The organism is Polaromonas jejuensis NBRC 106434, from assembly GCF_001598235.1.
Taxonomy (GTDB): domain Bacteria; phylum Pseudomonadota; class Gammaproteobacteria; order Burkholderiales; family Burkholderiaceae_C; genus Polaromonas; species Polaromonas jejuensis.
This window is the reverse complement of the sequence record NZ_BCYO01000009.1, coordinates 56216-158440: the sequence shown is the minus strand read 5'-3', so window position 1 is coordinate 158440 and position 102225 is coordinate 56216. Positions and strand designations below refer to the sequence as shown.

The following is a 102225-nucleotide window of genomic DNA, read 5'->3' as shown; positions in this document are numbered from 1 at the left end:
CGGTGCCCAGCATGCCCGCCACCCAGTCGCGCACGCGGCCCAGCAGCGGGGCCACCGCGGCGGCCAGACTGCTGTCCTGCGGCTCGGCAAAGCGGGCCTTGGCGTCGATGACGCGGCTGCGCAGCGCCTGCGCGGTGACCTCGCCGACGATGGGCAGGGCGCTGTGCGCGCCCTCGCCCCAGTAGTCGCTGCGCAGGGTCACGCGGCCGTCGTTAAAGCCGACCCAGGCGCCGGCCACGAGCTGCGGGTGCATGAGGATGAACCAGCCGTCGGCGTTGTCCTGGGTGGTACCGGTTTTGCCGGCCACGTCGGCGCGTATGCCGTAGCGGCTGCGTATGGCGGCGCCGGTGCCGCGATCGACCACGCCGCGCATCGCGTCGAGCAGGGTGTAGTTGACCTTGGCGGGCAGCGCGGCCTCGGGCCTGGCGGGGTGGAACTCGGCCAGCACCTCGCCCTGGCGGTTTTCAATGCGGGTGACCAGCACCGGCTCCAGGTAGCCGCCGCCGTTGGCAATGGTGCCGTAGGCGCTGACCATTTCCTTCAGGGTGACGGGGCTGGTGCCCAGCGCCAGCGCGGGCACGGGATCGAGCTTGCTTTGCCGCACGCCCATGGCGCGGGCCAGCTTGGCGACCCTGGCGGGGCCGACGCCTTGCATGACTTGCGCGGTGATGGTGTTTTTGGAATACGCCAGGCCGTCGCGCAGGCTCATGGCCTGGCCGCTGGGCGGCCCGCCATCGCTGGGGCGCCACACCTCGCCGCCGGGCAGGGCGATTTCCACGGCCTGGTCTACCAGGGTGTCGTCGGGGCTGGCGCCTTGCTCGAAGGCGGCGCCGTAGACAAAGGGCTTGAAGGTGGAGCCGGGCTGGCGCCGCGCCTGCTGCACATGGTCAAACGGGTCCTGGGCAAAGTCGCGGCTGCCGACCCAGGCGCGGATCTGGCCGCTGCGCGGGTCCAGCGCCATGAAGCCGGCCTGCACGCGGGTCTTTTGCTGGCGCAGGGCGCGCATGAAGGCGGGGTCGGCCAACAGCTTTTTCAGCGCCTGCGCGGCGGTGAGGCCGGCGTCAAGGGCGGCGCGGTACTCGGGCGTTTCGCGCACAAAGGCCTGCACCAGCGCGTTACCGGCGCCCCAGACGGCGCGCGGGCCCCAGGCGGCATCGGCCACGCCCTGCAGCTGGTTGCCCTGGCGCGCCACGGCCTGGTTGGCCCAGGCCTGCAGGCGGGAGTCTATGGTGGTGCGCACCACCAGGCCGTCGGCATAGATGTTGTAGTCGTTGCGGTCGGCCCAGGCGATCAGCCATTTGCGCAGCTGCTGGGCGAAGTGCGGCGCCGGCCCCGGCGGCTCGGTCTGCCGCTCGAAGTCGATGTGCAGCGGCCTTTTCTTCAGCGTTTCAAATTTGGCGGCATCGAGCTGATCGCGCTTGACCATTTGCGCCAGCACGGTGTTGCGCCGCTGCACGGCGCGCTCGGGGTTGAGCACCGGGTTGTAGTAGCTGGTGCCCTTGAGCATGCCGACCAGCGTGGCGCTTTCGAGCACGTCGAGCTGGTCGGCCGACTTGTCGAAATAGGTGCGCGCCGCCATCTCTATGCCGTAGGCGTTGTAGAGAAAGGGCACGGTGTTGAGGTAGGTCTCGAGGATTTCCTTCTTGGTGTAGAGCGCCTCTATTTTCAGCGCCGTGATGGCTTCCTTGAGCTTGCGGTTGAGCGTGGGCGCGCGGCCAATCTCCGCCGGGTAGAGGTTGCGGGCGAGCTGCTGCGTGATGGTGGAGCCGCCCTGGCGGTCCCCCGAAAAGGTGTTCAGCGCGGCGGCGGCGGTGCGCCGCCAGTCCAGGCCGTGGTGCTCGTAAAAGCGGTGGTCTTCGGTGGCGATGAGGGCGTTGACCACCTGCGGCGAAATCTCCTCCAGCGGCACCCACTCGCGGTTGGCCCATTTGAACTCGGCCAGCGCCTTGCCGTCGGCCGAAAGCACCTGCGCGGGCTGCTCGGTCTTGGCCTTGCGGATGTCGCTGATGCTGGGGGTGAAGGGAATCAGCAGCAGCAGGTAGAGCAGGCACAGCGCCGGCACGGCGGCCAGCGCCCAGGCCAGCTCACGCCGGGTCGGGCGCCGAATGGCGCGCCGCAGGCGGAGCAGCCACTCAGCGGCGAGGAGTTTGATCTGGGCCAGGGCGGGTTTCATTGCACAAAAATCATGAGGTCAGGGCGCCTGCGGGGCTGCCGGGTGGCGGCGGGCGCACATGGCGCAAAAGGGCAGGCGTGGCCCGAGGGCTGGCCCTATTGTCCCGAAAACCGCAAGGCCCCTGCGGCGCCCGGCCTCATGCACCGGCCTGGGCGCTGTCGGTCGTGCCCGGGCCAGGAGCAACAACACCGGTTCCGACGACGCGGTGCACGAGTACGGGACCATCCTCGCGGCCCGGCAGACGCCGGCTCATTGCCCCGCCGGGGCCTGCCCATCCACCGCGCCCAGCAGGATGAAGGCGCCCGCCAGCGCGATGTTCTTGAAAAAGTGCAGCAGCTGGTTGCGCTGGTCCTGCGGCACCGCGTTCCAGAAGGCATGCGCCACCAAGGCATCGACGATCAGGAAGACCGCGGCGGCCAGCGCGAGCCAGCGCAACTGCCAGCCCAGCATCAGCGCCAGGCCGGCCGCCACCTCCGCGGCGCCGATCGCGGCGGCGGCGTGATTGCGCTGCCTGAGCGACGCCATGAAGTGCGCGGCGCCCGGGCCCGCGAAGGCCAGGGCCAGCAGCACCCGGCCCAGAATGAACGCTGAGAGGGTGCTCATGGTTCACGCCTGTTGCCGCAGGGTGGGCCTGAGCAGGTCGGCGATGCCTATGCGGTGCGCAAACTCCTCGCGCACGCGCTCTGCCACTTCGGTCACGGCGGCCGCGCCGTCGTCAATGAAGTCGGTCACCGAACGGAAGGGCCGGGTGCCGGCAGGCAGCCCGACGATGCGGGTGATGTCGTCAGCCACGGCTTGCGGGTCGGCGTTGTCGGGGCTCAAGGCCGAGAGGCGTGCACCCACCTGGTCCATCACGCCGTCGTAACGCGCATAGGCGGCAGCGGTGGCTTCGTCGGCGGGTTTGCCGGCGTTGGGGAAGTGCGCCGTGCCGCGGGTAAACGCGCCGGGCACCACGATGGAGGTCTCGATGCCGAAGCGGGCCAGCTCGTAAGACAGGGTGACGGCCAGCGAATCCATGGCGGCCTTGGCGGCGGCGTAGGGGCCGAGGAAGGGCGGGAAGCCGCCGCGCACCGTGGTGCTGCTGACCCAGAGCACCAGGCCAGCCTCTTTGGCGCGCATCACCGGCAGCACGGCGCGGTTGACGCGCTGGCTGCCCAGGAAGTTGGTGTCCAGCACCTGGATGATTTCTTCGGGCGTGAAGGCTTCGGTGGGGCCGACCACCAGATGGCCGGCGTTGTGCACGATGACGTCAAGGCGGCCCTGCTCGGCCACGATGTGCGCCACGGCCGCATCGGCCGAGGCTTGCGACAGCACGTCGAGTTCCACGGCGCGCAGGTCATGGCCGTTGGCAAAGCTCCAGTCGCGCAGCTCGCGCACCCTGGGTGCGTTGCGGCCTTCGGTGTCGCGCATGCTGGCGTAAACCGTGTGGCCGGCTTGTGCCAGCGAACGGGCAGTGAGGTGGCCAATGCCGGTGGAGGCGCCGGTGACGAGGATGACGGATTTCATGATGATGACTTTCTGAAAGATGTTGGAATGAAATGGCGGGGGGGGGATGGGAAGAAAGATTCGCGCCCTTACACAACGCCGCCGTTGGCGCGCAAGGTCTGGCCGTTGATCCAGGCGGCGTTTTCGCTGACCAGGAAGGCCACGGCATTGGCGATGTCCTCGGGCGTGCCGAGGCGTTCAAGCGGCGCCATTTTTGACATGCGCTCAATCGTTTCAGGCGTTTTGCCGTCGAGGAACAGCGCCGTGGCCGTGGGGCCGGGGGCGACCGCGTTGATGCGGATGTTTTTGCCGCGCAGCTCCTTGGCCATGATGTGGGTGAAGGTTTCCACCGCGCTCTTGGTGGCGCCATACACCGCATAGCCGGGCAGGCCCAGGCCGATCACGCTGGTCGAGAAGTTGACGATGCGGCCGCCGTTTTGCAGACGGTTGGCGGCTTCGCGCAGGGTGTTGAAGGTGCCCTTGACGTTGACGGCGAAGAGGCGGTCAAACGTTTCGTCGTCGGTCTCGGCCAGGTGCGGCAGGGTGGAGGGCATGATGCCGGCGTTGTTGACCAGCACGTCGACACGGCCAAAGGCCTGCACGGCCTGGTCGAACAGGGCCTTCACCGCGGCGGCGTCCGATACGTCGGCCTGCACGGCGATGGCCTGGCCGCCGGCGGATTCAATGGCCTGCACCACGCTGCGGGCTTCGTCGGCCTTGCCGGCGTAGTTGACGACGACTTGGTAGCCGTCACGTGCCAGGCGCCGGGCGACGGCGGCGCCGATGCCGCGGGAAGCGCCGGTGACGATGGCGGTTTGCGTGGCTTGAATGGCTTTTTGCGTAGATGCTGAAGCGGTCATTTGGAAACTCCTGTTAGGTTGCTGAAGGTTGTTTGCCCTGCCTGCCCGCGGCGCTGCTGTGTTGTGCGCTTTTGGTGAGTCAGTGAGGCTATTGTTCTGTTCAATTCATACGCGATAAATACCGTAAGATTGCGATAACTGTTCAATAAATACCAACAATGACATGAGCAAAAGGACCGGCAAAGAGTGCACAGCCAAAGGCCACCAGCAAGACTCGACATACAAGCCGGGGCCGCGGGACTGGCTCTGCCAGACCGCAGGCGCAGCGGCCCCCTCGGGGGGCAGGGAGTTACACGAAGTGAACGACCGTGGGGGCTCGTAATGGACCGTTTTCATTCCATGCAGCTGTTCACGCGCATCGTGGAGCTGGGCAGCTTCACCAAGGCAGCAGACGACCTGCAGCTGCCGCGCGCCACGGTGACGCACGCCGTGCAACAGCTTGAAAAGCGGCTGGGCGCGCGCCTCCTGCAGCGCACGACGCGCCACGTGAGCCCCACGCAGGACGGCGAGGCGTATTACGAGCGTTGCCTGCGGCTGCTGACCGACCTGGAAGAAGCCGAGGCGGTGTTCGCCAGCGCCGGCAGCAAACCCAAGGGCAAGCTGCGCGTGGACCTGCAGGGCACCCTGGCCAAACACTTCCTGTTGCCGGTGATTGACCGGTTTTTTGAGCGCTACCCCGATATCGAGCTGGAGATAGGCATGAGCGACCGGCTGGTGGACCTGGTGCGCGAGGGCGTGGACTGCGTGCTGCGCGCGGGCGAGCTGGGCGACTCCAGCATGGTGGGGCGACGCGTGGCCTCGCTGCAGCAGGTCACCTGCGCCAGCCACAAATACCTGGCGGAGCACGGCACGCCCGAAACGATAGACGCGCTGCGCGGGCACCGGGCCGTGAACTTTTTGTCCGCCCGCAGCGGTAAGCCCCTGCCTTTCGACTTTGTGGTCGATGGCGTAGCGCGCAGCCTGCAACTGAAAGGCTCGGTGTCCGTGAGCGATGCCGATGCCTATGTGGCCTGCTGCGCCGCGCACCTGGGCTTCATCCAGCTGCCGCGCTACCACGTGGCGGCGCGGCTGGATGACGGCACATTTTGCGAAGTACTGTCGCCGTGGCGGCCCGCGCCCATGCCGGTCTCGGTGCTGTACCCGCACCACCGCCAGCTGTCGCCGCGCGTACGGGTGTTTGTGGACTGGCTGGCCGATGTGATGGGGCGGGCGGACTGAAGGTGCAGGCGCGGTATCGCTGCCATGGGGGCGATGCAGCTTGTCGACGGTCAAGTGAGCCACAGCCCTTCATCATTCATAAAAGCTGAACGAATAAACAAGCTTTAGGGCCTTTCACTCAGCGAAGCTAAATCCTACAGTGGAGCCACCTCAACCTCATTCAAGGAAACGCCATGGACACCGCTTCTGACCCTCTTGCCACCCGCCGCCAATTGCTTGCAAGCGCAGCCACACTCGGCGCCGCCACGGCCGGCCTGCTGGCCACTGCATCGCCCGCCTCTGCCGCCGCGCGCATCGTCGCTAACGAAGGCCGCGTGCCCGGCTTCACGGCGCGCAACGCCGACGTCAACGGCACGCGCATTCACTACCGCGTCGGCGGCAGCGGCCCGGCCGTGGTGTTGCTGCACGGCTATGCCGAAACCAGCCACATGTGGAACCCGCTGATGCCGCTGCTGGCCAGGACCCACACGGTGATCGTGCCTGACCTGCGCGGCGCCGGCGGCTCGTCCAAACCCGAAGGCGGCTACGACAAGAAGAACATGGCGGTGGACATTCACGAACTGGTGAAGTCGCTGGGCATCCAGAGCGCCAGCATCGTGGGCCACGATATCGGCCTGATGGTGGCCTATGCCTATGCGGCGCAGTTCCCGGCCGAGACCGAGCGCGTGGTGCTGATGGATGCGTTTTTGCCCGGCGTGGGCCAATGGCAAAACGTGTGGCTGCTGCGTGACCTGTGGCACTTTCATTTCCACGGCCCGGTGCCGCTGGCTTTGGTGAAAGGGCGCGAGCGCATTTACTTTGAGCACTTCTGGAACGACTTTGCGGCCGACGCCAAACACTCGGTGTCTGAAGCCGACCGGCGCGTGTATGCCGCGGCCTATGCGCAAGAGGGCGGCATGCGGGCGGGTTTTGAGTATTTCAAGAACTTTGAGAAAGACGCCGCCGACTTTGCCGCGCTCTCGACCAACAAGCTGACCATGCCCATGCTGGTGCTCTCGGGCGAAAAAGCCGGCGGCACGTTCCTGATTGAGCAGGGCAAGCTGGTGGCCAACGATGTCAAAGGCGTGGTGGTCAAGGGCTCGGGCCACTGGCTGATGGAAGAAGCGCCCGAGCAGGTGATTCCTGAGCTGGTCGGCTTCCTGAAATAAGGGCTGCAGCTAGCCAGGACACGGCGATGGCGGCGGTGCCTGCCATCGCCGGCCACACCGGATCGCTACTATTTTAATAGCTGCCTGCACCCGTACTGTAAGGGCTGACAGCCATTTTCACTAAAGATCGAGGTTTTAGAGTGCAGCGACACCCCGACGAAGCCGACCGCTGCAGATGTTGGCCGCCTAACCATCGAACTTCAAAAGTCCTTCCAGATCCACAATCGTGACCCCTTGGTACTCGGTTCGCAGCAAGCCGGCGTCACGGAGGGTGGTGAGGGCCTGGCTGCAACGCTGTCGCGAGATGCCCGTCAAGTTGGCGATTTCCTCCTGGGAAATTCTCAAGTGGGTCTCGGTGCCGGGATAGAGCCTTTTGTTGAAGAGACTGGCCAGCGATCTGGCGACGCGGCTGTCAACGGACATGGATCGCTGGACTTCATAGCTGACCACGAACTGCTGCAGCCGCTCGTTCAGCAGCGAGATCAGGTAGTGATTGAAGCTGACGTGATGGTGATACAGCCTGAAGAAAGTAGCAGCCGGCACCATGGCGACTTTGCTGTCACGCAATGCGACCACGTCGTAACGCAGTGGTTCACCGCGCAGCACAGATCCTTCGCTGAACCACGCGCCACTCGACAGGCCGGTGAAGGTAATGGAACGTCCATCCCGCTCGGTCGTGCACATCTTCAGCAGTCCGTCGACGACGCCCCACCAGTGATCGGCAGCGCCGCCTGATCGCAAAAGATAGCCGCCTTCCGCCACCTCCCGAAGGCGAACTTCCGACGCGACGCGCGTTTGCTCCCCTGATGGCAATTGCGCGAACCAGGTCGACTCTTTGAGAAACTCGTCCATGTCGTGAAGATACTACCGAAAGGGCAGGTGCAAGGTCTTCAATGGTGCCGGGCCTGGCTTGCAGACAGCAGGCCGCGTCCCACGACAATGCGCCGAATCTCCGAGGTGCCGAAGCCCAGGGTAAACAGACTGGCGTCGCGATACAGACGCGAGGGGGTGGACTCGGCGTCGAAGCCGGCCGCCCCCATCAGCTGGACGGCTTGGCGAGCCGCTGCGGACGCCCGCTCTGCGACGAACAGCAACAAGGCGGTGCTGTCGAAAGAGTGTCCCTGACCGTTGCCATGGACCGCCGCCATTGCATAGGCGTAGCTGCGTGAGGCATTCAGGTCCGCCAGCATGTCCGCAAGCTTCGCCTGCACGAGTTGAAAGGATGCGATCGGCTTGCCGAACTGCTCGCGCAGGCAGCAATAGGGCAGGGTTACGTCAAGGCAGGCCTGTAGCAAACCCAATGCACCGCCCGTGGCAACGAGCCGCTCACGCGCCAGGCCCTCCATGAGCACGGCCGCACCCTGATTCAACCCGCCTAACAAGTCGTCAGTGCCCAGGTGGCAGCCGTCGAACGCAATGTCTCCGACCTGGCAGCCACGCATGCCCAGGCTAGCGCGCGCGGGACCGAGCGTGACACCGGGCCGGCGTGTGTTCACCACGAAGGCGCTAATGCCTTTGCTTCCCAAATCCGGATCGGTTCGTGCATACACGACCAGAACATCCGCCCGTGGTGCGTTGGCGATCCAGGCCTTGCGGCCAGACAGCCGAAACCCGTCTCCAGCCGGCTCCGCCACCGTGCGCATGCCACCGAGCACGTCCGAACCGGCATCAGGCTCGGTCATGGCCAGCCCGCCCACTTGTGAGCCGTTCACCAGGCCCGGAAGAAGCCTGCGCTTCTGCTCTTGCGTCCCATACAGGGCAATCTGGTTCACGCAGGCGTGCGAATGAACCAGGTAGGAGAAACCGAGCGCCGTTGAGGCCCGGCTGATCTCTTCCATGACCACCAGGTGTTCGAGATAGCCGAGGCCGGCGCCGCCGTACTCCGGTGCCACCGTGAGGCCGAGCAGCCCGGCTTGACCAAGCTTGGGCCAAAGGTCGTCGGGGAATCTCCCGGCCGCGTCAATCTCGGCAGCGCGGGGCTCAATTTCACGCCGGGCGAATGCACGGGCTTCACATCGGATCGTTCTCGCGGTGGCGGTTAGCGGCACGTCGAGCACCGCCCATCCCGCGCCCGAGCCATGCGTATTCATGACAACTCCTTCGCGGTCAGGCTCGCAAGCTGGGTAATGGCATCCTGGCTTCCCGCGATCTCGCGCAAACGGAATTTCTGGATCTTTCCGGTCGCGGTCTTCGGAAGGTCCATAAACACGACGCGCCGCGGACACTTGAAGTGGGCCAGGCGATCGCGGCAAAAAGCGATGATCTCTTCGCTGCTCGCACTCTGTTCGGGCCGCAGCTCAACGAAGGCGCACGGCACTTCACCCCATTTGGGATCGGCCGTGGCGACCACCGCGGCCAATAGGACCGCGGGGTGATGGTGAAGCATGTCTTCGACCTCGACCGACGATATGTTTTCACCACCGGAGATGATCACGTCTTTCGATCTGTCGGTGATCTGGATGTAGCCGTCCGGATGAACCACGGCGATATCGCCCGTATGAAACCAGCCGCCCGCGAAGGCCTGTTCAGTCGCCGGTTGATTCTTGAGATAGCCCTTCATCACCACGTTGCCGCGCAGCATCAACTCGCCGGAGCTTCGACCATCATGCGGGACCGTGACAAGTGTCTGAGGGTCGGCGACTTGCATGCCTTCAAGAGCGGCTGCACGCACACCCTGCCTGACCTTGATGCGCGCCTGGTGGTCTGGCTCGAATTCTTGCCACGCATCTTGCCAGGCGCAGCTGACCGGAGTACCCAGGGCTTCCGTGATGCCATAGACATGATCGACGGCAAAGCCCTGCGCTTGCAACGCGCGCAGCACGGTGGCTGGCGGCGGGGAACCGGCCGTGAGGACCCGGACACTTTTGCGCAAGGGCGTCGCTGTCGCCTCGCTGGCCAGGCCCGCCAGCACCACCGGCGCGGCGCAAAAGTGATCCGCGTCGTACCTCTCGATAGCCAGACGAACGTTGGCAGGTGTGACCTTGCGCAGGCATACGTGGGTGCCTGCTGCGGCCGTGATCGCCCAGGTGAAGCACCATCCGTTGGCGTGAAACATGGGCAGCGTCCACAGGTAGACAGGTTGGCGGGGAAGCGCCCAGTTCGTCATCTGCAACAGGCTCATGATGTAGGTTCCACGATGGCTGGGCACCACCCCCTTTGGATCGCCTGTGGTGCCCGAGGTGTAGTTCAACGCGATGGCGTCGCACTCGTCCTGGGGCCAGACACCACCGAAGTCGGCGTCCCCCTCAGCCAGCAGTGCCTCGTAGTCGAGGGACCCGATGCAGTTGCCGGGCGGCGCCAGCGCATCGTTGATATCCACCACCAACGGTTTATTCGGGACATGCTCGAGCGCCGCGGCTGCCAGCGAGGCGAACTCCCGGTCGACCAGCAAGATAGACGCTTCACCGTGACGCAAGATGAAGGCGATGGCCTGGGCATCGAGTCGGCAATTGATGGCATTGATGACTGCGCCGGCGAGGGGTATGCCGAAATGGGCTTCGAGCATCGCCGGCGTATTGGGCGCGATGATGGCCACAGTGCTTTGGCGAGTGACGCCACGCTTGACAAGTGCACTCGCCAACCGGTAACACCGCTCCCTGGTCAGCGCCCAGGTCTGCTTCAGTTCGCCATGCAGCAGGGCGATGCGGTCAGGGTAAACGTCAGCAGTACGGTCCAGGAATGACAGCGGCGTAAGGGGCGCGTAGTTCGCTGCATTTCGGCCCAGGCCCCGTTCGTACATGGCTTCGGACATGCTTGGCTCCTGATAATTTGTTGAGAGCCAGATGCTCGCCGGAAGAATGCTGCGCGTCTGTCATTGGAACGACAAACCACGTCCTTCGGCAAGGAGGTGTACGAGGATGCACGCGCTAGCGCTCCGTCGGGTGGTCAAAGGCTCGGGCCGCTGGCTGATGGAAGAAGCGCCCGAGCAGGTGATTCCTGCGCTGGTCGACTTTCTGAAATAAGGGCCGCCGCTAGCCAGGACACCACGATCGCGGGGGGTGCTTGCCAGCACCGGCCACACGAATTGCTACTATTTTGATAGCTTCTAGCGCCCGTCTTTCCTTGGCAAACGGGTCTTTTTTCTTAAGACTTGGGCCGCAACACCCAGCGCCGCAGCTGCAGGCTCCGCTTCATCACCGCGTTCGGCCAGGGCGGGCTTGGCGAATTCAAGGGCCAGGAAATCGATCAGCTCACGCACCGCCGGCAGCAGGCCGCGGCGTGACGGAAACACCGCGTGCACAATGCCCGGCCGTGGCCGCCAGCGCGGCAGCAGGTCAACCAGCAGCCCCTGCGCCAGATCCTGCCGCACCATCATTGTCGGCAGTTGCACCACCCCCACGCCCTGCAGCGCAGCCAGGCGCAGCGCCAGCCGGTCGTCGGTGATCAGGCGCGGCGCATGGTGCACGACGGCGCTGGCGCCATCAGGGCCCAACAAGTGCCAGGCGTGCTCACGGTGTGGCGGGCCTTCGTCGAGGCTGGGCAGGCTGGCCAGGTCTGCCGGCACCAGCGGCGCGGCCAGGCCCCTGGCCTTGAGCAGGCCGGGGCTGGCCACCAGGCGCTGCGTGCTGTCGCCCAGCACGCGCATGACGAGGTCGGTGTCTTCCAGCGGCGGGAAGCGCACGCGAATGGCCATGTCGAAGCCCTCGCCAATCACGTCAACGCGCCGGTTGGTGCTGTCCAGCTGCATTTGCACGCGGGGGCAGGCGGCCATGAAGCGCGCCAGCATGTCGCCCACCTGATAGTCCAGCAGGGCGGTGGGGCAGCTGATGCGCACCGTGCCCTGCGGCTCGGCGCTCACGCGGTCAATCACCTCCTGGGCGGCATGGGCCTCGACCAGCATGGCCAGGCAATGCCGGTAGTACTCCTGGCCGATCTCGGTGACGGCAAAGCGGCGGGTCGAACGCTGAATCAGGCGCACGCCCAGGCGTTCCTCGAGCAGCGCGACGCGCCGGCTCAGCTTGGATTTCGGGCTGCCGAGCGCGCGGCCGGCCGGCGCAAAGCCCTGGTGCTCCACCACCTGCACAAAGTAATAAAGGTCGTTGAGGTCCTGCATGAGGCGTTTATTGTTCACCAAACAGAACGATGATGGCAATTTTTGCCTACTACCGGACTCATCGTTCCGGGAATATCTTTACACCTATGGCGGTTCTTTCTACCGCCATCTTTCAAGGAGCAGGTCATGAAGAAGGTTCTCGGTATTTACAGCAGCCCCCGGCCCCACTGGGTGGGCGATGGTTTTCCGGTGCGTTCGCTGTTCACTTACGACACGCTGGGCCAGCATGTGAGCCCGTTTTTGCTGCTGGATTACGCCGGTCCGGCGGAATTCAAACCCGCCATCAGGCCGCGCGGCGTGGGCCAGCACCCGCACCGCGGTTTTGAAACCGTGACCATCGTCTACAAGGGCGAGGTGGCGCACCAGGACTCCACCGGCAGCGGCGGCGTGATCGGCCCGGGCGACGTGCAGTGGATGACGGCGGGCGCCGGCATTTTGCACGAGGAGTTCCATTCGCCCGCCTACACCCGGCAGGGCGGCCCGTTTGAGATGGTGCAGCTGTGGGTCAATCTGCCCGCCAGGGACAAGATGACCGCGCCGCGCTACCAGGGCATTGTGGACGCGCAGATTCCCGCCGTGGCGCTGCCCGGTGAGGCGGGCAGCGTGCGCGTGATTGCCGGCGAGTTCGACGGACACCGCGGCCCGGCCCAGACCTTCACGCCCATCAATGTCTGGGACCTGCGGCTGGGGCGGGACAAGGAAGCCAGGCTGACGCTGCCCGCGGGCCACACCGCCGCCATCGTGGTGCTGCACGGCACGGTGCTGGTAAACGGCAGCGATGTGGTGCGTGAGGCGCAGATGGCGCTGCTGGCGCGCGACGGCGACGCCCTGAGCCTGGAAGCCAACAGCGACGCCACCTTGCTGGTGCTGAGCGGCGAGCCTATCGACGAGCCCATCGTCGGCCACGGCCCGTTTGTGATGAACACCAAGGATGAAATCGTCCAGGCCATGGACGATTTCAGCGCCGGCCGCTTTGGCCAGATAGCGCACTGAGCAAGGCGATACGGCCTGCCATAACAGGCTGTATCGCAGCCCGCCTTGTGCGGAATTTCCCCCCGGGCATTTCGCCCACCGCCCGCAGGCACTGTTATGCCAAGGGTGTTGCTTGTCCATTCAGGAGTTTGTCATGTCCAATTCATCATCGTCTTCACGCGCTTATCGCCGTCTCGACAAAGACCAGGCCGCCGTGCTGCTGGTCGATCACCAGGCCGGCCTGCTGTCGCTGGTGCGTGACATCCAGCCCGACCCCTTCACCAACAATGTGCTGGCCGTGGCCGACATCGCGAAATACTTCAAGCTGCCCACGGTGCTGACCACCAGCTTTGAAGACGGCCCCAACGGCCCGCTGATGCCCGAACTCAAGAAAACCCTGCCGGATGCCGCCTTCATCCCACGCCCGGGCCAGATCAATGCCTGGGACAACGAAGACTTCGTGAAGGCCGTGAAGGCGACCGAGCGCAAGCAGCTCATCATCGCCGGCGTGGTGACCGAAGTCTGCGTGGCCTTCCCCGCCCTGTCGGCACTGGCCGAGGACTTCGAGGTGTTCGTGGTGACCGATGCGTCGGGCACCTTTAACGAAGTCACCCGCGATGCAGCCTGGAACCGCATGTCCGAAGCCGGTGCGCAGCTGATGACCTGGTTTGGCCTGGCCTGCGAGTTGCACCGCGACTGGCGCAATGACGTGGAAGGCCTGGGCACCTTGTTCGCCAACCACATCCCCGACTACCGCAACCTGATGACCAGCTACAGCGCAACCAAGGCGCCGAAGTAATCCCCACCAAGCCAGCACCGGGCCTGCCGGCGCGCGCGCCCATACGGCCCGCCGTGATGCCAGCGATGGCGCGCCCGGCCCGCAACACCCTACTGGCAACGCGGAATTTTTCGGCCTAGACTGAGAGAGGTCTGTACGGGGCGTATCGCCGTCTGGCCCCGGAAATTCCATTTGTTCCAGGAGGCTGCCATGTCCATTTCCACAAATCTAGCCAACTACCTCGACCAGCGCGGTGCGCGCTATGAGGTCCTCTCGCATGCGCACAGCCGCACCAGCGCAGAGACGGCCCGCAGCGCCAACGTCATGCCCTGCAGCCTGGCCAAGTCGGTGGTCCTCGAAGACCACGCCGGCTACGTGATGGCCGTCATCCCCGCCGACAAGGCCGTGATGGTTGACGAGTTGGGGCGCATGCTGGGCCGCAAGGAATTGCGGCTGGCCGATGAAGAGCGCATCGCGATGCTGTTCAAGGGCTGCGAACCCGGTGCCGTGCCCTCTATCGGCATGCCCTGGGGTATTGAAACGGTGGTCGATGACGAGCTCGAGGAGAGCGAGGTCGTGTACATGGAAGGCGGCGACCACGAGCGCCTGCTGCGCATGTCGCACGACTACTTCCACGCCCTGATGAGCACGCAGCGGCACGGCCAGTTCTGCAAGACCCCAACCCATTGAGGCATTGACGCATTGAGGCCCGCCGGCGGCGGGTGCGAGGCGGCCCCGGCGTTTGAAAGCCGCGGGCCTGCCCGGGAATTCTGTTGACGTTGAAGAGGGAGAAGCCGTGCCGCATGAATCCGGATTGACCCGCGAACTGCGTTCCCTGCTGCACACGCAGCGCGTGGCGGCCATGGGGACCACCAGCGATGCGGGTTCCGCCTTTGTGTCCATGGTCCCCTATGCCATCGTGGTGGCGCTGGAGCCGGCGCTGGCATGCCTGGTCATCCACGTCAGCGGCCTGGCCGTCCACACGCGCAATCTGCAGGCCAGGGCTCAGGTGTCGCTGCTGGTCATGCGGCCCGAGGTGCCGGGTGAACCGGTGCACGCCCTGCCCAGGGTCACGCTCGAAGGACTGGCCGAGGTGCTGGAACCCGGCAGCCCGGCGTGGCGGGCCTGCCGCGCCGCGTATCTGCAGCGCTTCCCCGAGGCAGAACCGATGACCGGACTGGGCGACTTCATGTTTGTGGCGGTCCATGCCAAGGGCGCACGGCAGGTCGCCGGCTTTGGCGCGGCGCGCTCCCTGGACGCGGACGAGGTCCGGCTGGCCCTGGCGCCGGCGCCGGCGGGGCAGGACTGATCGCGCCTGGCGGTCGTCTGGCGGGGCCAGACGCAGATCAACCCGCCGCCAGACGCTACGTTTTTAATAGCTGTTTGCGCCCGAACGGTCTGGGCTGGCACCCTGTTTGGCACTCAATTCCCGGCCTCATCCACCTCGCGCAGCAGGCGCATGCCCACCAGGGTATAGCGCGTCTGCGGCGAGTTCCAGTTGCGGTAGCTGCAGCGGGCATACAGCGCCCAGGTGTGCCAGGAGCCGCCGCGGCGCACGCGGACCGTGCCGTCTGCGGGGCCTTGCGGGTCGTTCAGCGGTGACCGGGCGTAGTAGTTCTCGTCGTGCCAGTCGGCCGTCCATTCCCAGGCGTTGCCCAGCATGTCGTACAGCCCCAGTGCGTTGGGCTTGAAGCTGCCGACCGGGGCGGTGAAGGCGTAACCATCGTGGCCTGGCAGCGCATAAGCCTGCCAGGCCGGCCAGTTTTTGGCGGCGTCGGCATCAAAGATGTTGGCTGTTTGCAGCAGCGATTGGGGATTGTTGCCGCCGGGGTAGCGCGTGCGCGAACCGGCGCGGCAGGCGTATTCCCATTCGGCCTCGCTGGGCAGGCGGTAGGTATGGCCTTCCTGCTTGCTCAGCCACTGGCTCATGGCCACGGCGTCGTTCCAGGTCACGTTGAGCACGGGGTGCGTATCGTCCTGCGCGAAGCCGGGGTTGCGCCAGGAGTACTTGGGGTCGCGGCCCTCAAAGGCATCGCCGCGTGCCGATTTGGCCGGGTCGTAGGCGGGGTTGTAGCCATAGCCGCCGGTGCCGTCGGCAATGGATTCGGGTATGTAGCCCGAGGCCGCTACGAATTGGCGGAACTGGCCCACCGTGACTTCATGCTGGCCCAGATAAAAAGGCCGCGTGATGCGCACCCGGTGCACGGGCGCTTCGTCGGCGAGGTCCGCCAGGCGTTTGCGTTCGTACTGCGGGTAATCCTGGGCCAAGGCCTCGGGCGATTCGTCGCTGCCCATCAGGAATTCACCGGCCGGCACCCGCACGAACTTCATGCCCAGCGAGTTTTCGATGATGCGCGGAGGCGCGGGTAGCGGCGGCTGGGACGGCTGCGGCTGCATGGGCAGCGCAGAGCAGGCCGACAGGAAAAGGCCGAGGGCCGACAGAAAAACCGGAGCGTGTTGGCGCATGGTATTGGGTGAAGTCAGGGGTAGGACACTCTAACCCAAGGTGTCGGGGCGATGGACCGGGCGACCCCGCTCCCGCCGGGAAATCGCCCACGCGCGCTGGCGGCCTAAAGACCTTTTTCCACCATGTCCAGCAGGCGCTGGCCGACCTGCTCCATCTGCGGGCCGATGACGGGGCCCAGCGGGCCGTCGATGACCAGCATGGCCAGGCCGTGCACGGCCGACCAGGCCATGAATTCCGCGCCGGGGCGGCGCTCGGGCGGCATCACGCCGGCCTCGACCAGCTTGTCCAGCGCCGCGCTCAGCAGCTCAAACGGGTTGAGGCCGCTCTGGCCGGCCCTGGCCGGGTCGGGGGTGGGCTCCTTCAGGTCGTCCGACGCCCCAAAGGCGGTGCGGAACAAACCGGTTTCGGCCCGGGCAAAGCGCAAATAGCCGGTACCAACGGCGCGCACGCTGGCGCGGGCCAAGTCGGCGGGCGGCAGGTTTTGCGGCAGGGCGGCCAGCTCGGCCTCCATGGCCCTGGCCACGGCCGACAGGGCGGCGGCGCGCACCGCCTGCAGCAGCGCCTGGCGGCTGTCGAAATGCCGGTAGGCGGCGTTGGGCGCCACGCCAGCGCGGCGCGTGGCTTCGCGCAGCACCACCGCATCGGGCCCGCCGGCCCGCGCCAGCGCTATGCCCGCCTCCAGCAAGGCGCGCCGCAGGTCACCGTGGCGGTAGGTGCTGCGTGCTGCCGGGGGCTTGGGCGCGGATGTCATGACTGGTTACTTTTTCATGTGGACACTGTCCATTATCTTTGCTATTCTTTTGTGGACGGCGTACACAATACGCCGGTCTTTTTTGCCGTGCAAGCCGCAAGGGCTTAAGCACCACGAATGTCCAGGAGCAAGACGCGATGCAAAAAATTACCCCCTTCCTGTGGTTCAACGACCAGGCCGAAGAGGCCATGAACTTTTACACCTCCATCTTCAAGAACTCGAAGATCACCATGCTCAGACGCTATGGCGAGGAAGGACCGGGGCCCAAGGGATCGGTCATGACCGGGACCTTTGAGCTCGAGGGACAGGAGTTCATGGCGCTGAACGGCGGCCCGCACTTCAGCTTCTCGCCGGCCATCTCGCTGTTTGTGGACTGCCAGACGCAGGAAGAAGTCGACGAACTGTGGGACAAGCTTTCCGCCGGCGGCGCGCCCAACCAGTGCGGCTGGCTGCAGGACAAATACGGCGTGTCGTGGCAAATCATTCCCAGCGTTTTGGGCGACATGCTGGGCGACAAGAACCCCGCCAAGGCAGGCGCCGTCATGAAGGCCATGCTGCAGATGCGCAAGATTGACATCAAGGGCCTGCAAGAGGCCTATGAGCAGGCTTGAAGCCCTGAATTGATGCTGCCATCATTCTCTTTTACCGTCACCAAGGAAAAGCCATGGCTACCCAGATTTATGTCAACCTGCCCGTCAAGAACCTCGACAAGTCGGTGACCTTCTTCACCCAGCTCGGCTTCAAGTTCAACCCGCAATTCACCGACAAGAACGCTGCCTGCATGATCGTGGCCGACGATATTTTTGTCATGCTGCTGGTGGAAGTCTTCTTCAAGACTTTCACGCCCAAGAAGATTTGCGACGCGACCAAGAGCACGGAGGTGCTGCTCTGCCTCTCCGCGGAAAGCAGGGAAGATGTCGACGACATGGTGGGCAAGGCCGTCGCCGCCGGCGGCAGCACGTACAACGAGCCCAAGGACCATGGCTTCATGTACCAGCATGGTTTCCAGGACCTGGATGGCCACCTGTGGGAAATCATGCACATGAACTCCTCCAGCGTCGTCCACATAGGCCCGGAAGACGTCTAGGGCCATGGCGGGCGTCGTCTATCGGCGCCCCGCTACCTTTTGCCCCCGCCCACTGCCAGAACCCTTGGCAGCGCTCATTGACCTTCAACCCCGACACCAAAGGAGAACACCATGGCCAATCCATTCGTACATGTGGAACTGAACACGACCGATCCGGCTCAGGCAAAGACCTTTTACGGCAAGCTTTTTGACTGGAAGATGCAGGACATGCCGATGCCGCAAGGCACTTACACCCTGATTGACGTGGGCGAAGGAACGGGCGGCGGGCTGATGAAGCAGCCCATCCCCGGCGCCCCTTCTGCCTGGTTGCCTTATGTCGTAGTCAACGACATCGCAGCCGCTACGCAGAAGGCCCAGTCGCTAGGCGCCACCATTTGCAAGGAGGTCACGGAAGTCCCGAATATGGGCTGGTTCAGCATCATCATGGATCCAACGGGCGCAACGCTCGGTCTCTGGAAGACCAAGACCTGAGGCCGGGCAGCAGGCACTGACAGCGGCCCCGGCAGCTGCGCCGGGGCCATCAACATCACCCACTGAAAAGGAGACAGTCATGCAAGTTCAACCCTACCTGTTTTTTGAAGGCCGCTGCGAAGAGGCCCTGGAGTTTTACCGCACGGCGCTGGGCGCCGAAGTGGCGATGAAGATGCGCTACAAGGAAAGCCCCGAGCCGCAGCCCGCAGGCATGTGCCCGCCCGGCTCGGAGGACAAGATCATGCACGCGAGCTTTCGCATCGGCGACACCGTGCTGATGGCGTCCGACGGCCGCGTCACGGGCCAACCGGAGTTCAAGGGCTTTTCGCTGTCGCTGACGGCGCCCAGCGATGCCGAGGCGCAGCGCCTGTTCACCGCCCTGGGCCAGGGCGGCCAGGTGCAGATGCCGCTGGCCAAGACCTTTTTTGCCTCGTCCTTCGGCATGGTGGCCGACCGCTTCGGCGTATCGTGGATGGTCATCGTGCCGACGCCTATGCCCTGACCCTTTCAAGGAGAACCCAGGATACGATTCATGCTGCTGATGATTCCGGGCGGCTACGAAAGCGCCGCGCCGGGCGCCCTGCCGAGCGCCGAGGAGGTCGCGCCCATGATGGCCTACAACGAGGCCCTGCAGAAGGCGGGCGTGCTGATTTCCCTCGAGGGCCTGCACCCGCCCTCGATGGGCGCGCGCATCTCGTTTGCCGGCGGCAAGGCGCAGGTGCGGCAGGGCCCGTTTCCCGAGGTCAAGAATGTGCTCGGCGGCTTCTGGATCATCGATGTCAAGTCGAATTCAGCCGCAAGGACGGCTGGAGCATGTACCGCGGCGACACCGTGCCGGGCTTTCCCTGGCTCACAAGCCCATCACAGAAAACCGATGGAAATCCAGGGAATCGCCGCCACGATGACCGTGCCGATGAACAGCGCCACCATGTAGCCCACGATGGGGCGTATGCCCTCGTCAGGCGGAACACGGCCAATCGCGCAGGCGGCGTAATAGCCCACGCCCAGCGGGGGCGCAAACAGGCCCAGGCCCATCGACAGGACCACCACCATGGCGTAGTGCACGTCGTGTATGCCCAGCTGGCGTGCTATGGGGAACAGCAGCGGGCCGAACAGCACGATGGCGGGTATGCCTTCGAGCACGGAGCCGAGCACCACGAAAGCCAGAATGGACATCGCCATGAACATGGGCGCCCCGCCGGGCAAGCCGCCCATGGTTTCGGCCAGCAGCCGGGAGAAGCCTGACTGCGTCAGGCCCCAGGCCATGGCCGTGGCGGTGCCGATGATGAACAGGATGGACCCTGACAGCGCCGCCGTGTCCACCAGCATGGGACCCAGGCGCCTGAAGTCGAACTGCCTGTAAATAAACAGTCCGGCCAGCACCGAGTAGGCAATGCCGATGGTCGACACCTCCGTTGCGGTGGCCACGCCCTCCACCACCGCGGCGCGGATCACAAAGGGCAAGGCCAGCGCGGGGAAGGCAATGAGCCCCAGGCGGGCGACGCGGGCCCAGGGCGTGCGCTGAATGTGGCTGAGGTCTTCGAAGCGATAACGCCGGTACACCACGATGCACAGCATCAGGCCAAGCACCAGGGCGGGCAGCAGGCCGCCAGTGAACAGCGCCGCAATCGAAACGCCGGTGACCGATCCAATCGTGATGAGCACCAGGCTGGGCGGCACGGTTTCGGTTTGCGCGCCGGTGGCGGCAAGCAGGGCGACCAGCTCGCCGGGCTTGGCGCCGCGGCTTTTCATTTCAGGAAAAAGGGCGGGCGCAATGGCCGCCATGTCGGCCGCCTTGGAGCCGGATATGCCTGACACCAGGTACATCGCGCCGACCAGCACATACGACAGGCCGCCCCTGACGTGCCCCAGCAGGCTGGACAGAAACGTGATCATCGCGCGCGCCATGCCGGTCATTTCGATCAGCAGGCCGAGAAACACAAACAGCGGCACGGCCAGCAGGATCAGGTGCGACATGCCCTCGTCCATGCGGCCCACCAGGGTGGGCATGGGCGTTCCGGTGCTGAGCGCCAGATAGCCAAAGGTGGCCAGGCCAAACGCAAACGCGATGGGAATCCCGGCAAACACGCAACCGCCGGCCACCCCCACAAAGAAGATCAACAGATTCAAACGGCCCAGCCCGGCGAACAGCGGGCCGGCCAGCCAGAAGGCCAGCACAATGGCCGCGACGATGGCCACCGCCTGAAGCAGTTGCCGAAGAGAAGCCGCGCGCAGCAGGCGCAGCACCGCAAACACGCCCATCAGCGCAATGCCCACGGGCAGTGCGGCGGCACGCCACAGGTTGGAAATCTCCAGCGCCGGCGTGGTAATGGCCAATTCGTCGTGCGCATACTCCCAGGCCGGCCACACCACCATGGCCAGAAAGGCCAGGCATGCCGCCGTGGCGACCAGCTCAAACAAGGCGCGCCGCGGCGGGGGCGCACTGCTGACAAACGCCGTCATGCGCATGTGTTCGCCACGCCGCAACGCAATCACGGAACCCAGCATGGCCAGCCACAGGAACAGGATGGAGGCCAACTCGTCCGACCACAGCAAGGGTGAATGGAGCGCATAGCGTGCCACCACCCCCGCAAACAGCACCACGATGTCGGCCAGCACCAGCAGCGCCGCGGGTACCGACACCAGCGGGCCGAGGACGGCGTCAACCCGGCCCAGCCAGCGCGGCCCGCCTGCGTTCAGGGCCCGCAGCTCTTCGGCTGTCAGGGCTGTGCTCATGCCAGCTTGCCGGTGTATTTTTCAAGAACGGCCCAGGCTTCGGCGCCAAATTTCTTGTGCCAGTCGGCATAGAAGTTGGCGGTGCGCAGCTTGGCGCGGAACAGGTCGGCATTGGTGGTGTTGATGACCATGCCCTTGCCCTTGAGCTCGGCCAGCAGGTTGTCGTTGAGCTGCCTGACGTCGTCGCGCTGCTTCAGGCCGGCGGCGTTGACGTTGCGGGTCACGATGGCCTGCAGGTCGGCGGGCAGGCGTTCAAAAGACTTTTTGTTGCCCATGAACCAGAAGCCGTCCCACATGTGGTTGGTAATGGAGCAGTACTTCTGCACTTCGTTGAGCTTGGCGGTGGCAATGATGGCCAGCGGGTTCTCCTGCGCATCGACCACCTTGGTCTGCAGCGAGGAATAGACCTCGGCAAAGTTGATGGTGGCGGGCGCGGCCTCGAACGCCTTGAACATGGAGACCCAGAACGGGCTGGGCGGAATGCGGATCTTCATGCCCTTGAGGTCTTCGGGCTGGTTGACGGGCTTTGTTCCGGTAGTGATCTGGCGGTAGCCGTTGTCCCAGATTTTCTCGAAGGCAAACAGGCTGGAGGAGCCCTCGATCTGCTTGCGCACATGGGCGCCGAGATCGCCGTCCATGGCGGCCCACACCTGGCTGTAGTCCTTGAACGCAAAGCCCACGCCGCTGATTTGCGCGGCGGGTACCAGCGTGCCCAGAATCAGCGGCGACAGGGTGAAAAAGTCGAGCGCGCCGGAACGCGTCTGCGACAGCATGTCGGTGTCGTTGCCGAGCTGGTTGTTGGGGTAGACCTCGAAGGCAATGCGCCCTTTGGACTCGGCGTTGATTTTCGCGGCCATCTCGGCGGCGCGCATATTCATGGGGTGGGCAACGGGCAGGTTGTTGCCGTACTTGAGCGTGAACTCGGCCTTCTGGGCAAAGGCGCTGCCCATGGGCAGGGCAGGCAGGGCCAGGGCGCTTGCGCCGGCGAGCAGGTTGCGTCGTGTGATGTTCATGGTGTTGTCTCCTGGACTTATTTATGGGTGGATGAGCGAACTGACGGATGGAACGAACTGACAGAACTGGCTAATATACGATGGGATTGCGCCTCATTGGCTTGGTGAAAACGCCCGCTGTCATGGCTTCAAGGCGGGTTGCGGGGGCTGTGCAAGCCGGGCTTCCTGGCGGCGCAGGTATTCGGCGCGGATGTCTTTTTTAACCAGCTTGCCGTAGGCGCTGGTGGGCAGGGATGTCCAGAACTCGATGCTGCGCGGCCACTTGTATTTGGCGAGCCGCGGCTGCAGGTGGGCCAGCACGTCTTCGACGGCAATGTGTGCGCCGGCGTCGCGGGCCGCCAGCACCGCCACCCCGACTTCGCCCCACTGCGGATCAGGAATGCCGAACACCACCGCTTCCGCGATTTCGGGCATGGTGCGCAGGGCCTCTTCAATCTCCCGGGGGTAGACATTGGAGCCGCCCGAGATGTACATGTCGGATGAGCGGCCGGTGATGGTGATGAAGCCGCGTTCGTCCATGGTGCCCAGGTCGCCGGTGTGAAACCAGCCGCCGCGAAACGCCTGCGCATTGGCCTGCGGGTTGTTCCAGTAACCGGCAAATACCGCGGGGCCGCGCGTGCAGATTTCGCCTTGCACCATGGGCGCCACCGGCTGGCAATGCTCGTCGAGCACGGCCACCTCCATCGCGGTGCGTGCCGTGCCGCAGGTGCCCAGCAGCGCGCCGCCGCCTTCCAGGTGCTCGTCGGGCCGCAGCACGGTGATGTTGCCGGTGACTTCACCCAGACCGAAGTACTGCACGATCACGGCGCCCAATACATCGAGCGCCTTGCGCTGGTCGGCCCGGCTCATGGGTGCGCCGGCGTAAATCACCTGCTTGAGGCTGGCGTGGTCAAACCGCGCGGCGGCGGGGTCTTCGGCCAGGCGCTTGAGAATGGTGGGCACGGTGAAGAGGTTGCTCACGCGGTGCTTTTCAATCGCCTCGAAAGCAGCCGCGCAGTCCAGGCTTTCGCCGGCCAGCAAGATGCTGGCTGCGCCGCGCGCCACGTTGACGAGTGCATGAATGCCTGCACCGTGCGACAGCGGCGCCACCACCAGTGAAGACTGGTTCTCGCACAGCCCCGGCAGCAAGTCGGCCAGATGGTTGGTGATGACAAAGGCCATTTGGCCGTGGGTCAGCACCGCGGCCTTGGGGTGGCCGGTGGTGCCCGAGGTAAAGAAGAACCAGAGCGGGTGATGCGCCGTCACCTCGGCGGCCGCGAAGGGCGCGGCAAGCGGCCCGGACACCATCGCCTCGTAAACCGCGTCATCGGCGCAAATCACTTGCCGCAAGGCCGGTGATTGGGCCTGCGCCGCCGCCGCGTGGGCATCGAAAGCATGTTGCGTGAGCATCAGTGACGCGCCGCTTGACTGGGCGATGTAGGCCACCTCGGCGGGAGTGAGCCGGTAGTTCACCGGCACCCACACCGCACCGAGCTTGAAAGCGGCCCAGCCCGATTCGAACAGCGGCAAGCCGTTCACCATCTGCACCAGGATGCGGTCGCCGGGCCTAACCCCTTGCGCCTGCAAATGGTGGGCCAGCGCATCCACGCGGCGATTGATTTGCGACCAGCTGTGCGTGCGGTCGCCCTGGATCAAACCGGCGTGGCCGGGGTACTTGCGCGCGGTTTGCGTCAGCAGGTTGCCCAAGTTCATCACCTGCGGCAAGCCCTGGGGCATCCCGGACATTTCGGAAAGAGCAAGCGTGGCGGTCATGCGGAACGCTCAAGAATGCTGGCGTAGTTGGCCACGGCCACGCCGCCCATGTTGAACACGCCGGCCAGCTGCGCGCCGGGCAACTGCATGTCGCCCGCCTCGTTCACCAGCTGCATGGCCGCCAGCACATGCTGCGACACACCGGTGGCGCCTATCGGATGGCCCTTGGCTTTCAGGCCGCCGGACAGGTTGAGCGGCAGGCGCCCGCCGCGACCGGTCTGCCCCTCACGCACCACCGCCGGCCCCTGGCCCGGTTTGGCCAGGCCCATCGCCTCCACTTCAAGCAGCTCGGCAATGGTGAAGCAGTCATGCGTTTCCACCAGCGACAAATCGTCCAGCGCACAGCCCGCCTCGGCAAAGGCGCGTTGCCACGCGTGCTGCGCACCTTCAAGGCGCAGGATGTCGCGGCGCGAAACGGGCAGGTAGTCGTTCAGCGCCTGGGCCGCGCGGAACTTGACCGCACGCTTGAAACTGCCCCGTGCCAGCGCACGCTCACTGCACAGCACCAGGGCCGCCGCCCCATCGGAAATCAGCGAGCAGTCGGTGCGGCGCAAGGGGCCGGCCACGATGGGATTCTTCTCGCTGACGGTGTTGCAAAATTCAAACCCCAGGTCGCGCCGCACATGCGCGTACGGATTGGCCATGGCGTTCAGGTGGTTCTTGGCCGAAATGTGCGCCAGTGCATCGCTGGCGTCGCCATAGGCATCAAAGTACTTTTGCGCGATGCCGGCAAACACACCCGCGAAACCGGCCGTCGAGGTTTCTTCCCTGACGTAGGCGCATTTCAGAAGCACGTCGCCGACTTGCGAGGTGGGCAGGCCATTCATGCGCTCGTAGCCCACCACCAGCACCACATCGGCTGCACCGGCGCGAATGGCCTGAATGCCGGTGTAGATGCCGGCCGACCCGGTGGCGCAGGCATTTTCCACGCGCAAGGCGGGCTTGAAGCGCAGGCCAGGCTGTGAATTGATGGCCAGGGAGGAGGGAAAGTCCTGGCCGACAAAGCCCCCGTTGAAGGTCCCGATGACGACCGAATCGACGTCGGCGGCCGTGAGCCCCGCGTCGGCCAGGGCATCGTGCACGGCATCCGAGATCAGCGTCTCCGGATCCAGCTGGTCGAACTTGCCAAACCGGGAGTGGGACCAGCCCACGATATGGACGCCGGGGGTGCTGTTTGTGGTCACGGGAATATCCTCAAGGTTTACTATATGAATCGAATTTACACTCCCACTGAAAGGGTGCCGGAAGGCATTCGCAGCATCTTCAGTGAACAGCGATGCGCCAGCTTAGGCGATTGCCGGGTGAAAAAGATACGTTTTGGCATCACGGCCCGAGAAACCAGTTCACTATGTGATCAGGTCGGCACGGGTTTACACCGATAAGACAGTTCACCATATGAACCAAAATCGGCGCATGCTGGAACCTCTCACTCAAACCGCCGTGAAAGTCGCAGGGGCGCAGACGCTGCGCCGGGGTCTGGCGGTGCTGCGCCTGCTGACCCGCGTGGGGCCGGGCGGCCTGCGCATGGGGGAGATCGGCCGGTGCCTTGAACTGAACAAGGCCACCGCCATACGCCTGACCCGCACGCTGGTTGAAGAAGGCTTTGTGCTGCGCGACGGCACGTCGGGCTGTTACCGGCTCGGCCCCGAGGCCTTTGCCGTGGGCCTGGCGGCAGAGCCCAGCTACGCGCTTCAACGCCTGGCGGCACCCACGCTGCGAAACCTCGCCGTGGAGACGGGCGACACCGTTTTTTTCTCGGTGCTTCATGGCTACGAGAGCATCTGCCTGTCCCGTGATGAAGGTGACTTTCCCATTCGCAACCAGCTCATCAAGGCTGGCGATCGTTTGCCCCTGGGCGTGGGGGCCGGCGCCTGCGCGATTCTGGCGGCGCTGGACGACGCCCAAGTGGATGACGTGCTGGCGCGCAATGCCGGGCTCAGGGCCGAGCGTTTTCCGCGCTGCACGGATGAAGCCATACGCGGGCTGATCCGTGAAACGCGCAACAAGGGTTATTGCGTGCAGCCCGGCCTGGTGATCGAGAGCAGCTGGGCCGTAGGCGTGCCGGTGTATGACGCGCATGGCCGCCCGGTGGCCTCCATCAGCGTGGCGGCGATAGAGACGCGCCTGGGCGCCGCCAGAAGCGCCGCCCTGGGAAACCGCCTGATGCAGGCCAGCCGTGAGCTGACGGCGCTGCAGGCCGGCTCCGGCCATGGCAAAAAAGAGTGAGGCCGACCCAAAACGTATCCATCTGAAATTCGGAACGATCCATCTGAATTGCAAATTTTTCCAAATAACGGCTTCCCCCTACACTCCCGATGGGTCAGCCGTTTTCCCTGGGAGTCCCGGACCGGCTGTCCATCACAACATGCCCTGAGCATGCAGGAGACAAACCTTGAATCAAGCACCCTCGCGCTTTGCGCGTTCACCGCGTTCCCGAACCCTGGTTCATCCGGGTCCGTTCAATCCGGTGCGCATCCAGAGCAAGCACTGCGCCCGCGGCCGGCATTTCCGGCTCGCGCTTCAACCCGGGCTTTCACTGTTTGACGCCCTGGTCAAGCCGCTTGCCAGCGTGGGCGTGGAAAACGCGTCTGTCACGATTCTGGGGGGCTGCTTTGACAACCTGGACTATTGCGTGGCCGGACCCGACCCTTCCAGAAATGCACTGGTCGCCTACACCCAGCCGATTCATGCCGGCAGGGCTTTTATGATTTTCGGCAATGCCACGCTGGGGAAAAGCGCAAGCGGACAACCCATCGTTCATTGCCATGCCGCACTGCGCACGCAATCCGGCGAGGTGAAGGGCGGCCATATCCTGACGCAGTCATGTGTGGTGGCAGGGACAGCGATTTCTGCGCTGGTCACGTCACTGGAAGGTTTTGAATTGCGCGTGATGTTTGACCCGGAGACCAATATTTCGCTGCTGCAGCCACAGGAGGTAGCCCGCCATGGTTGAAGACATTCCGGTGAGCAGGATCGTGGTGGAAAGCGGCAGCATGGGCCGCGTTGCCTACGCGCGCATGGCTCCCAACGAAGACCTGGTGCAGGGCGTTGAAAAACTCTGCCTGGCGGAAGGTTTCAAAAACGCGTTTGTGCGGGGGGCCCTGGGCAGCCTGGTCGATGCGTGCCTGGGCACCCTGGACGGCCAATGCCAGCACGTCGTCGGCCCCGCGGTCGAAATCGTCAGCCTGGCCGGGGAGGTTCGCTCCAATGACGATGGCTCGCTCTGCGCGTCGCTGTCCGGCGTCGTGGCGGATACCCAGGGCAACGTGTATGGCGGACCTTTCGTGGCGGGGTCCAACCCCATCTGCATGACGTTCGAAGTCACGCTGGAAGAATGGCTGCCTGGCCAGACCGCCAATTAACCACCCGAAAAACTTTCTTTTTTTAGCAACGATAAAGGCAATGACATCCATGACCGGAACCCATTCAGCGAATTCATCCACGCCCGTGGCCGTAGTGACCGGAGGCGCACGCGGCATCGGCCTGGCGATCGGCCAGTGGTTTCTTTCGAACGGCTACCGTGTTGCACTGCTGGACATCGACGCCGACACGCTGATGCCCGCCGCCGCCAGGCTGCAGGACGCGGGCCGGGTGCTGGCCGTCCACTGCGATGTGTCGGACCCCGCGCAGGTGCAGTCCGCCATCGAAAAGGTCGAGGCCCATTTCGGCCGTATCGATTCACTGGTCAACAACGCGGGTATCGCCGTCTTCAAGCCGATTGGCGCGACGACGTTTGAGGAGTGGCGCCGGGTGCTGGCCACCAACCTGGACGGGGCTTTCCTGTGCACGCAGGCCTGCGCGCCCATCATGGTCCGCACGGGCGGTGGCAGCATCGTGAACATTGCGTCCATTTCCGGCTTGCGCGCGAGCACCCTGCGCGTGGCTTACGGCACCAGCAAGGCCGCGCTGATTCACCTCACCAAGCAGCAGGCCGTCGAGCTGGGCACCGTCGGTATTCGCGTCAACGCGATTGCACCCGGCCCGGTGGAAACCGAAATGGCCAAACTGGTCCACAGCGTGGCGATTCGCTCCGACTACCACGACGTGATTCCGCTGGAACGCTACGGCACGCCCGAGGAAATCGCGTCAGCCACCGGCTTCCTGTGCAGCAAGGCCGCCAGCTATGTCAACGGCCAGGTGCTTGCCGTGGATGGGGGCTTTGACGCTGCAGGCGTGGGGCTGCCGACGCTGCGGAAAAACCAGGCCGCCTGAAACGCCGGCATTTTCTCCCTCGCCCCTTTGGGGAGAGGGTTGGGGTGAGGGGCCGCGCACTAATGTCGTGGCCACTCTCCGGCCCTCACCCCCGCCCTCTCCTGGAGGGAGAGGGAGTGAAATCGAAAAACGCTCATGCTCTCAGCGCAATCTGGGCAGGTAGCGCAAAAACTCCTTGACGATGAACGCGTCGTCGTCGGCCCGCCAGGCGACGCCCGTTTCCACCTGTGTCTTTTCGCCGCGCAAGGGGCGGTACACCACGCCTTCGCGGCGCATGACCTGCACGCAGGAAGGCACCAGCGCCACGCCCATTCCGCCTGACACCAGGCTCACGATGGTGTGCTGCTGGCGCGCGTGAAACAGCTTGGGACTGAAGCCGTGCCGCATGCAGGCGGCGACCACCGTGTCGAACATCATGGGGCCGTTGTGGCGCTCGAACAAAAGAAAGCGCTCGTCAGCCAGGCGCTCGAGCGGCACCCGTGCCAGGCCCGCCAGGGGGTGCCCCTCGGGCAGCGCGATCATGAGCGGATACCGGCTGGTTGCCCGGTAGCTCAGTGACGGCGGCAGCTGCGGCAAGGCAAACAGGCAGCCGATGTCCAGCGCGCCCGATTCGAGGTCGGGCACGATACGGTCGGTTGACGACTCCTGCAAAGACAGCCGGACGCCCGGGAAGTCGGTGGTGAAGCGCTTGAGCAGGTCGGGTAGAAATGAATACGCCGCCAGGCTGATGAAGCCGATGGAGAGCGAGCCGCCCAGGCCAAGGGCTGCCATGCTGGCGTGCTGCTTCAATGACTCGGTCCGCGCCAATATCGCCCGGGCATCCCGAAGCACCTCCTCGCCTTGCGGGGTCAGGGCAATGCGGCGGGAGTTGCGTTCAAACAGCCGCAGGCCCAGCTCGGTTTCCAGTTCCTTGATGGCCAGGCTGACGGGCGGCTGAGACAAATGCAGGCGCTCGGCAGCCCTTCCAAAATGCAGCTCCTCGGCGACGGCGACGAAGCAGCGAAGGTGACGCAGTTCCATCCGGTTTCCAAATAGATGAGTTTAAATTCAGGGGTTTCCCAAATGTACAGGGGCGGCGATGGCGCGGTACGCCCGTTGGCATGCACTTGAAAGTAGATAGATAGAGCCTCAGCTGTATCTTTTGGAAAGCACCGCCATGTCCGCCAACCCCATCGTCCACATCAAACCCCTCGGCTTCCCGTGGGAAACCCTGGACCCCTTCCTGTTCTGCGTGTATCACGACGACGCCTATCCACAGGCCAATGCGCAGATGGGGCCGGCGGCCTCGCTGGCGGGGCGCGACATGGGCCAGGACTTCAGCCGCAAGGACGGCTGGAGCATGTACCACGGCAGCACGGTGCCGGGCTTTCCGCCGCACCCGCACCGCGGCTTTGAAACCGTGACCATCGTCCGCAAGGGCCTGATCGACCATGCCGATTCGCTGGGCGCGACCGCGCGCTTCGGCCAGGGCGATGTGCAGTGGCTCACCGCCGGCAAGGGCGTGGTGCATTCGGAAATGTTCCCGCTGCTGGACCAGCAGAACCCGAATCCGCTGGAGCTGTTCCAGATCTGGCTGAACCTGCCCGCGGCGAACAAGATGGCCGACCCGCACTTCACCATGTTCTGGTCGCAGGACATCCCGCGCCTGACGGCCACGGATGCCCATGGCCGCAGCACCGAGGTCGCCGTGATCGCGGGCCGGATGCAGAATACGGACAGCGCGGCTCCGCTGGCGCCGCCACCCGATTCCTGGGCCGCGCAGGCCGACGCCGACGTGGCGATCTGGACCCTTCGCATGGCGCCCGGCGCCACATGGACGCTGCCAGCCGCCACCGGCAAGGACACGCGGCGCAAGCTGTACTTCTTCAAGGGCGCGTCGGTCACCGTGGCCGGCGAAGCCGTGGCCAGCCATGCCGCCATCGAGCTGCGCGCCGGCGAAGCGGTTGAGCTGGCCAACAGCAGCAGCGAGCAGGCAGAATTCCTGCTGCTGCAGGGCCGGCCCATCGGCGAGCCGGTGGTGCAGTACGGCCCGTTTGTCATGAACACGCAGGCCGAGATCGCGCAGACCCTGGCCGACTACCGGCGCACGCAGTTTGGCGGCTGGTCGTTTACCGACGACGCACCGGTACATGGACGTGAACCGGCGCGCTTTGCGCGGCACCCGGACGGCAGGGAAGAGCGCCCGGCGGCCGCGCCGGCGAAGTGACAGCGGCGCAAGGCCAACCCGGGGCGGCCCTGGCCGCAAGGGCCTATCGGGCAATCCCGAGGACGACCAGGGCATAGCCCACCGCCGCCGCCACCAGCAGGAAGGGCAGGGCAAAGCCATGAAAGTGCGGCCAGGCCTTGCGATCCTGCGCCATGCGCAGCGCAATCAGGTTGGCCAGGGAACCCACCACGAGGCCAAAGCCGCCGACATTGACGCTGTAGGCCAGCACGCGCCAGTCCCTGGAATACTCGGCCAGCGCAATGGCCGCCGGCACATTGCTGATGACCTGCGAAGCGGCGATGCCGGTGAAATACAGGCGCAGCGGCTGCGCCAGGTCCAGCCCCGCCATCGCGCGGTGCACGACCTCCAGCCCGGAGAGCAGGCGCAGGTCGATGAACATCAGCACAAAGACCAGCAGCAGGCCCCAGTCCACCCGCAGCAGCACCCGGGGGCGCAGCAGCGCAAAGACCAGCAGCACCCCGGCCACCGCCCAGGCGGCCTGGTGAAGGTCCGTGGCGACCAGGAAGGGAATGTAGAGGGCCAGCGAGACGCTGAGCAGCGTGCGGTCCAGCGGCGGCGGCTGGTGCTCGTCGCGCACCTGCACCTTGCGGCCGCGGAACACGCAGGCCGTGAGGCCCAGCAACAGCAGCATCAGCAGCGCCACCAGCGGCAGCATGTGAAGGGTGAACGCCGCGAACGACGCGCCCGACAGCTGCCAGAGGAACAGGTTTTGCGGATTGCCTATGGGCGTGAGCGCCGAGCCGGCATTGACGGCCAGCGCTTCAAAAATGACCAGCTTGGTGGCGGGCAGGCCGGTGATGCGGCAAACGCCCAGCGTGAGCGGCACCACCACAAAGAGCGCCACGTCGTTGGTGAGCAGCGTGGAGAGCAGCGCGGCGGCCAGCACCAGGCACAGGGCGGTGGCGCGCTCGGTGCTCATGAAGCCGATCAGCCAGTGTCCCAGGCGATGCAGCGAACCGCTGGCCTCTAGGCCCTTGGTCAGCACCAGCAGGCCGGTGAGGGCCGCGATGGTGGGCCAGTCGACCAGCGAGGGATAGCTGCCTGCCTTGCCCGGCGCCACGGCGGTCAGCAGCGCCAGCGCGGCGATCAGCACCAGCAGCAGGGGATCCTTGCGCAGGCCCGCGGCCATGGCTTGCAGCCCGCGCACCAGCGTTTGCAGTGCGCCCGCGAAACTTTCCCTTGTGTTGTTCAATTCACCATGTCCTTGAAGCTTGATGCGAGGCATGCCGCGCACCCCATTGACCATCCGCCATTAGAACAGCACCAAGCCGCGACCCGGCGCGCTTGGCGCGGCACCTGGGCAAGCACGAGGACCGGCCGACGACGGCTGAACCTTACCGGTCGCCGCCAGGCTGTCGCTATATTTTTAATAGCTGCCTGCGCACAACTCGTATGGGCTGGAAGCCATTTTGATTCATTTCCCCGTTCAAGGCGCTCCATGCCCGCTGCCGGAGCAGGTCAGACCGCCACGCTGAAGCCGTTGCGCGGCGCCGCTGCGGGCCGTGAGTGAGGCCAGTTGATGTCAGTGTGTTGGTTTCCATCGCGGGTCAGGCGGCCTGCACGCGGGTGAGTGTGCCGGCCATGCGAACGAAGTCGTGTGTTGCGGTCGTGTAGAAACTGCGCGACGTGCCGCCTGAGAAGTCGTCGACATGCACCACCGTGCCCTTGTCGGCCTCCTGCCATGACAGTACGTAGAGACCCAGGTCGATTTCCACCGCGTCGTACCGGACTTCGGCGCTTGCCCCGGCGAACGCACCGGTAAGGACCTCGTAGCGCATCGTCCGGCCGTCCTCGGCATAGATGTTCAATACCGTCATCGCTTCGCCATAGTCGATCCTGAAGGTCCGGCCGACGAAGGGTCTCAGTGCCGCAGTGTTTTCGGTTTGTGTGGTCATGCGCATGTCAATCCCACCTGGGCGCCAGGCCGTCCGGATTGACCAGCCGCTCGCCCCGGTCCAGCGCAGCAATCTCCGCCATGTCCAGCTCCGTTAGCCGCAGCTGCTGCGCCAGCAAATTGCCCTGCAGGTTGGCGCGCTGGGTCGACGACGGAATCACCGCATAGCCCAGCTGCATCGCCCAGGCCAGCGCCACCTGCGCGGTGGTGGCGTTGTGCCGCTGCGCAATCTGCAGCAGCACCGGGTCCAGCAGCACCTTGCCGTAGGCCAGCGTCATGTACGACGTGATGTGAATGCCCTGGCTGCGTGCGAAATCAACCATCTTGCGGTTTTGCAGGTAGGGGCTCAGCTCGATCTGGTGGGTGGCGATGTTGGCGGCGCCCACCGTGTCTATGGCTTCCTGCAGGAGGGCCCTGTTGAAATTGGAGACGCCGATCTGTTTTGTGAGGCCTTGTTTCTTCGCTTCCGCGAGCGCACCCAGCGTATCGGCCAGTGGTACCGCGCCGCCCGGAGACGGCCAGTGGATCAACGTGAGGTCCACATGGTCGGTGCGGAGCTTGACCAGGCTGTCCTTGAGGCTGGGGATCAGCTTGTCTTTGGCCAGGTTGTCAGTCCAGATCTTGGTGGTGAGGAAGAGCTCGCTGCGCGGCACGCCGCTGGCGTCTATGGCCTGGCCGACCTCGGCTTCGTTGCCGTAAATCTGCGCGGTGTCGATGAGGCGGTAGCCGAGGGCCAGCGCGTTGCTGACGGAGTCGATCACGACCTGGTCCTTGAGCCGGAAGGTGCCGAGGCCGAATGCGGGAATGCTCATGGGGATGTTCTTTCTGAATGGATGATGAATGTAGGTAGGGAGATGCAGGGAGGGATAAGGCGGCCGGGCCATCAATGGGCCAGGGCGGTGCCCTTGCCGGCCATGCGGGCAGGCACGCCGTCGCGGGCGTCAAGGCGGCCGCTCCAGTAAGTGAGCGCCAGCGCCACCAGCACCACCCCCGCGCCAATCCACGGCGTGTGCATGAGGCCCAGATGGGTGACCACCAGGCCGCCGGCCCAGGCCGCAAAGGCGATGCCGAGGTTGAAGGCGGCGATGTTCAGGCCCGAGGCCACGTCGATCGCCTGGGGCGTGTGGCGCTCGGCCTGGCTCACCACATACACCTGTAAACCCGGCACGTTGCCGAACGCCACGGCGCCCCACAGCAGCACGGTGCCCACGGCCAGCCACGGATGCGGCGCGGTGAACTGAAACAGCAGCAGCACGGCGGCGAGCAGCGCAAAGATGATCTTCAGCGCGGCAACCGGCCCCTTGCGGTCGGCCAGGCGCCCGCCCCAGAGGTTGCCCACCGCCACCGACACGCCGTACACCAGCATCACCCAGCCCACGGCCCCGGCGCTGAAGCCAGCCTGCTGCAGGATGGGCGCGAGAAAGGTGAAGGGAATGAAGGAGCCGCCGTAGCCTATGGCCGTCTTGGCATACACCAGCAGCAGGCGCGGCTGGGCCAGCACCCGGAACTGCTGCGCCAGCGACGCCGGCGGCGTGTGCCTGATGTTGCGCGGCACGAACAGCAGGCTCACCACGAAGGCAATCGCGCCCAGGGCCGACACGGCGAGGAAGGTCTCGCGCCAGCCGAAGTGCTGGCCGATGAAGGTGCCCAGCGGCACGCCGGTGACCAGCGCCACCGTGAGGCCGGTGAACATGATGGCAATGGCGCTGGCGGCTTTTTCCTTGGGCACCAGGCCGGTGGCAATGGTGGAGCCTATGGAAAAGAACACGCCGTGCGCCAGGCCCGTGAGGATGCGCGCAGCCACCAGCGAGCTGTAGCCGGGCGCCTGCCAGGCCAGCAGGTTGCCCAGCGTGAACAAGGCCATGAGGCCGAGCAGCAGGGTCTTGCGCGGCAGCCGGCCGGTGAGGGCGGTGAGCACCGGCGCGCCGATGGCGACGCCCAGCGCATACAGGCTGACCAGCAGGCCGGCCGAGGGCAGGCTGATTTGCAGGTCGGCCGCCACGGTGGGCAGCAGGCCGACGATGACGAACTCCGTCGTTCCGATGGCAAAGGCGCTGATCGTCAGCGCGAGAAGGGCAATGGGCATGAGAGGCTCCGGGTGGTCAAACGAAGCCTGCAGTGTGCGAGGTTTATCTTTGCAGAAAAACCCCTGCTCATGCAGAATATATTTGACCTGGAAGCAACAATGCAGGAACACCCATGAAAACAACCCTCGAAGAACTGCTGGCCTTTCGCGCGGTGGTGGACAGCGGCTCCATCACCGCTGCGGCCGACCAGCTGGGGCAAACCGTGTCGGGCATCAGCCGGGCGCTGGGCCGGCTCGAGAAAAAGCTGGGCACCACCTTGCTGCGCCGCACGACGCGGCGGCTGGAGCTGACCGAAGAAGGCCAGACCTTCCTGGCGCGCACGCGTGCCATCCTGGACGCCATGGACGAGGCCGAAGAGGAAGTGACGGCGCGGCGGCAGCAGCCGGCCGGGCTGCTGCGCGTGAACGCGGCCTCGCCCTTCATGCTGCACGCCATCGTGCCGCTGCTGCCGGAATTCAGCGCGCTGTTTCCCAAGATCGAGCTGGAGCTCAACACCGACGACCTCAACGTCGACCTCCTGGCCCAGCGCACCGACATCGCGATACGCATCGGGCCGCTGCGCGACTCCACCTTGCACGCACGGCCGCTGTGCACCAGCCGCCTGCGCGTGCTGGCCAGCCCCGCCTATCTGGAAGCGCACGGCAAGCCAAAACGCGTGGCCGACCTGGCGAGCCACGCGCTCATAGGCAACAGCCAGGTAGCATCCCTGAATGAATGGCCGCTGCGCGGGCCCCATGGCGACAGCTATCCGGCCACGCTCAAGCTCAGTGCCTCCAGCGGCGAGACCATGCGCCATCTGGCGCTGGCGGGCATGGGCATTGTGTGCCTGGCCGACTTCATGACCGAAGCCGACCGCGCGAACGGGAGCCTGGTGCAGCTGCTGGTGCGTGACACCGTCGAGGTACGGCAGGCGGTGAACGCGGTGTACTACCGCAACACGGCGCTGTCATCGCGGATCACGGCGTTTCTGGACTTCATCGCGGCGCGGCTGCAATGACACAGGCTAGAGCCGCCGCGCAGATTGCTCCTGAATGATTTTCAGAAATGCATCTGTCAACCGGCTTTGCTCGTCCCTCTTGTGAACGGCAAACACTTTGGCCGTCATCCTGGCTCCGCGAATCGGCAAAAAGCAAACGTCCGTCCGGTTGTTCACGGCCACCGTTTTTCCGACCAATGTCGCACCCAGCCCGGCTGCCACCAGACCCAATGCCGTATGAATTTCCTTGGCCTCGTAGCCGACGCGCGGTTTGGCGCCAGCAGCTTCCAGCAGCCCCAGTGACAACTTTGAAAAGTTGCTGTGCGGATCCTTCGGGTAGCTGATGAAGGGCATCTCATCCAGATCCGAGGCTTTGAGAGACTTTCGCGCGGCGAGCGGGTGATGCATGGGAATGGCCGCAATCAGCGCCTCCTTGAACAGAGGGGTGTAAGCCAGGTCGGGTTCGGCCTCGAACTCACCGATGGTTCGTGAAACGCCGATGTGGATGACTCCTTTGCGAATGCCCTCCGCCTGATGTTCGGTCAGGATTTCGACCAGATCGATCTGCACTTTGGGGAAGGCAGATTTCATCTCCCTCACGGCATCGGGTACCACCGAAAAAATCGTTGATCGCGTAAAGCCAATGCTCAGCCATCCCAGGTTTCCAGACGCGATGCCCTTGGCTTCCTCGACGAGCCGGCCGGCGTCCGCCAGCAGTTCCTTGGCTTTGGGATAAACAAAACGGCCGAGCGGCGTCAGTGCCATCGGCCTGGAGGAGCGATCAAACAGTTTTCCCCCCAGCTGGTTTTCCAGCTGGCTCATTTGCATGCTGATCGCTGTGGGCGCGACAAACAGCTTATGGGCTGCAGTGTTCGCATTGCCTGCATCCACAACTTCGCAAAAGTATCTGAGCTGCCGTAAGTTCATAAATATTGAATTTTTAATCAAAATTCCGCGATTGAATTCAATCTAACTTTACTAAAGAATGGCGCCTTCTCCATTTGAGAGCGCAACAATGCAAGAAGATTTCGAGAAACTGGACTGGTTCAGACAGGCCAGGTCACTGTCCACCGCTGAAGTGTCCGATTCGCTGGACTACTTCGGCTTGCCAGGCAGCGCCTTGGGCATCAAGCCCGTGGCTGGCCCGCAAAAGCTGTTTGGCTTTGCTTTCACGATTCGATTCGCCCCCGTTGACCGGTTCGAGCCCGGCACCGTGGGCGATTTCATCGACACCTTGACACCAGGCACGGTGGTGGTTCTGGACAATGGCGGCCGTCTGGACTGCACGGTCTGGGGCGGCATTCTCAGCCAGCTCGCCGCCCACAAGGGCATAGGGGGCACGGTGATCCATGGCGTATGCCGGGACACGTCCGAAGCTGACAAGGCAGGCTATCCCCTGTATGCCTGCGGCAAGTTCATGCGGACAGGCAAGGACCGTGTCCAGGTGGAGGCTTACGAACAGCCGGTCACGCTGGGCGATGTGCGTGTGCTGCCCGGTGATCTGGTCGTTGGCGATGCAGACGGCATCGTGGTCGTACCCAGGCTGAAGATGCATGAAGTCCTTGCCAAGGCATTGCAGACCCGCGAAACCGAAGAGCAAATATTGAATGCCGCACTGGGTGGCATGGCCTTGTCCGAGGCTCGCAAAAAGTATGGGTACCACACCTTGCAACGCGCTTGCGCAACCAGGCCGGCTCAATAAATCAGGAATTCAGGAGACAAACGACATGAGAGCATTCAAGAAAAAAGCATCTGCCCTGGCAATGGGTGTGGGGCTGGCCCTCACCGGGCTGGGCGCCTTCGGGCAAACGGCCTATCCGTGCCCCCTCGTGAAAATCATCTCGCCCTACCCACCCGGCGGCACGACCGACATACTTTCGCGCCTGCTGGCGCCAGGCCTGGCCAAGGAATTGGGCACCACCGTGATTGTGGAAAACAAGGGAGGCGCAAGCAGCAACATTGGCACTGAATTTGTTGCCAATGCGGCAAGTGACGGCTGCACGATTCTTTTAGGCAACAACACAGGCATTGTGATCAACCGCAATCTTTACAAGCTGCGAATCGATCCCGTCAAAAATCTTGCCGCCGTTGGCGAGGTCGCCTCGGTGCCCCTGGTTCTCTACGTCAACACATCGGTACCGGCGACCAGCGTCAACCAGCTCCTTGAACTGATCAAGAACAACCCCGGAAAATACAGCTATGCATCGGGCGGCAGCGGTAGCCCACAGCACCTGATGGGCGAGCTGCTGAAGCTGGAGAAACAGCTGGATATCGCGCACATCCCTTACAGGGGCCAAGGCCCGGCCCTGGCGGATGTGCTGTCCGGTCAGGTGCCACTTGCGTTCGAGACGACCACGGCCATTGCCGCCCAATTGAACTCCGGGCGAATCCGCGCTTTGGCGACCACGGGGGCCGTTCGTTCCAAAGGCATGCCTGATGTTCCCACAATGAAGGAGCTGGGTTATCCCAGTTTCGTCATTGAAAACTGGTACGGCGTTTTTGTCCCTTCCAAAACACCTTCCCACCTCATCAAGCGCCTGAACCAGGCCGTGAACAAAGTGCTCAAGAGTGCAGACGTCGCAGCCAGCCTCAGCAAGCTGGGCTCCAGCGATGTGACGGGAACAGCGGAGCAATTCACGCAATTCATTGCCAAAGAGCTTCCTTATTGGGAGTCCCTGGTGAAGCGCTCCGGCGCGACCGTAGATTGAACCCGGAAAAAGGAATCCGCATGTCAAATGGAATCGCGATTGAAGCGAGACGGGACGCCTTTGTACCCGGGATTGAAGCACTGCGTGGCATGCCGTCATCGGTGATCGGTGATGTGATGGGTCGTCTGGTGGGCACCACCGGACTGCATCCCGTGAACCGCACGCCTGTGACGATGTGCGGCAATGCCCTCACGGTCAGCGTGCGCGCAGGCGACAACCTGTTGATCCACAAGGCCCTGGAGCTGCTGCTGCCCGGCGACGCACTCGTGGTGGACGGCGCAGGAGATATTTCGCGCGCCCTGGTAGGAGAAATCATGATGACCGTTGCCCGCATGCGAGGCAGCGTCGGATTTGTGATGGATGGCGCTGTTCGGGATGTGCAAGCCTTTGAACAACACCAATTTCCTTGCTGGGCGCGGGGTATCAATCTTCGCGGCCCTTACAAGGATGGCCCTGGAACCATCAACCGGCCCATCAGCATAGGCGGCATGCTGGTCAACCCGGGTGACATCATCGTTGGCGACTCCGATGGCCTGGTAGCCGTCTCCCCCCAGGAGGCATTGGCTGTTGCCAAAAGAGCCAGGAAAAAGGTTGCCCAGGAGCTGGCAACGATTCAGTCCATCCTCAACGGAAGTTACTCCGCCTCGTGGATCGATGAACGCCTCAAACAGAAGGAAGTCTGAAATGATGACAAGCCTAAAAAACAAGCCTTTCGGCAAGCTGCGCCGCTGCGCTTTGGTGGTGGCACTTGGTCTCCTGCCCTCGTCGTGGGCCCTTGCTGCTTACCCGGACAAACCCATCAAGATCATTGTTCCCTGGGCGCCCGGTGGAGCCACAGACCAGATCGGACGCCTGCTCGCCCAGGGCCTGGCGCAATCGATGGGGGTTGCCGTCGTGGTGGACAACAAGGCGGGCGCGGGCGGCAACATCGGCACACAGTCCTTTGTGAAGGAGAAGCCGGACGGCTATACCCTCTTGCTCGCCACCAGCTCGACCAACGCGGCCGGGCCTCATCTGTACGCGAAGCAAGGCTTTGACCCGGTCAAGGACTTTACCGCCGTTGTCCTTCTCTGCGCCATACCGAATGTGATGGTGGTTCCGGCCAAATCACCGTGGACAAGCCTGAACGACATTGTGGAGGCTGATCGCAGCGCGCCCGGCCAATACACCTACGGGTCAGCGGGCATAGGTAGTTCGCAGCATCTGGCCGGCGCGCAATTCAAGACCGTATCCGGCATCGACATCCGGCATGTACCTTACAAGGGAAGCGGCCCTGCGGCGCAAGACCTGATAGCAGGACATATCGACATGATGATCGATACAGGCTCCCTGGGCAGTATCAAGGGTGGACTGTTGAGGCCGCTTGCCGTGGCTTCTGAAAAGCGGCTTCAGGCCCTGCCGGCTGTTCCCACCTTCAAAGAAGCGGGTGTACCTATGGTGGCATCGGCCTGGTACGGCATCATGCTTCCAGCCAACGCCCCTGCAGAGGTGGTCCACCGGCTCAACAAAGAATTCAACCAGCTGCTGCAAAAACCGGAAATTCGAACCAGGTTTCATGAAATTGGCGCCGAGATAGCCGGCGGAAGCATGGAGGAATTCACGAAGTTTTCAATTTCGGAAATCAAACGCTACGAGACCATCGTAAAAAACTCGGGCGCTCCGAAGGAATGAGTCCTGCATTTGGCATGCGTTTTCTTCCCGGAATGCGTTGCCAGACAAGAGGCAAGAAAATAAGCGACTGATAGCCCACAAAAAAGCGCGCCAGAAGGCGCGTTTTTTTTCGAACAGGTAGCGATTATTTCGCGACCACGCGCACCATCTCCAGGCACTTGTTGGAGTAATCCCATTCGTTGTCGTACCAGGCGACAACCTTGATGAAGGTGCCGTCCAGGCCGATGCTGGCGCCGGCATCGAAGATCGACGTGCGTACATCACCCCGGAAGTCGATGGCGACAACTTTTTTTTCTTCGGTGCACCAACAGCTGCGAAACCGCATGGCCTGATTGCCGCGGCGGGGCTTTGCTCAAAGTCCAGGCTAAGCGTCTTGTGCGACCAGAGATTGATGCAGACCGATCTCGGCCATGACGCCATCGGCGGCATGCGTTGCTGAAATAGGGTTGTTTTGGCCGGGATTTTGTCCAAATCGGCTTTTTACCCAAAGAGGACAGGCAAAAAGAAACGTTTTCTTGCACAATGTTCGCAAATTGCTCACAAATACAGCCACGCAGAAAACAGCTTATCAAGTACACGGCTGATAAGTGTGAAGTGTGATTTGATCCGTATTGAAGACGAAGCCAGCAGAGCTGGCAAGGCAACAGGGTTGGCAAGAAAAAGAACTACGACTATGTCTCCGGTCCGTACCACCATACAAACAACGACATCGAGCATGTTGAAGCTCGTGATCGTCATGGTCGTCTGGGCATCCCATACCGCCACTGCGGCCTTGCTCGATGAGCCGATCCAACCGATTCCGCTGACCCTTAAGCAGGATCCGGCTCGCGCCGAAATCGGGCGGCAGCTGTTTCGCGATACGCGCCTGTCCGGCAATGGCCGTGTGTCTTGCGCCAGCTGCCACGATCTGAGCAAGGGCGGCGCTGACGGTCGCGCGCGTTCGGTGGGACTGCATGGCGGACTGACCGATGTCCACGCCCCGACCGTGCTCAATGCCGCGCTCAATTTCAGGCAGTTCTGGAATGGTCGTGCCGACTCGCTGGAAGCACAAGTTGATCAGGTCATACAGAACCCGGTTGAGATGGGTTCGAAATGGGAAGAAGTCGTTCAAAAGGTGTCGCAGGACGCCAAGTACAAGAGCGCATTTGCTGCTGCGTACAAGGACGGGGTCACCAAGGCAAATATCCAGAATTCCATCGCGACCTTCGAGCGGACCCTGATCACGCCGAATTCGCGCTTTGACAAATTTCTGCGTGGTGACGCCAACGCCATTTCCGCCGCCGAGAAAACCGGATATGCAAAGTTCAAGCAGTATGGATGCGTCGCCTGCCACCAGGGCGTGAATGTGGGCGGCAATATGTTTCAGAAGTTTGGCGTCATGGGCAACTACTTCGAAAAGCGCGGCAACCCGACGCAGGCCGATCTTGGCCGTTATCTCGTCACCAAGGTGGAAAGTGACAAGTATGTCTTCAAGGTGCCTAGCCTGCGCAACGTCGCGCTCACCGCGCCTTATTTCCACGATGCCTCCGCAAAGACGCTGGAAGATGCCGTTGACATCATGTTCAGGTACCAGCTCGGCCGCGTCGGCTCCAGGGAAGACAAAGAATCGATCATCAGGTTTCTGGGCACTCTGACCGGCGAACTGGACGTGAAACCGTGAGAGCGTCCAATCGACTGGCCTGGCTACCGATGGCGGTTGCAACCGCCGTACTGTTGTCGGTTCTGGTTTTCCTCTATGCCAAAACGCAGAGCTTTGGTGAGTCAGATTACTTTGGGAATGTCGCCCTGCTGCGGCATCTCAAGCAACTGGATGCCGAATGGGAATTGGACGTGCTGAAATCCAGGGTCGGCATCAACACGCACTACGATCCCCTAGCTGACTCCCTGACTGAATTGAGCCGGCTGCTGGAACAGCTCAAGGCGGACATGGAGACCCAAAAACACGACGAAGCTGCTGTGTTGGCGGAGGGCCGCGCGGCGCTGCTGCGTGACATCCAGGAAAAAGCCGCCCTGATCGAACAATTCAAATCAAACAACTCGGTGCTGCGCAACTCGCTGATCTTCTTGCCGACCGCGGCAGCGGACGTCGAACAGTCGATCGGGAAAACCAGTGAAAGCGCACGGTCAGCAGCCAGGCGCACCTTGATCAGCGTGAACAAGCTGCTGCTGGCCAGCATGCTGTACAGCCAGAGCGCATCGGATGACAGAGGCTCTGAAATTCAGAATGAGTTGAGCCGGCTTGAAGCCGGTTCGCATGTTTTTCCATCGGATACCAGGGAGAAGCTGGATATTTTCGGCGCGCATGTCCGCACCATCCTGCGCGAGCAAAAGGTCGTCAATCAGCTTCTCGGCAGTATTACTGTGGTGCCGACGGCAACCCGTATTGATGAGATCAGCAACGCGTTAACCGTTGAACACCAACGCGCTGAAGTGCAGAGCGGGCAGCATCGTGAGTACCTGCTGATCTTCTCGGTGGTGCTGGTGGCGCTGCTCCTGTATGCGGCGGCCCGTCTGGTGCGCAGTCATGCCGTCATCAACCGCGTCAACAAGGAACTCCATGGCGCCAATGAAAATCTGGAGCAGCGGGTTCAGGAACTGCACGAGATGCAAAGTGAACTGGTCGCTACGGCGCGCAAGGCCGGCATGGCGGAGATGGCCACCAACGTGCTGCACAACGTGGGCAACATTCTCAACGGCGTCAACGTCTCTGCCGACCTGGTCAGCAGCACGCTGCGCACCTCCAGGGCCCAGGGTTTGACGCGGGCCGTGCAATTGATGGACGAGCACGCGGCGGACCTGGGCGATTTTCTGACCCTTGACGACAAGGGCAGGATGCTGCCCGGCTACCTGAGCAGGATTGCGCAAACCCTGGCGCAGGAGCAGCAAGGCATGATCGAGGAACTGGGGCACCTCACCCGAAGCATCGATCACATCAAGGACGTCGTGGCCACCCAGCAATCCTATGCGGGGGGGTCCAGCCTCGTCGTGCCAGTCCAGATATGCGATTTGGCGGAGGATGCCCTGCGAATGAACGGTGGAGCACTCGCGCGCCATCAGGTGACCGTGGTCAAGGAGTTTGCGCAGGTACCGGTGGTACGGCTCGACCGGGCGCGCGTGCTGCAGATCCTGGTAAACCTGATCAGCAACGCCAAGAACGCAATGGCGAGCATGGCGGGTGGATCGCACCAGATCACGCTGCGTGTGGATGTCGTCGCCGGCTCCCATTTGCGGGTATCCGTCAAGGATGAGGGCGAGGGCATCCCGGAGGAGAACCTGACGCGGATCTTTGCGCACGGATTCACCACCCGCAAGGCAGGCCACGGCTTCGGGCTGCACAGCTGTGCGCTGGCGGCCAGGCAGATGGGCGGCACCCTCACGGCCCACAGCGACGGCCCCGGCAAGGGCGCGACCTTCACACTGGAACTTCCAATCAACACAGCGCCGGGTGCACCATGAACACGCTGCAGAACCGGCACATTTTGTTGGTCGACGACATGCCCTCTATCCATGAGGACTTTCGCAAGATCCTCACAGCCAGGCCGGCGGCGCGCGATCTGGACGATCTCGAAGCAACCCTGTTTGGCCAGGCCGCATCGCCGTCCGGTGACGGCTTCGAACTGGACTCGGCCTACCAGGGACACGAAGGCGTGGCCAAGGTCGAAGCCTCCGTTCAGGCCGGCCGTCCTTATGCCATGGCCTTTGTGGACATGCGCATGCCCCCCGGCTGGGATGGCGTGGAGACGATCGAGCGGCTCTGGCGCATCGACCCGCAGGTGCAGATCGTGATCTGCACGGCCTACTCCGACTACCCGTGGGAGGAAGTGCTGGCGCGGCTGGACGTGCAGGATCGCCTGCTCATCGTCAAGAAGCCGTTCGACATGATCGAGGTCAGCCAGCTGGCCAGGACGCTGACCGCCAAATGGGAGCTGACGCGGCAGGCGACGCTGCAGATGAGCAGCCTGGAAGAGGCCGTGCAGAATCTCACGGCGACCGAAGCGGCCCTGCGCCAATCCAACAAGGAGCTCGAGGCATTTGCGTACGCCGTATCGCATGATCTGCGCACGCCGCTGAGCATCATGAACGCGTTCAGCAATCTCTTGGCCAAGGAGCTGGGCGGCCATGCCAGCAAGAGGGTGCTTCATTACCTGTCCAGAATTCAGGCCAGTGCCGTGGTGGGAGCCCAACTGATCGACGACCTGTTGTCCCTGGCTCAGGTATCGCGTGCCGAGCTGTGCATGGAGCCGGTCGATCTGAGCGCCATCTCGCGCCAGCTCATGGGCGAATACCGCAGCGTTGTTCCGCAGCGCGAGGCGTCCATCACCGTTCAAGATGGCTTGTGGGTACACGGCGACCAGCGCTTGATCCGGATCGCGATGCAGCATCTGCTGGACAACGCATGGAAGTTCGCGTCCCTTCGGACCCATACCGAGATCGAGGTTGGCAGGCTGGATGGCGCTGACGGCGAGGCGGTGTTCTTCGTGCGAGACAACGGTAGCGGCTTCGACATGGCTTACGCCGGCAAGCTGTTCGGTACCTTCCAGCGGCTCCACGCGGTCCATGAGTTTCCCGGAACCGGTGCGGGGCTGGTCACTGTGAGCCGGATCGTCGGCCGGCACGGCGGCCGGGTCTGGGCCGATTCCAAACTTGGTGAAGGTGCCACGTTTTACTTCACGCTCCCTTCGGCCTCCCGGCAACGCCCGCCCAGTGAAAACCACATCGACCCACAAGAAAACAGGAGTGCGCCATGAACACGCTGCAGAACCGGCACATTTTGCTGGTCGACGACATGCCCTCGATGCATGAGGACTTTCGCAAGATCCTCACAGCCAGGCCGGCGGCGCGCGATCTGGACGACGTCGAAGCGGCCCTGTTTGGCCAGGCCGCACCGCTGTCCGGTGACGGCTTCGAACTGGATTCGGCCTACCAGGGGCACGAAGGCGTGGCCAAGGTCGAAGCCTCCGTTCGGGCCGGCCGTCCTTATGCCATGGCCTTTGTGGACATGCGCATGCCCCCCGGCTGGGATGGCGTTGAGACGATCGAGCGGCTCTGGCGCATCGACCCGCAGGTGCAAATCGTGATCTGCACGGCCTACTCCGACTACCCGTGGGAGGAAGTGCTGGCGCGGCTGGACGTGCAGGATCGCCTGCTCGTCGTCAAGAAGCCGTTCGACGTGATCGAGGTCAGCCAGCTGGCCAAGACACTGACCACCAAATGGGAACTGGCGCGGCAAGCGACGCTGCAGATGAGCAGCCTTGAGGACGCCGTAGAGAAGCGCACCAAGGCGTTGCGCGCCAGCGAATCGCTGTTGCACCAGATTACGGACGCCGTGCCAGCCTTGATTGCCTACGTCGACGCTGAACAGCGTTTTCAGTTTCACAACCGGGTCTACGAAGAAGGCTTTGGCCTGAAGCGCGATCAAATCCACGGCAAGACAATGCGCGAGATGATGGGTGATGAGCTTTACGAAAACGAGCGCAGCAAGATCGAAGAAGCCTTGTTGGGCTACGCGGTGCAGTATGACCGCGTGCAGAAAGCTGCGGATGGCCAACTGCGCGACTACGTCATGCAGTACTTTCCACGCTATGGCGAAGACGGGGATGAAGGCAAGGTGGTGGGCCTTTACTCGCTAGGTACCGATGTGACCGAACTCAAGCGCATCGATCGCATGAAGAGCGAATTTATTTCCACCGTCAGCCATGAGCTGCGCACGCCGCTCACCTCTATCCGCGGCTCGCTGGGCCTGGTTACCGGTGGTGTCGCCGGAGAGCTGCCGGCCAAGGCCAAGAACCTGGTCGGCATTGCCACCCATAGCTGCGAACGGCTCATCAGGCTCATCAACGACATTCTTGACAGCGAAAAAATCGAGTCCGGCAAGATGCGCTTTGAGCTGCAGCAGGTGAAACTGCAGCCCCTGCTGGCGCAGGCCCTGACGGCCAATCAAGGCTTCGCAGGCCAATACAACGTCGAGCTGGCCCTCGATGCACCGGCAGACGCCGTAATGGTCAATGTCGACAGCGACCGGCTCACCCAGGTCGTCACCAACCTGCTGTCCAATGCCGTGAAGTTTTCACCGCCGGCGTCCTGCGTACACATCAGGTTGCTGTGCAGCAACGGGCGGATCCGGGTTGAAGTGGCCGACAGCGGCCCCGGCATTCCCGAAGCGTTTCGCGAGCGCATCTTTCAGAAATTCTCGCAAGCCGACTCGTCGGACACCCGGCAAAAGGGCGGCACGGGCCTGGGCCTGAATATCTCCCGCGCCATCGTGGAGCACATGGGTGGCAACATGGGATTTACAACCGAGGTCGGGGTGGGGACCGTTTTCTTCTTTGAGCTGCCCGAAGCGATGCCGCTGCCGCTTGATGACTGAGGCAGCGCTGCGACGAGGCCCCTCATCCTGGTTTGCGAAGACGACCCCGACATTTCGCGGCGGATCAACCTGATGCTTGAAAAAAGCGGCTTTGATTCGGACATGGTGCACAGTGCCGCGCAGACCTGCGCCTGCCGCCCTGCATTCGGGTTGCCCCGGGGCGGGGCTCGCGGGTTTTAAAGGAAGATCCGGACCATGAACCAAGCGGGGAGGCCAGGAACAGACGGGTTGCTGGATTCCGCCACCGGCAGCGTGGCTACCCCGGCGCGGCCGCACATCCTGGTGATTGAAGACACGGCCGACATCCGCTATTTCCTTGCCGCCTTGCTGGAGAGCCGTTACGAGGTACTGGTGGCGGATTCGGGCGAGGCCGGCCTGGAGATGGCAAGGGCGAACATGCGGCCCGAACTTATCCTGCTCGACGTCATGATGCCCGTCATGGACGGCTATGAGGTCATGGCGCAGCTGCGGCGCGACCCGCGCACGGCAGACATACCGGTCATATTCCTGACGGCCCTTAGCAGTGTGGAAGAAGAGCAACGAGGCCTGGACCTGGGCGCCACCGACTACATCACCAAACCGATCAGCCCGCCCATTCTTCTTGCACGGGTCAGGCTTCACCTGGAGCGCAGTTCCAACGCCAAACGCCTGAAGGGCTTGTCCGAGCAGCTGTCGCGCTATCTTGCGCCGCAGGTTTACCGGTCGCTTTTTGACGGCTCGCGCCAGGCCAAAATCCAGACCCAGCGCAAAAGGCTCACGGTATTTTTTTCCGACATCAGGAATTTCACGGCCTCGACGGCGCAGTGGCAGCCCGAGGAAGTCACTTTCCTGCTCAACAGCTATTTCGAAGAGATGTCGCTGATCGCAGCCGAATACGGTGGCACGCTCGACAAATTCATTGGCGACGCCATCGTTATCTTTTTTGGCGACCCGCATACCCTGGGGCCTCGGCAGGATGCGGTGCAGTGCGTCAGGATGGCGGTTGCCATGCAAAAGCGCATGGATGAGCTCCATGTGCGCTGGAAGGCCATGGGCATCAACAAGCGCTTCGAGATCCGCATCGGCATCAATTCGGGATTTTGCGACGTAGGCAATTTCGGCAGCAATCTGCGCATGGAGTACACCATCATCGGGCGCGAGGTCAACCTCGCCGCCCGGCTGGAGCAAGCCGCCGAGCCCGGCGAAATCCTGATTTCCAGCGAAACCCATGCCCTGGTGCAGGGCGAAATCCAGGTGGACGCCCGGGGCCCGGTTCTCGCCAAGGGCTTTGCCGAGCCCATCGCGGTATATGCCGTGCATCAAACCAGCGCAGCTGCGCTGGCTGATGCCGGCGTCATCCAGTGCGACCGGCCGGGAATTCACCTGCAAATCGACATGGGCCGCCTGACGGGCAAGGAGCGGGCAGACGCCGCGACCGAACTGCGCAGGGCGCTTGAGAGTCTGGAGGCGCCGGCTGTAGCGCAGGCGCCTGCTGCAGCTCCGCCTGTTCCCGAGGCGGCCATGCCGGCGCTTGGGGCGACGAGTGCGGCGGACGTGGTGTTGCCTGAAGGTGTGGCCGGGCTTGACATCGCACTGGGGCTCCCCCGGGCCATGAGCATGAAACCGTTTTATGTGTCGATGCTGCGCCGCTACCTGGAAGGCCGCCATGACGCGCCCGTGCGCATCCGCGAAGCCCTTGATGCGGGCGACCTGAAAACCGCGGAACTGCTGAGTCACTCCCTGCGGGCCATATCGGCGCAAATTGGTGCCACGCGCGTGCCCGCCGATGCCGGCGCGCTGGAGCAGGCCCTCGGTAACGACTTGCCGCGCGGGGCCATAGACAGCCTGCTGGGGGCCCTGGAGATCTCGCTGGGCGAATTGATCTCCGCGCTGGGCGCCGTCTTGCCGCCCGCAACCGCTGCAAGCGGCGGGACTGGCCCCGAAACACCGGCGGGTATACAGTAAACCCCCCCGGATGTTTCACCAGTGCAGCGGCGCGTCGGTTCTTGAGGGTGCTGGCTTGCTGGCTCGTCGACCGAGGGGCCGGCGGGCTCGCCTCGCCTCCGCCCCTTTGCCTCACACCTTGATAAATCACTAGAATCAGCCTGATAGCCACGCCAAGAGGTAGCTTCCAGCAACCAAGAACAAGGGCTGACATACCGTGCACGACAAGGAGGTTTATTCACTGACGCCTCTGGGTGAGCACCAGTTGCGCGGTGCCATGACCACGGCCTTGCCCGCGGAAGTTGAATTGCTGGTCCGCGTGGATGGCATCCTCACCCTCGGCCAGATCAAGGCGGGCATGAAGCCTTTTCCACCCGATGACTTCGATGCCACCTTCTCGCGGCTGATCGACAGGGGGTTGCTGCGTGTCCGGATAGACGATCCGTTTGCCGATCAGTTCACCATCAAGCCCTCGAAGAAAGCGTTGACGCTGGCCACGGCCGAAGCCGATGCCGGTACTGCTTCGCTGCAGAAGGCCGGCTATTTCGTGCGCATTGCGCGCAAGCGGCCGCTGCGCGTGCTGCCCGAGGAGGAGGAGGAGGAGGAGCTGTCCGCCCTTATTGTGGAAGACGAGCCGCACCTGGCCAAGTTCCTGCAGCACTACCTCACGTTCGAGGGCTTCGATGCGCGCATCGCCGGCGCGCGGGCAGAGATCGTCGCCGAACTGCGCAAACTCCCGGTTCCTGATCTGGTCCTGCTGGACGTGATGCTGCCCGATGCCGACGGCTTCGACATTCTGCTCAGAATGCGCCAGCACCCTGCGCTCAAAAACGTGCCGGTCATCATGATGACCGGCAAGGCCACGCGCGAAGCGGTCATCAAAGGTCTGGCAGGCGGGGCAGACGGCTATGTCACCAAGCCGTTCGAAGCCGACGCCCTGCTGGAAGCTGTGCGCACCGTGACCGGCCTGCCCGACGACCGGCCAGCCATTCCCCCCAGCACCGAACCCTGGCCGGAAAAAGCCAAATAAGTGCGCTGGCACTGCATCCCACCATGAGCCGGTCCAAGCTTGAGCTTCTGCAATTCATAGAGGCCCAGCGCACCGATTACCGGCGCACGCTGCCTGAGAAAGTGGCCCGGATCGAAGCGCTGTGGCAGGACGTCCGGCAAGCCGATGAGGCACAAGACAAACTCGGTGTCCTGGAGCGCATGGCCCACAATCTGCACGGCACGGCCGGGACTTACGGTTCTCGCGATTTGAGCCACGCCAGTCATGCCCTGGAGCTGGCCGTTCGGGCCCTGCTGGACGCGGGTGCACCGCCCACGGGCGCGCTGCAGCAGCAAATCACGGAAGCGATCAACATGGTCAGGCTCAGCCTGCCTTCCGAGTCATCCCAGAGCTGACAGTGCCGCCGTGAAATTCACCTTCCGCACCAAAATCAACCTGGCGCTGGGCGCGGGACTGGCACTCCTGCTGCTGATCAGCGTGGGCTCTTACTCGACCATCAAGGGGTTGCTGGACGACGCCCGCACCGAGAGAAACTCGCAGGACACCGTGCTGCTGCTGGATCGGATGGTTTCCCAACTGAAAACCACCGAGTCCTGGCAGCGCAAATACCTGATCACGGCCGACACGGGCGATTTGAAGGCCTACCAGGCGGCCCGCACTGGCGTGAAAAACACGCTGGCCGAAGCGCGCGCAGCGGTCGCTACCACCGACGAGCAAAGGCTATGGCCCTCGCTGGAGGTTTCCATGGCCCATGGTCTGGAAAGCATGGACCAATCCGTGAAAACACGGCAGGAATCCGGGCTGCCGGCCGCTGCCGTGCAGGCCAGCAGTGATTCGAATCGCCAATTTCGTGAAAACATCGACAGCCTGGTCGAGAGCATCAAAGCCAATGGATCACTCGCCTTGCAGCGATTACACGACAGAACCCGGAGCAGCGCGCAAGTCATCAAGCTGCTGATCCTGGCCGGCGGCCTGCTCTCGCTGGGGCCGCTGGGCTGGGCGATCTTCATGCTCAACCATTACGAAGCGAAGCGCCGGCGGGCAGAGGCCCAGTTGTCCGACAGCGTGGCCATGAGCCGTGCGGTGACCGAAATCATGGGCGAGGGGGTGATCATCACCACCGCCGACGGCCTCATCTCGAACGTCAACGCGGCCGGCCTGAAGCTGTTTGGCTACGAGCTGCCGGAGCTGCTGGGGCGCCCAGTGACGCAACTGATGCCGGTCCGTCATCGCCCTGCGTTTGAAAAGTATTTCAATGCCCGGCTCTCCCAGCCAGAAGGGTTCAGGGAATCCGGCCGCGAAACCCGGGGGCTGCGCAAGAACGGCGACGAGATTGCGCTGCAGCTGTCGTTCGGCAACGTTACGGTGGATGGCAAGCGGCTGTTCACATCCATTGTGCATGACATCACTGAAACCAAACGCATCAGCGACGCCCTGCGCGCCAGCGAATCCCGGATGCGGCAGGTAATCGACGCCGTGCCGGCGCTGATTGCCTACGTCGACGCGGAGCAACGCATCCAGTTTCACAACCGGGCCTACGAGGAAAGCCTCGGCCTGAACTACGACCAGATCCACGGCAAGACCCTGCGCGAGGTACTGAGCAGCGACTGTTACGAGGAGGTGCGCGACAAGGTTGAAGAGGCGCTCGCGGGTTATTCGGTCAGCTACGAGAGGTCCCAGATGAAACCCCAGGGCGGCCTGCGGGACTACGACATGAAGTATTTCCCGCGCTACGGCGAGGGCGAACAGAAAGACCGGGTGATTGGCTTTTTTGCACTGGGCAACGACATCACCGAGTTGAAGCGCATCGGCCGCATGAAGAGCGAGTTTGTCTCGACCGTGAGTCATGAGCTGCGCACGCCGCTCACCTCGATTCGCGGCTCGCTGGGCCTGATCGCGGGCGGTGTGGCCGGTGTGCTGCCGGACAAGGCGAAAAGCCTGGTGGGCATTGCCAAGGACAATTGCGAGCGCCTGATCCGCCTGATCAACGACATCCTGGACAGTGAGAAAATCGAGTCCGGAAAAATGCGCTTCGAGTTGCAGGTGACCGAGCTCAAACCCCTGCTGGAACAGGCGCTGGCGGCCAATGAAGGCTTCGCCGCACAGCATAAAGTCGCACTGGAGCTGGACGCCCCCGACGACACCCTGCGTGCCACTGTCGACAGCGACCGCTTCATGCAGGTCGTCACCAACCTGTTGTCCAATGCCGTAAAGTTTTCACCGCCGCAAACAGCCATTCAGGTCAGGCTGCTGCGAGCCGATGGGCGGGTGCGTGTCGAGGTCCGTGACCACGGTTCGGGTATCCCACAGGAGTTTCGCCCGCGCATCTTCCAGAAGTTTTCGCAGGCCGACTCGTCGGATACGCGGCAAAAAGGAGGCCCCGGCCTGGGACTGAACATTTCACGGGTCATCGTTGAGCGCATGAGCGGCCGTATGGATTTCAGCTCCGAGGTAGGCGCCGGGACGACCTTCTTTTTTGAATTGCCCGAATGGCCGACCATCAAGTCAATCGTGGCAAGCACAGGCCCCGTCACGGCCGGCCAACCGGCGCCCAGACCGCGCATTCTGGTGTGCGCAGACGACCCCGACGTCGCGCAGCTGATCGGCATGATGCTCGACAAGGGGGGCTTTGACGCCGACATGGTGCACAGTGCAGCGCAGGCACTGGAGCTGTTGACGATCCAGGCCTACGCCGCCATGACGGTGGACCTGAGACTGCCCGACCGGGACGGCGTTTCGCTGATTCGTGCCTTGCGCGACGAAAAGCACACGCGCCACCTGCCCGTCGTGGTGGTGTCGGCCATGGCCGAAGAGGGGCGGCTGCAATTCAACAACCAGCCGCTCATGGTGTCCGGCTGGCTCGAAAAGCCGATTGATGAAAACCGGCTGATCCTCGGCTTGCGCCGGGCGATTGCGGGCATCACCGGGGACAAGCCGCGCATTCTGCATGTGGAAGACGACCAGGACATCCAGCGCATCACGGCCGCCATTTCACAGGACCTTGCCACGTTCGTATTCGCCGCCACACTGGAAGAAGCCCGAACGCATCTGCGGACCCACGTGGTGGATGCCGTGCTGCTTGACCTCGACCTGGGCCCCGAGGAGGCGTCCGGCTCGAGCCTGTTTGGTGATATTGCGCAGCTCGAGCCAGCTCCGCCGGTGGTGATTTTTTCAGCCAGCGATGTGAGCGACGCCGACAGGGGGCACGCCACCGCCATTCTGCTGAAGGCGAAAACTTCCGATGACGAACTGCGGGCCACGCTCATGCGTACTCTGACCCGCCCCAGATCTTTCCACCCCAAAACCTGAGCCTCTCGCCATGCCCGTACCCTTTGATCGCATCCTTTACGTTGAAGACGAACCCGACATCCGCGCGATTGCCCAGATGGCACTTGAAGCCGTTGGTGGATTTACTGTCATTGCCTGTGCCTCGGGCAGTGAAGCGCTGGCAGCGGCTCCCGGCGCTGCTGCCGACCTGCTCTTGCTGGACGTGATGATGCCCGGCATGGACGGCCCCAGCACGCTGCAGGCCTTGCGCCAGCTGTCGGCCACCACCAGCACGCCGGTGATTTTCATGACGGCCAAAGTGCAGCCGGCCGAAGTGGCCCAGTACAAGGCGCTGGGCGCGCTGGGCGTGATCGCCAAGCCGTTTGATCCGATGGAGCTTCCGGCGCAGATCCGGCAGATTTGCGACAGCCCGAGCCAGGCTGCCGATTGAACGAAAGAATAGATCCACAGCCGCAATGGCTTGCCCAAAGCCCCTTGAGGCAATGCTGCTTGAGGACTACGACCACATCGCCAGGGTCTGTCGTTTCATCGTCATAAACGCCTCAAACTCGCTTGCCGTGGACCTCAATCATTGTCTTAGAAATGGACAAACACCGCTGGTGTGTCATGCTGCCCATGGTTCTATCCCTTGCCACCGCGCCCATGACGCTGCGCAGCATGGTCATGCCGGTGATGATGGCTCAGCCTGAGAACTGCGCCTGCTTTTTGCAGCAGCATGGTGGTATTGACCGCGGCGTCTACCGGCAAGGTTTGCACAGCCGAGTCGTGCAGCGGGTCCTGCAGACGGGCCGGTGTCACGGGACCGCTGTACAGCGCCACGCTCACGTCAAAGCGCGGCGGGTCGCGACCCGGAAATTGCGTTTGCAAGAACTGGCGCATGCGGTGGCCCGAGTTCACCATGCCCAAGCGTGTTTTTATTGAAGTCGAATTGCTCGCCACCACCCGCACCATCTCCAGGCACTTGTTGGAGCAGTCCCATTCGTTGTCGTACCAGCCCACGATCTTCACGAAGGTACTGTCAAGCGCAATGCTGGCATCAGCGTCGAAGATCGACGTGCGTACATCATCGCGGAAGTCCGTGGCGACGACCTTGTCTTGGGTGTAGCCCAGCACGCTTTTGAGTGCGCCTTCGCTTTGCAGCTTCATCCGGGCGCAGATTTCCTTGTAGCGGGGCTTCACCTTAGTACGGCGCGACGGTCCCACGACAGTGCGGCCACGAGCACGAAGCCACCGACCAGCCCCAGGTGTTCAAGAAAGGCGTTGCGGTTGTGGAACTGCTCCATGCCGCTCATGGTCCAGAACGGGTGGCCGATGACCGTGGCGATCACGGTGAAGCCGGCCAGCGCCAGGGCCCCCAGCGCCGACCACAGCCCGCGGCCCAGCAGCATCAGCGCCGCGCCGACCAGCTGCGTGGCGAGCACCGCGGCGGCAAAGAACGCCGCCGGGCTCAGGCCGAAATGGTTGGCCTCGTCGATCGCCGAGTCGAAATTCAACAGCTTGGACACGCCGCTGTAGACGAAGGCGATCGCCAGCAAGACCTTGGCGAGCCACAGCGCCGAGGTTGAAAATTGCTTGTTCTGTGTGTCCATCGCGTTCTCCCTGCGATCATTCTTTATAGCCAGCACGCGCAGCCCAGCGTGCCCCAAAAGCTCTTCTCATCCGACACCGGCGCATTGCCGAGCCAGCTTTTGGTGTGCGCGTGGCCGTGCACGGCGCAGGGCCTGGCGCAGCAGTCGGCAAACGGCAGCAGGGCCTTGCGTTGCGTGGTTGGGGCGGCGCGGCCCGGCTGGTTGCCGCCCAGTGCGGGCTCGCGCCAGTAACCACCGTAGGCGTTGGTCGGCGCCCAGTCGTTGGCGGCTTTGGGCATGGGCGGCGCAAGCCTGGCGTAGTTGCCGTCGCCATGCACGATGCGGCCGCCGACCACCGTCAGATGGGAGACCAGGTCCTTGATGTCGGACTCGGGCACGCCGAAGAAATCACGCGAGGGCACAATGAAGTCGGCAAGCTGGCCGGCCTTGATCTGGCCTTTTTGCCCGTCGGCATTGGCGAACCAGGCGCTGCCGCTGGTCCACAGCCGCAGCGCGGTGTCGCGGTCGAGCAGGTTGTCCGGCCGGTACATCGTGGTGCCGCCGACGGTCTGGCCGGTCACCATCCAGTGCAGGCAGATCCAGGGGTTGTAGCTTGCGACGCGGGTCGCATCGGTGCCGCCACCGATGGGCACACCGGCATCGAGCATGCGGCGGATTGGCGGCGAATGCTCAGCGGCCTTGGCGCCATAGCGCTCGATGAAATATTCGCCCTGGTAGGCCATGCGGTGCTGCACGGCGATGCCACCGCCCAGCGCCTTGACGCGCTCGATGTTGCGCATGCTGATGGTTTCAGCGTGGTCGAAGAACCAGTGCAGGCCGTTGAACGGAATCTCGCGGTTGACCTTCTCAAAGGTGTCCAGCGCGCGGCCTATCGATTCGTCGTAGGTTGCGTGCAGCCGGAAGGGCCAGCGCTTTTCGACCAGCAGGCGCACGACGCGCTCGAGCTCGTCCTCCATGCTGCCGGGCAGGTCGGGGCGCGGTTCGCGGAAGTCCTCGAAGTCGGCGGCGGAGAACACCAGCATTTCACCGGCGCCGTTGTGGCGGAACATGTCGTTGCCGGCCAGCGGCGGCAGCAGCTCTGTCCACTGCTTGAAGTCGTCTACCTCTTGCTTGGGCCGCTGCGTAAAGAGGTTGTAGCCGATGCGTACCGTGAGTTCATCAGCGTCGCGCAGCTTCTCGATCACGCGGTAGTCGTCGGGGTAGTTCTGGAAGCCGCCGCCGGCGTCGATCACCGAGGTGATGCCCAGCCGGTTGAGTTCGCGCATAAAAAGCCGGGTCGAAGCCTCCTGCGCGTCGGGGTCCAGCTTGGGGCCTTTGGCCAGCGTGGCATAGAGAATCATCGCGTTCGGCTTGGCAAGCAAAAGGCCCGTCGGGTTGCCCTGCGCGTCGCGCACGATCTCGCCGCCGGGCGGATTGGGCGTGTCCTTGCTGTAGCCGACGGCGCGCAACGCTGCGGCGTTCAGCAGCGCGCGGTCATAGAGGTGCAGGATGAAGACCGGGGTGTCGGGCGCGGCGGCGTTGATTTCTTCAAGCGTCGGCAATCGCTTTTCGGCGAACTGCTGCTCGGTGAAACCGCCGACCACACGCACCCACTGCGGCGCCGGCGTGCGCACCACCTGCGCCTTGAGCATGGCCATCGCATCGGCCAGCGAAGGCACGCCGTCCCAGCGCAGCTCCATGGTGTAGTTCAGGCCGCCGCGGATCAGGTGCGTGTGGCTGTCGTGCAGGCCCGGCAGGGCAGCGCCGCCGCCCAGGTCTATCACCTGCGTCTTCCCGTCGGCGTGGCGCATGACGTCCTCGCGGTCACCGACGGCGAGGAACCTGCCGCCGGCAATAGCCACGGCCTGGGCCACCGGGTTCTGCCGGTCCAGCGTGGTGAAACGGCCATTGATGAAAATGATGTCGGCGGAGGTGATGGCAGGGGTCATGGGACTCTCCGGGATTTGGTCAAAGGAGGGCCAGCAACAGAGTGCGTTCGTGCTGGCCAATTTTCGTGGGGACTATTCTTTGCGAAATAGCCAGTCGTGCACGAGCTGCGTGTAGCGCGGCATGATCACCCACACAACGAGCGCCACGATGACGGCGGCAAGAATGCCGTGCTGCACCCCATACACACCCAGCGCGGGCAGTGCCTTGAAGACGGGTCCGAACGCCCACGGCACGACCATGGTCAGCGGCCAGATCACCGAGGTGGTGATCAGCCACTGCTTCCATGCGGGAGACTTCATGGGCGGCTCGCCGGCGGCACCGTGTTCAGGCGGGAACAGGTAGTCGATGCCGGCGCCGAAGCTGACCTGCTCGCCGCGCGCCAGATAAGGCTGCGCGGCCGCAATCAGACGCGCGCGTTCGGCCGACTCGTACCAGCGCGTCAGCTGGTCACAGGTAGCAAAGCGGACCACGATGATGTATTCAACGCCGCCCGCGGCCGGGCGCACCACATGCACCCCCTGGTGGCCGGGAAAGCCCGCGGCCACCCGCATGGTCTCGGCAAGCCAGCCCTCATAGGCGGCCTGTGCGCCGGCGCGCACGCGGTGGCGCACCACCAGGCTGACACTTTCGGTGGATGCGTCACTCCCCGGGCTTGCGGCCGGAAGATCGCTGCTCACGGCGCTGCTCATGGCCTGCTCAGCCCAGCTTGCGCGCCGGCATCTTGTGCACGTGCGTGATCGCGTAGTCGATGCCCGAGCCGTAGGCGCCGGAATGCTCGACGACGATGCCGGTGGTGGCGGCGTAGGTTTCCTTGCGTGCCCAGTCACGCTGCATTTCCAGCAGGAACTGCTGCCAGGTGAGCGGCACGGCGCCGGCCTGGATCATGCGCTGCACCGACATGTTGTGCGCCGCGACCGAGGTGCCGCCGGAGGCGTCTTCGACGAAATAGACCTCGTAACCATCCGCCATCGCCTCGAGCGCCGGGAAGTTCAGGCAGACTTCCGTCCACAACGCGGCGAGCACCAGCTTTTTGCGGCCTATCTTCTTGAGCTCGGCCTTCACGGCGGCGTCGTCCCAGGTGTTCATGCTGGTGCGCTCGAAAATCTTGTTGTTGGGCAGCACGGCGAGCAGCTCAGGCCAGATGTTGCCCGAGAAAGACTCGGTCTCCACCGAAGTCAGCACCGTCGGTACCTTGAAAGCCTGGGCCGCCTTGGCCAGGCCGATGACGTTGTTCTTCAGCAGCTGCCGGTCGATATTGGCTACGCCGAAGGTCATTTGCGGCTGGTGGTCGATCAAGACCAGCGCGCAGTTCTGGGGGGTCAGCAGTTCGAGTTTGCCTTGCGTCATGATGCTTCCTTCAGGGGGTGGTTTAAAACGAAATGAGTTCGAATCCTAAATTGCTTCCTATAAGATGACTAGTTGGCAATTTGGAACCAAACTGCATCCAAAGAGGAAACAATGGACCGACTCGATGCCCTTCAGGCGCTGGTGCTGTCGAAACAGTTGGGCAGCTTTGCCGCGGCCGCTCGTGCGCAGGGCGTGACGCGCTCGCAAATCAGCAAGCTCATTGCCTCGCTGGAGGCCGATTACGGCGGCGCCCTGTTCGTGCGCTCGACGCGCGCCATCGCCCTGACCAGCGCCGGCGCGACCCTGCACGACTACGCCGTGGACCTGTTGGCGATTGCCGCCGAAGCCCGCCAAGCCATGGCGGCCCTGCGGGGTACTGTGGCCGGACCGTTGCGCGTCAACGCACCGATGTCGTTTGGCAAGCTGGTGCTGGCGCCGCTGCTATCGGAATTTCTGGCGCAGCATCCCCAGGTCGAGCTGCGCGTGGAGCTGAACGACCGCCTGCTCGACCCCTTCGAGCATGGCTTTGATCTCACGCTGCGCATTGCGCAATTGCCGGATTCTTCGTTGGCGGCGCGGCGGATGTGCGCCGTACCCCGAGCCATTTACGCCGCCCCGGGCTACCTGCAGGCGCACGGAATACCTGACTCGCCGAAGGCACTCAAGACGCACCGTTGCCTCAACTACGCCCATGCCAATACCGGGCATGTGTGGCACCTCGGCAGGGGCCGGGAAAAGGCGCACGTTGCGGTCGACGGGCCGCTGTGCTCCAACAACGGCGACCTGCTGGTCGAGGCCGCTGTCGCAGGCGCCGGGCTGATATTGCAGCCCGAATTTCTGGCGGCGAAACACATCGCGGCGGGGCGCCTGGTGCCGGTGCTGCCGCAGTGGCAGGAGTCCCCGGAAATCGCGCTGTACGCGCTCTATCCGGCCACCCGCCGGGTGCCCGTTACGGTGCGTGCCCTGATCGACTACCTGTTCACGGCACTGCCGCCCGCCATGGCCGCGGCTTGAGCGAAAGTCGGTGCCAATGAGGAATTGCAGCATGCAAACCACGACCACGAGAAGGAGTCATCATGGACAAGGAGCAAGACCGTACAGCGGTCAAACGCGAGCTTGATGCGCTGGCCGCCGAATTCTTTCGTGCGGTTTCATTCGAGGCGGGTGAAACCCCTGCCTACGAAAACATCCATGCGCTTTTTATCGAGCCTGGCCTGCTGATCAAGAACACGGCCGCAACGCCTGAGATATCCGGCGTCCGCCAGTTCATCGAGCCCCGCCAGGCGATGGTGAGTAGCGGCGAATTGACACGGTTCCGCGAGCTGGAGCTGTCCGAAACCACAGAGGTCTTCGGCAATGTGGCCCATCGCTATAGCGCGTACGCGAAGTCCGGCACGAACAACGGCGTTCCATTCGAGGCGCGGGGCATGATCTCCACGCAATTCGTCAAGACGCCCGCGGGCTGGAAGATGAGCGCCATGGCGTGGGACGACGAGCGCCCTGGTTTATCCATACCCAAACACCTACTGCCAAACAAGTTGGAAGTTGGGTGCAGCCACCTGAGGAACACAACGGGCACCGAAACGTGAAAGCAGCCGCTGAATAAAAAAACGCGCCCAGAGGCGCGTTTTTATTGAAACAAGCAGCGCTTACTTCGCGACCACGCGCACCATCTCCAGGCACTTGTTGGAGTAGCCCCATTCGTTGTCGTACCAGGCGACGACCTTGACGAAGGTACCGTCGAGCGCGATGCTGGCGTCGGCGTCGAAGATGGAGGTGCGGGTGTCGCCGCGGAAGTCGGTCGCCACCACCTTGTCTTCGGTGTAGCCGAGCACGCCCTTGAGCGCGCCTTCGCTTTGCGCCTTCATCTCGGCGCAGATCTCTTTCAACGTGGCTTCGCTGTTCAGCTCGCAGGTCAAATCCACCACGGAGACGTCAGACGTCGGCACGCGGAAGGACATGCCGGTGAGCTTTTTGTTCAGCGCGGGAATCACCACGCCCACGGCCTTGGCGGCGCCGGTGCTGGAGGGAATGATGTTTTCCAGAATGCCGCGGCCGCCGCGCCAGTCCTTGTTGCTCGGGCCGTCCACGGTTTTTTGCGTGGCGGTGGCGGCATGCACGGTGGTCATCAGGCCGCGCTTGATGCCCCATTTGTCGTTCAGCACCTTGGCCACGGGGGCCAGGCAGTTGGTGGTGCACGAGGCGTTGGAGATGATGTGCTCGCCCTTGTAGGTGTTATGGTTCACGCCAAACACAAACATCGGCGTGTCATCTTTGGACGGGGCCGAGATGATGACTTTGTTGGCACCGGCGGCCAGGTGTTTTCCGGCGCCGGCCTTGTCCAGAAAGAGGCCGGTGGATTCGATGACGACCTCCGCGCCGACCTCGTTCCACTTCAGGTTGGCCGGGTCGCGCTCTTGCGTCAGGCGGATTTTTTTGCCGTTGACGATGAGGGTGTTGCCTTCAACGCTGACGTCGCCCTTGAAACGGCCATGCACGGAGTCGTACTGCAGCATGTAAGCGAGGTATTCTGGCTCGAGCAAGTCGTTGATGCCAACGATTTCAATATCGCCAAAGCTCTGCACTGCCGAACGGAACACATTGCGGCCGATGCGGCCAAAACCATTGATGCCTACCTTGATTGTCATGCTCGTCTCTCCAGAAAAGTTAATACCAAAACTTCAAACCCGTTTCACCGAATACGGCTTTACTTCATCAGCACCTTGCGCACGGTGTCGGCCACGTTTTCCGGCGTGAAGCCGAAATGCTTGAACAGCACGGCTGCAGGGGCCGATTCGCCGTAGGTGTCGATACCGACCACAGCCGCGCAGCCGTATTTCCACCAGCTGTCGGTCGCGCCCATTTCCACCGCAATGCGCGGCAGGCCTGCCGGCAAAACTTCCGATTTGTAGGCGGTCTTTTGCTTGTCGAAGGTCGTCGTGCTGGGCATGGACACCACGCGCACGGCGATCTTGTACTGGCTGGCCAGCAGCTCTTGCGCCTTCAGCGCCAGCTGCACTTCGGAGCCGGTGGCGATGATGACGGCCTGGGCCTTTTTCTTCAGACCCACATCGGCCGGCTCGGACAGCACGTAAGCGCCCTTGCTGATTTCGCCGAGGTCGTTCTTGGGCGCGTAGGGCAGGTTCTGGCGGCTCAGCAACAAGGCGGTCGGCTTGTGCTTGTTTTGCAGCGCCACGGCCCAGGCCACGGCGGTTTCGGCCGTGTCGCCCGGACGCCAGACATCGAGGTTGGGGATCAGGCGCAGGCTGGCGGCATGCTCGATGGACTGGTGGGTCGGGCCGTCTTCGCCGAGGCCGATGGAGTCGTGCGTGAACACATGGACCACGCGCAGCTTCATCAACGCGGCCATGCGGATGGCGTTGCGCGAGTAGTCGCTGAAGGTCAGGAAGGTGCCGCCGTAAGGGATGAAACCGCCATGCAGCGCAACGCCGTTCATGATGGCCGCCATGCCGAATTCGCGCACGCCGTAGTTGATGTGGCGGCCGCCGATGAGGCTGCCATCGGCAGCCTCGGTCTGCACCACGTCGCCGGCCAGGTCAAAGCGCAGGCTGGGCGTGGACGGGGTATTGGTCAGGTTGGAGCCGGTCAGGTCGGCCGAACCGCCCAGCATCTCGGGCAGGCCGGCGGTAAAGGCCACCAGCGCCAGTTGCGAGGCCTTGCGCGAGGCGACGGTTTCGGCCTTGGTGTGCGCGCCAATGACGCAGTCCACGGCGTGTTGCGCAAAGCTCTTGGGCAGGTCGCCCTTCATGCGACGCACAAACTCCGCAGCCAGTTCGGGGTGGGCGGCCTGATAGGCGGCAAACTTCTCGTCCCAGGCCGCTTCGGCGGCCAAGCCCTTGGCCTTGGCATCCCAGGCGTCGTAGACTTCCTGCGGGAATTTGAACGGCGTGTGCGACCAGTTGAGCGCTTCGCGCGTCAGCTGGATTTCTTCGGCACCCAACGGTTCGCCATGGGCCTTGGCGGTGTTGGCGCGGTTCGGCGAGCCTTGGCCGATATGCGTCTTGCAGACGATCAGTGTCGGCTTGTCGGCGGACTTCTTGGCGTCGGCGATGGCGCTGGACACCAGGGCGGTGTCGTGGCCGTCGATAGGGCCGATCACGTTCCAGCCGTAGGCGGCAAAGCGCAGCGGCGTGTTGTCGATGAACCAGGGGGCGACCTGGCCGTCAATGGAAATGCCGTTGTCGTCGTAGAGCGCGATCAGCTTGTTCAGCTTCCAGGCGCCGGCCAGCGCGGCGGCTTCGTGGCTGATGCCTTCCATCATGCAGCCGTCACCCAGGAACACATAGGTATGGTGATCGACGATGCTGTGGCTGACTTCGCCATCCTTGCGGTTGAACTCCTTGGCCAGCAGCTTTTCAGCCAGCGCCATGCCGACCGCATTGGTCAGGCCCTGGCCCAGCGGGCCGGTGGTGGTTTCCACGCCGGGGGTGACGTCCACTTCCGGGTGGCCAGGCGTTTTGGAGCCGAGCTGGCGGAAGTTTTTCAGCTCGCTGACGGGCAGCTTGTAGCCAGTGAGGTGCAGCACGGAATAAATCAGCATGGAGCCGTGGCCGTTGCTCAGCACGAAGCGGTCGCGATCAAACCAGTGCGGGTTCTGCGGGTTGTGCTTGAGGTGCTGGCCCCAGAGGGCGACGGCCATGTCGGCCATGCCCATGGGGGCGCCGGGATGTCCCGAATTGGCTTGTTGTACAGCGTCCATTGCGAGCGCGCGAATCGCGTTCGCCATCATTTGGGTATTGGCCATCAGGAAAAAACTCCGGGGGGTTCGGAAATCAGGGTAAACCGTTATTTTACCGGGCGCGGCTTGGGGCCCCGGCTGGCGCGGTCCGGGAACGGACCTGGTGCGCGCTGCGCAGGCGGCCAAGCCCTGGCCGTTGCAAATGCTCTAAAGTCCGGATCATGCAAAGAAAGCCCCACACCGCCCGCTCCATGAAGGCCTGCGCATGAGCGCACCCCCGCCCATCAAGGCCATGATTCTGGCCGCCGGGCGCGGCGAACGCATGCGCCCGCTGACCGACCACATGCCCAAGCCCTTGCTGCCGGTGCGCGGCAAGGCGCTGATTGACTGGCATGCCCAGGCGCTGGCGCGCGCCGGCTTCAAGGAACTGGTCATCAACACGGCCTGGCTGGGCGAGCAAATCTCAAGGCATTTCGACCTCCAACCCAGTATTGATGGGCATAAGCCGCTATCAATTTCATACTCGCACGAAGGCCGCGACTTTGGCGGCGCACTGGAAACCGCCGGTGGCATAGCGCGCGCGCTGCCGCTGTTGGGAGACATTTTTTGGGTGCTGGCGGGCGATGTGTTTGTGCCGGGTTTCGAGTTTTCGCAAGAGACCGTCAGCCGCTTTGTGGCCGGCGGCAAGCTTGCCCACCTCTGGCTGGTGCCCAACCCGGCCCACAACCCGCGCGGCGACTTCGGGCTGGGAGCCGACGGCCTGGCGCTGAACCTGCCCGCAGGCGCCAGCGCACCGCGCTTCACCTACAGCACCATAGGCCTGTATCGGCGCGCCTTTTTCGACGCGCTGCCCTTTGGCAACCCCGAGGGCCTGAAAGTCCCACTCGCGCCGCTGCTGCGCGCAGCCATGGACAATCGGCAAGTGAGCGCCGAGCTGTATGCGGGCGCCTGGGCCGATGTCGGCACACCGGCACGGCTGGATGAATTGAACGCCACCACCATCACCACCCCCTGAAAACACCATGCGCCCCACACCCTCTTTGCCCGCCTCTTTTCCAGCGGTCTACCAAAAACGCCGGGCCGCCGTGGCCCGCGCCCTCAAGGCCGCGGGTGGTGGCGTCGCCCTGCTGCCCACGGCCCCCGAAGTGCCACGCAACCGCGACAGCGATTTTCCCTACCGCCACGACAGCTACTTTTATTACCTGACCGGCTTCAGCGAGCCGGGCGCGTGGCTGGTCATTGACGCCAGCGGAAAAAGCACCCTGCTGTGCCGGCCCAAAGACCTCGAGCGCGAGATCTGGGACGGCATACGCCTGGGGCCCAAGGCCGCACCCGCCAGCCTGGGCGTGGACGCGGCCTTCAGCGTGGACACCCTGGACGACACCATGCCGGATCTGCTGGCCAACCAGAAGGCCGTGTGGTTTCCGTTTGGCACGCACCCTGGGCTGGAAACCCAGGTCGAGGGCTGGCTGGGCAAGGTGCGGGCGCGGGTGCGCCTGGGCGCCGAATGCCCGCGCAGCCTGCACGACCTGTGCGGGCTGCTTGACGAGATGCGCCTGTTCAAGGACAGCCACGAAATTTCCATCTTGCGGCGCGCCGGCAAGATTGCCGCGGCGGGCCATGTGCGCGCCATGCAGGCCTCGGCCGCCATGCTGCGCGCCGGGGTAAAGGGCGGCCTGCGCGAGTACCACCTGGACGCCGAATTGCTGCACGAGTTCCGCCGCCAGGGCTCGGAATTTCCGGCCTACACCGGCATCGTGGCGGCCGGCGCCAACGCCTGCGTCCTGCACTACCGCGCCGGCGACGCCGAACTCAAGCCTGGCCAGCTGTGCCTGATTGACGCCGGCTGCGAGCTGAACGGCTACGCCAGCGACATCACGCGCACCTTCCCGGCCGACGGCAAGTTCACGCCCGCACAGCGCACGCTGTATGACATCGTGCAGGCCGCCCAGGATGCCGCCATCAAGGCCACCAAACCCGGCAAGCGCTTCAACGACCCGCACGACGCGGCCACGCGCGTGCTGGCCCAGGGCATGCTGGACACCGGCCTGCTGCAAAAGGCCAAGCACGGCAGCGTGGACGACGTGCTGGCCTCGGGCGCCTACCGCCAGTTCTACATGCACCGCACCGGCCACTGGATGGGCATGGACGTGCACGACTGCGGCGACTACACCGAGCCCTCTAGCCGCCCGCGCGCCGAAAAAGACATGCTGGGCAACCCCGTGATGCGCAAGCCCTCGCGCCTCCTGCGGCCCGGCATGGTGCTGACGGTGGAGCCCGGCCTCTACGTGCGCCCCGCCAAGGGCGTGCCCAGGGAGTTCTGGAACATCGGCATCCGCATCGAAGACGATGCCCTGGTCACGGCCAAGGGCTGCGAGCTGCTGACGCGCGGCGTGCCGGTGGATGCCGACGAGATTGAGGCGCTGATGCGGACCTGAGCGCGGAGCCTCCGGGGACAGCGGCCCCCCGCTGGCCTCACGCGTCCTGGAAGATGGCTTCCAGGTCGGCCTCGTTGGGCGAGCCTTCCAGTTTCAGGCTCTGCTCGATGTGGTCAAGGTGGCGCAGCATCAGGGTCTGGGCATGGGCTACATCCTTGGCGGCGATGGCTGAAACCAGCAGGGCATGGTCATCGGCGCGGCAACTGGTCGCCGTGGGCGCGTCGTACAGAAAGATAATCAGGCAGGTGATGGTGGACAGCTCGCGCATGCTGCGCACCAGCGCCGTGTTGCCGGCCAGCTCGGCCAGCAGCAGGTGGAATTCGCCCGACAGGCGCACGATGGCGCGCTTATCATCCATGCGCCTGGCATCGGCCTCCTTGCGCTGGTGCTCCCGCAGCCGGACCAGGGTGTCGCCATCCTGGCGCTCGATCAGTCGGCGCAAAATGCCGGGCTCAATCAGGCGGCGCGCCTCGAAAACATCATAGGCCTGCTCGACCGTGGGCTTGACCACAAAGGCGCCACGCTGCGGAATCAGGTCGACCACGCGCTCGTTGGCCAGGCGTGCCAGCACCTCGCGGATGCGGGCCCGGCTGGTGCTGAAAATGGTGGCTAGCCGATCCTCGCCCAGCTTGGTGCCAGGTGCCAGCCGGTGCTCGAGGATGGTGGCGTAAATTTTCTCGACGATTTCCTCGACGGTTTTTTCCCGTATCGGAGTTTTTTTTGCGCGGGCAGGAGTTGTTTTTGGAGGCATGGATAAAAACATTTTAGCGGCCTTCGCGCGGCCCGAGGCGGCCGTCTCAGTCCCTCGAACGCGCGCGCGCGGCAGGCAGCTCCCCATGACGCAGGTGTTCCGACTAACGCGTGCTACGTCTCACAGCCTGGGCTTGTCGGTGGGGTCGACCGGCGCACCCGGTTTGCCCTGGTTGTGCGCGGCGAGATCCAGCTCTTTCAGCAAGGCCTTCCTGCTGGCTGGAGTCAGCGTCGCCTGTCGCTTGTTGTCGAGAGCAGGAAGCACAAAATCGTTCACCATGTGGCGGATGGCGAGCACGTTTTTTGACTCGCGCAGCCCACCCTCGATGGGCAGCATGCTCGTCATGACCACGACGGTGTTGCGCTCTGGCAGGGCGACGATGAACTGACCCTTGAAGCCCATGGCATGCACCTCGGGTTCCGTGGAGACGATGTCATTGATCCACCAGTACAGCCCATAGAACGGTGCCGACGCGGGCGCGGTCATGGTGCGCATCCACGCCTGCGAGACCAGCTGCTTGCCGTCCCAGCGGCCGCCGCTAAGGGCCAGCATGCCGACCTTCGCCATATCGACCGCGCGCAGGCGCAGCCCCCATCCCGACGAAACAAGGCCCTTGTCATCGGCACGTTCCCACGCATAGTGTTTCATGCCCATGGGCTTGAATATCTTCTGCTCGGCGAAATCCTGCAGCGGCATGCCCGCGTCAGCCCCGAGCGTGGCACTGGCAAGGATGGGGTTGACATCGGTGTAGTCAAATTCCTCGCCCGGCCGGCGCTTGGGCGCCGTCTCGGCGGCGAGCTTCAGGCGGTCCGGCGCCCCGTAGTAGATCGGGTCATCGGTCGGCTTGAAGTTGTAAACCAGGCCGGTGGACATCGACAGGACATGTCTGAGCTCAATCGACTCTTTGTCGGCGAACGCCGATTTCAGGTCGGGCCGCGCCTTGGTCAGCACCGTCGCCACTTTCTCGTCAAGGCGCGTGCGCCCCTCATCGACCAGCACCCCCGCCGCCAGCGCGGTGACGTTCTTGGTGATCGAGTACAGCTCGTAATTGTGGTCGCGCGTCAGTCCCTTGCTGTAACGTTCATAGATGAGCTTGCCATCCTTGATCACGAGGAAGCTTCGAACGTCGAAGTTCTCCTTTCGAATGTATTCAGACAACTCCACCAGCGGACGGGAATCGACGCCCACGCTTTCCGGCCAGGCCGGCGGCAGGTCGTTTGCGCCGGCGGCTACAGGAAAGTCGGTACGGCGCGCGCCGGCATCGGCAGCGCGCGCCAGCATCGGTGGCATCAACAGGGCGGCCAGCGCCAAAGCCGTGGCGCAGCGGACAGGGAGGGCAGGGGTTTTCATGTAACAAGGTCTCCGTCGGTTGGGAAACAAGACTTGCCGGACTGCGCCCGGCACTTGCCTGGCTTTGGGTTTATTTCTCCGGCGCGTCGTTGAACGCGAGGCCGGTGCCCGGAACGCCCTTGACCTGGGCGCTGAGCTCAAGCTCCTTGCGCAGGGCCTGCTGGGCGGCTTCAGTGACTTGCGGCCGGGGGATGGTCTTCATCGCCGGCAGGATGTAGTCATTCACCATGCGCCGGTACTGGTTCAGATAGGTGCCGGTACGCAGGCCGCCGTCGGTCGCCAGGATGCCGGTCATCACCACCACCGCGCGCTCCTTTGGAAGGACGGTGATGAACTGTCCCTTGAATCCCATGGCGCCGAACTCCGGCTCCGACCTCACGATGTGGTTGATCCAGGTGTAATAGCCATAGTCCTGGGCCGTGGCCTGGCTGGAAGGGGTCGACATCTGGCGAATCCAGGACGCCGGAACGACCTGTTTGCCCTGCCACTGTCCGTCGTTGAGCATCAGCATGCCGAGCTTGGCCATGTCGACCGCGCGCAGGCGCATGCCCCAGCCGCCCGAAACGGTGCCGGTCTGGTCAGCGCCGGTCCAGCGGTAGTTGCGCATGCCGAGCGGCTTGAAGAGACGTTCCTCGGCGTAGCGATCCTCGCGCTGGCCAGCCGCAGCCGCCATGGCCGCGCCCACCAGCACCGGATTGGCATCGGTGTATTCGAACAGCGTGGCGGGCGGAATGCGGGGCACCGTGCCCAAAGCCACTTTCAGCCGATTGGGTGCCTGGAAGTACAGCGGGTCCGAGCCTTCCACTTGCTTGTACAGCAGGCCGCTGGACATCGACATCAGGTGTCCCAGTTCGATGTCCTTCTTGTCGCCCAGCGCTTGTTCGAATTCAGGGTGGTCCTTGAGCAGCCACTTGGCGACGCGATCGGTGGTGGCTATCTTGCCTTCACCGGCGAGCACGCCAAAGGTCAGTGCGGTGATGGTCTTGGTCACGGAATACAACTCATAGTTGTGATCGCGCGTGAGACCGTCACCGTAGCGTTCAAAGATCAGCTTGCCGTCCTTGATGATCAGCAGGCTGCGCACATCCAGCTTGTCCTTGCGAATCCATTCGGACATGCGCACCAGCAGGGCTGAGTCGACGCCGACCGCCTCGGGCGCGGCAGTCTCGAGCCCGATCTCGGGCTCGGCCGCCATCGCTGCGCCAGCAAACAGGGCCTGCAATGCGAGCGCGACGAACGCCGAGCGCAGGGGTGTCCTGCGAAAGCCATTCGAAACAGAGAGTCCAGACATGTTTGTCTCCTTGGGTTAAAACTTTTTGGCGCCGGACGCACCGCCATCCGGCGCGTCGCGGCAGGTTTTCATGACTCAAACGGGCAGCTTTTTATAGGAGATCAGCATCGTTGAGCAGACGAACAACCCCACGCCGGCGCCGGCGAACAGCATCAGCGCCATGTAGTAGGAGCCTGTCGCCTGGACGATCAGGCCGACCAGGATGGGAACGCCGATGCCGGCACAATTTCCGCCCAGATTCATGACGCCGCCCAGAAAGCCGATACGGCTGCGCACGGCGAGGATGGACGGAACGCACCAGAACAGACCACACCAGCGCAGGAAGAACAGAGTCACCGAGAGCAGTACCACAACGGTCGTAGGATTGGTAAATTTGGTGACGCTGTAAATGGCCACCGTGGCCACAATCGACGAGAAGCCGAAAATGCAGCGCAGTACCGTGCTCTGCTTGCCGCCTAACTCCATCCATTTGTCGGCGACCCATCCACCAACGAGTTCGCCGACGAAACCAGCGAAAAACATGATGAAGACCGCACCACCCATTTGCTTGATGTCGAAGCCGTACTGCTTGGAAAGGTAGGTCGGCATCCATGTCAGCAGGCCGTAGAACAAGGCGTTGAAACACATCCAGCCGAAAAACATCCCCCAGGTGGACCGGTAACTGAAGAAGTGGAGCAAATTGCCGCTGGTGGTCGTTGGTTCTTCCGCCAGTTCCCTGGCGTGCGATGCCTCGATGTAATCCGCTTCTTCCGTGTTGACCTTTGGGTGTTCATGCGGATGGTTGCGAATGTAGGAATAGGCCCATAGCCCGGCGAGGACGGTGCCAATGCCGGCGATCACGAAGGAGGTGCGCCATGAACCCATCTCGGAAATCAGCCCGGAAATCAGAAGCGCACCAAAGGCGGCACCCAGCGGCGCACCGCCGTCCAGCAAAGTCGCACCTCGGCCGCGCTCGGTTTTTGTCATCCACAACGCGTTCAGCTTGCCGCCGGCCGGATAGATCGGAGCTTCTGTCGCTCCCAGGCCGAGGCGAGTCACCAGCAGGCTGATCCAGCCGGTACAGACCCCGGCGATCGCCTGAAAAAATCCCCAGCCAATGGCCGACATGGCAATGACCTTGCGCGGCCCGAATCGATCGGCAAGCATGCCGCCCGGAATCTGCATGAAGGCATAGGTCCAGAAGAACGAACTCAATAGCAGGCCTTGCGTCGCCGGGCCGATGTCGAACTCCTTGGCGATCATGGGCATGGCCACCGAGAGGGAGGCCCGATCGACGTAATTGATCGCGATGAGCATGAGCATCATCAAAAATATCTTCCAGCGCACCTTGGTGGGCGCCTTGGCGTCGTCCAGGACGTCGCCGTAAGCCTTGGGTTGGGCTTGCATTTTGTGGTCTCCAATCAAACTTCCTGATCCGCAGGATTGCGGGGTTTTCCGGGCACAGCAAGGAAACACCCCGGCTGTTGAAGTCAGTCTATAAATTGTTGACAACAATGTCTACATTTATATCGACAACTTTGTTGGTGATTTCCCTGATGCGCCGGCGAATCGAAATCACGCCGCCAGAATGACGCGGCCAAGGTCCGGCGCCATGAATGAGCCACTCTTCTGCTGGCCGACTTTTTGTGATGTGAGTGAAGTCATGGGAACTGCAAGGTCTGGGCCTTGGCCGTACGCTTCACGGCTGTCGCGCTGCTGCGCTGCTGTGCAAAGGGGGCGAAGACCCGTTTTGTCAAGGCACCAGGTTTCTGTGTTCTTGCGCCGACTCCCGCTCAGGCAAGGCCGCACTGCCGGGATGCGGACCCGGCACGCCGGAGAAGGCTTTGCTTCAGGCCGCGGGACGTTCGCGCGCGAGCAGGGCCTGAAGGGCCGGTGACAAGCCCTGGTTGGGCTTGTGCGGCGGCGCCGCGAAACTGCCAGCCCGCGCCCGGCCGGGCGCCAATGCAATCAATGTCTCGGCGTGCCTGACGGCGCTGGATACGCCGTCGACCAGGGGCACGGGAATGTCGGCGCGGATAGAACGCGCCAGGCCTGCCAGCGGCGCGCCTGCAATGATCAGCACGTCGGCGCCGTCTTCTTCGACCGCCTTGAGGCACAGCTCGCGCAGCCGGGTTTCATGGTCTTCCTGCACCGCGCCGATGTCGCGCAGCGGCTGGTCCAGGCAGCGTATGCTGGCCAGGCGGCCTTCCAGGCCATTGGATTGCACCGTTTCCCGGTACCACGCGGTGATGCGGCGGGAGATGGCGATGATGGAAAACCGCTTGCCGAGCATGCAGGCACTCATGAGCGCGGCCTCGGTCAGCCCGAGCACCGGAATGTCGACCGCCTCCCGGATGCCGGCCAGGCCGGGGTCGCCAAAGGCCGCGATGACCAGTGCGTCATACCTGGCTTCATGCTCGGCCGCGAGCTGGGCTGCGGCGTAAGCGCCGATCAGCGCCTCGAAGCGGGTTTCGATGTAGGCCACGCCGAAAGGTGCGGTGACCACCTCGATCTGCGTTCCCGGCGACGCCGCGCGCCGCGCTTCCGAGGCAATCAGGTCCGACACGCTGTGGGAAATGTTGGGGTTGATCAGCAGGATTTTCATGCGGTGCTCTCCCTATCTATCGGTATCGGGCTGGGAAACAGAGGCCTGGCCGGGTTTCGGCCGGCGCGGCAGCAAGGAAGGCGTTTCGCAGCGCAGGAACTGGCCGCCACCCTGACGCGGATGGAAATCCCGGCCGTCCCAGACCACCTCGCCGCGCGCCAGCGTGTACGCCGGCCAGGCCTGCAGGCGAATGCCCTCGTAAGGCGTGTAGTCCACCTCGTGGTGCAGCTGCGCGTTGCGGATGGTCACCGGGCGCTCGTCCCAGATCACCAGGTCGGCGTCGCTGCCCACGGCAATCGTGCCCTTGCGCGGGTGCAGCCCATAGGCCTTGGCCGGGTTGGTGGCGGTGAGTTCGACAAAGCGGTTGAGCGTGATGCGCCCGCCCAGCACGCCTTCGGAATACAGCAGCGGCATGCGGGTTTCCAGGCCCGGAATGCCGTTGGGAATATGGCGGAACGCCACCTCCTTGCCCTCCGGTTTCTTGCCTTCGGGCGCGTCGTATTTGAAGGGCGCGTGGTCGGAGGAAAAAATCGTGAACAGACCATCGGCCAGGCCATCCCAGATCACCTGCTGGTTGCGCTTGTCGCGCGGCGGCGGGCTGCAGATGCAGCGCGCGCCCTGGTAACTGTCATCCACGCCGAGGTCCTCCGCGGTCAGGAACAGGTACTGCGGGCAGGTTTCAGCGAACACCTTGAGGCCTTGGCTGCGGGCCGAACGGATCTGCTCGACCGCCTCGCGCCCCGAGACATGCACGACCATGATGGGCACGTCGACCAGCTCGGCCAGCGCGATGGCGCGGTGCGTTGCCTCGCGCTCGACCAGCATCGGACGGCTGAGGGCATGAAAGCGCGGCGCGGTGCGGCCGGCCGCCTCCAGGCGGCGCGTCAGCCACTCGATGCAGTCGGCGTTCTCGGCGTGGATCATGGCCATGGCGCCGTGTTCGCGCGCCACGTCCAGCACGTCCAGCATCTGGCCGTCGTCGAGCTTCATGTCGTCGTAGGTCATGTAGATCTTGAACGAGGTGTAGCCCTCGCGGATCAGCGCTGGCAGCTCTTCGGTCAGCACCTGGGGCGTGGGGTCGCTGACGATCAGGTGAAAGGCATAGTCCACATGGGCGCGGCCCTCGGCGCGGCGGTGGTAGTCCTCGACGGCCGCGCGCAGCGACTGGCCCTTGTGCTGGGCGGCGAACGGAATCACCGTGGTGGTGCCGCCGCAGGCCGCCGAGCGCGTGCCGGTGTTGAAGTCGTCAGCCATGCGCGCGGGCGCCTCCATGGGCTGGTCCAGGTGGCAATGGGCGTCAACGCCGCCGGGCGTGACCACCCGGCCTTGCGCGTCGATTTCGCGCGCGCCGGCGGCCAGGCCCATGCCCAGCTGCACGATGCGGCCGCCCTGGATGCCGATGTCGGCGGAATAGGTGTCGCTGGCCGTTGCCACCAGGGCATTGCGAATCACCAGGTCAAAAGCGGGAATGCTCATCTTGCTTGTCCTTGCGCTGGCTTCAAGCCACTTCCTGAAACAGCCGGCCCCAGCCCTTGAGCTCGCGCGGATCGATACCGACGGTCTTGAGGGCTTTCCAGACCACGGTGGCCACCGAGTCGTAGATGGGGATGCCGAGTTCACGCTCCAGTTCTTCCACCAGCTGCGCGGCGTGCAGATTGGTGCACATGACGGTCATCGCTTCCGGCCACTGCCGGGCCGCCTCGCGCAGCATGCCGCGCAGCGTGTCGGGCTCGACCTCGCCGAACTTGAAGTTCACCGTGATGCCCAGGTGCTGCTCTGCCACGCAGTCAATGCCTATCCCACGGTAGTTGGCAATGATGCGCTGCTGCACGTCTTCGACGTAAGGCGACACCAGGCCCAGGGTACGCGCCCCTTGCGCAGCCAGGATCTCATTGAGCGCCAGCACCGAGGTGGTGGCCGGAATGCCGGTGACCTCGGTGATGCGCGCGCACAGCTGCCGGTCCTTCTCGAAGCCAAGCCAGCTGGCGGAGGTGCCGCTCCAGCAGATCACGTCGACATGGGCGTCGGCCAACAGGCGTGCCGCTTCCAATATCTTGCTGTCGTCGAACTGGTTGAGCGACTGGTCGCGCATGGAGATTTCGGTCACGGTGAAGCGCGAGAAGTGCGCCGACACCCCCGGCAGGCTGCTGACCATGGCACTGGTCAGCGGCTCCAGCGCCGTGTTGGATGAAGGCGTGAGCACGCCTATGCGTTTGCGTCGGGTCATGATTGGGTCTTTCAGGCAGTTTTGACTTTGGCGGCGGTATTTTTGGGCACGAACCAGATGATGAGCAGCACGGCCAGCATTTCGACCGCGGCGATGACAAACAGGCCTGGCGTCAGGTTGCCCGTGGCGGCCTTGATGGCCGACAGCATGAAGGGCGAGCCAAAGCCGGCCAGGTTGGCAATCGAGTTGATCAGGGCAATGCCCACGGCGGCGGCCGCGCCTGTCAGCAGGCGATTGGGCATTTGCCAGAAAACCGGGAAAGCGCTGCTGGTACCGATGACGGCCACCACCAGCCCGGTGAGCACCAGGGCCGGGCTGCGTCCCTGCGCAAAGGCCACGAGCAGCATGCCGATCACACCCAGCAACACGGCGCCGGCGCAATGCCAGCGCACTTCACACTGCCGGTCGGAGTGAGTGCCGTTGAGGATCTGCGCGCCAGCGCCCAGCAGAAAGGCGCCGGACATGATCCAGCCTATGGTGGCCGGGTTGGTGAAGCCCAGGTCCTTGACCAGGGTGGGGCCATAGAAGTTCAGCGTCGCATTGGCCGCAACGATGCAAAAGTAGATCAGCACGAACAACCACAGGCGAACGTCCTTGAGCGCCGCAAAGATGCTGTGCTCTCGCTGGCCCAGCGCCTTGTGGTCACGTTCGAGTTCGACCGCCACCAGCTGCTTTTCACGTGCCGTCAGCCAGTTGGCGTCCTTGGGGTGATCGGTCAGGTAGAAGAAGGTGAAGATGCCGGCGAGCACGGTGGGCGTGCCCTCGATCAGGAACACCCACTGCCAGCTCGACAGGCCGCTTAAGCCCCCCATCAGGTTGAGAATGTTGCCGGCGAGCGGGCCGCCGACGACGCTGGACAGGGCCGAGGCGGCGGTGATGAGGCTGAACACCTTGGCGCGCCGGCCGCTGGGGTACCAATAGGTCAGGTAAACGATGACCCCAGGCAGGAAGCCGGCCTCGAACGCACCCATCAGGAAGCGCAGCGCATAAAACACTTCCGGTGTCTTGGCAAAGGCCATCGCGATACAGGTCGCCCCCCATCCCAGGGTGATGCGCATCAGCGTTTTCTTGGCCCCGATTTTCTGCAGCATCAGGTTGCTGGGGATCTCGAAGAAGAAATAACCGATGAAGAAAATCCCGGCCCCCAGGCCGTAAACAGACTCACTCCATTTGAGCTCGTCCAGCATGGTGAGCTTGACGTAGCCTACGTTGACCCGGTCAATCCAGGCGAGCAGCCAGAGGAAGGCCAGAAAGGGAATCAGGCGCCAGGTGATTTTTTTATAGGCCGAGTCGATTTCGGCCTCGGTGTGTTGCGCCCCTGCGGCGGCGGTCATGGACGGCGACATGGTCATGAAGAATGCCTCTGTTCGTTGTGTTGTAACCCGGGACATTGACGCAAGCCACTGAAAATATCCCGGTCCGGGTAGCGGTCATGAGTGCCTGCAAGAAACGTGCAACCCAACGGCCTTGGTGCAAGGATCTGCCCGTCTCCGCAGCACGACCTCAATACAACATGATGACAGTATAGAAATTCATCAACAGCATCGTCAACACTATTGTCAACAATATCGTTGGTAGTTTCCCTGACAATCCATCCGTCGCGGAAACCAGCTTCCATGCTGGAGGATGGCCCGGATCCGCTTTGTCCAGCCTCTGGCCCTATCCACGCGCACCCGAGATCAGACGACGGAGCGGCCTGAATGCCCCGTCCCAGCCACTGCGCGGCTGCGAATTGGCAGATGCCCAGTGGAACGGCGCGCTATGGGCGTTAGGGGTATTACGCGCGCCTGCAGCAACGATCCGCCGGAGGCAACCCAAAGCGCCCCGGTACATCGGCATCCGCATAGAAAACGATGCGCGGATCACCGCCAAAGGATGCGAGCTGCTGGTATGCGGCGTGCCGATGGGTGCGGACGAGATTGAGGCGCTGGTGCTGGAATGAGAGCAGCTAAAGTCCGAATGCGGCCAGGCCGGTCAGCGTTGATCCGGCTGTCGTCGGCGCCACTGCGCCTGGGTCAGCCGATAGAGGCAATGTTCGCGCAATGGGCTGCCCGCAGGCACACCAGGATGCGCGAAGTTCGTCGATGAGCGCTGCATGCCAAGGCGTTGCATGACCGACTGGGAGCGCAGATTGCCGAGCGCGGTGAAGGACACGATCTCGGAGAGTTCAAGTCGCCCGAAAGCGACATCCAGCGCGCCGGCCGCAGCCTCCGTCGCAAAGCCTTTTCCCCAGTAGTCACTGGCGAGCCGCCAGCCAATTTCGACGCAGGGGGAAAACGGCAATTCGGCCATGGGCGTGTGCAGACCGACAAAGCCGATGAATTGGCCAGCCGCCTTGATTTCGGCAGCCCAAAATCCCCATCCCCGCCCGGCGATCAGCGACTCGCAACGGCCTGCCATGGCGTCGCTGGCCGACCGGTCCAGCAAGGCTGGAAAGAACTCCATGACCTTGGGGTCGGCGTTCAGTGCCGCAAAGGGTTCCCGGTCGGCTGGACGCCATTGACGAAGCCGCAGGCGTGGGGTTTCGATTTCGATGGGTTGAGTCATTCCGGGCGGCTAGACCGTTTCAGTGGCCCGATCATGGTGGACAAAGCCGGGGGCGATGTCCACGGCGCAGATCGTCGCACCGGGTTTGGCAGGCGGCCGGGTATTCGACGCCTTGCCACATCCGGCGCCCCGTTCAGGCCGAGCCCCAGACTTCCTGCGCCGTCTCCACCACCAGACGCAGTTTGGCGCGCTGGGCTTCGACGGCGATGTCATTGCCATGCACCGTGCTGCTGAAGCCGCACTGCGGTGACAGCGCCAGCTGCTCCAGCGGCGCGTAGCGCGCGGCCGCGTCAATGCGGCGCTTGAGCTCGTCCTTGTCCTCCAGCTCGCCGAACTTGGTGGTCACCAGGCCCAGCACCACGGTCTTGCCCTTGGGCAGATAGCGCAGGGGCCTGAAGTCGCCGCTGCGGCTGTCGTCGTACTCCAGGAAGTAGGCGTCCAGGTCCATTTCCCTGAGCAGGGCCTCGGCCACCGGCTCGTAGTTGCCGGCGGCGGCGTGCGTGCTCTTGAAGTTGCCGCGGCACAGGTGCATGGCCAGCAGCATGCCGGCCGGTTTTTGCGCCACCACCTTGTTGATGAACCGGGCGTAGCGGTGGGGCAGCTCGTTGGGGTCATCACCGCGCTGGCGCGCCGCCTCGCGCATTTTCTCGTCGCACAGGTAAGCCAGGTTGGTGTCGTCCATCTGCACATAGGTGCAGCCGGCGGCGGCCAGGCTGCGCAACTCGTCACCATAGGCCTGGGCCACGTCGTCGTAGAACGCGGGGTCGAGTTCGGGATAGGCCTCCCGGCTGATGCCGGCGCGCCCGCCGCGAAAGTGCAGCATGGTGGGCGAGGGGATAGTGACCTTGGGCGTGTTGCCCGCGCCGACCTGGCTTTTGAGGTACTGGAAGTCGGCCAGCTGGATGTCCCTGGCGTGACGGACCTTGTCAACCACGCGCATCACGGGCGGCGCCAGCTCCAGCGTGCCGTCCGGCTTTTGGATGGTCACCGGAATGTCGGTCTTCACGCCGCCGAGCTGTTCGAGGAAGTCGATGTGGAAGTAGGTGCGGCGGAACTCGCCGTCGGTGATGCTTTTCAGGCCCAGGTCTTCCTGGAATTTCACAATCTCAGCAATGGCCCGATCTTCCACCTGGCGCAGCTGTTCGGGCGTGATCTGGCCCCTGGCCTTTTGCTCACGCGCCTCCAGCAGGTAAAGAGGGCGCAGGAAGCTGCCAACATGGTCGTAACGGGCTGGGAGTTTGACGGTCATGGAAGTCTCCAGAAAGGGAATTGAGTCAAGGCCGCCATGTTATTCCACTTTCAAGCCATCCTTCTGAATACAAAAATCTAGTAAAAACCCGTATTCATGCCATTTTTCATTGATTTTCATCCACTAGTGTATACACTGAGTATTCATGAAAGCCGAAAAACCCTCGTTTCCGCTGAACGCCTGGTACGCCGCCGCCTATGACGTGGAAGTCGGCCGCAAGCTGCTGGCGCGCACCATCTGCAAGCAGAAAGTCGTGATGTTCCGCAAGACCGACGGCCACGTGGCCGTGCTGGAAGATGCCTGTTGGCACCGGTTGCTGCCGCTGTCCATGGGCTCGCTGAACGGCGACGAACTCACCTGCGGTTACCACGGCCTGGTCTACAACGCGCAGGGCCGCTGCACCCATATGCCGAGCCAGCAGACGCTCAATCCTTCGGCCTGCGTGCGCTCGTTTCCGGTGGTGGAAAAACACCGCTTTGTCTGGATCTGGCCCGGCGACCCGGCCAAGGCCGACCCGGCGCTGGTGCCCGACATGCACTGGAACGACGACCCGGCCTGGACCGGCGACGGCAAGCTGATCACCGTGAAGTGCGACTACCGCCTGGTGGTGGACAACCTGATGGACCTCACGCACGAGACCTTTGTGCACGGCTCCAGCATCGGCCAGCGCGCCGTGGCCGAGGCGCCCTTCGTGGCGACGCACGGCGACCGCACCGCCACCGTCACGCGCTGGATGGAGAACATTGACGCGCCGCCATTCTGGGCGGGGCAAATCGAACAGGCGCGCGGCTACAGGGGCAAGGTCGACCGCTGGCAGATCATCACCTTCGAGGCGCCGTGCACGGTGAACATCGACGTCGGCGTGGCCGAGGCCGGCTCCGGCGCGCCGCCCAAAGACGGTCGGCCAGGCGACCGCAGCCAGGGCGTGAATGGCTATGTGCTCAACACCGTGACGCCCGAGACCGACGGCAGTTGCCATTACTTCTGGGCTTTCGCGCGCAATTACTGCCTGGGCGAGCAGCGCCTGACGCACCAGCTGCGCGAGGGCGTGGCCGGCATCTTCCGGGAAGACGAATGTGTGCTCGAAGCCCAGCAGATCGCCATCGACGAACACCCGGACCACCAGTTCTACAACCTCAACATCGACGCCGGATCGATGTGGGCCAGGCGCCTGATCGACGGGCTGGTCGCGCGGGAAACATCATCAGCGCCGGTGATTCCAGTCCGCCGCACCGCCTGAACCGGGAGCCTCATCCATGACAATCGCTATCAATTCAATAGCTGATGCCGCAGTAAATACAAGGGCTACCGGCCAAAATACGTCGGAAAGTGCGCAGGTCCGGGCGCAGCTGCAGCTGCGCGAGATGATTCTGGCGGGCGAACTGGCCGGCGGTACGCGCATCGCCGAACTGGCCATTGTGGAAAAACTCGGCGTCTCGCGCACCCCGATCCGCGCCGCGCTGATGCGGCTGGAACAGGAAGGCCTGCTGGAGTCCCTGCCCAACGGCGGCTATGCCGTACGCACCTTTTCCGAGCGCGACGTGTCCGAAGCCATCGAGCTGCGCGGCACCCTGGAAGGCCTGTCGGCGCGGCTGGCGGCCGAGCGCGGCGCCCCTGCCGTGGTGCTGGGCGAAGCCCGCGAATGCCTGGGCAAGATCGACCAGGTGCTGAGCCGGCCGGCGCTCGACGACGAAGCCTTCTCCAGCTACGTGACGCTCAACGAGCGGTTTCACGCCCTGCTCAGCGAGATGGCGGGCAGTGGGGTGATTGCCAAGGAACTTGATCGCGTGGCCAGCCTGCCGTTCGCCTCGGCCTCGGGTTTTGTCGTGGTGCAGGCCAATTCGCCTAGCGCGCGCGACATGCTGATCGTGGCGCAGGACCAGCACCGCCAGGTGCTGGACGCTATCGAGCAGCGCGAGGGCTCGCGCGCCGAGGCCATCATGCGCGAGCACTCGCGCCTGGCCCAGCGCAACCTGCGCGAGGCCGTGGCCAGCCACAACCTGGACCGGATGCCCGGCGTGCGCCTGATCCGAAAGAAATGACATCCACCCCCGAAGCGGCCTGCGGCCGCCCCGTACCACCGCCAGAGGCGACGGCTCTTCTGAGCCGTCCAAGCCTGCGCAGGCAGGCTTGGAGCCGCGGCTCTCAGCCCCTCGAGGGGGCGCCACCAGTGGCCCGGCAAAGCCGGTTCCACGGCGGCCCACGAATGGGAGGGGCGAGCCTCACCGAGCGGGCGACGGCCAGCACCACGGAAAACTGAATGAAAGCCAACACCACTTGGACCAACGCGGTCATTGAATCCTTCCACGACGTCACGCCCACCGTGCGCGAATTCAGCCTCCGCCCCACCGGGGGCGTACAGCGCCACGAGCCCGGCAGCCACCTGCAGCTGCAGCTGCTGGTGCACGGCAAGCCGCAGACGCGCTGCTATTCACTGGTTGGCGAACCCGATGGCCAGACCTTGCGCATTGCCGTGAAGCGGCTGGACGATGGGCTTGGCGGCTCACGCGCGATGTGGCAGTTGGCCGTGGGCGACCGGCTTCAGGTCAGCGAGCCGCAAAACCATTTCCCGCTGGACTTCAACGCGCCGGCCTACCTGCTGGTCGCCGGCGGCATCGGCATCACGCCGCTGCTGGGAATGGCGCAGGCGCTGGCCCGCCGCAGTGCCGGCACGGGCCAATCCCTGCGCATGCTCTATGGCGCACGCAGCGAAACCGAGCTGGCGTTCCTGCCGCAGCTGCGCGCCAGCCTGGGCGCGGCGCTGCACACCGCGGTCGCCACGCCGATTGATTTCGCCGCAGAAATTGCCGCGCTGCCCACGGGTGCGCAAATGTACGTCTGCGGCCCGGTGCCCATGCTCGACGCCGTGCGCCGCGCCTGGGAGGCCTCCGGACGGCCGCCCGCCGACCTGCGCTACGAAACCTTTGGCAACAGCGGCCGCTTTGCACCGCAAGCCTTCCGGGTGCAGATTCCGCGCCATGCCCTGGACATCACCGTGCCGGCCGACTGCAGCCTGCTGGACGCGCTCGAAAGCGCGGGTGTGCAGACCATCTCCGACTGCAAGCGCGGCGAGTGCGGCCTGTGCGCGATGGACGTGCTGGCCGTGGACGGCGAGATCGACCACCGCGACGTGTTCCTCAGCGTGGACGAAAAGCGCGGGAACCAGCGCATTTGCGCCTGCGTGTCGCGCGTGGTGGGCTCGATCACGCTGGATTCTTCTTATCGGCCCGACCCGGCGCAGGACAACTTGTGTGCGATCACCGGGCCACGTGCACGATGATCGCGCAGGCCGTGGCGAAGAACCGCCAGACCGGGGGAGAAAACCGGCATGATGAACAAGGGATAGCCGCCCATTTGTTCATGTATAGAACATTTGTGCCGATCTCGAACTACTACTAGACTCACACAGTTTTGCGACCGGATGCCAAGCGCCTGTGGCGCGCCGGTCAATAGGCGGTAACAAGAGCTGAAATCACCAGGAGACATGCATGAAAAAACGTACCTTCCTCCATCTCGCGGCACTGTCCGCGGCGGCACTGGCAACCTCGCACGCCATCGCACAGGACAACACCTTCAAGATCGGCCTGATTCTGCCGATGACGGGACAGCAGGCCACGACCGGCCGTCAGATCGAAGCGGCCGCGCGCCTGTACATGGCGCAAAACGGCGACACCGTGGCCGGCAAGAAAATCCAGCTGATCATCAAGGATGACACCAGCTTGCCCGATGCCACGCGCCGCCTGGCCCAGGAGCTGGTGGTCAATGACAAGGTCAACGTGCTGGCCGGCTTCGGCATCACCCCCTCGGCCCTGGCCACGGCACCCATTGCGACGCAGTCCAAAACGCCCATGGTGGTGATGGCGGCAGCGACCTCCAGCATCACCCAGGCCTCCCCTTACGTCGTACGCTCCAGCTTTACGCTGCCCCAGGTGTCGGTCGCACTGGCCGACTGGGCGCCCAAGAACGGCATCAAGAAAGTGATCACGCTGGTGTCGGATTACGGCCCCGGCATTGACGCCGAAAAGTACTTCAAGGACCGCCTGACCTTCAACGGCGGCCAGGTCACCGAAGCGCTGCGCGTGCCGCTGCGCAATCCCGACTTTGCCCCCTTCCTGCAAAAAGTGCGGGACGGCAAGCCCGATGCGCTGTTTGTGTTCGTGCCGTCCGGCGCAGGCGCTGCGGTGATGAAGCAGTTTCTGGAACGCGGCCTGGACAAGGCCGGCATCAAGCTGATTGCCACCGGCGACGTGACGGACGACGACCAGCTCAACGACATGGGCGATGGCGCGCTCGGCGTGGTCACCTCACACCACTACTCGGCGGCCCATCCGTCGGCCCTGAACAAGAAATTCGTCGAAGCCTTTGGCAAGGCCAACAAGGGCCTGCGCCCCAACTTCATGGCGGTCGGCGGTTACGACGGCATGCGCGTCATTTATGAAGCGCTGAAGACCACCAGGGGCCAGGGCGGCGGCGACGCGTTGCTGGCGGCCATGAAGGGCCAGCTCTTCGAAAGTCCGCGCGGCAAGATTTTCATCGACGCGCAGACGCGCGATATCGTGCAGGACGTGTACCTGCGCAAGGTCGAGAAGAAGGACGGCCAGCTCTACAACGTGGAATTTGACGTCATCAAGGACGTCAAGGACCCGGGCAAAGCCAAGTAAACGCCGCAATCCGGTTCGCGGCCCGAAGATTGTCAAATCACCGGCAAGAGGCTGTAATCAAGCCCTGGCTGGCTTTGCCCTGAGCAGACACACACATGTTGACCATTCTTTTTGACGGTATTGCCTACGGCATGCTGTTGTTCATCCTCGCGGTAGGCCTGGCGGTGACCATGGGCCTGATGAATTTCGTCAACCTGGCGCATGGCGCTTTTGCCATGGTAGGCGGCTACATCACGGTGCTGCTGATGCAGCGCTTCGACACCCCCTTCCTGCTGTGCCTGCCGCTGGCGTTCATCGGCTCGGCGCTGCTGGGCGGCGTGCTGGAGCGCACGCTGTACCGCCCGCTGTACCACAAGCCACACCTGGACCAGGTGCTGTTCTCCATCGGTCTGGTCTTCATGGCAGTGGCCAGTGTGGACTACTTCATCGGCTCGACCCAGCAGATCATCCAGTTGCCCGCCTGGCTCAAGGGCCGCACCGAACTTGGCAACGGCGCCTGGATGCTGGGCATGGGGCACTACCGGCTGTTCATCATCGCCGTCTGCGCCGCGCTGACGGTGGGCCTGCAGTATGTGCTGACGCGCACGCGTTTCGGCAGCCGGCTGCGCGCCTCGGTCGATGACCAGCGCGTGGCGGCGGGCCTGGGCATCAATGTCAATGTGGTGTTTTTCTCGACCTTTGCCTTCGGCTCGGGCCTTGCCGGCCTGGGCGGCGCACTCGGTGCCGAGGTGCTGGGCCTGGATCCGGGCTTCCCGCTGAAATTCATGATTTACTTTTTGATCGTGGTCGCCGTGGGCGGCACCTCGTCCATCACCGGGCCGCTGCTGGCGGCGCTGCTGCTCGGCATTGCCGATGTGGCCGGCAAGTACTACATCCCCAAGCTGGGGGCCTTCATTGTCTACAGCCTGATGATCCTGATCCTGGTCTGGCGCCCGCAAGGCCTGTTTGTGCGCAAGGGAGGGAAGTGAAATGAATGCTCAGCCCTCCCTGCTCAATAAAAGCCGCTGGAAGCCCTGGGAGCCGGTGCTCTGGCTGCTGGCCTTTGTCGCGCCGGTGCTGCTGCCCAGCCATGCGCTGATCATCAACGAGATTGCCATCGTGGCGCTGTTTGCGGTTTCGCTGGACCTGATCCTCGGCTACACCGGCATCGTCTCGCTCGGCCACGCGGCCTTCTTCGGCATCGGTGGTTATGCCGCGGCGCTGTTTGCCAAGCTGGTCATGCCCGATCCGCTGCTCGGGCTGCTCGTGGGCATGGCCGTGGCCACGCTGCTGGGCGCCGTGTGCTCGCTCACCATCATGCGTGGCAGCGACCTCACGCGGCTCATGGTGACATTGGGCGCGGCCCTGATCCTGCTGGAGCTGGCCAACAAGCTGGACTGGCTGACCGGTGGCGCCGATGGCCTGCAGGGCGTGGTCATGGGCCCGTTGCTGGGGCATTTCGAGTTCGACCTGACCGGCCGCACCGCCGCCTATTACTCGCTGACGGTGTTGCTGGCGTTCTTTGTGCTGATGCGCCGGCTGGTGCATTCGCCGTTTGGCGCGACGCTGATGGCGATCCGCGACAACCGGCTGCGCGCCATGGCCATCGGGATTCCGGTGGCCTCGAAACTGGCGGTGGCCTATACGGCGGCGGCCGGCGTGGCCGGGGCCGCCGGGGCCTTGCTGACACAGACCACGGGTTTTGCGTCGCTCGACCTGTTCGAGTTCCACCGCTCGGCCGATGTGCTGCTGATCCTCGTGATCGGCGGCACCGGCTGGCTCTACGGCGGTGTGGCGGGCGCGATCGTGTTCAAGCTGATGCAGGACGCGCTGTCGGCCATCACGCCGCAGTACTGGACATTCTGGATCGGCCTGTTCCTGGTGGTGCTGGTGCTGGTCGGCCGTGAACGGCTGATCCGCCCGTGGACCTGGATGTCGCGCGGAGGCCGGGCATGAGCACGAGCCACAACGAAACCGTACTCGCCGCACAAGGCCTGGTGATGCGTTTCGGCGGCATCACGGCCACGAACCATGTGACGCTCAATCTGAAAAAGGGCGCACGCCATGCACTGATCGGCCCCAACGGCGCCGGCAAGACCACGCTGGTCAACCTGCTGACCGGCGTGCTGCAACCCACCGAAGGCCGCATCACCCTGGAAGGGCGCGACATCACCGGTCTGGCGCCGCACCAGCGCGTGGCGCGCGGCATGGTACGCACCTTTCAGATCAACCAGCTGTTCGATTCGCTGACGCCGCTGCAGACACTGGCGCTCACCGTGTCGCAACAAAGCGGCCTCGGCGCCAAGTGGTGGCAGGCGCTGGGCCAGAGCAAGCCGGTGGCCGAGCGCTGCGCGCAGCTGCTCGAGCAGTTTCACCTGACCGAGGTCATGGACCAGCCCACCCGGGTGCTGGCTTATGGCAAGCGCCGCCTGCTGGAAATTGCGATTGCACTGGCCTGCGAACCGCGCGTACTGCTGCTGGACGAGCCGGTCGCCGGCGTCCCGGCCGGCGAACGCGAGGAACTGCTGCAGACCGTTGCCGCACTCCCCGCCGATGTCTCGGTACTGCTGATTGAACACGATATGGACCTGGTTTTCAGTTTCGCAAACTACATGACGGTGCTGGTCAACGGCACCCTGCTGACCGAAGGCACGCCTGACCAGATCGCCAACGACCCCCAGGTCAAGGCGGTGTACCTGGGCCATGGCGAGGAGGCGAACGCCGCCGGACCGCTCCAAGGCGCAAAGGCCCCCTCGGGGGGCAGCGCAGCCCCTGCAGGGGCAGGAAGCATGGGGGCCAACCCTCATGGCTGAGCTCCTCAAGGTCGAAAAGCTTCGCGCCGGCTACGGGGAGGCGGTTGTCCTGCACGATGTATCGCTCACGCTTGACGAAGGCGCGACGCTGGCCCTGCTGGGCCGCAACGGCACGGGCAAGACCACGCTGATCAACACGCTGGCCGGCGCCACGCGGCAGCATGGCGGCTCCATCGCCCTGGGCGGCGTTGCGCTGCACCAGCTGGCCTCGCACGAGCGCGCCGCGGTAGGCATCGGCTGGGTGCCGCAGGAGCGCAACATCTTCAAGTCGCTCACGGTGCACGAAAACCTGACGGCGGTGGCGCGACCCGGCAAGTGGAACCCGGACGGCGTGTACGCCATGTTCCCGCGCCTGGCCGAACGCAAGACCAACCTGGGCACGCAGCTGTCGGGCGGCGAGCAGCAAATGCTGGCGGTCGGCCGTGCGCTGGTGCTCAATCCCAGGCTGCTGCTGCTCGACGAACCGCTTGAGGGGCTGGCGCCCATCATTGTGGAGGAGCTGCTGCGGGCCATACGCCGCATCACGCGCGAGGAGGGCCTGAGCGCCATCATCGTGGAGCAGCACCCGCAGGCCATTCTCGCGATCTCCGACCGCGCCGTGGTCCTGGACCGCGGCATGGTGGCGCATGCCGGAACGGCTCAGGAGCTGCGCGAGCAGCCCGAACGGCTGGACCGCCTGCTGGGCGTGGCACGCTGACATCGTCATAGTCGCCTCGCCCGAGCCACCCACCGGCTTGGCATCCCGGCCAGCCGGGCGGGTTTGATCTTTGCGAAAAAGTTAAAAGCGCAGCACCTGCTGGCGCAGACTATCCGCCTTCGGTTTTCTTCTGCAACGCCCTACAATCGCAAACCCTTAGCAAAATCTGACGGCCGCACCGACCGTTCTCTCTGGAGACCCTTGAATGCTGACACCAACCGTTGCGACGCCTGACAACCGTGAAGAAAAGCGGGCCGAACTGCGCCGCGCCGCCCTTGAATACCATGAGTTCCCAACGCCGGGCAAGGTGGCGATTGCAGCGACCAAGCAGCTCACCAACCAGCGCGACCTGGCCCTGGCCTATTCACCCGGTGTAGCCGCCCCCTGCGAGGAAATCGTCAAGGACCCGAACGCGGCCTTCAAATACACCAGCCGCGGCAACCTGGTGGCGGTGGTCACCAACGGCACGGCCGTGCTCGGCCTGGGCGACATCGGCCCGCTGGCCTCCAAGCCGGTCATGGAAGGCAAGGGCGTGCTGTTCAAGAAGTTCGCGGGTGTGGATGTGTTCGACATCGAGATCGACGAGAAAGACCCGGCCAAACTGGTGGACATCATTGCCTCGCTGGAGCCGACTTTCGGCGCCATCAACCTCGAGGACATCAAGGCACCCGACTGCTTTTATGTGGAGCGCGAACTGCGCAAACGCATGAAGATTCCGGTTTTCCACGACGACCAGCATGGCACCGCCATCACCGTGGGCGCGGCCGTGCTCAACGCCCTGAAAGTGGTCGACAAGGACCCCAAAAAGGTCAAGCTGGTGGCCTCGGGCGCGGGTGCGGCGGCGCTGGCCTGCCTGGGCCTTCTGGTCAAGCTGGGCATCCCGCGCGAAAACATTTATGTGACGGACCTGGCGGGTGTGGTCTATGAAGGCCGCACCGAGCTGATGGACGAGGACAAACGCCAGTTTGCGCAGAACACCACCGCCCGCACCTTGGGCGAAATCATTGACGGCGCAGACATCTTTCTGGGCTTGTCCGCCGGCGGCGTGCTCAAAAAGGACATGGTCGCCAAGATGGCGGCCAAGCCCATCATCCTGGCCCTGGCCAACCCCAACCCGGAGATAACGCCGGAAGACGTCAAATCCGTGCGTGATGACGCCATTATCGCGACAGGTCGCACGGATTACCCGAATCAGGTCAACAACGTCCTGTGCTTCCCCTATATTTTCCGCGGCGCCCTGGATGCCGGCGCCTCCACCATCACCCTGGAGATGGAAATTGCGGCGGTGCATGCCATCGCCGAACTGGCCCAGGCCGAGCAGAGCGAGGTGGTCGCCGCCGCCTATGTCGGCGAAAAACTGACCTTCGGACCCGAATACCTGATTCCCAAGCCCTTTGATCCGCGGCTGATGATGAAGATCGCGCCGGCCGTAGCGCAAGCCGCCGCCGACAGCGGCGTGGCGCTGCGGCCCATCCAGGACATGAACGCCTACCGCGAAAAGCTGCAAAGCTTTGTCTACGCCTCGGGCACGGTCATGAAGCCGATTTTTGCGGCAGCCAAGGCCGCGGCCCGCAAACGCGTGGCCTATGCCGAGGGCGAGGAAGAACGCGTGCTGCGCGCCTGCCAGATCGTGGTCGACGAAGGCCTGGCACGGCCCACCCTGGTAGGCCGCCCGGCCATCATTGCCCAGCGCATTGAGAAGTTTGGCCTGCGCCTGAAGGAAGAACTCGATTACGACGTGGTGAACGTGGAGCAGGATCACCGCTACCGCGACTTCTGGCAGACCTACCACCGCATGATGGACCGCCGCGGCGTGACCGTGCAGATGGCCAAGATCGAAATGCGCCGCCGCCTGACGCTGATCTCCGGCATGCTGCTGCATAAGGGCGATGTGGACGGCCTGATTTGCGGCACCTGGGGCACCACGGCCCACCATTTGAACTACCTGGACCAGGTGATCGGCAAGCGCGAAGGCGTGCACACCTACGCCTGCATGAACGGCCTGATGCTGCCGGGCCGTCAGGTGTTCCTGCTCGACACGCACGTCAACTACGACCCGACCGCCGAGCAGCTGGCCGAAATCACCACCATGGCCGCCGAGGAAATGATGCGCTTCGGGATCAAGCCCAAGGCCGCCCTGCTGTCGCACTCCAATTTCGGCTCGTCCGACCTGCCCAGCGCCCTGAAAATGCGCCGCACGCTGGACCTGCTCCGGGAAAGCGCGCCCTGGCTGGAAGTCGACGGCGAAATGCACGGCGACGTGGCCCTGGACGCCAAGGCCCGCGCCCTCATCATGCCCAACAGCGCGCTGACCGGCGAAGCCAATTTGCTGGTCTTGCCCAATATTGATGCGGCCAATATCGCCTACAACCTGCTCAAGACCGCAGCCGGCGGCAACATTGCCATTGGCCCGGTGCTGCTGGGCGCCAACAAACCCATGCACATCCTGACGCCCACGGCCACAGTCCGCCGCATTGTGAATATGACGGCACTCACGGTCGCGGATGCCAATGCGGCTCGATGAGCCCAGCCTAGATAGCCAGCACTAACTTACCAGGGCGCTAATCCCTGGCGCTATTGCTTAAATATTCAGCAGGCACTTGCGTTTTTTGTCCATATGCGGCAAACTACCTCTCTTGAAATTTAAGGGTTAACCCGAAAAGTCGGCGGTTGACCCTGGGTTCAAGAAAGGTATTTTTTTCATGTCGTGCAATAGATGGGGCGCTTGGCGCGCCGCTGGAGCGGCGTTGCTGCTGGTCTTGTCGACCAGCCTGTTCGGTTTAAGCCCCAGCGTCGGGTATGCCAAAGGCCCGGCTTACCAGGCCCCGCTGGACACGGTTGCGGTCGCCCAACTGCCCCCTCAAGGGCGCGACATGATGACATTGATTTACCAGGGCGGACCGTTCCGGCATGACAAGGACGGCGTGGTATTTGGTAACCGGGAACGAATTCTTCCCGCCAAAAATCGCGGCTACTACCGTGAATACACCGTCAGGACGCCCAATGAGCGCAGCCGGGGTGCCCGGCGCATTGTGTGTGGTGGCTTGAAACCTGCGGCCCCCGATGCCTGTTATTACACCGACGACCACTATGCGAGTTTTCGCAGAATCGTTCAATAAATGAACCGTGGTCGTTATTTGATTTTTTGACCAAAGAGAAAGAGTAGCGGAGATGGATACACCACTTCGTAAGGACACTGAACCGCCATTGAAGGGCGTGCGGCCCAATATCGTGCAATCCATACGCGCTTTCCGCGTACAGGACTTGCAGGATGCCGCCACCCAGCTGAACCAGCACTTCCTGTATGCCAACCTGGGCAATGCCCAAAGCAAACAGGACGTTCTGGACATGATTGCGGCGCAGTACACCTTCCCGGCACATTTCGGCAAGAACTTCGACGCCCTGTACGACTGCATGACAGACCTGGTTCACAAATCAGGTCCGCAGCCCGGCTTCATCGTCGTGCTCGAGCAGATTCCGGCCAACGCCAAGTTTGACAAGGAAGCGCGCGAGCAGCTGCTCGACATCTTCCGGGATGCCTCGGACTACTGGGCGGATCGCAAGATCCCGTTCAGATGCTTCTATTCTTTTCTGTAGCCCGCTCCCCAGACATTGGCCAAGGGGATCGGGCGAATGAGGCCCCGCAAGCAGTTGCAGAAGGTGAAGAACCCATGCCTACCGACAAACTGGTAGACGTGTCACCGCTGGCGCTGCGCATGAGCAGTCCGTTCAATGCAGCCTATTGGCTCAACGCAGCCTGAGACCGGCGTTTCAGGCGCCCACAAAAAAGCCCGCGGCATGCGGGTTTTTTTTTATGCCTTTTAAGGCTCAACACTTTCCGGTGTTTTAGGCTTTCAGCCCCTACAGGATAAGCGCTAGCAGCTATCTTTTAAATAGCATGCCAGATGCCAGCGGATCACACGGCCAGCTGCTGCGCCAGCGCAATGTATTCGGCCACCGGCACTTCTTCGGCCCGGCGCTGCACGTCAAAAGTCCCCGCAAAGTCACGCGCCGTCAGCCACTGGCCCAAGGTATGGCGCAGCAGCTTGCGACGCTGGCTGAAGGCCACCTGGACCAGCTCGCTGAGCCGCTTGACATCGAGCGCCACCGGATGGGCGTGCGGCACCATGCGCACCACCGCGCTGTCCACGCGCGGCGGCGGGTCAAAGCTTTGCGGCGGCACGAACAGCACGTTTTCCATGGCATAACGCCATTGCAGCATCACGCTGAGGCGGCCATAGTCGCTGGTGGCCGGGCTGGCCACCATGCGGTCTATGACCTCCTTTTGCAGCATGAAGTGCTGGTCTTCGATCGCGTCCACCGCATCGAGCAGATGAAACAGGATGGGCGTGGAGATGTTGTAGGGCAGGTTGCCCACCACACGCAGCTTGGCGCCGGCCTCAGGCAGCACCACCTGCGCGGGACTGCCCTGGCCGGCAACGCGCATGTCTTGGGCCAATTGCGGGAAGTCCACCTTGAGAACGTCGGACTCCACCACTGTCAGCTGCGGATGCAGGCGCAATTGCCGCGCCAGATCACGGTCCAGCTCGATCACCGTCAGATGCCCCAGGCGCTCGACCAGCGGCTGCGTCAGCGCGGCCAGGCCCGGGCCGATTTCCACCATGGCCTGGCCAGCCTTGGGCGCAATGGCTTGAACAATGCCTTCGATGATGCCCTGGTCCGTCAGGAAGTGCTGGCCGAAGCGCTTGCGGGCGATGTGCTTCATGCGGCCTCGCCTTGGATCGCGGACGCGGCACCGACAAACCCGGAGGCCACGCGTTTCGGCGCCTGGCCGTCCCAAGCCGAAACAGCCCCCCTGGAGGGCAGCGCAGTACACGACGTGTTCTCGAAGAGCGGCGTAGCCACAAGCGTGGGGGCCAACATCTACTGCGGCGGCTCGCGGTATTCCACATAGGCGCGGCCACGGATATCCTGCGCCCACAGCACATAAGCCTCGTTCTGCTTTTTCTCGCGCAGCACGTTGCGCGCCATCTCGCGCATGTCCCGCTGGGACAGCTGCGTTTCGCGCCGCTCCAGCACCTGAAGCAGATGCACGCCGAAGCGCGACACCAGCGGGTCGGAGATCTGATTCGGCGCCAGGCTGTTCATGACTTTTTCAAACTCGGGCACAAACATGCCGGGGTTGGCCCAGCCCAGATCGCCGCCTTCCTTGGCCGAACCGTCTTCACTGCTTTCGCGCGCCAGGGCGGCAAAGTCGGCCTGTCCAGCCACCACGCGTTTTTTGAAGCCGGCCAGCTTTTCTACGGCGGCAGCCTCGGTGAGTTGCGGCGTCAGCCGCAACAGGATATGGCGCGCATGGGTTTGCGTCACCACCGCACCGGGCATGCCGGCCTGCCTCTTTTCAATCACCTTCAGGATGTGAAAGCCGGCGCCGCTGCGGATAGGGCCGGCCACCCCGCCGGTGTGCAGCTTCTGGGTCGCTTCCACAAACAGGGGCGGGTAGCGGTCGGCCGTGCGCAAGCCCATCTGGCCGCCGCTGCTGCGGGTGGGTGAGCTGGAAAACTCGTTGGCCAGCGCCGTGAAGTCGTTGCCGGCCCTGGCCTTGTCCACCACCTGCTGGGCCTTGGCCTGCAGCGCAGCGACCTGCTCGGGCGTGGCGTTTTCAGGCACCGCCACCAAAATCTCGCCCAGGTTGAGGGCCAGCGAGGACAGGTCGTTGCTGCCCTCCTGGTCCCGCAAAAACTGGTCGATCTCCTGCTCGGACACCGTCACTTTCGACTCCACCTCGCGCTGGCGCAGGCGGGTGACCAGCAGTTCGTCACGCAGTTCCGACTCGAACTGGCTGTAGGCAATGCCATCGGCCTTCAGGCGCCGGCGCAACTCGTCCACCGAGATCTGGTTCTGGCGGGCCACCGTCTCCACGGCGGCCGCGACGGCGTTGTCATCCACCCGCACGCCGGAGGTGCGCGCCATTTGCAGCTGCGCCTTGTCATTGATCAGGCGCTCCAGCACCTGCTTGGCCAGCTCGCCGCGCGGCGGCAGCGTCATCCCCTGCTGGAGGATTTGCTGCTCGGTACGGAACAGCTTGGTGCGCACTTCGCTGTTGGTGATCGGCTCCGAGTTCACTACGGCGACGATGAAGTCAGCCTGCCGCTGCCTGGCGGCGCCCCCGGCACTCGCGCTGGCCGCCGGAGCCGGGAGTCGCTGCGGGCCGGAAGGCTTGAGGCCCTGAGCCTGCACCCCCGCCATGGGCAGCGCGAGCAGCAGCAGCGCAGCGGCCAGTGGCCGGGCCGGGAAAAATCCGGTGAAAAAGCGTTGGTTAGTCATAGGTGGTAAAGCGGCTGGGACTGCTGATTTTCTCACGCAGGTATTGGTAACGCGGGACATTGGTCTTGAGGGTTTCAAGCGGACTGGAACCGATGCGGGAGAAGCCGACCAGTTCCAGCTGGAACAAGATCCGGGTACTCGAGGTGCTCGTACTGTTGGCTGAGCGCTGCAGCACGACCCGGCCAATCCAGCAGCAGCCATCGTATTCAACGCCCACGATGGCATCCACCAGTTTCTTGTCCAGCATGCTGTAGTTCAGGCGCCCGACCCCATAATAGCGCCCGCCGCCCTGGCCCTGGCCGGGGCCCAGATCGCGGCCCTTGTCGCCCCACAAGTCATTGAGGGGCCACTGCCAGCCAACGTCAATCTGCTCGCTGACATTGCGCTGCAGGCGGACCGCCGCACTGATGACGCGGTAATTGCCGGGGTTGTAGCGCACGCCAAAGGAGCCGCGCTCGGACTGCCTGGTCTTGGGGTTGTATTGCACCGTGCTGTCAAACGACCACTGCGGCACCCAGTTCACCGAGGCGCCCACCAGCAAGTCGCTGATGCGGTCGGTGATTGGCAAGGCGCCCGGCAAGGTGACTCGCTGGTCTTCAAAGCGCAGGCGCTGCGCCACCCCAAAGCGCAAGGCCTCGGCACCGGTATCAGGGTCCAGCAAGCGCGAGGTAACGCCGAGCGTGAGCAGGTTCGCGTCTGAAATACGGTCATTGCCGACAAAGGCGTTCTCGGTGAACACCGTGGCAAAGTTGAAGTCGTTGGCGCCCGAGTCGTAATTGGGCAGCGCGCTCTGGTCACGGAAGGGCGTGCGCACATAAAAGGCCCGCGGCTCCAAAGTCTGGGTAAAGCTGCGGCCCCAAAAGCTGGCACTGCGCTCAAACTGCAGGCCGCTGTCCAGACTGAAGGTGGGCACGACGCGCGAGGCCGTGGTCGCGCCATTGGCCAGCGGCACATCAAACCGGTAGCTGGTGGCGTGCAGCTGCAGTTTTGGCGTGATATAGCCGGCGGGCGACAGCCACGGATGGCTGAGCTGAAACCGGCTGAAGGCCCGGTTGCTGTTGGGCTGCTTGGTCAGGTTGCTGTCGGCCGAAAAGCGCGTGTAGTCGCCCTCCAGTGACCAGTCAAAACCGTGACCCAGACCCAGCAACGGCGCATCCACGCGCGTATAGGCGGCGGTGAGCTGCGGCAGACGGTCATAGGGCGGAACGATGGGGGACGTCACATCCTGCAGGGTCTGCCACTTGAGCGCCCGGATCGACGAGGAAAAAAAGCCCCGCCCCCAGGACAAGGTCCCATCCTGGGCCAGCAGGCGCTGGGTTCCCGCCGTGCTGTTGACCGGGAAATCACGCCAGTAATCGTTGTCACTGACACGGTTCAAATTGAGGTTGAGCCCCAGACCGCCGACGGACGGCAGGCCGGTGTTAATCGTCCCCACTTGCTGCAGCGAATAAGACCAGCGGTCGCGGCCGCGCAATTTGTCGCCGGGCAGGTAGTTGCCGCGAAGCTGGCCGCTGTAGCTGGGCTCGAGATAGCGGAACTCCCCCGCCAGATCGACACCCCGCTTGGTCATGATGGCCGGCGAAAAGGTCGCATCGCGGTTGGGCGCAATGTCAAAGTAGTAAGGCTGGCGATATTCAAGGCCGTTCACCGAGCCCATGCCGATCGAAGGCGGCAGCAGGCCGGACTTGCGCTTGTCGCTCAGCGGGAAGCTGATCTTGGGGAACGCCAGGACGGGCACTTTCTTGAAGCGCACGACGGCGCCGGTGGCTACGCCGACCTCTTCATCCATATCGAATTCCACGCGCCTGGCGGTCAAGACCCAGGCCGGCTCCCAGCTGGCCTCGTTGTCGCGCTCGCAGGTGGTGTAGCTCACGCGATGCGCCGTCATGTGCTTGTCGTCGATGAAATCGACGCGCTCGGCCTGGCCGTTGCCGCCGTTGCTCAAAAAGCGGTAGGACGGCGTCGTGAAAAAGCCCTCGAACCGGTCCAGCTTGATCTCCAGCTCGGGGCCTTCAAAGCGGTTGCCGGATTTGTTGATGCGCACATTGCCGCGGCTTTTGGCCAGATCGTCGGGCTGGTAATACTCGATGCGGTCTGCGCGTATGGACGCCGCCCCGCGCCGCAACTCCGCATGGCCTTCGACCACGGTCTCCAGGTCGGGCCGGCCCGACATGCGGTCCCCGAACACAAAGGTAGGCCCCTTGTTTTCCGGCTCGCTGGAGACTTCCTCGGCCAGCATCGCCGAGCTTTTGAGCGTCAACCCGCCGTCCGCTCCCGCAGGCGCCGAAGCCGGTGCCGATGGGGTCGGCGCCTGGGCGTGGGCCGGCACGGCGCAGGCCAGCCCCAGCGCGGCGCTCAACACCAGCCTGGAGACAGCATGCGCTACCGGGGAGAGAATAAAAGGCGAGTGGGATGCGCGGCGCATCGTTTATGTGAGATAAACCCGTTTGTAAAATCAGGCCCGATTATCCATGACCCATCCTCCTGTCCAGACCCCGCGCCACCCGTGCCAGGCGATTGCCTTGACGGCGGCCCAAGAATCATGACCACAGCCTCCATCGCCTGGGCCGATCCCGCACGCGCCAGCGCTTTTGGCCGCTGGCTGGCCGCCACTGCCCCGCAGCACAAATTGCACGCCAATACGTTGCGGCTGGCCTCTGCCGATGCGAGCTTTCGCCGTTACTTCAGGGTCGATGCCGAAGTCGCTTCGGGCAGCTGCATCATCATGGACGCCCCGCCGGCGCACGAAGACTGCCGGCCCTTCGTCAAGGTGGCGGGCCTGATGGCCGAGGCCGGCCTGAGCGCGCCGCGCGTGCTGGCCTGGGACGAAGCCCAGGGCTTCATGCTGCTGAACGACCTGGGCGCGCAAACCATGCTGGACGTGATGGCGCCGCCGGCTGCCGTCGATGCTATCGCCCAGCCCAGCGCCGCGCACCACGCGCTGTACCTGGACGCCGTCGATGCGCTGGTGCGCTGGCAGCTCGCCTCCCGGCCCGGTGTATTGCCGCCCTATGACGACGCACTGCTAAGCCGTGAGCTGGCGCTCTTTCCCGACTGGTATGTGGCGCAACACCGCGGCATCACCCTCAAGGCCAGCCAGCGCGAAACCCTGGACAAGGCCTTCGCGCAGATCAAGGCCAGCAACCTCGAATCGCTAGGCGGCGCACGCGTCTATGTGCACCGCGACTTCATGCCGCGCAACCTGATGCTGGACAACAGCGGCCAGCTGGGCGTGCTGGACTTCCAGGACGCCGTCTACGGCCCCATCAGCTACGACATTGCCAGCCTGATGCGCGATGCCTTCCTGAGCTGGGAAGAGGACTTCGTGCTCGACATCACCGTGCGCTACTGGCAAAAGGCGCGCCGGGCCGGGCTGCCGGTCGGCGACGACTTCGGCGAGTTCTACCGCGCCGTCGAGTGGATGGGCCTGCAGCGCCACCTCAAGGTGCTGGGCATTTTTGCGCGCCTGACCTTGCGCGACGGCAAGCCCAAGTACCTGGCCGACACGCCGCGCTTCATCAAGTACGCGCGCGCGACCTGCGCGCGCTACCGCCAGCTCGGGCCGCTGATGGTGCTGCTTGACGAGATCGAGGGCAACGAAACCCGTGTGGGTTACACATTTTGATGCCAAACCAGCCTCCATCCCTTGATAGACAGGTGCATGACGCTACTATTTTCATAGCACTCTGCGCGCTTCAACGGTGCGCGCCAACGCCGTGAGCGCCCGTTTCTACGCCGATCTGGCCCTGGTTCCCGGCAGCACGGTGAGCCTGCCCGAGCAGGCCGCCCGCCATGTCCAGGTGCTGCGCCTGCAGCCCGGCGATGCCCTCACGCTGTTCAACGGGCAGGGCGATGGCCGGCCCGGCAGCGAAGGCGAGTTTGAGGCCACCGTCGAGCACATGGGCCGCAGCGAGGTCCGCGTCACGGTCGGCGCCTACAGCGCCACCGCCCGCGAAGCCGGGCGCGCCATTCACCTGGTGCTGGGCATGCCGGCCAACGAGCGCATGGACTGGCTGGTCGAAAAAGCCAGCGAGCTGGGCGTGGCCAGCATCCAGCCCCTGATGAGCGAGCGCAGCGTGCTGCGTCTCAAGGGCGAACGCGCCGACAAGAAGCTGGCGCACTGGCGCGGCGTCGCCATCGCCGCCTGCGAGCAATGTGGGCGCAACCGACTGCCGCTGATCCACGAGGCCAGCGGACTGGCGGAATGGCTCAAAAGCAATTCCGATGCGGCCGCGGCGGACACGCGCCTGCTGCTGTCCCTGCAGCCGGGCACGCGGCCGCTGGCCGAGGCTGTGGCACCAACCGGCGCGCTGACCTTTCTCAGCGGCCCGGAAGGCGGCCTGAGCCCGGCCGAAGAGGCCGCCGCCATCGCCTGCGGTTTCCGGCCCGTCACCCTGGGTCCGCGCATCCTGCGCGCCGAAACCGCGCCGCTGGCGGTGCTCGCCATTCTCAGCGCATGAGCTGTCCATGAGGCGACGGCCGCCGGCCCGGAAGACGGATCCGAGCCGGCCAACGCTGGGAACAGGCCGGCCTGCTCGCCCCCGGCCGCAAGGCAGGGCAGGGGGGCCGGCCTTGAAGACGCTTCTCTTCTTATTTCATTTTCCGTCCTCTCACTCCACTTTTCATAGCTACCCGCGCCCGTTTCACAAGGGCTGCAGGCCTGTTTGATGCAAATAAATCGCCACGCCACGCCCGCCGGGCCGTGGCGCTCTATACACTTGGCCCATGAACCGCCATCTCTGGCTGCTGGCCATCTGCCAGGGCCTGTTTCTCACCAACAACGTCACCTTCATCGCCATCAACGGCCTGGTCGGCCTGAGCCTGGCGCCGCTGGGCTGGATGGCGACCCTGCCGGTCATGGGTTATGTGGTCGGCGGCGCGCTCTCGACCGGGCTGGTGGCGCGTACGCAAAGCCGCTTTGGCCGCAAAGCCTCCTTCCTGCTTGGCCTGGCGGTGGCGCTGGCCTCGGCCCTGCTGTGCGGCTACGCGGCCCACAGCAAAAACTTCTGGCTGCTGGTGATGGCCACCGTGGTGGCCGGCTATTACAACGCCAATGCGCAGCTCTACCGCTTTGCCGCCGCCGAGCTGGCGTTGCCGGCGTTTCGCGAAAAAGCCGTTTCGCTGGTGATGGCCGGCGGCCTGATAGGCGCGGTACTCGGCCCGAATCTGGCGGCGCAGACACGCAGCCTGACCGAGACGCCCTTTGCCGGCGCCTACCTGGCGCTGGCCGGCGTGGCCCTGCTGTCCATGCTGCTGCTGGCCTTCATCCATTTTCCGCCGGACGAATCCGGCGGTGGCCACGGCCGCCGCGCCGGGCCGCCCCAAGCAAGGCCAGCCCCCTCGGGGGGCAGCGAAGTACACGAAGTGACGAGCGTGGGGGCTCATGAAGGCCGGCCGCTGGGCGAAATCATGCGCCAGCCGGTCTTTATCGTTGCCGCCGCAGCCGGGGCGCTGGGCTATGGCGTGATGAACCTGCTGATGGCCGCCACGCCGATTGCCATGCAGACCTGCGGCCTACCGTTCTCCAACGTGGCGCTGGTGCTGGAATGGCATGTGATCGGCATGTTTGCGCCGGGCTTTTTCACCGGCCACCTGATCAAGCGCTTTGGCACGCTGCCCATCATGGCCGTCGGGCTGGCCCTCAACATGCTGTGCGTGGGGATTGCGCTGTCGGGTGTCGATCTCCAGCAATTCCTGCTCGCGCTGTTTTTGCTCGGCCTGGGCTGGAACTTCCTGTTCACCGGCAGCACCACGCTGGCCCTGACGGCCTACCGCCCGGAAGAAAAAGACAAGGCACAGGGCGCCCTCAATTTCTGCGTGTTCGCGGTGCTGGCGGTCTCTTCGCTGGCTTCCGGCGTGCTGGTCACCACCCAGGGCTGGGCGCTGCTGAACATGGGCTCGCTGCTGCCGCTGGGCCTGACCGGGCTGGCCCTGGCCTGGCTTGCGCTCGGCCAGCGCAGGGGCCAGAATGCCTGAATCGCCGTTGAAGTGCTGCTGTGCAGCATGTCTGCGCCGGTCCTTCTTAACTTCAGGAGTTTGTTATGGGATTACTTGATTCGGTATTGGGCGCGGTCATGAACCAGGGCCAGCAACCCGCCTCGGGCGAGGCCGGCGCAACCGGTCTGGGCGGCCTGATGGGCATGCTGGCCAGCAACCCGCAGCTGCTCCAGATTGCCACGGGCATGCTGGGCAACGATGGTGAACACGGCGGCCTGGGCGGCCTGGTGAGCAAGTTTGAACAGGCCGGTCTGGGAGGCGCCATCAACTCCTGGATTGGCGGCGGCCCCAACCAGCCCGTGTCCGGCGAGCAAATCACCAGCGCACTGGGCGCCGGCACCATTTCCGACATCGCCGCCAGGCTGGGCGTGGCGCCCGACCAGGCCGCCGGCCAGCTCTCGCAAATGCTGCCTGGCCTGATCAACCACCTGACGCCCGATGGCCAGGCGCCCGCGCAAGGCCTGGGCAATGGCGGCGACCTGATGGGCATGCTGGGCGGGCTGCTGCAAAAACGCTGAGCGACTGCGCGCGCCTTTTTGGTTATTTGCTTCCAATTTAATCACTGTCTACGCCCGGTTTATCTGGGGGCGATAACGTGGGTGGCCAGCCCCGATCAGCGAGCGCAGTGCGCTGTGCGTAACGGCTCACCGTGCCGGTAAAAAGCTGGCGCACTGGCCTGGCTGTTTGCGTGACCGCCTGCCAGTGATTCTCGAAGTCACCGGCCTCGCCGGCTGGCTGAAGGACGGTCGGCTCGGTCGTTGCGCTGCATTGGGCGGTCAAGGAAGGCGACCCGCAAGCAGCACCATGCCTGCGGGCGGCAGCCCCAAAACCGCGGGCTGAGCCGCGCCGATAGCTACGGCCTCAAGCCAGCTGTCCCTGACACAGGTATTTGGTGTGCATGTAGTCGTCCAGCCCGTAGCGCGAGCCCTCCCGGCCATAGCCCGATTCCTTGATGCCGCCGAAGGGCGCAACTTCGGCGGCCAGTGCGCCTTCGTTGATGCCGACGATACCGCTCTCCAGCGCATCGGCCATGCGCCAGACGCGCGCGATATTGCTGGAATAAAAGTACGCCGCCAGGCCAAACGGCGTGTCGTTGGCGGCGGCTATCACCTCGGCCTCGCTGCCAAAGCGCGTCACCGGCACCACCGGGCCAAAGGTTTCTTCCAGCGAGCAGGCCATGCCGGAATGGGCGCCGGTCAGCACGGTGGGCGCATAGTAGTTGGGGCTGGCATAGGCCGCGCCCTCCAGGCGTTTGCCGCCCACCGCGATGCGCGCGCCCTTGGCCACGGCATCGGCGACATGGCGTTCAATCTTCTCTACCGCGCGCGCGTTGATCATCGGCCCGATCTGCGAGTCGGGTGCGCTGGCTGGCCCGACCTTGAGCGCACCCACACGCGCCCGCAGTTTTTCCACAAACGCATCATGCACGGCGCCCTGCACAAACACACGGTTGGGGCAGACACAGGTCTGGCCGCCGTTGCGGAATTTGGCCGCCATCAGGCCGTTGACCGCCGCGTCGATATCGGCATCGTCAAAAACGATAAAGGGCGCGTTGCCGCCCAGCTCCAGCGAGAGTTTTTTCAGCGTGCCCGCAGACTCGCGCGCCAGGTGTTTGCCGACCGGCGTGGAGCCGGTGAAGGTGATCTTGCGCACGCGTGCGTCGGCCAGCCAGACATCCACGACTTCAGGCGTTTTTTCGCGCGAGGCGGTGACCATGTTCAGCACGCCGGGTGGCAGGCCGGCCTGCTGCGCGAGCAGCACCAGCGCCAGCGAGGTCAGCGGCGTGTCTTCGGCCGGTTTGGCGACCACGGTGCAGCCGGCGGCCAGCGCCGGCGCAATCTTGCGCGCGATCATGGCGGCGGGAAAGTTCCAGGGCGTGATGGCGGCCACCACACCAACCGGCTCCTTGACCACCATGAGTTTGCGGCCGCGCGCGGGCTCGGGAATCATGTCGCCGTAAGTGCGGGTCGCCTCTTCGGCAAACCACTCGACATAACTGGCGGCATAAGCGACCTCGCCCACGCCTTCGGCCAGCGGTTTGCCCTGCTCGCGCGAGATCAGCCGGCCCAGGTCCTGCTGGTTGGCCATGATGAGCGCATGCCAGCGTTTCAGAAATTGCGCGCGTTCACGCGCACTGCGCGCACGCCAGGCCGGGAACGCCGCATGCGCGGCATCCACGGCAGCCAGCGCATCGGCCGCGCCGCTGTCGGGCACATGGGCAAAGTCAAGGCCCGTGGCCGGGTCGCTGACCGGCAGCCAGGCGCCGCTTTGCGCCTCCTGCCATTGGTGGTTGATAAAGTTCTGCTGGCGCAGCAGATCGGTTTGGGAGAGGGTCAAAGGCATGGAGATGAATCAACAGGTTAGGCAGATGAAGCAGGCTTTAAACGCTGGCGGGCTGCAGGGCTATCAGGTCGGCTTCGCTGCGGTGGCACAGAATTTCCACATCGCTGCTCAAGCGCCGGCGCGGCGGCGCGGTGGTATCGCAGGCGCCGGAGACACGCAAGGGGCAACGATCCAGAAAGCTGCAGAGTTCGGGATTGGGCGGTGTGCCAACCGCCATAGGCGGCAAGGCCAGGCGGCTGGTGCTGCTGCGCTGGTCCAGCCAGCCCTGGCGCAGTTCGGGCACCGAGCTCGCGAGCAATTCAAAGTAAGGGTGGCGTGCAGCCTGCGAAAAGGCGGCGCGCGGCACAGACTCGACCTTGTTGCCCGCGTACAGAACCACAATGTCGTCGCAAACGGCGCGCACGGTGTTGAGGTCGTGGCTGATGAACACATAGGACAAACCGAGTTCACGGCGCAGCTGCGCCAGCAGGTCAAGCACCGCAGCGCCGACCACGGTGTCCAGCGCCGAGGTGACTTCATCGCACAGGATCAGATCCGGCTCGGCGGCCAGCGCGCGCGCAAAATTGACGCGCTGTTTTTGCCCGCCCGACAGGCCGCCCGGCAGCCGCTGCGCGCACTGCGCGGGCAGCTGCACCAGGTCCAGCAACTGGGCAATGCGCTTTTTCAAAGGCTCGCCCTTCAAGCCGAAATACAGCTGCAGGGGCCGCGCCAACAGCATCTCTATGGTGTGCGCCGGGTTCAGCGCGGTGTCGGCCATCTGGAACACGATTTGCACGCGCCGCAGCTGGTCGCGGCTGCGCCCCGGCACCTCGGGCGCCAGCGCCTGGCCGTCAAACAAAATCTGGCCGCGCGCGGGCGCGACCAGGCCTGCGATGGCCCGCGCCAGCGTGGTCTTGCCCGAACCCGACTCGCCAATCACCCCCAGCGCCTGGCCGCGATGCAATGTAAAACTCACATCGTTCAGCACCGGCGAAGCTGGCAGGCCGCGCTTATCGAGTGCGCCGTAACCGGCGATCAGGCTGCGCACTTCCAGCAGCGGCGTGCTTGCGGCATCCGGCGCCAGACGGCCGGCATCACGCGGCGCGGGTTTGGCGGCGGCAATCAGGCTTTTGGTGTAGTCATCCTGCGGGCTTTCAATGATCTGCCGGGTCTCGGCCTGCTCCTGCTGCCGGCCCTGGCGCAAGACCAGGATGCGGTCGGCCATTTGCGCGACCACGGCCAGGTCGTGGGTCACATACACGGCGGTCGTGTTGCGCTCACGCACGACGCGGCGAAAGGCCTGCAGCACCTCGATCTGGGTGGTCACGTCGAGTGCTGTGGTCGGCTCATCCAGGATCACTAGCGCCGGGTCGCAAATCAGCGCCATGGCCGCCATCAGGCGCTGCAGCTGGCCGCCGGAGACCTGGTGCGGGTAACGCTGGCCAATGGTTTGCGGATTCGGCAGCGCCAGGTCGCGGAACAGCGCCACGGCCTTGGCCTCGGCCTGCTCGCGCGGCATCAGCCCGTGGATGCTGGCCACCTCAACGACCTGGTCCATGATGGTTCGCGACGGGTTGAACGACGCCGCCGCGCTTTGCGCGATGTAAGACACGGTGCGCCCGCGCAGGCTGCGCTGCTCGCCGGCCGACAGGCCCAATACATCGACATCGCCGACACGGATGGTGCCGCCCGAAATCCGGCAGCCCTGGCGCGCATACCCCATCAGCGACAAGGCGATGGTGGTCTTGCCCGAGCCCGATTCGCCTATCAGCGCCAGCACTTCGCCGGGCTCAATCCTGAAGGACACGTCGGTGACGATAGGCAGGTCTTTGCCGCCTGCCTGGGCCACAATGTTCAGGTGGCTGACTTCTACACTCGCGCCCATCAGCGGCTCTCCTGGTTGGCTTGGGCCCGGCCGGGCAGGTTGTCTATGACCAGGTTCACGGCAATCGTGAGCGTGGCAATCGCCAGCGCCGGCGCAATCACCGCCGCGCCGCCGGTCGGCAAGGCGCCGATGTTTTCGCGCACCAGCGAACCCCAGTCGGCCACCGGCGGCTGCACGCCCAGGCCAAGGAAACTCAGGCTCGCCAACAACAGCACGGCATACACAAAACGCAGGCCCATATCGGCCAGCAAGGGGCCGGCGATATTGGGCAGCACTTCGCGCAGCATGATGTACATGCGGCCTTCGCCGCGCGCGCGCGCCACGGTCACATAGTCCATGGCGTTGATATTGACCGCCAGCGCGCGTGCGATGCGGTAAGCGCCCGGCGTGTAGACCACCGCCACCGTGACGATCAACAGCGGTATCGAGGAGCCGAAAGCCGCCACAATGATCAGCGCCAGCATCTTGCTCGGGATCGACACCAGCGTATCCAGCAGCCGGCTCAACACGGCGTCAAACCAGCCGCCGTTGACGGCTGCCAGCAGGCCCAGCAGCGTGCCCGCGGCGCAGGCCATCACGGTGGCGGCCAGCGCTACGCCGACGGTGTAGCGCGCGCCGTCCATGACGCGGCTCAGGATGTCGCGGCCCAGGTAATCGGTGCCCAGCCAATGGGTCCGGCTGATCGCGTCAAAAACGCCTGCCGTGCTCATGTCGGCCGAGCCGTGCGGCAGTATCCACGGCCCTGCGGCCGCAATAAACAGCCAGAAGACCAGCACCGCCAGACCCAGCAGGCCGGTACGCGACCAGCGCGACAGGCGCGGCACCAGGCGCGCCGGAACGGCGGCGGGCGGAATGGTTTCAATAGCGGTGCTCATTGGTGGCGCAGCCTTGGGTTGGCGACGATGCCGCAGAGATCGGCGAGCGTCACAAGAATCAGATAAGCAGCGCAAAAAATCATCGCGCAGGCTTGCACCAGCGGCATGTCGCGCTGGCTCACGCCATCGACCATGAGTTTGGCGATGCCGGGGTAGTTAAAAATGGTTTCGATAATGATCACGCCGCCCAGCAAATACGACAGGCTCAGTGCCACCGCATTGGCTATCGGGCCGATCGCGTTGGGCAAGGCATGCGCCAGCACCATGCGGGCAGGCGAAGCGCCCTTGAGCTTGACCATCTCGATATACGGCGCGCGCAGCTGGTCAATCACCGCAGCGCGTGTCATGCGCATCATCTGCGCAATGATCACGCAGGACAGG

At 64.0% G+C, this 102225-nt stretch carries 92 protein-coding genes and 3 pseudogenes (1 of these 95 running past the window's edge); 50 read left to right on the top strand and 45 right to left on the bottom strand.

Translation table 11 applies throughout. The annotated features are described in order from the left end of the window. The 4 genes from PJE01S_RS13005 to PJE01S_RS12990 all read right to left on the bottom strand — a co-directional run. Window positions 1-2173 (bottom strand): penicillin-binding protein 1A (locus PJE01S_RS13005; protein ID WP_068834043.1); only part of this gene is annotated, 2173 nt, incomplete at its 3' end. A gap of 249 nt (window positions 2174-2422) precedes the next feature. Then, window positions 2423-2776 carry a DoxX family membrane protein gene (locus PJE01S_RS13000; RefSeq protein ID WP_068834042.1) on the bottom strand — a complete coding sequence of 118 codons (354 nt, stop codon included), beginning with the start codon at window positions 2774-2776 and terminating at the stop codon, window positions 2423-2425. A 3-nt stretch (window positions 2777-2779) separates the two neighbouring features. Next, window positions 2780-3679, bottom strand: coding sequence for an SDR family oxidoreductase (locus tag PJE01S_RS12995; RefSeq protein ID WP_068834041.1), 900 nt, complete (start codon window positions 3677-3679; stop codon window positions 2780-2782). 68 nt (window positions 3680-3747) lie between these two features. Further along, complete coding sequence (locus PJE01S_RS12990; RefSeq protein WP_068834040.1) at window positions 3748-4518, bottom strand: SDR family oxidoreductase; 771 nt, start codon at window positions 4516-4518, stop codon at window positions 3748-3750. Between the two features lie 321 nt (window positions 4519-4839). Here PJE01S_RS12990 and PJE01S_RS12985 point away from each other — a divergent pair, with 321 nt between their 5' ends. Next, window positions 4840-5736, top strand: coding sequence for a LysR family transcriptional regulator (locus tag PJE01S_RS12985; RefSeq protein WP_068834039.1), 897 nt, complete (start codon window positions 4840-4842; stop codon window positions 5734-5736). Between the two features lie 173 nt (window positions 5737-5909). Continuing rightward, a complete protein-coding gene (locus PJE01S_RS12980) occupies window positions 5910-6884 on the top strand; it encodes an alpha/beta fold hydrolase (RefSeq protein WP_068834038.1) in 975 nt (324 codons plus the stop codon). A gap of 186 nt (window positions 6885-7070) precedes the next feature. Here PJE01S_RS12980 and PJE01S_RS12975 read toward each other — a convergent pair whose 3' ends face one another. From PJE01S_RS12975 to PJE01S_RS12960, 4 genes and pseudogenes are all read right to left on the bottom strand, one after another. Then, complete coding sequence (locus PJE01S_RS12975; RefSeq protein WP_068834037.1) at window positions 7071-7736, bottom strand: Crp/Fnr family transcriptional regulator; 666 nt, start codon at window positions 7734-7736, stop codon at window positions 7071-7073. 38 nt (window positions 7737-7774) lie between these two features. Further along, a complete protein-coding gene (locus PJE01S_RS12970) occupies window positions 7775-8974 on the bottom strand; it encodes an acyl-CoA dehydrogenase family protein (protein ID WP_068834036.1) in 1200 nt (399 codons plus the stop codon). Continuing rightward, window positions 8971-10635 carry an AMP-binding protein gene (locus tag PJE01S_RS12965; protein WP_068834035.1) on the bottom strand — a complete coding sequence of 555 codons (1665 nt, stop codon included), beginning with the start codon at window positions 10633-10635 and terminating at the stop codon, window positions 8971-8973. The genes PJE01S_RS12970 and PJE01S_RS12965 overlap by 4 nt, the downstream gene beginning before the upstream one ends. A 408-nt stretch (window positions 10636-11043) precedes the next feature. Beyond that, window positions 11044-11937, bottom strand: a pseudogene (locus tag PJE01S_RS12960) (LysR family transcriptional regulator); the annotation flags it as partial. Window positions 11938-12063: 126 nt separating this feature from the next. On the opposite strand from PJE01S_RS12960, the gene PJE01S_RS12955 reads away from it, so the two are divergent. The 4 genes from PJE01S_RS12955 to PJE01S_RS12940 all read left to right on the top strand — a co-directional run bounded on the left by PJE01S_RS12955 (window position 12064) and on the right by PJE01S_RS12940 (window position 14996). After that, window positions 12064-12930, top strand: coding sequence for a pirin family protein (locus PJE01S_RS12955; protein ID WP_068834033.1), 867 nt, complete (start codon window positions 12064-12066; stop codon window positions 12928-12930). Window positions 12931-13063: 133 nt separating this feature from the next. Beyond that, entirely contained in the window at window positions 13064-13708 is a 645-nt protein-coding gene (gene ycaC, locus PJE01S_RS12950; protein ID WP_068834032.1) for an isochorismate family cysteine hydrolase YcaC, read from the top strand. 189 nt (window positions 13709-13897) lie between these two features. Continuing rightward, window positions 13898-14377 carry an aminoacyl-tRNA deacylase gene (locus PJE01S_RS12945; protein WP_068834031.1) on the top strand — a complete coding sequence of 160 codons (480 nt, stop codon included), beginning with the start codon at window positions 13898-13900 and terminating at the stop codon, window positions 14375-14377. Between the two features lie 106 nt (window positions 14378-14483). Beyond that, window positions 14484-14996: a HugZ family pyridoxamine 5'-phosphate oxidase gene (locus PJE01S_RS12940; protein WP_068834062.1), complete on the top strand. Its 513-nt coding sequence runs from the start codon at window positions 14484-14486 to the stop codon at window positions 14994-14996. A 113-nt stretch (window positions 14997-15109) separates the two neighbouring features. Here the strand turns inward: PJE01S_RS12940 and PJE01S_RS12935 are convergent, their stop codons facing one another. Beyond that, a complete protein-coding gene (locus PJE01S_RS12935; protein WP_068834061.1) occupies window positions 15110-16084 on the bottom strand; it encodes a formylglycine-generating enzyme family protein in 975 nt (324 codons plus the stop codon). Window positions 16085-16257: 173 nt separating this feature from the next. Beyond that, the gene (locus PJE01S_RS12930) at window positions 16258-16905 is read right to left on the bottom strand and encodes a TetR/AcrR family transcriptional regulator (RefSeq protein WP_068834030.1); all 648 of its coding nucleotides are present in this window, start codon (window positions 16903-16905) and stop codon (window positions 16258-16260) included. A 137-nt stretch (window positions 16906-17042) separates the two neighbouring features. Here PJE01S_RS12930 and PJE01S_RS12925 point away from each other — a divergent pair, with 137 nt between their 5' ends. The 5 genes from PJE01S_RS12925 (at window position 17043) to PJE01S_RS24510 (ending at window position 19397) form a co-directional block, all read left to right on the top strand. Beyond that, a complete protein-coding gene (locus PJE01S_RS12925) occupies window positions 17043-17516 on the top strand; it encodes a VOC family protein (protein WP_068834029.1) in 474 nt (157 codons plus the stop codon). Between the two features lie 53 nt (window positions 17517-17569). Then, entirely contained in the window at window positions 17570-17992 is a 423-nt protein-coding gene (locus PJE01S_RS12920) for a VOC family protein (RefSeq protein WP_068834028.1), read from the top strand. 111 nt (window positions 17993-18103) lie between these two features. Continuing rightward, window positions 18104-18463 carry a VOC family protein gene (locus tag PJE01S_RS12915; RefSeq protein WP_068834027.1) on the top strand — a complete coding sequence of 120 codons (360 nt, stop codon included), beginning with the start codon at window positions 18104-18106 and terminating at the stop codon, window positions 18461-18463. A 79-nt stretch (window positions 18464-18542) separates the two neighbouring features. Continuing rightward, complete coding sequence (locus PJE01S_RS12910; RefSeq protein ID WP_068834026.1) at window positions 18543-18965, top strand: VOC family protein; 423 nt, start codon at window positions 18543-18545, stop codon at window positions 18963-18965. A 21-nt stretch (window positions 18966-18986) separates the two neighbouring features. Next, window positions 18987-19397: a YciI family protein gene (locus PJE01S_RS24510; protein ID WP_084389511.1), complete on the top strand. Its 411-nt coding sequence runs from the start codon at window positions 18987-18989 to the stop codon at window positions 19395-19397. On the opposite strand, the gene PJE01S_RS12900 is transcribed toward PJE01S_RS24510, so the two are convergent. The 4 genes from PJE01S_RS12900 to PJE01S_RS12885 form a co-directional block, all read right to left on the bottom strand. Continuing rightward, a complete protein-coding gene (locus PJE01S_RS12900; RefSeq protein WP_068834025.1) occupies window positions 19325-21199 on the bottom strand; it encodes a TRAP transporter large permease in 1875 nt (624 codons plus the stop codon). The genes PJE01S_RS24510 and PJE01S_RS12900 overlap by 73 nt on opposite strands. Then, window positions 21196-22212: a TRAP transporter substrate-binding protein gene (locus PJE01S_RS12895; RefSeq protein ID WP_068834024.1), complete on the bottom strand. Its 1017-nt coding sequence runs from the start codon at window positions 22210-22212 to the stop codon at window positions 21196-21198. Before PJE01S_RS12895 ends, PJE01S_RS12900 begins: the two co-directional genes overlap by 4 nt. A 120-nt stretch (window positions 22213-22332) precedes the next feature. After that, window positions 22333-23964, bottom strand: a complete 1632-nt coding sequence (locus PJE01S_RS12890; protein WP_068834023.1) for an acyl-CoA synthetase — start codon at window positions 23962-23964, stop codon at window positions 22333-22335. Then, a complete protein-coding gene (locus PJE01S_RS12885) occupies window positions 23961-25148 on the bottom strand; it encodes an acetyl-CoA acetyltransferase (protein WP_218017518.1) in 1188 nt (395 codons plus the stop codon). The genes PJE01S_RS12890 and PJE01S_RS12885 overlap by 4 nt, the downstream gene beginning before the upstream one ends. Before the next feature lie 229 nt (window positions 25149-25377). Here PJE01S_RS12885 and PJE01S_RS12880 point away from each other — a divergent pair, with 229 nt between their 5' ends. The 4 genes from PJE01S_RS12880 (at window position 25378) to PJE01S_RS12865 (ending at window position 28176) form a co-directional block, all read left to right on the top strand. After that, complete coding sequence (locus tag PJE01S_RS12880; protein WP_245660762.1) at window positions 25378-26190, top strand: IclR family transcriptional regulator; 813 nt, start codon at window positions 25378-25380, stop codon at window positions 26188-26190. A gap of 166 nt (window positions 26191-26356) precedes the next feature. Continuing rightward, window positions 26357-26917, top strand: a complete 561-nt coding sequence (locus tag PJE01S_RS12875) for a PPC domain-containing DNA-binding protein (RefSeq protein ID WP_068834021.1) — start codon at window positions 26357-26359, stop codon at window positions 26915-26917. Next, window positions 26910-27326 carry a PPC domain-containing DNA-binding protein gene (locus PJE01S_RS12870; RefSeq protein WP_068834020.1) on the top strand — a complete coding sequence of 139 codons (417 nt, stop codon included), beginning with the start codon at window positions 26910-26912 and terminating at the stop codon, window positions 27324-27326. The genes PJE01S_RS12875 and PJE01S_RS12870 overlap by 8 nt, the downstream gene beginning before the upstream one ends. A 49-nt stretch (window positions 27327-27375) precedes the next feature. Next, window positions 27376-28176, top strand: a complete 801-nt coding sequence (locus tag PJE01S_RS12865) for an SDR family NAD(P)-dependent oxidoreductase (protein ID WP_377372345.1) — start codon at window positions 27376-27378, stop codon at window positions 28174-28176. A 141-nt stretch (window positions 28177-28317) separates the two neighbouring features. Here PJE01S_RS12865 and PJE01S_RS12860 read toward each other — a convergent pair whose 3' ends face one another. Then, window positions 28318-29196: a LysR family transcriptional regulator gene (locus PJE01S_RS12860; protein ID WP_068834018.1), complete on the bottom strand. Its 879-nt coding sequence runs from the start codon at window positions 29194-29196 to the stop codon at window positions 28318-28320. Between the two features lie 136 nt (window positions 29197-29332). On the opposite strand from PJE01S_RS12860, the gene PJE01S_RS12855 reads away from it, so the two are divergent. Next, the gene (locus PJE01S_RS12855; protein WP_084389522.1) at window positions 29333-30382 is read left to right on the top strand and encodes a pirin family protein; all 1050 of its coding nucleotides are present in this window, start codon (window positions 29333-29335) and stop codon (window positions 30380-30382) included. Between the two features lie 43 nt (window positions 30383-30425). On the opposite strand, the gene PJE01S_RS12850 is transcribed toward PJE01S_RS12855, so the two are convergent. The 4 genes from PJE01S_RS12850 to PJE01S_RS12835 all read right to left on the bottom strand — a co-directional run bounded on the left by PJE01S_RS12850 (window position 30426) and on the right by PJE01S_RS12835 (window position 34383). Continuing rightward, complete coding sequence (locus tag PJE01S_RS12850) at window positions 30426-31595, bottom strand: SLC13 family permease (RefSeq protein WP_245660760.1); 1170 nt, start codon at window positions 31593-31595, stop codon at window positions 30426-30428. Window positions 31596-31950: 355 nt separating this feature from the next. Continuing rightward, window positions 31951-32298: a MoaF-related domain-containing protein gene (locus tag PJE01S_RS12845; RefSeq protein ID WP_068834058.1), complete on the bottom strand. Its 348-nt coding sequence runs from the start codon at window positions 32296-32298 to the stop codon at window positions 31951-31953. 7 nt (window positions 32299-32305) lie between these two features. After that, window positions 32306-33109: a 2,5-didehydrogluconate reductase DkgB gene (gene dkgB / locus PJE01S_RS12840; protein WP_068834016.1), complete on the bottom strand. Its 804-nt coding sequence runs from the start codon at window positions 33107-33109 to the stop codon at window positions 32306-32308. Between the two features lie 71 nt (window positions 33110-33180). Then, entirely contained in the window at window positions 33181-34383 is a 1203-nt protein-coding gene (locus PJE01S_RS12835) for an MFS transporter (protein ID WP_068834015.1), read from the bottom strand. Between the two features lie 113 nt (window positions 34384-34496). Here PJE01S_RS12835 and PJE01S_RS12830 point away from each other — a divergent pair, with 113 nt between their 5' ends. Continuing rightward, window positions 34497-35381 (top strand): LysR substrate-binding domain-containing protein, encoded by an 885-nt coding sequence (locus tag PJE01S_RS12830; RefSeq protein WP_068834014.1) that lies wholly within the window; start codon window positions 34497-34499, stop codon window positions 35379-35381. 6 nt (window positions 35382-35387) lie between these two features. On the opposite strand, the gene PJE01S_RS12825 is transcribed toward PJE01S_RS12830, so the two are convergent. Then, the gene (locus PJE01S_RS12825; protein ID WP_068834013.1) at window positions 35388-36287 is read right to left on the bottom strand and encodes a LysR family transcriptional regulator; all 900 of its coding nucleotides are present in this window, start codon (window positions 36285-36287) and stop codon (window positions 35388-35390) included. A gap of 88 nt (window positions 36288-36375) precedes the next feature. Here PJE01S_RS12825 and PJE01S_RS12820 point away from each other — a divergent pair, with 88 nt between their 5' ends. Genes PJE01S_RS12820 through PJE01S_RS12805 form a run of 4 tightly spaced genes read left to right on the top strand, consistent with a single transcriptional unit; the run spans window position 36376 to window position 39739 of the window. Beyond that, entirely contained in the window at window positions 36376-37062 is a 687-nt protein-coding gene (locus tag PJE01S_RS12820; RefSeq protein WP_068834012.1) for an RraA family protein, read from the top strand. Further along, window positions 36968-38068 carry a Bug family tripartite tricarboxylate transporter substrate binding protein gene (locus PJE01S_RS12815; RefSeq protein ID WP_245660758.1) on the top strand — a complete coding sequence of 367 codons (1101 nt, stop codon included), beginning with the start codon at window positions 36968-36970 and terminating at the stop codon, window positions 38066-38068. The genes PJE01S_RS12820 and PJE01S_RS12815 overlap by 95 nt, the downstream gene beginning before the upstream one ends. Window positions 38069-38088: 20 nt before the next feature. Then, window positions 38089-38751, top strand: coding sequence for an RraA family protein (locus PJE01S_RS12810; RefSeq protein WP_068834010.1), 663 nt, complete (start codon window positions 38089-38091; stop codon window positions 38749-38751). Window position 38752: 1 nt separating this feature from the next. After that, window positions 38753-39739, top strand: coding sequence for a Bug family tripartite tricarboxylate transporter substrate binding protein (locus PJE01S_RS12805; protein WP_245660757.1), 987 nt, complete (start codon window positions 38753-38755; stop codon window positions 39737-39739). A 124-nt stretch (window positions 39740-39863) separates the two neighbouring features. Here PJE01S_RS12805 and PJE01S_RS12800 read toward each other — a convergent pair. After that, window positions 39864-40034, bottom strand: a pseudogene (locus PJE01S_RS12800) (type I glyceraldehyde-3-phosphate dehydrogenase); the annotation flags it as partial. 306 nt (window positions 40035-40340) lie between these two features. Between PJE01S_RS12800 and PJE01S_RS12795 the strand changes: the two are divergent. The 9 genes from PJE01S_RS12795 (at window position 40341) to PJE01S_RS12755 (ending at window position 52756) form a co-directional block, all read left to right on the top strand. Beyond that, entirely contained in the window at window positions 40341-41399 is a 1059-nt protein-coding gene (locus PJE01S_RS12795; RefSeq protein ID WP_245660755.1) for a cytochrome-c peroxidase, read from the top strand. Between the two features lie 29 nt (window positions 41400-41428). Next, the gene (locus tag PJE01S_RS12790) at window positions 41429-43195 is read left to right on the top strand and encodes a DAHL domain-containing sensor histidine kinase (protein ID WP_084389506.1); all 1767 of its coding nucleotides are present in this window, start codon (window positions 41429-41431) and stop codon (window positions 43193-43195) included. Then, the gene (locus PJE01S_RS12785) at window positions 43192-44487 is read left to right on the top strand and encodes a sensor histidine kinase (RefSeq protein ID WP_068834006.1); all 1296 of its coding nucleotides are present in this window, start codon (window positions 43192-43194) and stop codon (window positions 44485-44487) included. Before PJE01S_RS12790 ends, PJE01S_RS12785 begins: the two co-directional genes overlap by 4 nt. Then, window positions 44484-46106, top strand: coding sequence for an ATP-binding protein (locus PJE01S_RS12780; RefSeq protein WP_068834005.1), 1623 nt, complete (start codon window positions 44484-44486; stop codon window positions 46104-46106). Before PJE01S_RS12785 ends, PJE01S_RS12780 begins: the two co-directional genes overlap by 4 nt. Before the next feature lie 195 nt (window positions 46107-46301). Continuing rightward, window positions 46302-48050: an adenylate/guanylate cyclase domain-containing protein gene (locus PJE01S_RS12775; RefSeq protein ID WP_068834004.1), complete on the top strand. Its 1749-nt coding sequence runs from the start codon at window positions 46302-46304 to the stop codon at window positions 48048-48050. Between the two features lie 196 nt (window positions 48051-48246). After that, window positions 48247-49059, top strand: a complete 813-nt coding sequence (locus PJE01S_RS12770) for a response regulator transcription factor (RefSeq protein ID WP_157090320.1) — start codon at window positions 48247-48249, stop codon at window positions 49057-49059. Between the two features lie 23 nt (window positions 49060-49082). Beyond that, window positions 49083-49433, top strand: coding sequence for an Hpt domain-containing protein (locus tag PJE01S_RS12765; RefSeq protein WP_068834003.1), 351 nt, complete (start codon window positions 49083-49085; stop codon window positions 49431-49433). Between the two features lie 10 nt (window positions 49434-49443). Continuing rightward, complete coding sequence (locus PJE01S_RS12760) at window positions 49444-52347, top strand: PAS domain S-box protein (RefSeq protein WP_068834002.1); 2904 nt, start codon at window positions 49444-49446, stop codon at window positions 52345-52347. 10 nt (window positions 52348-52357) lie between these two features. Continuing rightward, window positions 52358-52756, top strand: a complete 399-nt coding sequence (locus PJE01S_RS12755) for a response regulator (protein ID WP_068834001.1) — start codon at window positions 52358-52360, stop codon at window positions 52754-52756. A gap of 503 nt (window positions 52757-53259) precedes the next feature. On the opposite strand, the pseudogene PJE01S_RS24505 reads toward PJE01S_RS12755, so the two are convergent. The 5 genes and pseudogenes from PJE01S_RS24505 to PJE01S_RS12730 form a co-directional block, all read right to left on the bottom strand. Next, window positions 53260-53493 (bottom strand): annotated as a pseudogene (locus PJE01S_RS24505) (type I glyceraldehyde-3-phosphate dehydrogenase); the annotation flags it as partial. 8 nt (window positions 53494-53501) lie between these two features. Continuing rightward, window positions 53502-53915, bottom strand: a complete 414-nt coding sequence (locus PJE01S_RS12745; protein ID WP_068833999.1) for a DoxX family protein — start codon at window positions 53913-53915, stop codon at window positions 53502-53504. A gap of 23 nt (window positions 53916-53938) precedes the next feature. Next, complete coding sequence (locus tag PJE01S_RS12740; protein ID WP_068833998.1) at window positions 53939-55843, bottom strand: amidohydrolase; 1905 nt, start codon at window positions 55841-55843, stop codon at window positions 53939-53941. 72 nt (window positions 55844-55915) lie between these two features. Next, window positions 55916-56533, bottom strand: coding sequence for an antibiotic biosynthesis monooxygenase (locus PJE01S_RS12735; protein WP_068833997.1), 618 nt, complete (start codon window positions 56531-56533; stop codon window positions 55916-55918). A gap of 7 nt (window positions 56534-56540) precedes the next feature. Next, on the bottom strand, window positions 56541-57191 hold the full coding sequence (locus PJE01S_RS12730; RefSeq protein WP_068833996.1) for a hydrolase: 651 nt from the start codon (window positions 57189-57191) through the stop codon (window positions 56541-56543). Window positions 57192-57302: 111 nt separating this feature from the next. Between PJE01S_RS12730 and PJE01S_RS12725 the strand changes: the two genes are divergently transcribed. Both PJE01S_RS12725 and PJE01S_RS12720 read left to right on the top strand, forming a co-directional pair. Beyond that, window positions 57303-58205: a LysR family transcriptional regulator gene (locus tag PJE01S_RS12725; protein ID WP_068833995.1), complete on the top strand. Its 903-nt coding sequence runs from the start codon at window positions 57303-57305 to the stop codon at window positions 58203-58205. Between the two features lie 62 nt (window positions 58206-58267). Further along, entirely contained in the window at window positions 58268-58780 is a 513-nt protein-coding gene (locus tag PJE01S_RS12720) for a hypothetical protein (RefSeq protein ID WP_245660754.1), read from the top strand. Between the two features lie 60 nt (window positions 58781-58840). Here PJE01S_RS12720 and gap read toward each other — a convergent pair whose 3' ends face one another. Continuing rightward, window positions 58841-59839, bottom strand: a complete 999-nt coding sequence (gene gap / locus PJE01S_RS12715; protein ID WP_068833993.1) for a type I glyceraldehyde-3-phosphate dehydrogenase — start codon at window positions 59837-59839, stop codon at window positions 58841-58843. Window positions 59840-59898: 59 nt separating this feature from the next. Beyond that, window positions 59899-61956, bottom strand: a complete 2058-nt coding sequence (tkt, locus tag PJE01S_RS12710; protein WP_068833992.1) for a transketolase — start codon at window positions 61954-61956, stop codon at window positions 59899-59901. A gap of 199 nt (window positions 61957-62155) precedes the next feature. Between tkt and murU the strand changes: the two genes are divergently transcribed. After that, entirely contained in the window at window positions 62156-62905 is a 750-nt protein-coding gene (gene murU, locus PJE01S_RS12705) for an N-acetylmuramate alpha-1-phosphate uridylyltransferase MurU (RefSeq protein ID WP_281178596.1), read from the top strand. 7 nt (window positions 62906-62912) lie between these two features. Beyond that, complete coding sequence (locus PJE01S_RS12700) at window positions 62913-64328, top strand: aminopeptidase P N-terminal domain-containing protein (protein WP_068833991.1); 1416 nt, start codon at window positions 62913-62915, stop codon at window positions 64326-64328. 37 nt (window positions 64329-64365) lie between these two features. Here PJE01S_RS12700 and PJE01S_RS12695 read toward each other — a convergent pair whose 3' ends face one another. The 8 genes from PJE01S_RS12695 to PJE01S_RS12660 form a co-directional block, all read right to left on the bottom strand. Continuing rightward, a complete protein-coding gene (locus PJE01S_RS12695; protein ID WP_068834055.1) occupies window positions 64366-65079 on the bottom strand; it encodes a GntR family transcriptional regulator in 714 nt (237 codons plus the stop codon). A gap of 120 nt (window positions 65080-65199) precedes the next feature. Then, window positions 65200-66360: a serine hydrolase domain-containing protein gene (locus tag PJE01S_RS12690; RefSeq protein ID WP_377372347.1), complete on the bottom strand. Its 1161-nt coding sequence runs from the start codon at window positions 66358-66360 to the stop codon at window positions 65200-65202. A 139-nt stretch (window positions 66361-66499) separates the two neighbouring features. Further along, window positions 66500-67720, bottom strand: coding sequence for a serine hydrolase domain-containing protein (locus PJE01S_RS12685; RefSeq protein ID WP_068833989.1), 1221 nt, complete (start codon window positions 67718-67720; stop codon window positions 66500-66502). Between the two features lie 75 nt (window positions 67721-67795). Then, window positions 67796-69106 carry an MFS transporter gene (locus tag PJE01S_RS12680; protein WP_068833988.1) on the bottom strand — a complete coding sequence of 437 codons (1311 nt, stop codon included), beginning with the start codon at window positions 69104-69106 and terminating at the stop codon, window positions 67796-67798. A 442-nt stretch (window positions 69107-69548) separates the two neighbouring features. Continuing rightward, window positions 69549-70304, bottom strand: a complete 756-nt coding sequence (locus tag PJE01S_RS12675) for an aspartate/glutamate racemase family protein (protein ID WP_068833987.1) — start codon at window positions 70302-70304, stop codon at window positions 69549-69551. 12 nt (window positions 70305-70316) lie between these two features. Further along, window positions 70317-71780 carry a dihydropyrimidinase gene (gene hydA / locus PJE01S_RS12670; RefSeq protein WP_068833986.1) on the bottom strand — a complete coding sequence of 488 codons (1464 nt, stop codon included), beginning with the start codon at window positions 71778-71780 and terminating at the stop codon, window positions 70317-70319. A gap of 22 nt (window positions 71781-71802) precedes the next feature. After that, the gene (locus tag PJE01S_RS12665; protein ID WP_068833985.1) at window positions 71803-72531 is read right to left on the bottom strand and encodes a maleate cis-trans isomerase family protein; all 729 of its coding nucleotides are present in this window, start codon (window positions 72529-72531) and stop codon (window positions 71803-71805) included. An 11-nt stretch (window positions 72532-72542) separates the two neighbouring features. Further along, a complete protein-coding gene (locus tag PJE01S_RS12660; RefSeq protein ID WP_068834054.1) occupies window positions 72543-73877 on the bottom strand; it encodes an MFS transporter in 1335 nt (444 codons plus the stop codon). Window positions 73878-74173: 296 nt separating this feature from the next. Between PJE01S_RS12660 and PJE01S_RS12655 the strand changes: the two genes are divergently transcribed. After that, window positions 74174-74473, top strand: a complete 300-nt coding sequence (locus PJE01S_RS12655; RefSeq protein WP_157090318.1) for a hypothetical protein — start codon at window positions 74174-74176, stop codon at window positions 74471-74473. A gap of 32 nt (window positions 74474-74505) precedes the next feature. On the opposite strand, the gene PJE01S_RS12650 is transcribed toward PJE01S_RS12655, so the two are convergent. Then, window positions 74506-75078: a GNAT family N-acetyltransferase gene (locus tag PJE01S_RS12650; protein WP_068833983.1), complete on the bottom strand. Its 573-nt coding sequence runs from the start codon at window positions 75076-75078 to the stop codon at window positions 74506-74508. Window positions 75079-75211: 133 nt separating this feature from the next. Next, the gene (locus PJE01S_RS12645; RefSeq protein WP_068833982.1) at window positions 75212-76327 is read right to left on the bottom strand and encodes a 5-methyltetrahydropteroyltriglutamate--homocysteine S-methyltransferase; all 1116 of its coding nucleotides are present in this window, start codon (window positions 76325-76327) and stop codon (window positions 75212-75214) included. Between the two features lie 145 nt (window positions 76328-76472). Between PJE01S_RS12645 and PJE01S_RS12640 the strand changes: the two genes are divergently transcribed. From PJE01S_RS12640 to PJE01S_RS12590, 11 genes are all read left to right on the top strand, one after another. Next, window positions 76473-77567, top strand: a complete 1095-nt coding sequence (locus PJE01S_RS12640) for an aromatic ring-hydroxylating dioxygenase subunit alpha (protein ID WP_068833981.1) — start codon at window positions 76473-76475, stop codon at window positions 77565-77567. A 16-nt stretch (window positions 77568-77583) separates the two neighbouring features. Beyond that, window positions 77584-78369, top strand: a complete 786-nt coding sequence (locus tag PJE01S_RS12635; RefSeq protein ID WP_084389505.1) for a GntR family transcriptional regulator — start codon at window positions 77584-77586, stop codon at window positions 78367-78369. A gap of 218 nt (window positions 78370-78587) precedes the next feature. Continuing rightward, window positions 78588-79607 carry a PDR/VanB family oxidoreductase gene (locus PJE01S_RS12630; protein WP_068833980.1) on the top strand — a complete coding sequence of 340 codons (1020 nt, stop codon included), beginning with the start codon at window positions 78588-78590 and terminating at the stop codon, window positions 79605-79607. Window positions 79608-79815: 208 nt separating this feature from the next. Beyond that, the gene (locus PJE01S_RS12625) at window positions 79816-80988 is read left to right on the top strand and encodes an ABC transporter substrate-binding protein (protein ID WP_068833979.1); all 1173 of its coding nucleotides are present in this window, start codon (window positions 79816-79818) and stop codon (window positions 80986-80988) included. A 95-nt stretch (window positions 80989-81083) separates the two neighbouring features. Beyond that, entirely contained in the window at window positions 81084-81956 is an 873-nt protein-coding gene (locus PJE01S_RS12620; protein ID WP_068833978.1) for a branched-chain amino acid ABC transporter permease, read from the top strand. Between the two features lies 1 nt (window position 81957). Further along, window positions 81958-82923: a branched-chain amino acid ABC transporter permease gene (locus tag PJE01S_RS12615; RefSeq protein ID WP_068833977.1), complete on the top strand. Its 966-nt coding sequence runs from the start codon at window positions 81958-81960 to the stop codon at window positions 82921-82923. After that, a complete protein-coding gene (locus PJE01S_RS12610; protein ID WP_245660753.1) occupies window positions 82920-83780 on the top strand; it encodes an ABC transporter ATP-binding protein in 861 nt (286 codons plus the stop codon). The genes PJE01S_RS12615 and PJE01S_RS12610 overlap by 4 nt, the downstream gene beginning before the upstream one ends. Next, window positions 83773-84477: an ABC transporter ATP-binding protein gene (locus tag PJE01S_RS12605; protein ID WP_068833976.1), complete on the top strand. Its 705-nt coding sequence runs from the start codon at window positions 83773-83775 to the stop codon at window positions 84475-84477. Before PJE01S_RS12610 ends, PJE01S_RS12605 begins: the two co-directional genes overlap by 8 nt. A gap of 205 nt (window positions 84478-84682) precedes the next feature. Beyond that, a complete protein-coding gene (locus PJE01S_RS12600; protein WP_068833975.1) occupies window positions 84683-87001 on the top strand; it encodes an NADP-dependent malic enzyme in 2319 nt (772 codons plus the stop codon). A gap of 178 nt (window positions 87002-87179) precedes the next feature. Then, window positions 87180-87596 carry a guanyl-specific ribonuclease gene (locus tag PJE01S_RS12595; RefSeq protein ID WP_068833974.1) on the top strand — a complete coding sequence of 139 codons (417 nt, stop codon included), beginning with the start codon at window positions 87180-87182 and terminating at the stop codon, window positions 87594-87596. A 52-nt stretch (window positions 87597-87648) separates the two neighbouring features. Continuing rightward, entirely contained in the window at window positions 87649-88074 is a 426-nt protein-coding gene (locus PJE01S_RS12590; RefSeq protein WP_068833973.1) for a barstar family protein, read from the top strand. Window positions 88075-88393: 319 nt separating this feature from the next. Here PJE01S_RS12590 and rsmA read toward each other — a convergent pair whose 3' ends face one another. The 3 genes from rsmA to PJE01S_RS12575 form a co-directional block, all read right to left on the bottom strand. After that, the gene (gene rsmA / locus PJE01S_RS12585; RefSeq protein ID WP_068833972.1) at window positions 88394-89203 is read right to left on the bottom strand and encodes a 16S rRNA (adenine(1518)-N(6)/adenine(1519)-N(6))-dimethyltransferase RsmA; all 810 of its coding nucleotides are present in this window, start codon (window positions 89201-89203) and stop codon (window positions 88394-88396) included. Between the two features lie 158 nt (window positions 89204-89361). After that, window positions 89362-90765, bottom strand: coding sequence for a peptidylprolyl isomerase (locus PJE01S_RS12580; protein ID WP_084389503.1), 1404 nt, complete (start codon window positions 90763-90765; stop codon window positions 89362-89364). Beyond that, window positions 90758-93190 (bottom strand): LPS-assembly protein LptD, encoded by a 2433-nt coding sequence (locus PJE01S_RS12575; RefSeq protein ID WP_068833971.1) that lies wholly within the window; start codon window positions 93188-93190, stop codon window positions 90758-90760. The genes PJE01S_RS12580 and PJE01S_RS12575 overlap by 8 nt, the downstream gene beginning before the upstream one ends. A gap of 117 nt (window positions 93191-93307) precedes the next feature. On the opposite strand from PJE01S_RS12575, the gene PJE01S_RS12570 reads away from it, so the two are divergent. The 4 genes from PJE01S_RS12570 (at window position 93308) to PJE01S_RS12555 (ending at window position 97280) form a co-directional block, all read left to right on the top strand. Next, complete coding sequence (locus PJE01S_RS12570) at window positions 93308-94390, top strand: aminoglycoside phosphotransferase family protein (protein ID WP_068833970.1); 1083 nt, start codon at window positions 93308-93310, stop codon at window positions 94388-94390. A gap of 91 nt (window positions 94391-94481) precedes the next feature. Next, window positions 94482-95225 (top strand): 16S rRNA (uracil(1498)-N(3))-methyltransferase, encoded by a 744-nt coding sequence (locus PJE01S_RS12565; protein ID WP_068834051.1) that lies wholly within the window; start codon window positions 94482-94484, stop codon window positions 95223-95225. Window positions 95226-95490: 265 nt separating this feature from the next. Then, entirely contained in the window at window positions 95491-96741 is a 1251-nt protein-coding gene (locus PJE01S_RS12560) for an MFS transporter (protein WP_068833969.1), read from the top strand. A 65-nt stretch (window positions 96742-96806) separates the two neighbouring features. Beyond that, on the top strand, window positions 96807-97280 hold the full coding sequence (locus PJE01S_RS12555; RefSeq protein WP_068833968.1) for a YidB family protein: 474 nt from the start codon (window positions 96807-96809) through the stop codon (window positions 97278-97280). A gap of 343 nt (window positions 97281-97623) precedes the next feature. On the opposite strand, the gene PJE01S_RS12550 is transcribed toward PJE01S_RS12555, so the two are convergent. The 4 genes in view from PJE01S_RS12550 to PJE01S_RS12535 are tightly spaced (at most 37 nt apart) and all read right to left on the bottom strand, a layout consistent with a single transcriptional unit that may run on beyond the window. Beyond that, complete coding sequence (locus PJE01S_RS12550) at window positions 97624-99105, bottom strand: NAD-dependent succinate-semialdehyde dehydrogenase (RefSeq protein WP_068833967.1); 1482 nt, start codon at window positions 99103-99105, stop codon at window positions 97624-97626. 37 nt (window positions 99106-99142) lie between these two features. After that, window positions 99143-100969: an ABC transporter ATP-binding protein gene (locus PJE01S_RS12545; protein ID WP_068833966.1), complete on the bottom strand. Its 1827-nt coding sequence runs from the start codon at window positions 100967-100969 to the stop codon at window positions 99143-99145. Further along, window positions 100969-101844, bottom strand: coding sequence for an ABC transporter permease (locus PJE01S_RS12540; protein ID WP_157090317.1), 876 nt, complete (start codon window positions 101842-101844; stop codon window positions 100969-100971). The genes PJE01S_RS12545 and PJE01S_RS12540 overlap by 1 nt, the downstream gene beginning before the upstream one ends. Further along, window positions 101841-102225, bottom strand: partial view of an ABC transporter permease gene (locus PJE01S_RS12535; RefSeq protein WP_068833965.1) — the 3' portion only. Its footprint extends 572 nt past the window's final position; 385 of the gene's 957 nt are visible here — the last part of the coding sequence; its start codon lies beyond the right edge, outside the window; the stop codon is at window positions 101841-101843. The genes PJE01S_RS12540 and PJE01S_RS12535 overlap by 4 nt, the downstream gene beginning before the upstream one ends.

Coding starts and splice junctions, on each gene's coding strand:
- PJE01S_RS13000 (WP_068834042.1), bottom strand. CDS start 2,776: ATGAGCACCCTCTCAGCGTTCATTCTGGGCCGGGTGCTGCTGGCCCTG.
- PJE01S_RS12995 (WP_068834041.1), bottom strand. CDS start 3,679: ATGAAATCCGTCATCCTCGTCACCGGCGCCTCCACCGGCATTGGCCAC.
- PJE01S_RS12990 (WP_068834040.1), bottom strand. CDS start 4,518: ATGACCGCTTCAGCATCTACGCAAAAAGCCATTCAAGCCACGCAAACC.
- PJE01S_RS12985 (WP_068834039.1), top strand. CDS start 4,840: ATGGACCGTTTTCATTCCATGCAGCTGTTCACGCGCATCGTGGAGCTG.
- PJE01S_RS12980 (WP_068834038.1), top strand. CDS start 5,910: ATGGACACCGCTTCTGACCCTCTTGCCACCCGCCGCCAATTGCTTGCA.
- PJE01S_RS12975 (WP_068834037.1), bottom strand. CDS start 7,736: ATGGACGAGTTTCTCAAAGAGTCGACCTGGTTCGCGCAATTGCCATCA.
- PJE01S_RS12970 (WP_068834036.1), bottom strand. CDS start 8,974: ATGAATACGCATGGCTCGGGCGCGGGATGGGCGGTGCTCGACGTGCCG.
- PJE01S_RS12965 (WP_068834035.1), bottom strand. CDS start 10,635: ATGTCCGAAGCCATGTACGAACGGGGCCTGGGCCGAAATGCAGCGAAC.
- PJE01S_RS12955 (WP_068834033.1), top strand. CDS start 12,064: ATGAAGAAGGTTCTCGGTATTTACAGCAGCCCCCGGCCCCACTGGGTG.
- ycaC (WP_068834032.1), top strand. CDS start 13,064: ATGTCCAATTCATCATCGTCTTCACGCGCTTATCGCCGTCTCGACAAA.
- PJE01S_RS12945 (WP_068834031.1), top strand. CDS start 13,898: ATGTCCATTTCCACAAATCTAGCCAACTACCTCGACCAGCGCGGTGCG.
- PJE01S_RS12935 (WP_068834061.1), bottom strand. CDS start 16,084: ATGCAGCCGCAGCCGTCCCAGCCGCCGCTACCCGCGCCTCCGCGCATC.
- PJE01S_RS12930 (WP_068834030.1), bottom strand. CDS start 16,905: ATGACATCCGCGCCCAAGCCCCCGGCAGCACGCAGCACCTACCGCCAC.
- PJE01S_RS12925 (WP_068834029.1), top strand. CDS start 17,043: ATGCAAAAAATTACCCCCTTCCTGTGGTTCAACGACCAGGCCGAAGAG.
- PJE01S_RS12920 (WP_068834028.1), top strand. CDS start 17,570: ATGGCTACCCAGATTTATGTCAACCTGCCCGTCAAGAACCTCGACAAG.
- PJE01S_RS12915 (WP_068834027.1), top strand. CDS start 18,104: ATGGCCAATCCATTCGTACATGTGGAACTGAACACGACCGATCCGGCT.
- PJE01S_RS12910 (WP_068834026.1), top strand. CDS start 18,543: ATGCAAGTTCAACCCTACCTGTTTTTTGAAGGCCGCTGCGAAGAGGCC.
- PJE01S_RS12900 (WP_068834025.1), bottom strand. CDS start 21,199: ATGAGCACAGCCCTGACAGCCGAAGAGCTGCGGGCCCTGAACGCAGGC.
- PJE01S_RS12895 (WP_068834024.1), bottom strand. CDS start 22,212: ATGAACATCACACGACGCAACCTGCTCGCCGGCGCAAGCGCCCTGGCC.
- PJE01S_RS12890 (WP_068834023.1), bottom strand. CDS start 23,964: ATGACCGCCACGCTTGCTCTTTCCGAAATGTCCGGGATGCCCCAGGGC.
- PJE01S_RS12880 (WP_245660762.1), top strand. CDS start 25,378: ATGCTGGAACCTCTCACTCAAACCGCCGTGAAAGTCGCAGGGGCGCAG.
- PJE01S_RS12870 (WP_068834020.1), top strand. CDS start 26,910: ATGGTTGAAGACATTCCGGTGAGCAGGATCGTGGTGGAAAGCGGCAGC.
- PJE01S_RS12865 (WP_377372345.1), top strand. CDS start 27,376: ATGACCGGAACCCATTCAGCGAATTCATCCACGCCCGTGGCCGTAGTG.
- PJE01S_RS12860 (WP_068834018.1), bottom strand. CDS start 29,196: ATGGAACTGCGTCACCTTCGCTGCTTCGTCGCCGTCGCCGAGGAGCTG.
- PJE01S_RS12855 (WP_084389522.1), top strand. CDS start 29,333: ATGTCCGCCAACCCCATCGTCCACATCAAACCCCTCGGCTTCCCGTGG.
- PJE01S_RS12845 (WP_068834058.1), bottom strand. CDS start 32,298: ATGACCACACAAACCGAAAACACTGCGGCACTGAGACCCTTCGTCGGC.
- dkgB (WP_068834016.1), bottom strand. CDS start 33,109: ATGAGCATTCCCGCATTCGGCCTCGGCACCTTCCGGCTCAAGGACCAG.
- PJE01S_RS12835 (WP_068834015.1), bottom strand. CDS start 34,383: ATGCCCATTGCCCTTCTCGCGCTGACGATCAGCGCCTTTGCCATCGGA.
- PJE01S_RS12830 (WP_068834014.1), top strand. CDS start 34,497: ATGAAAACAACCCTCGAAGAACTGCTGGCCTTTCGCGCGGTGGTGGAC.
- PJE01S_RS12825 (WP_068834013.1), bottom strand. CDS start 36,287: ATGAACTTACGGCAGCTCAGATACTTTTGCGAAGTTGTGGATGCAGGC.
- PJE01S_RS12820 (WP_068834012.1), top strand. CDS start 36,376: ATGCAAGAAGATTTCGAGAAACTGGACTGGTTCAGACAGGCCAGGTCA.
- PJE01S_RS12815 (WP_245660758.1), top strand. CDS start 36,968: ATGCCGCACTGGGTGGCATGGCCTTGTCCGAGGCTCGCAAAAAGTATG.
- PJE01S_RS12810 (WP_068834010.1), top strand. CDS start 38,089: ATGTCAAATGGAATCGCGATTGAAGCGAGACGGGACGCCTTTGTACCC.
- PJE01S_RS12805 (WP_245660757.1), top strand. CDS start 38,753: ATGATGACAAGCCTAAAAAACAAGCCTTTCGGCAAGCTGCGCCGCTGC.
- PJE01S_RS12790 (WP_084389506.1), top strand. CDS start 41,429: ATGGCGGTTGCAACCGCCGTACTGTTGTCGGTTCTGGTTTTCCTCTAT.
- PJE01S_RS12785 (WP_068834006.1), top strand. CDS start 43,192: ATGAACACGCTGCAGAACCGGCACATTTTGTTGGTCGACGACATGCCC.
- PJE01S_RS12780 (WP_068834005.1), top strand. CDS start 44,484: ATGAACACGCTGCAGAACCGGCACATTTTGCTGGTCGACGACATGCCC.
- PJE01S_RS12775 (WP_068834004.1), top strand. CDS start 46,302: ATGAACCAAGCGGGGAGGCCAGGAACAGACGGGTTGCTGGATTCCGCC.
- PJE01S_RS12765 (WP_068834003.1), top strand. CDS start 49,083: ATGAGCCGGTCCAAGCTTGAGCTTCTGCAATTCATAGAGGCCCAGCGC.
- PJE01S_RS12755 (WP_068834001.1), top strand. CDS start 52,358: ATGCCCGTACCCTTTGATCGCATCCTTTACGTTGAAGACGAACCCGAC.
- PJE01S_RS12745 (WP_068833999.1), bottom strand. CDS start 53,915: ATGGACACACAGAACAAGCAATTTTCAACCTCGGCGCTGTGGCTCGCC.
- PJE01S_RS12740 (WP_068833998.1), bottom strand. CDS start 55,843: ATGACCCCTGCCATCACCTCCGCCGACATCATTTTCATCAATGGCCGT.
- PJE01S_RS12735 (WP_068833997.1), bottom strand. CDS start 56,533: ATGAGCAGCGCCGTGAGCAGCGATCTTCCGGCCGCAAGCCCGGGGAGT.
- PJE01S_RS12730 (WP_068833996.1), bottom strand. CDS start 57,191: ATGACGCAAGGCAAACTCGAACTGCTGACCCCCCAGAACTGCGCGCTG.
- PJE01S_RS12725 (WP_068833995.1), top strand. CDS start 57,303: ATGGACCGACTCGATGCCCTTCAGGCGCTGGTGCTGTCGAAACAGTTG.
- PJE01S_RS12720 (WP_245660754.1), top strand. CDS start 58,268: ATGGACAAGGAGCAAGACCGTACAGCGGTCAAACGCGAGCTTGATGCG.
- gap (WP_068833993.1), bottom strand. CDS start 59,839: ATGACAATCAAGGTAGGCATCAATGGTTTTGGCCGCATCGGCCGCAAT.
- tkt (WP_068833992.1), bottom strand. CDS start 61,956: ATGGCCAATACCCAAATGATGGCGAACGCGATTCGCGCGCTCGCAATG.
- murU (WP_281178596.1), top strand. CDS start 62,156: ATGAGCGCACCCCCGCCCATCAAGGCCATGATTCTGGCCGCCGGGCGC.
- PJE01S_RS12700 (WP_068833991.1), top strand. CDS start 62,913: ATGCGCCCCACACCCTCTTTGCCCGCCTCTTTTCCAGCGGTCTACCAA.
- PJE01S_RS12695 (WP_068834055.1), bottom strand. CDS start 65,079: ATGCCTCCAAAAACAACTCCTGCCCGCGCAAAAAAAACTCCGATACGG.
- PJE01S_RS12690 (WP_377372347.1), bottom strand. CDS start 66,360: ATGCTGGCGCGCGCTGCCGATGCCGGCGCGCGCCGTACCGACTTTCCT.
- PJE01S_RS12685 (WP_068833989.1), bottom strand. CDS start 67,720: ATGTCTGGACTCTCTGTTTCGAATGGCTTTCGCAGGACACCCCTGCGC.
- PJE01S_RS12680 (WP_068833988.1), bottom strand. CDS start 69,106: ATGCAAGCCCAACCCAAGGCTTACGGCGACGTCCTGGACGACGCCAAG.
- PJE01S_RS12675 (WP_068833987.1), bottom strand. CDS start 70,304: ATGAAAATCCTGCTGATCAACCCCAACATTTCCCACAGCGTGTCGGAC.
- hydA (WP_068833986.1), bottom strand. CDS start 71,780: ATGAGCATTCCCGCTTTTGACCTGGTGATTCGCAATGCCCTGGTGGCA.
- PJE01S_RS12665 (WP_068833985.1), bottom strand. CDS start 72,531: ATGACCCGACGCAAACGCATAGGCGTGCTCACGCCTTCATCCAACACG.
- PJE01S_RS12660 (WP_068834054.1), bottom strand. CDS start 73,877: ATGTCGCCGTCCATGACCGCCGCCGCAGGGGCGCAACACACCGAGGCC.
- PJE01S_RS12650 (WP_068833983.1), bottom strand. CDS start 75,078: ATGACTCAACCCATCGAAATCGAAACCCCACGCCTGCGGCTTCGTCAA.
- PJE01S_RS12645 (WP_068833982.1), bottom strand. CDS start 76,327: ATGACCGTCAAACTCCCAGCCCGTTACGACCATGTTGGCAGCTTCCTG.
- PJE01S_RS12640 (WP_068833981.1), top strand. CDS start 76,473: ATGAAAGCCGAAAAACCCTCGTTTCCGCTGAACGCCTGGTACGCCGCC.
- PJE01S_RS12635 (WP_084389505.1), top strand. CDS start 77,584: ATGACAATCGCTATCAATTCAATAGCTGATGCCGCAGTAAATACAAGG.
- PJE01S_RS12630 (WP_068833980.1), top strand. CDS start 78,588: ATGAAAGCCAACACCACTTGGACCAACGCGGTCATTGAATCCTTCCAC.
- PJE01S_RS12625 (WP_068833979.1), top strand. CDS start 79,816: ATGAAAAAACGTACCTTCCTCCATCTCGCGGCACTGTCCGCGGCGGCA.
- PJE01S_RS12620 (WP_068833978.1), top strand. CDS start 81,084: ATGTTGACCATTCTTTTTGACGGTATTGCCTACGGCATGCTGTTGTTC.
- PJE01S_RS12615 (WP_068833977.1), top strand. CDS start 81,958: ATGAATGCTCAGCCCTCCCTGCTCAATAAAAGCCGCTGGAAGCCCTGG.
- PJE01S_RS12610 (WP_245660753.1), top strand. CDS start 82,920: ATGAGCACGAGCCACAACGAAACCGTACTCGCCGCACAAGGCCTGGTG.
- PJE01S_RS12605 (WP_068833976.1), top strand. CDS start 83,773: ATGGCTGAGCTCCTCAAGGTCGAAAAGCTTCGCGCCGGCTACGGGGAG.
- PJE01S_RS12600 (WP_068833975.1), top strand. CDS start 84,683: ATGCTGACACCAACCGTTGCGACGCCTGACAACCGTGAAGAAAAGCGG.
- PJE01S_RS12595 (WP_068833974.1), top strand. CDS start 87,180: ATGTCGTGCAATAGATGGGGCGCTTGGCGCGCCGCTGGAGCGGCGTTG.
- PJE01S_RS12590 (WP_068833973.1), top strand. CDS start 87,649: ATGGATACACCACTTCGTAAGGACACTGAACCGCCATTGAAGGGCGTG.
- rsmA (WP_068833972.1), bottom strand. CDS start 89,203: ATGAAGCACATCGCCCGCAAGCGCTTCGGCCAGCACTTCCTGACGGAC.
- PJE01S_RS12580 (WP_084389503.1), bottom strand. CDS start 90,765: ATGACTAACCAACGCTTTTTCACCGGATTTTTCCCGGCCCGGCCACTG.
- PJE01S_RS12575 (WP_068833971.1), bottom strand. CDS start 93,190: ATGCGCCGCGCATCCCACTCGCCTTTTATTCTCTCCCCGGTAGCGCAT.
- PJE01S_RS12570 (WP_068833970.1), top strand. CDS start 93,308: ATGACCACAGCCTCCATCGCCTGGGCCGATCCCGCACGCGCCAGCGCT.
- PJE01S_RS12560 (WP_068833969.1), top strand. CDS start 95,491: ATGAACCGCCATCTCTGGCTGCTGGCCATCTGCCAGGGCCTGTTTCTC.
- PJE01S_RS12555 (WP_068833968.1), top strand. CDS start 96,807: ATGGGATTACTTGATTCGGTATTGGGCGCGGTCATGAACCAGGGCCAG.
- PJE01S_RS12550 (WP_068833967.1), bottom strand. CDS start 99,105: ATGCCTTTGACCCTCTCCCAAACCGATCTGCTGCGCCAGCAGAACTTT.
- PJE01S_RS12545 (WP_068833966.1), bottom strand. CDS start 100,969: ATGGGCGCGAGTGTAGAAGTCAGCCACCTGAACATTGTGGCCCAGGCA.
- PJE01S_RS12540 (WP_157090317.1), bottom strand. CDS start 101,844: ATGAGCACCGCTATTGAAACCATTCCGCCCGCCGCCGTTCCGGCGCGC.